General features: G+C 66.2%; 89 protein-coding genes and 1 pseudogene. 49 read left to right on the top strand and 41 right to left on the bottom strand.

Features of this window, described 5'->3' with window-relative positions; translation table 11 throughout:
- The first annotated feature begins 405 nt into the window (after positions 1-405).
- Positions 406-744 (top strand): hypothetical protein, encoded by a 339-nt coding sequence (locus tag ACIQ67_RS01715; RefSeq protein ID WP_397532616.1) that lies wholly within the window; start codon positions 406-408, stop codon positions 742-744.
- Between the two features lie 132 nt (positions 745-876).
- Here the strand turns inward: ACIQ67_RS01715 and ACIQ67_RS01710 are convergent, their stop codons facing one another.
- Positions 877-4,917 (bottom strand): two-component regulator propeller domain-containing protein, encoded by a 4,041-nt coding sequence (locus tag ACIQ67_RS01710; protein ID WP_397532615.1) that lies wholly within the window; start codon positions 4,915-4,917, stop codon positions 877-879.
- A gap of 351 nt (positions 4,918-5,268) precedes the next feature.
- Positions 5,269-7,071 (bottom strand): ABC transporter transmembrane domain-containing protein, encoded by a 1,803-nt coding sequence (locus ACIQ67_RS01705; protein WP_397532614.1) that lies wholly within the window; start codon positions 7,069-7,071, stop codon positions 5,269-5,271.
- A gap of 141 nt (positions 7,072-7,212) precedes the next feature.
- On the opposite strand from ACIQ67_RS01705, the gene ACIQ67_RS01700 reads away from it, so the two are divergent.
- From ACIQ67_RS01700 to ACIQ67_RS01680, 5 genes are all read left to right on the top strand, one after another.
- A complete protein-coding gene (locus ACIQ67_RS01700; protein WP_397532613.1) occupies positions 7,213-8,025 on the top strand; it encodes a GGDEF domain-containing protein in 813 nt (270 codons plus the stop codon).
- Between the two features lie 83 nt (positions 8,026-8,108).
- Positions 8,109-8,609: a MarR family winged helix-turn-helix transcriptional regulator gene (locus tag ACIQ67_RS01695; protein ID WP_397532612.1), complete on the top strand. Its 501-nt coding sequence runs from the start codon at positions 8,109-8,111 to the stop codon at positions 8,607-8,609.
- Entirely contained in the window at positions 8,606-10,039 is a 1,434-nt protein-coding gene (locus ACIQ67_RS01690) for an efflux transporter outer membrane subunit (protein ID WP_397532611.1), read from the top strand. The genes ACIQ67_RS01695 and ACIQ67_RS01690 overlap by 4 nt, the downstream gene beginning before the upstream one ends.
- Before the next feature lie 64 nt (positions 10,040-10,103).
- Positions 10,104-11,336, top strand: coding sequence for an efflux RND transporter periplasmic adaptor subunit (locus tag ACIQ67_RS01685; protein ID WP_397532610.1), 1,233 nt, complete (start codon positions 10,104-10,106; stop codon positions 11,334-11,336).
- A complete protein-coding gene (locus ACIQ67_RS01680) occupies positions 11,278-12,906 on the top strand; it encodes a DHA2 family efflux MFS transporter permease subunit (RefSeq protein WP_397532609.1) in 1,629 nt (542 codons plus the stop codon). Before ACIQ67_RS01685 ends, ACIQ67_RS01680 begins: the two co-directional genes overlap by 59 nt.
- A gap of 24 nt (positions 12,907-12,930) precedes the next feature.
- Here ACIQ67_RS01680 and ACIQ67_RS01675 read toward each other — a convergent pair whose 3' ends face one another.
- Genes ACIQ67_RS01675 through mutL form a run of 7 tightly spaced genes read right to left on the bottom strand, consistent with a single transcriptional unit; the run spans position 12,931 to position 22,882 of the window.
- Positions 12,931-14,049: a lipocalin-like domain-containing protein gene (locus tag ACIQ67_RS01675; protein WP_397532608.1), complete on the bottom strand. Its 1,119-nt coding sequence runs from the start codon at positions 14,047-14,049 to the stop codon at positions 12,931-12,933.
- On the bottom strand, positions 14,049-16,607 hold the full coding sequence (locus tag ACIQ67_RS01670; RefSeq protein WP_397532607.1) for an FtsX-like permease family protein: 2,559 nt from the start codon (positions 16,605-16,607) through the stop codon (positions 14,049-14,051). The genes ACIQ67_RS01675 and ACIQ67_RS01670 overlap by 1 nt, the downstream gene beginning before the upstream one ends.
- Positions 16,583-17,257, bottom strand: a complete 675-nt coding sequence (locus ACIQ67_RS01665) for an ABC transporter ATP-binding protein (RefSeq protein ID WP_397532606.1) — start codon at positions 17,255-17,257, stop codon at positions 16,583-16,585. The genes ACIQ67_RS01670 and ACIQ67_RS01665 overlap by 25 nt, the downstream gene beginning before the upstream one ends.
- Positions 17,254-18,210: a tRNA (adenosine(37)-N6)-dimethylallyltransferase MiaA gene (gene miaA, locus ACIQ67_RS01660; protein WP_397532605.1), complete on the bottom strand. Its 957-nt coding sequence runs from the start codon at positions 18,208-18,210 to the stop codon at positions 17,254-17,256. Before miaA ends, ACIQ67_RS01665 begins: the two co-directional genes overlap by 4 nt.
- A gap of 8 nt (positions 18,211-18,218) precedes the next feature.
- The gene (locus ACIQ67_RS01655; RefSeq protein WP_397532604.1) at positions 18,219-19,454 is read right to left on the bottom strand and encodes a multidrug effflux MFS transporter; all 1,236 of its coding nucleotides are present in this window, start codon (positions 19,452-19,454) and stop codon (positions 18,219-18,221) included.
- Positions 19,451-20,938 (bottom strand): pseudouridine synthase, encoded by a 1,488-nt coding sequence (locus tag ACIQ67_RS01650; RefSeq protein ID WP_397532603.1) that lies wholly within the window; start codon positions 20,936-20,938, stop codon positions 19,451-19,453. Before ACIQ67_RS01650 ends, ACIQ67_RS01655 begins: the two co-directional genes overlap by 4 nt.
- Positions 20,939-20,971: 33 nt before the next feature.
- Positions 20,972-22,882: a DNA mismatch repair endonuclease MutL gene (gene mutL / locus ACIQ67_RS01645; RefSeq protein WP_397532602.1), complete on the bottom strand. Its 1,911-nt coding sequence runs from the start codon at positions 22,880-22,882 to the stop codon at positions 20,972-20,974.
- Positions 22,883-22,943: 61 nt separating this feature from the next.
- On the opposite strand from mutL, the gene ACIQ67_RS01640 reads away from it, so the two are divergent.
- Positions 22,944-23,588 carry a DedA family protein gene (locus tag ACIQ67_RS01640; protein ID WP_397532601.1) on the top strand — a complete coding sequence of 215 codons (645 nt, stop codon included), beginning with the start codon at positions 22,944-22,946 and terminating at the stop codon, positions 23,586-23,588.
- 65 nt (positions 23,589-23,653) lie between these two features.
- Here ACIQ67_RS01640 and ACIQ67_RS01635 read toward each other — a convergent pair whose 3' ends face one another.
- The 6 genes from ACIQ67_RS01635 to ACIQ67_RS01610 all read right to left on the bottom strand — a co-directional run bounded on the left by ACIQ67_RS01635 (position 23,654) and on the right by ACIQ67_RS01610 (position 31,182).
- A complete protein-coding gene (locus ACIQ67_RS01635) occupies positions 23,654-24,763 on the bottom strand; it encodes an acyl-CoA dehydrogenase family protein (protein ID WP_397532600.1) in 1,110 nt (369 codons plus the stop codon).
- A 26-nt stretch (positions 24,764-24,789) separates the two neighbouring features.
- Positions 24,790-25,968 (bottom strand): acyl-CoA dehydrogenase family protein, encoded by a 1,179-nt coding sequence (locus tag ACIQ67_RS01630; RefSeq protein ID WP_397532599.1) that lies wholly within the window; start codon positions 25,966-25,968, stop codon positions 24,790-24,792.
- Positions 25,969-26,150: 182 nt separating this feature from the next.
- A complete protein-coding gene (locus tag ACIQ67_RS01625) occupies positions 26,151-26,999 on the bottom strand; it encodes a hypothetical protein (RefSeq protein WP_397532598.1) in 849 nt (282 codons plus the stop codon).
- A 143-nt stretch (positions 27,000-27,142) separates the two neighbouring features.
- Positions 27,143-29,950, bottom strand: a complete 2,808-nt coding sequence (gene prsT, locus ACIQ67_RS01620) for an XrtA/PEP-CTERM system TPR-repeat protein PrsT (protein WP_397532597.1) — start codon at positions 29,948-29,950, stop codon at positions 27,143-27,145.
- Between the two features lie 81 nt (positions 29,951-30,031).
- Positions 30,032-30,652 (bottom strand): TIGR02281 family clan AA aspartic protease, encoded by a 621-nt coding sequence (locus ACIQ67_RS01615; RefSeq protein WP_397532596.1) that lies wholly within the window; start codon positions 30,650-30,652, stop codon positions 30,032-30,034.
- A 35-nt stretch (positions 30,653-30,687) separates the two neighbouring features.
- Positions 30,688-31,182: a YajQ family cyclic di-GMP-binding protein gene (locus ACIQ67_RS01610; protein WP_397532595.1), complete on the bottom strand. Its 495-nt coding sequence runs from the start codon at positions 31,180-31,182 to the stop codon at positions 30,688-30,690.
- Between the two features lie 96 nt (positions 31,183-31,278).
- On the opposite strand from ACIQ67_RS01610, the gene murB reads away from it, so the two are divergent.
- Complete coding sequence (murB, locus tag ACIQ67_RS01605) at positions 31,279-32,307, top strand: UDP-N-acetylmuramate dehydrogenase (protein ID WP_397532619.1); 1,029 nt, start codon at positions 31,279-31,281, stop codon at positions 32,305-32,307.
- 11 nt (positions 32,308-32,318) lie between these two features.
- On the opposite strand, the gene ACIQ67_RS01600 is transcribed toward murB, so the two are convergent.
- Genes ACIQ67_RS01600 through argG form a run of 3 tightly spaced genes read right to left on the bottom strand, consistent with a single transcriptional unit; the run spans position 32,319 to position 36,423 of the window.
- Complete coding sequence (locus ACIQ67_RS01600) at positions 32,319-34,484, bottom strand: ATP-binding protein (RefSeq protein WP_397532594.1); 2,166 nt, start codon at positions 34,482-34,484, stop codon at positions 32,319-32,321.
- Positions 34,485-34,522: 38 nt separating this feature from the next.
- Positions 34,523-35,083 carry a molybdopterin-dependent oxidoreductase gene (locus ACIQ67_RS01595; protein ID WP_397532593.1) on the bottom strand — a complete coding sequence of 187 codons (561 nt, stop codon included), beginning with the start codon at positions 35,081-35,083 and terminating at the stop codon, positions 34,523-34,525.
- Positions 35,083-36,423 carry an argininosuccinate synthase gene (gene argG / locus ACIQ67_RS01590; protein ID WP_397532592.1) on the bottom strand — a complete coding sequence of 447 codons (1,341 nt, stop codon included), beginning with the start codon at positions 36,421-36,423 and terminating at the stop codon, positions 35,083-35,085. The genes ACIQ67_RS01595 and argG overlap by 1 nt, the downstream gene beginning before the upstream one ends.
- Positions 36,424-36,658: 235 nt before the next feature.
- Here argG and ACIQ67_RS01585 point away from each other — a divergent pair, with 235 nt between their 5' ends.
- Entirely contained in the window at positions 36,659-38,371 is a 1,713-nt protein-coding gene (locus ACIQ67_RS01585) for a long-chain fatty acid--CoA ligase (protein WP_397532591.1), read from the top strand.
- 156 nt (positions 38,372-38,527) lie between these two features.
- A complete protein-coding gene (locus tag ACIQ67_RS01580; RefSeq protein ID WP_397532590.1) occupies positions 38,528-40,663 on the top strand; it encodes an ATP-binding protein in 2,136 nt (711 codons plus the stop codon).
- Here the strand turns inward: ACIQ67_RS01580 and ACIQ67_RS01575 are convergent.
- Genes ACIQ67_RS01575 through ACIQ67_RS01560 form a run of 4 tightly spaced genes read right to left on the bottom strand, consistent with a single transcriptional unit; the run spans position 40,652 to position 45,122 of the window.
- Positions 40,652-41,497 carry a DUF924 family protein gene (locus ACIQ67_RS01575; RefSeq protein WP_397532589.1) on the bottom strand — a complete coding sequence of 282 codons (846 nt, stop codon included), beginning with the start codon at positions 41,495-41,497 and terminating at the stop codon, positions 40,652-40,654. The two genes, ACIQ67_RS01580 and ACIQ67_RS01575, sit on opposite strands and share 12 nt — an antisense overlap.
- Positions 41,498-41,535: 38 nt before the next feature.
- Complete coding sequence (locus ACIQ67_RS01570; protein WP_397532588.1) at positions 41,536-43,668, bottom strand: prolyl oligopeptidase family protein; 2,133 nt, start codon at positions 43,666-43,668, stop codon at positions 41,536-41,538.
- 39 nt (positions 43,669-43,707) lie between these two features.
- Positions 43,708-44,559, bottom strand: a complete 852-nt coding sequence (locus tag ACIQ67_RS01565; protein WP_397532587.1) for a dienelactone hydrolase family protein — start codon at positions 44,557-44,559, stop codon at positions 43,708-43,710.
- Entirely contained in the window at positions 44,559-45,122 is a 564-nt protein-coding gene (locus ACIQ67_RS01560; RefSeq protein WP_397532586.1) for a YaeQ family protein, read from the bottom strand. The genes ACIQ67_RS01565 and ACIQ67_RS01560 overlap by 1 nt, the downstream gene beginning before the upstream one ends.
- Before the next feature lie 168 nt (positions 45,123-45,290).
- Here ACIQ67_RS01560 and ACIQ67_RS01555 point away from each other — a divergent pair, with 168 nt between their 5' ends.
- The 4 genes from ACIQ67_RS01555 to selD all read left to right on the top strand — a co-directional run bounded on the left by ACIQ67_RS01555 (position 45,291) and on the right by selD (position 50,185).
- A complete protein-coding gene (locus tag ACIQ67_RS01555; RefSeq protein ID WP_397532585.1) occupies positions 45,291-45,944 on the top strand; it encodes a hypothetical protein in 654 nt (217 codons plus the stop codon).
- Positions 45,945-46,079: 135 nt separating this feature from the next.
- The gene (locus ACIQ67_RS01550; RefSeq protein ID WP_397532584.1) at positions 46,080-48,125 is read left to right on the top strand and encodes a M3 family metallopeptidase; all 2,046 of its coding nucleotides are present in this window, start codon (positions 46,080-46,082) and stop codon (positions 48,123-48,125) included.
- Between the two features lie 15 nt (positions 48,126-48,140).
- Positions 48,141-49,112: a selenoneine biosynthesis selenosugar synthase SenB gene (gene senB, locus ACIQ67_RS01545; protein WP_397532583.1), complete on the top strand. Its 972-nt coding sequence runs from the start codon at positions 48,141-48,143 to the stop codon at positions 49,110-49,112.
- A complete protein-coding gene (gene selD / locus ACIQ67_RS01540; RefSeq protein WP_397532582.1) occupies positions 49,109-50,185 on the top strand; it encodes a selenide, water dikinase SelD in 1,077 nt (358 codons plus the stop codon). Before senB ends, selD begins: the two co-directional genes overlap by 4 nt.
- An 8-nt stretch (positions 50,186-50,193) precedes the next feature.
- On the opposite strand, the gene ACIQ67_RS01535 is transcribed toward selD, so the two are convergent.
- Positions 50,194-50,619, bottom strand: a complete 426-nt coding sequence (locus ACIQ67_RS01535; protein ID WP_397532581.1) for a response regulator — start codon at positions 50,617-50,619, stop codon at positions 50,194-50,196.
- Positions 50,620-50,783: 164 nt separating this feature from the next.
- Here ACIQ67_RS01535 and ACIQ67_RS01530 point away from each other — a divergent pair, with 164 nt between their 5' ends.
- The 4 genes from ACIQ67_RS01530 to ACIQ67_RS01515 all read left to right on the top strand — a co-directional run bounded on the left by ACIQ67_RS01530 (position 50,784) and on the right by ACIQ67_RS01515 (position 53,416).
- Positions 50,784-51,824: a 6-phosphofructokinase gene (locus ACIQ67_RS01530; protein ID WP_397532580.1), complete on the top strand. Its 1,041-nt coding sequence runs from the start codon at positions 50,784-50,786 to the stop codon at positions 51,822-51,824.
- Between the two features lie 167 nt (positions 51,825-51,991).
- On the top strand, positions 51,992-52,303 hold the full coding sequence (locus ACIQ67_RS01525) for a hypothetical protein (protein ID WP_397532579.1): 312 nt from the start codon (positions 51,992-51,994) through the stop codon (positions 52,301-52,303).
- A gap of 42 nt (positions 52,304-52,345) precedes the next feature.
- Positions 52,346-53,101, top strand: coding sequence for an SDR family oxidoreductase (locus tag ACIQ67_RS01520; protein ID WP_397532578.1), 756 nt, complete (start codon positions 52,346-52,348; stop codon positions 53,099-53,101).
- Between the two features lie 27 nt (positions 53,102-53,128).
- Positions 53,129-53,416, top strand: a complete 288-nt coding sequence (locus ACIQ67_RS01515) for a hypothetical protein (protein ID WP_397532577.1) — start codon at positions 53,129-53,131, stop codon at positions 53,414-53,416.
- 23 nt (positions 53,417-53,439) lie between these two features.
- On the opposite strand, the gene rsgA is transcribed toward ACIQ67_RS01515, so the two are convergent.
- From rsgA to ACIQ67_RS01500, 3 genes are read right to left on the bottom strand one after another with little or no spacing between them, the layout of a single operon-like run.
- A complete protein-coding gene (gene rsgA, locus ACIQ67_RS01510; RefSeq protein ID WP_397532618.1) occupies positions 53,440-54,393 on the bottom strand; it encodes a ribosome small subunit-dependent GTPase A in 954 nt (317 codons plus the stop codon).
- Positions 54,348-54,683 carry a 4a-hydroxytetrahydrobiopterin dehydratase gene (locus ACIQ67_RS01505; RefSeq protein ID WP_397532576.1) on the bottom strand — a complete coding sequence of 112 codons (336 nt, stop codon included), beginning with the start codon at positions 54,681-54,683 and terminating at the stop codon, positions 54,348-54,350. The genes rsgA and ACIQ67_RS01505 overlap by 46 nt, the downstream gene beginning before the upstream one ends.
- 25 nt (positions 54,684-54,708) lie before the next feature.
- On the bottom strand, positions 54,709-56,001 hold the full coding sequence (locus ACIQ67_RS01500) for a M48 family metallopeptidase (RefSeq protein ID WP_397532575.1): 1,293 nt from the start codon (positions 55,999-56,001) through the stop codon (positions 54,709-54,711).
- 67 nt (positions 56,002-56,068) lie between these two features.
- Here ACIQ67_RS01500 and orn point away from each other — a divergent pair, with 67 nt between their 5' ends.
- The 6 genes from orn to ACIQ67_RS01470 all read left to right on the top strand — a co-directional run bounded on the left by orn (position 56,069) and on the right by ACIQ67_RS01470 (position 64,509).
- On the top strand, positions 56,069-56,632 hold the full coding sequence (gene orn, locus ACIQ67_RS01495; protein ID WP_397532574.1) for an oligoribonuclease: 564 nt from the start codon (positions 56,069-56,071) through the stop codon (positions 56,630-56,632).
- A 10-nt stretch (positions 56,633-56,642) separates the two neighbouring features.
- Entirely contained in the window at positions 56,643-58,475 is a 1,833-nt protein-coding gene (locus tag ACIQ67_RS01490; protein WP_397532573.1) for a chorismate-binding protein, read from the top strand.
- Positions 58,476-58,511: 36 nt separating this feature from the next.
- Positions 58,512-60,962: a helicase-related protein gene (locus tag ACIQ67_RS01485; RefSeq protein ID WP_397532572.1), complete on the top strand. Its 2,451-nt coding sequence runs from the start codon at positions 58,512-58,514 to the stop codon at positions 60,960-60,962.
- A gap of 475 nt (positions 60,963-61,437) precedes the next feature.
- Positions 61,438-63,159 carry a DEAD/DEAH box helicase gene (locus ACIQ67_RS01480; RefSeq protein ID WP_397532571.1) on the top strand — a complete coding sequence of 574 codons (1,722 nt, stop codon included), beginning with the start codon at positions 61,438-61,440 and terminating at the stop codon, positions 63,157-63,159.
- A 189-nt stretch (positions 63,160-63,348) separates the two neighbouring features.
- On the top strand, positions 63,349-63,975 hold the full coding sequence (locus tag ACIQ67_RS01475) for a DUF1294 domain-containing protein (protein ID WP_397532570.1): 627 nt from the start codon (positions 63,349-63,351) through the stop codon (positions 63,973-63,975).
- A 15-nt stretch (positions 63,976-63,990) separates the two neighbouring features.
- Positions 63,991-64,509 (top strand): GNAT family N-acetyltransferase, encoded by a 519-nt coding sequence (locus ACIQ67_RS01470; protein ID WP_397532569.1) that lies wholly within the window; start codon positions 63,991-63,993, stop codon positions 64,507-64,509.
- Between the two features lie 3 nt (positions 64,510-64,512).
- On the opposite strand, the gene ACIQ67_RS01465 is transcribed toward ACIQ67_RS01470, so the two are convergent.
- From ACIQ67_RS01465 to ACIQ67_RS01455, 3 genes are all read right to left on the bottom strand, one after another.
- Positions 64,513-65,334, bottom strand: a complete 822-nt coding sequence (locus ACIQ67_RS01465; RefSeq protein WP_397532568.1) for a DODA-type extradiol aromatic ring-opening family dioxygenase — start codon at positions 65,332-65,334, stop codon at positions 64,513-64,515.
- 81 nt (positions 65,335-65,415) lie between these two features.
- On the bottom strand, positions 65,416-66,204 hold the full coding sequence (locus tag ACIQ67_RS01460) for a 2-keto-4-pentenoate hydratase (protein WP_397532567.1): 789 nt from the start codon (positions 66,202-66,204) through the stop codon (positions 65,416-65,418).
- On the bottom strand, positions 66,201-66,965 hold the full coding sequence (locus ACIQ67_RS01455) for a hypothetical protein (protein ID WP_397532566.1): 765 nt from the start codon (positions 66,963-66,965) through the stop codon (positions 66,201-66,203). The genes ACIQ67_RS01460 and ACIQ67_RS01455 overlap by 4 nt, the downstream gene beginning before the upstream one ends.
- A gap of 335 nt (positions 66,966-67,300) precedes the next feature.
- On the opposite strand from ACIQ67_RS01455, the gene ACIQ67_RS01450 reads away from it, so the two are divergent.
- On the top strand, positions 67,301-69,406 hold the full coding sequence (locus tag ACIQ67_RS01450) for a TonB-dependent receptor plug domain-containing protein (protein WP_397532565.1): 2,106 nt from the start codon (positions 67,301-67,303) through the stop codon (positions 69,404-69,406).
- Between the two features lie 52 nt (positions 69,407-69,458).
- On the opposite strand, the gene ACIQ67_RS01445 is transcribed toward ACIQ67_RS01450, so the two are convergent.
- The 4 genes from ACIQ67_RS01445 to ACIQ67_RS01430 are packed head-to-tail and all read right to left on the bottom strand — an operon-like array spanning position 69,459 to position 73,186.
- Positions 69,459-71,192 carry a CHASE2 domain-containing protein gene (locus ACIQ67_RS01445; protein ID WP_397532564.1) on the bottom strand — a complete coding sequence of 578 codons (1,734 nt, stop codon included), beginning with the start codon at positions 71,190-71,192 and terminating at the stop codon, positions 69,459-69,461.
- Complete coding sequence (locus ACIQ67_RS01440) at positions 71,189-71,770, bottom strand: hypothetical protein (protein WP_397532563.1); 582 nt, start codon at positions 71,768-71,770, stop codon at positions 71,189-71,191. The genes ACIQ67_RS01445 and ACIQ67_RS01440 overlap by 4 nt, the downstream gene beginning before the upstream one ends.
- The gene (locus tag ACIQ67_RS01435) at positions 71,745-72,773 is read right to left on the bottom strand and encodes a M48 family metallopeptidase (RefSeq protein WP_397532562.1); all 1,029 of its coding nucleotides are present in this window, start codon (positions 72,771-72,773) and stop codon (positions 71,745-71,747) included. Before ACIQ67_RS01435 ends, ACIQ67_RS01440 begins: the two co-directional genes overlap by 26 nt.
- A gap of 11 nt (positions 72,774-72,784) precedes the next feature.
- Complete coding sequence (locus tag ACIQ67_RS01430) at positions 72,785-73,186, bottom strand: hypothetical protein (RefSeq protein WP_397532561.1); 402 nt, start codon at positions 73,184-73,186, stop codon at positions 72,785-72,787.
- Positions 73,187-73,400: 214 nt separating this feature from the next.
- Here ACIQ67_RS01430 and ACIQ67_RS01425 point away from each other — a divergent pair, with 214 nt between their 5' ends.
- Genes ACIQ67_RS01425 through ACIQ67_RS01410 form a run of 4 tightly spaced genes read left to right on the top strand, consistent with a single transcriptional unit; the run spans position 73,401 to position 78,737 of the window.
- A complete protein-coding gene (locus ACIQ67_RS01425) occupies positions 73,401-74,735 on the top strand; it encodes a hypothetical protein (RefSeq protein ID WP_397532560.1) in 1,335 nt (444 codons plus the stop codon).
- A complete protein-coding gene (locus ACIQ67_RS01420; protein ID WP_397532559.1) occupies positions 74,732-75,454 on the top strand; it encodes a hypothetical protein in 723 nt (240 codons plus the stop codon). Before ACIQ67_RS01425 ends, ACIQ67_RS01420 begins: the two co-directional genes overlap by 4 nt.
- Positions 75,455-75,466: 12 nt before the next feature.
- Positions 75,467-78,286, top strand: a complete 2,820-nt coding sequence (locus tag ACIQ67_RS01415) for an ATP-binding protein (protein WP_397532558.1) — start codon at positions 75,467-75,469, stop codon at positions 78,284-78,286.
- Positions 78,279-78,737: an acyl-CoA thioesterase gene (locus ACIQ67_RS01410; RefSeq protein ID WP_397532557.1), complete on the top strand. Its 459-nt coding sequence runs from the start codon at positions 78,279-78,281 to the stop codon at positions 78,735-78,737. Before ACIQ67_RS01415 ends, ACIQ67_RS01410 begins: the two co-directional genes overlap by 8 nt.
- On the opposite strand, the gene ACIQ67_RS01405 is transcribed toward ACIQ67_RS01410, so the two are convergent.
- Together ACIQ67_RS01405 and tsaE are read right to left on the bottom strand one after the other, a co-directional pair.
- On the bottom strand, positions 78,734-80,122 hold the full coding sequence (locus tag ACIQ67_RS01405; RefSeq protein WP_397532556.1) for an N-acetylmuramoyl-L-alanine amidase: 1,389 nt from the start codon (positions 80,120-80,122) through the stop codon (positions 78,734-78,736). The two genes, ACIQ67_RS01410 and ACIQ67_RS01405, sit on opposite strands and share 4 nt — an antisense overlap.
- The gene (tsaE, locus tag ACIQ67_RS01400; RefSeq protein ID WP_397532555.1) at positions 80,119-80,592 is read right to left on the bottom strand and encodes a tRNA (adenosine(37)-N6)-threonylcarbamoyltransferase complex ATPase subunit type 1 TsaE; all 474 of its coding nucleotides are present in this window, start codon (positions 80,590-80,592) and stop codon (positions 80,119-80,121) included. Before tsaE ends, ACIQ67_RS01405 begins: the two co-directional genes overlap by 4 nt.
- Here tsaE and queG point away from each other — a divergent pair, their 5' ends adjacent.
- Positions 80,593-81,705: a tRNA epoxyqueuosine(34) reductase QueG gene (queG, locus tag ACIQ67_RS01395; protein WP_397532554.1), complete on the top strand. Its 1,113-nt coding sequence runs from the start codon at positions 80,593-80,595 to the stop codon at positions 81,703-81,705.
- A gap of 56 nt (positions 81,706-81,761) precedes the next feature.
- Positions 81,762-82,553, top strand: coding sequence for a substrate-binding periplasmic protein (locus ACIQ67_RS01390; protein WP_397532553.1), 792 nt, complete (start codon positions 81,762-81,764; stop codon positions 82,551-82,553).
- Between the two features lie 7 nt (positions 82,554-82,560).
- On the opposite strand, the gene ACIQ67_RS01385 is transcribed toward ACIQ67_RS01390, so the two are convergent.
- Positions 82,561-83,451, bottom strand: coding sequence for an AEC family transporter (locus tag ACIQ67_RS01385; protein WP_397532552.1), 891 nt, complete (start codon positions 83,449-83,451; stop codon positions 82,561-82,563).
- Between the two features lie 259 nt (positions 83,452-83,710).
- On the opposite strand from ACIQ67_RS01385, the gene ACIQ67_RS01380 reads away from it, so the two are divergent.
- From ACIQ67_RS01380 to ACIQ67_RS01355, 6 genes are all read left to right on the top strand, one after another.
- Positions 83,711-84,688 (top strand): tripartite tricarboxylate transporter substrate binding protein BugE, encoded by a 978-nt coding sequence (locus tag ACIQ67_RS01380; protein WP_397532551.1) that lies wholly within the window; start codon positions 83,711-83,713, stop codon positions 84,686-84,688.
- 164 nt (positions 84,689-84,852) lie between these two features.
- Positions 84,853-85,752, top strand: a complete 900-nt coding sequence (gene xerD / locus ACIQ67_RS01375; protein ID WP_397532550.1) for a site-specific tyrosine recombinase XerD — start codon at positions 84,853-84,855, stop codon at positions 85,750-85,752.
- Between the two features lie 138 nt (positions 85,753-85,890).
- The gene (locus tag ACIQ67_RS01370; RefSeq protein WP_397532549.1) at positions 85,891-86,493 is read left to right on the top strand and encodes a MarC family protein; all 603 of its coding nucleotides are present in this window, start codon (positions 85,891-85,893) and stop codon (positions 86,491-86,493) included.
- 282 nt (positions 86,494-86,775) lie between these two features.
- A complete protein-coding gene (gene aceA / locus ACIQ67_RS01365) occupies positions 86,776-88,092 on the top strand; it encodes an isocitrate lyase (RefSeq protein ID WP_397532548.1) in 1,317 nt (438 codons plus the stop codon).
- Between the two features lie 96 nt (positions 88,093-88,188).
- The gene (gene trkA / locus ACIQ67_RS01360) at positions 88,189-89,604 is read left to right on the top strand and encodes a Trk system potassium transporter TrkA (RefSeq protein WP_397532547.1); all 1,416 of its coding nucleotides are present in this window, start codon (positions 88,189-88,191) and stop codon (positions 89,602-89,604) included.
- Between the two features lie 8 nt (positions 89,605-89,612).
- A complete protein-coding gene (locus tag ACIQ67_RS01355) occupies positions 89,613-91,070 on the top strand; it encodes a TrkH family potassium uptake protein (RefSeq protein WP_397532546.1) in 1,458 nt (485 codons plus the stop codon).
- Positions 91,071-91,075: 5 nt separating this feature from the next.
- Here the strand turns inward: ACIQ67_RS01355 and ACIQ67_RS01350 are convergent, their stop codons facing one another.
- The gene (locus ACIQ67_RS01350) at positions 91,076-92,224 is read right to left on the bottom strand and encodes an iron-containing alcohol dehydrogenase (protein ID WP_397532545.1); all 1,149 of its coding nucleotides are present in this window, start codon (positions 92,222-92,224) and stop codon (positions 91,076-91,078) included.
- A gap of 126 nt (positions 92,225-92,350) precedes the next feature.
- On the opposite strand from ACIQ67_RS01350, the gene ACIQ67_RS01345 reads away from it, so the two are divergent.
- The 3 genes from ACIQ67_RS01345 to ACIQ67_RS01335 all read left to right on the top strand — a co-directional run bounded on the left by ACIQ67_RS01345 (position 92,351) and on the right by ACIQ67_RS01335 (position 94,897).
- Positions 92,351-93,259 (top strand): alpha/beta hydrolase, encoded by a 909-nt coding sequence (locus tag ACIQ67_RS01345; RefSeq protein ID WP_397532617.1) that lies wholly within the window; start codon positions 92,351-92,353, stop codon positions 93,257-93,259.
- The gene (locus ACIQ67_RS01340; RefSeq protein ID WP_397532544.1) at positions 93,256-94,149 is read left to right on the top strand and encodes a YbgC/FadM family acyl-CoA thioesterase; all 894 of its coding nucleotides are present in this window, start codon (positions 93,256-93,258) and stop codon (positions 94,147-94,149) included. Before ACIQ67_RS01345 ends, ACIQ67_RS01340 begins: the two co-directional genes overlap by 4 nt.
- Before the next feature lie 67 nt (positions 94,150-94,216).
- The gene (locus tag ACIQ67_RS01335; RefSeq protein WP_397532543.1) at positions 94,217-94,897 is read left to right on the top strand and encodes a hypothetical protein; all 681 of its coding nucleotides are present in this window, start codon (positions 94,217-94,219) and stop codon (positions 94,895-94,897) included.
- 31 nt (positions 94,898-94,928) lie between these two features.
- Here ACIQ67_RS01335 and ACIQ67_RS01330 read toward each other — a convergent pair whose 3' ends face one another.
- Both ACIQ67_RS01330 and ACIQ67_RS01325 read right to left on the bottom strand, forming a co-directional pair.
- Positions 94,929-95,204 (bottom strand): DUF4936 family protein, encoded by a 276-nt coding sequence (locus tag ACIQ67_RS01330; protein ID WP_397532542.1) that lies wholly within the window; start codon positions 95,202-95,204, stop codon positions 94,929-94,931.
- Positions 95,201-96,151 (bottom strand): YgfZ/GcvT domain-containing protein, encoded by a 951-nt coding sequence (locus tag ACIQ67_RS01325; protein WP_397532541.1) that lies wholly within the window; start codon positions 96,149-96,151, stop codon positions 95,201-95,203. The genes ACIQ67_RS01330 and ACIQ67_RS01325 overlap by 4 nt, the downstream gene beginning before the upstream one ends.
- A gap of 47 nt (positions 96,152-96,198) precedes the next feature.
- Here ACIQ67_RS01325 and mltG point away from each other — a divergent pair, with 47 nt between their 5' ends.
- From mltG to ACIQ67_RS01285, 8 genes are all read left to right on the top strand, one after another.
- Complete coding sequence (mltG, locus tag ACIQ67_RS01320; protein WP_397532540.1) at positions 96,199-97,239, top strand: endolytic transglycosylase MltG; 1,041 nt, start codon at positions 96,199-96,201, stop codon at positions 97,237-97,239.
- A 3-nt stretch (positions 97,240-97,242) separates the two neighbouring features.
- Complete coding sequence (tmk, locus tag ACIQ67_RS01315; RefSeq protein ID WP_397532539.1) at positions 97,243-97,854, top strand: dTMP kinase; 612 nt, start codon at positions 97,243-97,245, stop codon at positions 97,852-97,854.
- Entirely contained in the window at positions 97,848-98,879 is a 1,032-nt protein-coding gene (holB, locus tag ACIQ67_RS01310) for a DNA polymerase III subunit delta' (protein WP_397532538.1), read from the top strand. The genes tmk and holB overlap by 7 nt, the downstream gene beginning before the upstream one ends.
- Before the next feature lie 118 nt (positions 98,880-98,997).
- Complete coding sequence (locus tag ACIQ67_RS01305; protein WP_397532537.1) at positions 98,998-99,405, top strand: PilZ domain-containing protein; 408 nt, start codon at positions 98,998-99,000, stop codon at positions 99,403-99,405.
- Between the two features lie 43 nt (positions 99,406-99,448).
- The gene (locus ACIQ67_RS01300; RefSeq protein WP_397532536.1) at positions 99,449-100,225 is read left to right on the top strand and encodes a TatD family hydrolase; all 777 of its coding nucleotides are present in this window, start codon (positions 99,449-99,451) and stop codon (positions 100,223-100,225) included.
- Between the two features lie 23 nt (positions 100,226-100,248).
- The gene (locus ACIQ67_RS01295) at positions 100,249-100,866 is read left to right on the top strand and encodes an ankyrin repeat domain-containing protein (RefSeq protein WP_397532535.1); all 618 of its coding nucleotides are present in this window, start codon (positions 100,249-100,251) and stop codon (positions 100,864-100,866) included.
- A 170-nt stretch (positions 100,867-101,036) separates the two neighbouring features.
- Positions 101,037-101,279 (top strand): hypothetical protein, encoded by a 243-nt coding sequence (locus tag ACIQ67_RS01290; RefSeq protein ID WP_397532534.1) that lies wholly within the window; start codon positions 101,037-101,039, stop codon positions 101,277-101,279.
- Between the two features lie 136 nt (positions 101,280-101,415).
- Positions 101,416-102,318 (top strand): amino acid ABC transporter substrate-binding protein, encoded by a 903-nt coding sequence (locus ACIQ67_RS01285; RefSeq protein WP_397532533.1) that lies wholly within the window; start codon positions 101,416-101,418, stop codon positions 102,316-102,318.
- 6 nt (positions 102,319-102,324) lie between these two features.
- Here ACIQ67_RS01285 and ACIQ67_RS01280 read toward each other — a convergent pair whose 3' ends face one another.
- Positions 102,325-103,677, bottom strand: coding sequence for a sigma-54-dependent transcriptional regulator (locus tag ACIQ67_RS01280; protein ID WP_397532532.1), 1,353 nt, complete (start codon positions 103,675-103,677; stop codon positions 102,325-102,327).
- Positions 103,670-105,535, bottom strand: coding sequence for an ATP-binding protein (locus ACIQ67_RS01275; RefSeq protein ID WP_397532531.1), 1,866 nt, complete (start codon positions 105,533-105,535; stop codon positions 103,670-103,672). The genes ACIQ67_RS01280 and ACIQ67_RS01275 overlap by 8 nt, the downstream gene beginning before the upstream one ends.
- 312 nt (positions 105,536-105,847) lie before the next feature.
- On the opposite strand from ACIQ67_RS01275, the pseudogene ACIQ67_RS01270 reads away from it, so the two are divergent.
- Positions 105,848-105,989: pseudogene (locus tag ACIQ67_RS01270) on the top strand (branched-chain amino acid ABC transporter permease); the annotation flags it as partial.

Raw genomic sequence — 105,989 nt, 5'->3', positions numbered from 1 at the left:
GCGTCGCCGCGTGCGCTTGCTCGATTGCCCCAGTCCAAGACTCGTCTGCTTCATGGTCTCAATCATCTCAGCCGCTCAGGTCGTCCGGTAGCTGATTTCCCCGGGGTTTATGCAGACCATCCCTAGTGCAGCTTTCGGCAACAGTTTCCGTTAAGGCTCAGTGCCAGCGCCGCGGAGCGCCAGGAGAGCTGTGCATCTGCCGACGCGATGCCGCACCGTGCGGATCGGCATGTGCAGCACGGCGCATTTCGAGACCAAGCGCCGCCGCTGTTGGCGGCAGGTGCATACGTGCAGCGCGTCGCGGCTCACGAAATGACAGGCAACGCTCTTGTGTAGAGACTTCCTAGCTGCGCCGTCAAGGCCGATTTGCTTGAGCGGCGCGGCATCCGGCAGCTAGGCTCTGTGTTGAAATTGCTGAACAAAAAATTAGGGAGCCCAGCCATGTCCAGCCAGATGAGCGAGATCGAATCAAGCCTTCTTGCGCGTCAGCTCAGAAGAAACGATGAAGCGCGGCGGCTGCTGGAGAAGCAGCCCAACCGTCTGTGGCCGGCGATGGTCGCCACGCTTCCGCTGCTTGCACAGACGCTTTTTCCGAACCAGATTGCCGATCTGGTCGGCCTGCCTTCGAGTGCTGCTTGGTTTGTCGTATTCACCCTGACCTGGGTCATCTATTTGTCCGCCGAGGTGACCCAGCTGCATCGCCAAGTCAAGGCGCTTCACCAGTTGCACAAGAGCGACGTCTGATCTCTTGATCGATGGTTCGAGCGGGCGGCCACGACCGAGCGTGCGGCCGCAGGCTGCGATGCGGTTGACTGCCTGTGGGTGAGCTATCAACGGAATCGTTAGCTCATTTGGCGACCTCGCTGTGGCTGATGGTCATTCCGCCCGCGATGGTGCCACGAATGGAATCACGATCTCGAAGCGCGTTCCCTCGCCTGGCACGCTGCTGACTTCAATGCTGCCGCCCAGCACTGAATGCACGATGTTGTAGCTGATGTGCAGGCCGAGGCCACTGCCGCCTTGGCCCAGCTTGGTGGTGAAGAAGGGTTCGAACACGCGGGTGATGTGCTCGGCGCTGATGCCGCGGCCGTTGTCGCTGAAGACCAGGCGAACACGCTCGCCCGCGATGGCCTCGGCCGACAAGCTCAGTAGACCGTGGCGCCGCCCTTCCAGTCCATGGATGACGGCATTCATGATCAGATTGGTCAAGACCTGTCCCAAGGGGCCGGGGAAGCTGTCTAGTGTCAGGTCTTCGGGCACGGACAGGCGCAGTTCGTGGTCTTCGCGACGCAGGCGGTTGCCCAGAGTCTGGACGACTTCAGAGCACAAGCTGTGGAGCTGAAACTGGCGCCGCTGCTCTGAGGTCTGGTCGACCGCCAGCTGCTTGAAGCTGGTGATCAGTTGTGCCGCGCGTTCGAGACTGCGAACCAGCAGGAGGCTGGAGTCCTCTTGGTCCTGGCACAGCTGCACCAGCTCCGAGCGACGCAAGCCACCGTCGGCCATGCGCTGCGTGAATGCCCTGCCCCGATCCAGCATGGTGCTGGCCACCAGCAGACTGTTGCCAATCGGCGTGTTCAGCTCATGAGCCACACCGGCCACCACGGAGCCGAGCGCGGCCGTCTTCTCCTGCTCGACCAACTTGGCTTGGGCCGACTGCAACTGACGATAGGCATCCGCGTTGTCGAGTGCGACTGCCGCATAGGCACCCAGCGTGTCCAGGATCGCCAAGTCGCTGGCCTGGAAGGCATGGCTGCGTTGGCTCAACATGAAGACCACGCCCACCACTCTGTCCTTGAGCAGCATGGGTGCGTAAATGCCCGAGTGCACCGGTGCCGGATCGGCGCCGCTTTTCAGCACGATGCGCGTTGGGCCGTCCTGGCGGTACAGCACCCGGCTGTCGCGTTCGATCTGATCCACCCGCAAAGCCTTGCCTTGCAGGACCGCCTGCACCGCGGGCATCTCAACTGCGGCCAGGCTGCGTTCGTAGGGTTGGCAGGCTTCGCCGCTGTGCATGACGAAGTCAAAGGCCAGGGTGCGCGTCGACCAGTTGACCAAGCCGAGGCCGAAGACATCGCTCTCGATCAATTCGCCGACTTGCTCATACAGCGTGCGCTGGATGGAGTCGAGTTCCAGCGATTCAGTGATCTTGCGTCCGATGTCGCTCAGCAAGGCGATGTCATGGCGGGCCCGATCCGCGGCTTTGCTGGATTGCAGCGCCAGCTCGGTCTGCGTCTGCGCCAATTGCTTTTCCTGTGCCAGCTGCAGGGCCTGCTCCTGAAGCTCGCGGGTGCGAGTCGCCACTTCCTGCTCAAGCATCTGGCGCGTCCGGTGCAGGCTGCGCATGCGCCAGCGGTAGGCGCCCATCAGACTTAGCAAGGCTGCCAGAACCATGCCCGTCCTCCACCAGGCGGTGCGCCAGAACGGCGGCCGAACCACCAGGTCCAGCAGCACCTGTTCCTGGCCCCACACCCCATCTGGATTGGCCGCCTTGGCCAGCAGGCGGTAGCGGCCGGCGTCCAGATTGGTGTAGGTGGCTACGCCGGCGTTGTCCTGCCCGTAGATCCAGTCGCGGTCAAAGCCTTCGAGCTTCCAGGCATGGCTCACCAGGCTGCGCTTGCTGAAGTGCAAGGCCGACATCACAAAGCTCACCATGGTTTCGCGGTGGCTCAGCGTCACCTGCTGCGCCAGATGCAATGGTCCGGTGACGCCGAGCTCAGCCAGCGTCAGCGGCCTGCTGTCGGCGCCTGAGCTTGCTCCGACTGGAGCGGCCGGCATGCTCTCGGCAGCCAGCGATTGGTTGAATACCCGCAAGTCACTTAGCACCACCTGCGGCGCCTGACGGTTCTGCTGCATGGTTTCGGGGCTGATGCGCACCAGGCCCTTGCCACCGAAGTAGAGGCTGCCATCCGGAGCGCGGGCTGCCGCAGCAAAGTTGAATCCGCCGGAAAAGTGGCCGGCGCTGGGGTAGAAACGGGCCCGCTGAGCCTCAGGCAAGACCTCCGTTAGCCCCATCTCGCTGCCGAGCCAGACACTGCCGGAGCCCGAATCCTGAATCGAGTCGAAGCTGCCGCTCGGCATGCCAGGCAGCTGCGACCATGCCTTGTACTGCCAGCGTCCCGCGCCGCTGGCGACGAGCTCAAACAGGCCCGATTCCGAGGCGACCCAGATCCGTCCGCGTTCGTCCTGGCGCAAGCCGTGCACAGGCAGATCGCCGGGTCGAGACACCTCCGCATTGCCGTCAACAGGCTGCGAAAAACTGTCGCTCGTTGCATCCCACAGATTCAGACCGCCTTTGGTGCCGACCCAGAGCCGGCCGTCTCGGTCTTGCAAGAGACTGTCGACAGTCGCATGGCTGAGCGCCCCGGCTTCGCGTGGCTTGGCCCCGTAGGCGCGCACCCTGCCGCTGCCATCGATTCGAAACAGCCCCTGGGCGCTGCCCACCCAGACACTACCGGTGGGCGACATGCGCAGCAAGGAACTGACGGAAATCGATCCCAGTGTGGTGGACCGCAGGTCGATGCTTTGGCTGCGCTGCTGGCCGGGAACGAAGCGCTCCAGTCCGCGTTCGCCACCGATCCAGAGTGCGCCATCCGGTTCACGCAGCAAGGCCTTGATGTGCGTCAGCGGCATGTGCTGCGGACTGACGCGGCTCACCTTTCCCGTCGGCAGATGGAGTCGATTCAAGCCGCCGCCAAACGTGCCCACCCAGGCCTCGTCCCGTCCTTCGAACGCAAGCGCCATCACCGCATCACTGGACAGGCTCTGCTCGTCACCGGGCAGGTTCATGTAGGAGAAGAAGCGCCGTCCGCCCAAGTCAGCCAGGCTCACACCCTGGGAAAACGAGCCGACCCACAAGCTGCCGCTGCGGTCCTGCATCAGGGCTCCTACCCCGTCTTCGGCCAAGCTGGCTTCAACTGTCGGCAGCTTGACGAAGCTCTCCAGGCGACCCTCGGCCGACACGCCGGATGCTTCCTCTTCGGTCCAGCGGTGCAGGGCCGGGCGGCTGAAGCTGCCGATCCACATCGTTCGATCACGATCGCGCATCAGGGCGTAGATGCGCTGCCTGGGCAGGTTCAAGCGCTGGGCCAAAGGATCGGGGTGCGGTGTGTCTTGCGCCTGCAAGCGCCAGGTCTGCAAGCCGCCGGCCATGCCGACCCAGAGCCTTCCATGCCCGTCCTGGGCCAGGGCGCTGATCTGCAGATCAGCGGCTGTCATGGCGTCGGCACCCAAGCCATTCAACGTGCCGAATCGATAGAGGATCTTGCCTTGGGCATTGATCTTCGAGACCTCGTGGCTCTCGCCAACCCAGACGCCGCCCTCACCATCCGGCAACAAGGCGCGAATGGTGCGCTGCAAGGACAGGCGCTCGGCTCCGGGTTCTTGCCAGGGAATGAAGCGTCGTTCAGCCGTGTTGAACATCAGCAGGCCGCCGACGGTGGCTACCCACATACGCTGCGGACCCGCCGGAGCCAAAGCCAGTACGCGCCGCTCCGCCAGACCGAAAGACTCCGGCAGGGCCTGGCGTTCAATCTTCTCGGTGGCCAGTGGCATGCGGTCCAAACCACTGCGGGTGCCGATCCACAACACGCCCTGTTCGTCTTCGAACAAGGCCTGGACCAGGTTGTTGCTGAGTGAGTCCGCTTGATCGGGGTGGCGCTTGAAGGTTTTGACACCCTGGCCATTAAACCGGGCAAGTCCTGATGTAGTGCCCAGCCAGATCAAGCCCTTGCGGTCTTGCACCATGCTGAGGATGCCGGCGCTGGGTAGCCCCTGTCCCACCCCCAAATGCGAGAACCGCAGGCTGTGCAAGGCATCGGCTTGTGCGGCTTGGTGCAAGGTCAAAACCATGATGACGGCCGACGCGAGCAGCGCAGCCTTCATCACCGACCAGACACAGCCTTGCTTCGCCGACGCCATGAATCCCGCCAATTCAGCCATCCCTTCAGCCGCCCAGCGGCTGTACCCGCGCCGATCGAGAAACAAGGACGCAGCGCAGACGAGCCGAGCGATGCTTTGGAGCATAAAGGAGACATCCCGGCTGCCCAGCCAAGGTAAATCCGCATGCGGTGGCAATATGTTGGCTCAAATCCATGCCTCAGCCTCCGACTTAAGCCGCGGCAATGCCCGCCCGGCAAGGCTGGGCAGGGCGGTGAGGCACGTGCTGAGCAGCGGCGCAAAGACGGAGGCCAGTCTCAATCGCGGCCAAGCCGCAGGCAGCGCTCGAAGGGCCGCCAGGGCTGGCCCGGACGGGCCACAAGCAAGAGACGGCTATTCGCCCTTGCTGTCATCGAACTGCAAGGTCGCAAGTCGCGCATAGAGCCCGCCGCGTGCCAGCAGATCGGCATGCGTGCCTTGTTCGACGATCCGGCCTTGCTCCATCACGACGATGCGGTCGGCCCGCTGCACGGTGGACAGACGGTGGGCGATCACCAGGCTGCTGCGGCCTTGCATCGCATGTTCCAGCGCGGCCTGCACCATGCGCTCGCTTTCGGCATCCAAGGCGCTGGTGGCTTCGTCCAGCAGCAGCAGCGGCGGGTTCTTCAGGATGGCGCGGGCAATCGCGATGCGCTGGCGCTGGCCGCCGGACAGGCGCACCCCGCGCTCGCCCAGAAAGGTTTGGTAGCCTTGCGGCAGCTGCATCAGGAAGTCGTGCGCGAAGGCGGCCTTGGCGGCGGCGATAACTTCCTCGTCGCTGGCTTCGGGTCTGCCGTAGCGGATGTTTTCCATCGCATCGGCCGAGAACACCACGCTGTCCTGCGGCACCAGAGCGATGGCGTGCCGCAGCGATTGCAGTGAGAGCTGGCGCAGCGGCTGGCCATTGAGCTGGATGCTGCCCGACTGCGCGTCATAGAAGCGCAGCAGCAGCTGGAACACCGTACTCTTGCCCGCGCCGCTGGGCCCCACCAGGGCCACCGTCTCGCCGGGTTCCACGCTGAGGCTGAAGTCGCTCAGCGCGGCCTGGTCCGGGCGCGACGGGTAGTGAAAGCGCAGGCCTTCGATCTGCACCGAGGCGCCATGCGGCAGCGCCGGCAGCGGCACGGCGTCCGGCGCCTCGGCCACTGGTGAGCGCGTCTCCAGCAGCTCCATCAGGCGCTCAGTGGCACCGGCAGCACGCAGCACATCGCCCCAGACCTCGGCCAGCACGGCCACGCTGCTGACCAGCAGGATCACATAGACCACGGTCTGGCCTAGATGGCCGGCGCTGATCTGGCCGGCGATCACCGCCTGCGTGCCCTGGTACAGGCCCCACAGCAGCGCGCCGAAGGTGGCGGTGATGACAAAGGCGACCAGGCCGGAGCGGACCTGCGTGCGGCGCTTGGCGGTGTCGAAAGCGCCCTCAGTAGCCAGGCGGAAGCGCCGCGTCTCGGCCGCTTCCTGCGTGTAGCTCTGCACCACGCTGACGGCGTTCAGCACCTCTGAGGCAATCGCGCTGGTGTCGGCCACTCGGTCCTGGCTGGCGCGGCTGAGCTTGCGCACGCGCCGGCCAAAGGCCAGGGTGGGCAGCACCACCAGCACCAGGATGCCCAGCACCTGCACCATCACCAGCGGGTTGGTGGCGATCAGCATGATCAGCGCGCCGACGCCCATCACCGCATTGCGCAGCCCCATCGACAGGCTGGCCCCGACCACCGTCTGCACCACGGTGGTGTCGGTGGTGATGCGGCTCAGCACTTCGCCGGTCTGCGTGGTTTCGAAGAACTCCGGGCTCTGGCGCAGCACATGGGCATAGACCGCATTGCGCAGATCGGCGGTGACGCGCTCGCCCAGCCAGGTGACCACGTAAAAGCGTGCGGCCGAGAACAGGCCGAGCGCCGCACCAACGCCGAACAGCGCCAGGAAGTGCTCGCGCAGCGCCATCACCCGCTCGCCCGGGTCAGTGGCCACCAGGCCCTGGTCGATCAGCGACTTCAGCGCCAAGGGGAACACCAGCGTGGTCAGTGCGGCCAGCAGCAGAAACAGGCCGGCCAGCGCGATTCGGGCGCGGTAGGGCTTCAGAAAGGGCAGCAGTCCGCTGAGCGACCGTGGGCCGGCGCGGGTGGGGCTGGAAGAGTCGGTGGCGCTGGGCTTCATCGCGCGCAGTGTACGCAGTGCAGTAGGGGCTCGCGCTGCGGCTGGGGCGTGTTGAATGGCATCTGTCAAGCCGGTGTGCAGGGGGCCCTGCGGGATCGCCGCTCTGTGTTCGAATAGGTGCTTTCCAGCAGTACCGAGGCCATGCAGCAATTCGACGACATCGATCAGCCCGCCTGGCTGCCGACGCTCGACCACTGGTTGCAGCGCCTGGGTTTGCTGCGCTCCGTGCTGCTGCTGGCGCTGTTCGGCTGGTTGTCAGCGCTGCTCTGTTCCTGGCTGGTGATCCGTGTGATCGGGCAGGGCAACTTTCTGATCGCGGCCACGATTGCCAGCGCCTGTTCTATTGGGCTGAGCCTTTCTTTCGGCTATCTGCTGCTGCGGCTGGTGCGATATCAGCAAAGCATGCAGGCCAGGCTGGCGCGGCGCGCCCACCAGGACGGGCTGACCGGCGCCTACAACCGGCGCTACTTCAACGACCTGGCCGAGCGCGAACTGGCGCGGGCGCAGCGCTATGAGATGAGCTGCGCGCTGCTTCTGCTGGATGTGGACCACTTCAAGCAGGTCAATGAGCGCTGCGGGCCGATCTGCGGCGACCAGCTGCTGTGCGAGATCAGCGAAGCCTGTGCGGAAACGCTGCGCCAGGGGGATGTTCTGGCGCGATTCGGCGGCGAGGAGTTCGCGGTGTTTCTGCCGCATACCGACCCACTGGGCGCGCTGGATGTAGCCGAGCGGCTGCGTGCCCGCATCGCCGGCTTGGGCTTTCACTGGCGCGGCCAGGCGGTGCCGATCAGCATCAGTGTCGGCGTGGCCGCCTTGCGCAGCGAGCATCTGACGCTTGCGCAACTGGTCAACGATGCCGACCGCGCCTTGGCCAATGCCAAGTCGCAGGGGCGCAACTGCGTGCGTGCCGGCGATGGCGGCGTCGGTGGGCGTTCTAGCTTCGTCAGCCGTTGACTTGCGCCTGACGCCGCGTGCCCGGGTGGAGCCACCGGCCACCTTGACTTGACAATGATTGCCTAGGCAAATAAATTGCCTGCATGAGCCGCGTCACGCCTCGTTTCTACCAACCCGACAACTACCGGCGTGAAGAAAGCCTGGGCTGGCTGCTCAAGCGAGCGATGGCCACCATCGTGCATCAGGGCGACCGGCGACTGACGCCGCTGGGCTTGACGCATGCCCAGTGGTCACCCTTGCTACGCCTGCGCCTGAGCGGCCCGGCGCCAGCCGCTACGTTGGCGGCTGAACTCGACATCGACCCCGGCGCCGCCACGCGCCTGCTTGACCGGCTCCAGGCCAAAGGGCTGATCCAGCGCGAGCGCACGCTTGAGGACCGTCGTGTCGTGATGGTGTCGCTGACTGCGGCAGGGCAGGAGGCCACCGCCGGTGTACCGGTCGTGTTGGCCGAAATCTTCAACGATCTTCTGACCGGATTCAGCGACGCCGAGTGCAGAACGCTCATTTCGCTGCTGCAGCGCCTCGTAGTCAATGGCGAGGCCTTGCGAGGGCGTGACCGCGCTCCCAACGACGAACCGATATGAAACCCTTGAACCCTGAACGCCGGGCCGGCGCCGGCGCCCGCTGGTGGCCGCTTGCGGCGGTGGCATTGCTGACGGCCTGTGCCCGCATTCCCACGCTGCCGCAGAGCACCCAGCCCTTGGACGCCAAGGCGGCCGGCGTGCAGGCGAGCAGCAGCCTGCCAGAGCCGGTCAGTGCCTGGTGGACGGCTTTTGGCGCGCCGGAGCTGAATGCCTTGATCGACCGCGCGCTCCGCGAATCTCCCACACTGGCCGCGGCCGAAGCGCGGCTGCGTCGAGCCGCGGCAGCCGCCGAAGCGGTCGGCGCTGCTGAATTGCCGCAAACCGGCTTGGGTTTGGATGCCATGCGTCAGCGCTATACCGAGCATGGTCTGGTGCCCAAGCCGGTCGCTGGCAGCACGCGCAGCACGGCCACCCTGCAGATGGGTGCGAGCTACGAATTCGACTTCGTCGGCCGCAACAAGGCGGCGTTGGAGGCGGCCTTAGGACGGCAGCAGGCGGCCGCAGCGGATACCGATGTGGCGCGTCTGCTGCTGGCCACGCAGCTGACGCGCAGCTACATCGGCTTGGCGCGTGTGCTGGCGCAAACCGAGCTGCTCGATGCCCAGATCGGACAGCACCGGCAGCTGCTGGGCCTGATGGCGCAACGTCGTGCCGCCGGCCTCGATGGCGCGCAAGCGCAAGGGCAGGCTGAGTTGCCGCTGCTGGACCTGCAGCGTCAGCGTCAGCAGCTCGACGAGCAGGCCGCCGCGCTGCGGCACCAGCTGGCCGCCTTGTCGGTCCAGCCCGCGGTCGCGCTGGCCACGCTGAAACCGGGCCTGCCACAGGCGCTGCCGCTGGATGCGGCCGGCGAACCCGGCTTGGACTTGCTCGGGCGCCGTCCCGACGTGCGGGTCGCTCGCCGCCTTGTTGAAGCCGGTCTGCACCAGGTGGACGAGGCACGCGCCCAGTTCTATCCCAATGTGAGCCTGACGGCCTTTGCTGGATTCAATGCGATCGGCCTTGACCGCCTGCTGGAGGCCGGCAGCCGGCAGTACGGCATCGGCCCGGCGCTGCGCCTGCCGCTGTTCGACAGCGGGCGGTTGCGCGCCCAGCTGCGCGGCGCCTCGGCCGATGCCGATGCTGCGGTGGCGCAGTACAACAGCGTGTTGCTGGACGCAGTGCGTGACGCCAATGATCAGCTGCTGGCGCTGCGATCGCTGCATGCGCAGCAGCCGCAACAGGCGCAGTTGCTGGTGCAGGCACGCGCGCTGCAAGCCCTGGCCGAACAGCGGCAGTTGGCCGGACTGGGCAATCGCATGAGCGTGCTGAATGCCCAGCTCCAGACCACGCAGCAGCAGCGCCAGGACGTCGAACTGCGCGCGCAGCTGCTGACGGCCCAGGCTGGCCTGCTGCGCAGTCTGGGAGGCGGCTTCACTGATGCGGGCCGCTGAGCAGGCCGCCACACACCGATCAACACGCCGCTGAAACGAAATTCCCGCTAGGCCTAAACCTTCCATGAACGAAACCGTGATTGCCCCGAACCGTCGCCGCAAAGCCGGTCTGATCCTGCTGTCGCTGTTGGTGCTCACCGGCGCGGCGGGCTATGTGGCCTACGAGCTGCTGGTGGCCTCGAACTACGAAAAGACCGACAACGCCTATGTGCAGGCCAATATCGTGCAGATCACGCCGCTGGTGGGCGGCACGGTACGCGCCATCCATGCCGATGACACCGAGTTCGTGCGAGCCGGCCAAGCCCTGGTCAGCCTGGATCCGGCCGATGCGCGGGTGCTGCTGGATCAGGCGCAGAGCAATCTGGCCCAGACTGTGCGCGAGGTGCGCAATCTCTACGCCAACAACAGCACCTTGCAGGCCCAGATCGAGCTTCGCCAAGCCGAGGCGCAGCGCGCCCAGGCTGAGCTGGCCCGGCTGCAAGCGGATGTGGCTCGTCGCGCGCCGCTGCTGGACAGTGGCGCGGTGGGGCGCGAGGAGTACGAGCATGCACAGGCGCAGTTGAGCGCCACCCGCAGCGCCGGCACGGCGGCCCAGGCCGCCTTGCAAGCCGCGCGCGAGCAGCTGGCGGCAGGCAGCGTGCTGACGCAGGGGGTGAGCGTCGAGCAGCACCCCAGCGTTCAGCGGGCGGCAGCGCGGGTGCGGGAAGCGCATCTTGCCCTGCAACGGGCGGTGGTGCCGGCACCTGTTGACGGTTGGGTGGCGCGGCGCAGCGTGCAGCTGGGGCAGCGCGTGGCAGCGGGCGCGCCGCTGATGGCCGTGGTGGGGCTACAGCAGGCCTGGGTCGACGCCAATTTCAAGGAAGGCCAGCTCAAATCGATCCGCATCGGCCAGCCAGCCACCTTGGTGGCCGATGTGTATGGCGAGAAGGTCGAGTTCAAGGGCCGGGTGGCAGGCCTGGCCGCCGGCACCGGTGCGGCGTTCGCGCTGCTGCCGGCTCAGAACGCCACCGGCAACTGGATCAAGGTGGTGCAACGTGTGCCGGTGCGCATCCTGCTCGATGCCCAGCAACTGGCTGAGCATCCGCTGCGTGTTGGCTTGTCCATGATGGTCAGCGTGGATGTGCGTGATCAAAGCGGCGCCTCGCTCGCCGCGGCACGCAGCGAGGGCCAGGCGACGCCGGCCAGCACCACAGTGTTCGATGATGCCGCGCGTGCCGCCGAGGCGGCCGCCCAGGCCGATGTGGCCCGCATCATCCGGGCCAACCTGGCCACCCCGGTGGTGGCGCGTCGTGGCTGAGCCCTTGAACCGCCCCCAAGCCGCGCCGGACACACCGCCGCCGCTGAAGGGCGCGGCCCTGTTGCTGGGCACGGTGTCGCTGTCGCTGGCGACCTTCATGAATGTGCTCGATTCCTCGATCGCCAATGTGTCGCTGCCGGCGATCTCGGGCGATCTGGGCGTCAGCGCCACCCAGGGCACCTGGGTCATCACCAGCTTCGGTGTCGCCAATGCGATCTCGGTGCCGCTGACCGGCTGGCTGACACAGCGCTTCGGCGCGGTGCGCCTGTTCACCACCAGTGTGCTGCTGTTCGTGCTTGCGTCCTGGCTGTGCGGCTTTGCGCATTCGCTGGAGATGCTGGTGGCCTGCCGCGTGCTGCAGGGCCTGGTGGCCGGGCCGATGATTCCGCTGTCGCAGACGCTGCTGCTGTCCAGCTATCCGCGTGAGAAGGCCGGCACAGCGCTGGCGCTGTGGGGGGTGACGACGCTGGTGGCGCCGGTGGTCGGGCCGCTGTTGGGCGGCTGGATCACCGACACCGTGTCCTGGCCCTGGATCTTCTACATCAATGTGCCGGTGGGCCTGCTGGCGGCAGCGCTGACATGGGGCATCTACCGCAAGCGCGAGACGCAGATCAGGAAGCTGCCCATCGATGGCGTGGGCCTGGCCTTGCTCGTGGTTTGGGTCAGTGCGCTCCAGATCATGCTGGACAAGGGCAAGGAGCTGGACTGGTTTGCCAGCGGCGAGATCCAGCTGCTGGGCGTCACCGCCTTGGTGGGCTTTCTGGTGTTCCTGGTGTGGGAGCTGACCGACCAGCATCCGGTGGTGGAGCTTCGCCTGTTCGCGCGGCGCAATTTCAGTTTCGGCGTACTGACGCTCTCGGTGGCCTACGGCCTTTTCTTCGGCAATGTGGTGCTGCTGCCGCTGTGGCTGCAGCAATGGATGGGTTACACGGCCACCGATGCCGGGATGGCGCTGGCGCCGGTGGGGCTGCTGGCCATCCTGCTGTCGCCGCTGGTGGGGCGCAATGTCTCGCGTTTCGATCCGCGTGTGATGACGACACTGGCCTTCATGCTGTTCGCGCTGGTGCTGCTGATGCGCTCCAACTTCACCACGCAGACGGATTTCGCCACCATCATGGTGCCGACCCTGCTGCAGGGGGCGGCGCTGGCCTTCTTCTTCATTCCGCTGACGACCATCGCGCTGTCAGGCATCCCGCCGGACCGCATCGCGGCGGCTGCCGGGCTGTCGAATTTCGTGCGGATCACGGCCGGTGCGATCGGCACGTCGGTCACCACCACGCTGTGGGAGAGCCGCGCCGCGCTGCACCACCAGCACATGGTGGAACGTCTGGCGATGGGCGACCCCGCGACGCGGGCCAGCGTTGACGCCTTGACGCAGGCCGGCATGAGCGCCGAGCAGGCCTGGACGCAGATCAACCGCCTGATCGATCAGCAGGCCTACACGCGGGCTGCCGACGACATCTTTCTGGGGTCGTCGTTTCTCTTTCTCGGCTTGATCGCCTTGATCTGGTTCACACAGCGGCCTGCGCGCCTGGGGGCCGCGCCGTTGGATGCGGGCGGGGCCCACTGAGCAGCGACGGGTGGCTGGCTGCCCTTACAGCGCCATCGGCTGGCGGTAACCCGTCATTTCCAGGTAGCCGCGGCCGACCAGCGCGCCACTGTGCTGATTCCTCAGTTCAGAGGCGCCTTCCCAATACAGCATTCCGGTGCTGCTGCGTGCGTCGACCTCCTGCGCATCGGCCAAGGCGCGCAGGCGCAAAAGCCCCAGCGGTGTGGCGAGCTGCCATTCCACCGGGTACTCCGCCTGGCTTAGCGCGCTGCGCCAACGTCGGAGCGGCGTGAAGCTCAAGTCCTGCGGCGAAAAGATCCGCACCCGGCCCTGGGCATCGCGCCAGCTGCCGCCGGCCCACAGCGTGCTGCCATCGGCGTGCCGCATGCGGAAGGCGGTCAGCGCGCCGCCGTCCAACAGATTGATGCCCAGCCAGTCCCAGCCGACGGCGCCGGGGGGCATCAGGCTGTCGCTCCACTCATGATCGAGCCAGGCGCTGGCTTGCAAAGTCCGCGTCTTGCCATCGAGTTTCAGTCGCGCCGGGCCGCGAAGCTGGGTCTGGCTGTAGTAGTGGCTGGCATGTGCCTCGTCCGGCCCCTTGCGTGAGAAGCCGCCATCGCCTTGCAACACAGGCGCCAGCGCTGCGCTGAGCTCAAGCGACAGATCGAAACCCGGCCCGTTGAGCTGGGCCAGATAGCGGCTGGCGTCCGGGGCGCCTGAACGCTGCAAGCGCCAATCGCGCAGCTGCAATGAGCAATCGCTGTCGCTGAAATGCGCACCGGCGCCAACGCGCGCTAGGCGCTGGTCATGGCGCAGCACCGCTTGTCCCTGCTCAGGCTGCAGCAGGCTCAGTGCCACATGGCCCAGCAGCAGCTGGCGCGGCGCCAGACTGCTGGCATGGGCTTGCACCGCCGCGTCGCGGTTGCGCAGCCGGAAGAAGGTCAGCTGAAAGCCGAAGCGCGGCGCGTCCGCTGCTGTGCCTGTGCCTTCACTCAGCAGGCCGGTCAGGTACCACCATTCCAGCCCGGTGTCGGCATGCGCGCCGAAATCGCGCGGGAAGCGCAGCGCGCGGCGGCTGATGCCCTGGGGCGGCTCAGCGGCCGGCAGGGCCAGCGCCGGCGCCAGCATCAGGGCAGCAGCTAGCGTGCGTCTGTCGAAGAGCATCACCAGTCCTCCCGAACCGAGCGCACTGCGTCATCGCGGCCCATTTGCCGCCCCACCAGCGCCGCGGTCAGCAGCGCGGCCAGCAGCACCGCGGCCAGCAACAGGGTCAGCCGACCGAGTGGCAGGCTCAGCTCCATGCTCCAGTGAAAGCTCTGCGGATTGACGACGTAGACCAGCACGCCGCTGATCAGCAGGCCCAGGCCAAGGCCGGCAAGCGCACCGGCGCCGGTGTAGAGCGCGGTCTCGCCGAGCAGCAGACGCAGCAGCTCGCTGCGGCTGAGGCCCAGGTGGTGCAACAGGCCCATTTCACGCCGGCGCGCCAGCAGCTGTGCCGACAGGCTGGCGGCCACGCCCACCAGGCCCAGACCCAATGCGATGGCCTGCAGCCAGTAGGTGACCGCAAAGCTGCGGTCGAAGATGTGCAATGAAATCGCCAGCAGTTCGGCGCTGGCCGCGAACTCCAGCGCATCACCGCCCGCCAGTGCGCGCACGCGCTGCTGAAGCTGCTCCTGCGTGGCGCCGGGCGCCAGCCACAGATAGAGCTCGGTGATCTGGCGGTCGCCAGTCAGGCGCTGGTATTCGCTCAGCGACATCTGCAGCGCGCCGCTCTGGCGGGCGTAGTCGCGCCAGACGCCGCGCACAAAGGCCTGAACCTGCAGCGCTGGGGCGGCGGCGCCGCTCTGGCCGGCCAGAGTCAGCGTCAGCGGCATGCCGGGCTGGAGGCGCAGCTGGTCGCGCAGCGCCTCGTTGATGTAGACCGGCAGCCGATCAGCCGCGGGTGCCGGCGCCAGATGCCCGACCAGGGGCAAGGCGTCCTCCTGCGCGATGTCTCGGGCCATCAGCGCCACCTTCTCGTCGCCGATCTGCGCGCTGCGGCTGCGCTGCGGCGTCAGCGTCTGAACGGCAGACTGCTGGCGCAAGGCGTCCAGCAGCGAGACAGGCAGCGGCGAGGACTGGCCATCCGGTTCGCGCAGCGCGCTGCGCACATAGAGATCGGCCGGCAGTACCTGGCGCAGCCATTGCTGCAGCGAATCGCGGAAGCTGCTGACCATCACCAGCATGGCCACCGACAAGGCCAGCGCCACCAGCACGCCGGCGATCATCTGCGCCGCTTCGCCGGCCTGGTCGTGCGCGCGCCGGGTCAATAGCAGGCGCAGCGGCGCCTGCTGGCCGGGGATCAGCCGCAACAAGCTGCGCACCAGGGGCGGCACCGCCAGCAGGCCGGCCACCAGCAGACACAACATGCCCAAGTAAGCTGCAATCGGCAGATCGAACAGCGGCGGCATGAAGGCCAGCAACGCGCCCAACACCAGCAGGGCCGGCGCCAGCCACGCGGGCGCACGGGGCTGGGCTTCATTGCCCAGTCCCTTCAGCACCTGCGCCGGCGCGATGCTGCCAGCCAGCCTGGCCGGCAGCCAGGCGCTGGCCAGCGCCACTGCGAAGCCCAGCAGGCCGAACAGCAGCAGGCCGCCGGGCTCCAGCTGCAGATGCGGCGTGGCGCCGGCCAACAGGCCGCTGCCCAGATCCCCGCCCAGCAGACGCAGGCCCAGCGCGGCAAGACCTGCCCCCAGCGCCAGCCCCAGCGCAGAGCCCAGCAGGCCCAGCAGCGCAGCCTCGGCCAGCACCAGGGCCTGGCGCTCGCGTGCGCCCAGGCCCAGCACGCCCAGCAAGGCCAGCTGCGGCAGACGGCGCGTGACGCCGAGCGACATCACAGCGAACACTAGAAAACTGCCGCTGAACAAGGCCATCTGCGATAGCACGCCCAGGTTGACGCGGTAGGCGCGCGTCATGTCGCTCATTCGGTCGGCGCCCTGGGCCGGTGCGGTGGCCTGCAGGGACGCAGGCAGGCTGGCACGCCAGCGCTGCGCATCCACACCGGGCTGCAGGCGGATGTCGATGCGGTCCAGCCGACCCAGTTTGCCGAACAAGGCCTGGGCGGCGGCCACGTCCATCACGGCCAGCGCCGGTCCGGGTGCTGCCACGCGTCCGCCCAGGCGCAGCTTGGCGCTGCGGGGCTCGCCATTGACGGCCCAGTTCAGCGTCAGCGACTCGGGGCGAGGTTTGGGGAGGGCGGCCAACGCGGCGTCGTTCAGGAAGACCGTCTCGGGTGACAGCATGGTCATCAGCGCAGCGCTGCCTGAGACGGATGAGCTTGGCGCGGCAAAGGGCTGAGGCATCAGCTCGGGCGCGAGCACGGCGGCCTGCAAGGCGTCGAGGCCTTGCACGGCCAGACGCGGCAGGCCTTGCGCGCTGGCCTGGGCTTCGATGCGGGGCGCCGCCTGCGCCACTTGCGGATCGGCCAGCAGATCGGCTAGCGCCGAATCGGGCAGGGCCGCTGCTCGTCCACGGAGCACCAGATCCGGTGTGCCGGCCAGGGCGCGGGCGCTGGCGCTGAACTCGGCCAGCGCGGAGGCGTTCAGCAGGTGCACCGCATAGGCCAGCGCCACACCCAGCGCGATCGCTATCAAGGCCAGCAGCTGGCGACCCCACTGGGCCTTCAGCATTGGCCAGGACAGGCTGCGCAGCCAGCTGGCTAGCGTTGTGAGGAAGGCGACCATGAGAGCAGGCCGTCGGGGCTCATCTGAAGGCAGCGGTCGGCACCGGCCGCTGCGCGCTCGGAGTGCGTCACCAGCAGGCAGGCCGCGCCTTGCTCGCGGCACTGCGTCTGCAGCAGCGCTAGCACCGCGTCGGCATGCCGCGCATCGAGGTTGCCGGTGGGCTCATCGGCCAGCACCAGCGCTGGCTTGTGCACCAGCGCGCGCGCCACGGCCACGCGTTGCAACTGTCCGCCGGAGAGCTGGCGCGGCATGCGCTGGGCGAGCGCCGCTAATCCGACGGCTTCCAGCATCTGCTGCACACGTGCGGCGTCGGGCCGCTGCAGCAGCGTCAGGGGCAGGCCGACGTTTTCGGCCACGTTCAGATGCGGCAGCAGATGAAAGGCCTGGAACACAAAGCCCAGCGCGCGCCGGCGCAGCCGCGCCTGCGCCGGCTCGGGCAGCGCCGCGATGTCCTCGCCGGCCAGCAGGACCTGACCCTCGTCAGGTCGGTCCAAGCCGGCCAGGCAGTTCAGCAGCGTTGACTTGCCGCAGCCTGACTCGCCTAGCAGCGCCACCAGCTCGCCGGCTTTCAGGCTCAGCTCGATGCCGGCGAATACGGGGCTTTCTCCATAGCGCTTGGCCAGGCCGCGGGCTTGCAGCACGGTGCTCATGGCGCCTGCCCGATCAGGCGCTGCACCGCCGCTTGCAACTGCAGCGGCGCATCAGCCGCCTGGCAGTCGATGACGCGGCGCTGCGGCATGCTGCGCAGCCAGGTGATCTGGCGCTTGGCCAGCTGGCGGGTCGCGGCAATGCCGCGCTCGGCCAGCACGGCGCGGTCAAGTGGCCTGGCGCTGGCTTGGGCTTCGTCCAGTGCCTCCCAGATCTGCCGGTAGCCCACACAGCGCGTCGACGGCAGGCCCAGGTGCAGATCGCCGCGGGCGCGCAAGCGCTGTACTTCCTCGATCAGGCCCTGTTCCAGCATCTGCTCGAAACGCTGTGCCAGGCGCTGGTGCAACCAGGCACGGTCGCTCGGCTCCAGCGACAGCAGTGGCCAATCGACACCACCATTGCGCTGCTGCTCGGCATGCAGCTCGGACATGGGCCGGCCGCTCAAGTGCCAGACCTCCAGCGCGCGCTGGATGCGTTGTGAATCGCCGGGGGCCAGCCGGGCAGCCGTTGGCGGGTCCACTTCGGCCAGCCGGGCATGCATCGCGGGCCAGCCCAGGCGCGCGGCCTCGGCGTCCAGCTCGGCGCGCAGTGCGGCGTCGGCCTGAGGCATCTCGGCCAGTCCGTCGAACATGGCCTTGAAATACAGCATGGTGCCGCCCACCAGCAGCGGCAGCCGGCCCCTGGCCTGGATCTCGGCCACCACGCGTCGGGTGTCGGTGACGAACTGCGCGGCCGAGTAGGACTCCAGCGGATCCAGGATGTCGATCAGGTGGTGCGGCACGGCCGCCATCTCGGCCGGCGTAGGCTTGGCGGTGCCGATGTCCATGCCCCGGTAGACCAGGGCGGAATCGACGCTGATGATCTCCAGCGGCAGGCGCTCGGCCAGCGCCAGCGCGGCGGCAGTCTTGCCGCAGCCGGTCGGGCCGGCCAGGCAGATGGGGGTCAGGGCTTGCATGGGCTTGCTCATCGCCTTGCAGCCGCCATCGCAGCGGCTTGGCGTTCCTGGCTTTGCACCAGGGTCCAGCCGCACAGTGCGGCGCCGAGGCCCACCACCATCATCGTCAGCGCCATCGGCCGCACCGTGCCGTCCAGGCTCAGTCCCAGCCAGCCGCCGAGCGCAAAGGCCACCAGCGCCACGGCGAAGCCGGACAGGGCGGCCGCCGCACCGGCCTGGCGCGGGAAGGGGCCGACCGAGCCGGCCTGTGAACAGGGCTGCAGCACGCCATGGCCCAGCATCACGAACACATGCGGAATGAGCAGTGCCGGCACCGAGGGCGGGAACACCCAGGCCGCCAGGCCCATGCCCAAAGCGCCGGCAAAGCTGAACCAGGCGCCGCGCCGCACCGTCTGCGGCACGCTCAAGCGTTGCAGCCAGCGCCTGCACAGCAGGGTGCCGATGAAGTACACCAGCGCGCCGCCACCCACCACCAGGCCGTAATGCTGGCGGCTCAAGCCCAGCACATCGATAAACACAAAGGCCGAGCTGGCCAGGAAGGTGTAGAGCGTGGCGTATGCCAGGCAGGTCAGCAGCGTGTACGCGCGAAAGCTGGGATGCGCCAGAAGCGTGCGCCAGTTGGCGACGATGCGGCGCGGCTGCAGTGCGCTGGGGTCAGGTTTTGCCAGGCTCTCCGGAATGCGCGCCACCAGCACGGCCAACGTCAACGCACCGATCACGCCAGTGGCCAGCAGCGTGGAGCGCCAACCCAGCCAGCCGGCAAGCAGGCCGCCCAGCGGTGGGCTCAGCATCGCGATCAGGCCGAGTCCACCCAGTGCGCGCGCCATCATGCGCGTGCCTTCGGCGGGGGAGAACCAGTCGCGCAGCATCGAACGCGCGCCGACCACCGAGGCCGCCAGCGCCACGCCCTGCAGCGCCCGCCAAAGCAGCAGCGGCGTGATGCTCTGCGCCATGGCGCCTGCGATGGCCGCGACCACATACACGCTCAACCCGGCCAGCAGGACCGGGCGGCGGCCGAAACGGTCGCTGACCGGGCCCAGCACCAACTGGCCGATGCCGAAGCAGATCATCAGCGCCGACAGCGTCAGCTGGGCCGCCGCCATGGGCGCGCCGAGCTCGGCACGCAGCGCTGGCAGTGCGGGCAGGTAGAGATCGGTGCTGACCGGCTGCAGCCCCAGAAGCAAGGCCAGCGCAAGAATCTGCCAACCCGGGCCGGGCGCTGCGTTGCTTCGGGCCTCGCTCAATCGAAGCGCTCCCAGGGCGTCAGGTAGCGCCACTGGCCGGGCGGCAGGTGGCCGAGGTTGATGCGGCCGATGCGCACGCGCTTCAGACCGACCACCGTCAGACCGACCTGCTCGCACATGCGGCGGATCTGGCGCTTGCGGCCCTCACGCAGCACGAAGCGCAGCTGGTCTTCGTTCTGCCAGCTGACTTTGGCGGGCTTGAGCTGCACGCCGTCCAGCTCCAGGCCGTGGTTCAGCAGGGCCAGGTCTTGCTCCGGGAAGCGCTCCATCGGCGAGCCTTCGCCCTGGTACTCGACGCGCACCAGATATTCCTTCTCGATCTTGGAGTCCTCGCCGATCAGCAGCTTGGCGACGCGGCCGTCCTGCGTCAGCACCAGCAGGCCGGTGGAGTCAATGTCCAGGCGGCCGGCCGGTGCGAGGCTCCGGCTGTGGCCGATGTGGTACTTGATGCCCGAGGCATCGTCTTTCCAGTGGTTGGCGCTGCGCACCAGCACCGAGGCGGGCTCATAGCCGTCCTCGGCCTGGCCGGAGACATAGCCGATCGGCTTGTGCAGCAGGATGGTGACCTGCTTGGCCTGCTCCTTGTGGGCCGCCTGATCGACCTCGATCTTGGCGTCCGGGCCGACACGCTGGCCCAGCACCGCGAGCTTGCCATCCACCCGCACCCAGCCGGCGGCGATCCACTCGTCGGCTTCGCGGCGCGAGGCCAGGCCCAGCACGCCCATGCGCTTGGACAGGCGTTCGCCCTCGCTGCTGGGGTCGCGGAAATCGTCGTCGTCATCATCATCGTCGTCGCGCTGCGGCGCACGGCGTGCGGGCGCGGCGCGCGGCTGCGGCGGGTAAGGGCGTGCGGGTCCGCTGGCCGGGCCTGGGCGCGGGCCGGTGGCGCGGCGCTGATCGCGGCGGGGCTCCTGGCGACCGTCTTGGCGGCCCTCCTGGCGCGGGTCCTGACGGCTTTCAAAGCGGCCATCCGGGCGCCGTGCAGGTCCTTCGCCACGCCGGCTGTCCTGACGCCCCGGACCATCCCCACGTGGCTCGAAGCGCGGACGCTCGCCCGGGCCTTCGCTGCGCGGGCCGCGCCCACCCTGCGGGCCGCGATCACCGCGTGCTGGGCCTTCGTCCTGGCGGCGCGGCGGTCGGCGCTCTTCAAAGCGCGGGCCTTCGTCGCGACGGAAACCGCCCGTCGACTTGGCTCCCGGGCGATTGCCCGGCTTGGCTTGGGGGCGGTCGCCCGGACGGCCGGGCCTGTCACCGGGCCTGTCGCCAGGCCGGGCCGAGGGTTTGCCGCGGGCCGGCGCTTCGTTGCGCTGGGTTTCTTCGGCGCGGCGCTGTTCAAACGCCGCCTGGCGTTCAGCACGATCTGCCTGAGCCGCTTGCAGCGTCTGGCGCGGACGGGACACGCCCTTGCCGCGCACCGGCGCGCGCCGCTCGCCGCTGGGCTCCGGCGCAGCGCCAGGCTTCTTCTTCAACTTCAAGGTGGCCATCGGGGGCTCCAGGTCAGGGGCAGGGCGGAAGCGTCAGCGTCCGCGCAAAAACAGGGCGTCAAGCTCGCGCATGCTGAGCTGGCGCCAGGTGGGTCGGCCATGGTTGCACTGATCGGCGCGCTCGGTGCGCTCCATATCGCGCAGCAGGGCGTTCATCTCGTCCAGGCTCAGCTGGCGGTTGGCGCGCACGGCGCCGTGGCAGGCCATGGTAGCCAGGATCTCATGCTGGGCGCGCTCGATGGCGTGGCTGGCGTCGAACTGGGCCAGCTCGGCCAGCACGCCGCGCGTCAGCTCCACCACATCTCCGCCGGACAGCGCGGCCGGGCGCGCGCGCACCGCCAGCACCTTGGCCGACAGCGGCGCCACGTCCAGACCCAGGCGTAGCAGCGACTCGGCCTGCGCTTCCGCTGTGGCGATTTCTTGCGCGGTGGCGGAGAAGGTGACCGGGATCAGCAGCGGCTGTGATTCGATGGCGGCGGCGCCCAGGCTGGCTTTGAGGCGCTCATACACCACGCGCTCATGCGCAGCATGCATGTCGACCACCACCAAGCCTTGCGCGTTCTCGGCCAGGATGTAAACGCCTTGCACCTGGGCCAGCGCACGGCCCAGCGGCCAGGCCTGATCGGGCAGGGGGGCGTTGGCAGCAGGGCTTGCAGGCGAAAACTGCTGTGGCGGACTTTGTTGCCCATACAGCGTTGCCACTTCGTTCAGCGCCAGCGCGCTCTGGTGGGCCGAAGGCATGGTGCGCCAGCTGGCCGGGTCGGCCCGGCCCGTGGCATAGGCCGGTGCAGCAGGCTCGCCAGGTGCCGGGGCAAACCAGGCCGGCGGCCGGCCGGCTTCGGGCTTGTAGCCGGGTGCAGCAGCCGCAGCAGCCATGGCGGCTTCAGGCGAACTGACCGCTTCCGTTGCGGGCGCGGGCAGGGCGCTGGAGCGCGACTGCGCCAGCGCATCCTGCACGGCGTAGCGCACCTGCTGGTGGATGCTACGGCCATCGCGGAAGCGGACTTCGATCTTGGTAGGGTGCACGTTCACATCGACCAGCTCCGGCGCGATCTCGATGAAGAGCACATAGCAGGGCTGGCGGTTGCCGTGCAGCACGTCTTCATAGGCTGAGCGCACGCCGTGTGCGATCAGCTTGTCGCGCACGAAGCGGCCGTTGACATAGACGTACTGCATGTCGGAGCGGCTGCGTGCCGCTTCCGGCAATCCGGCCCTGCCACTGATGCGCAGTGGGCCAGCTTCAGCCTGCACACCACGGCTCTCGGTGACGAACTCGGCGCCCAGCACGTCGACAACGCGCTGCTCGGCACTGCCGGCCCGCCATTGCTCGACCAGCTTGCCTTCGTGCCAGACTGCAAAGCCGACATCGGGCCGCGCCAGCGCGTGGCGGCGCACGGCCTCGACGCAATGCGCCAGCTCGGTGGCATCGGTCTTCAGGAACTTGCGGCGCGCAGGCGTGCTGAAGAACAGCTCGCGCACTTCGACACTGGTGCCACGCGAGCGCGCGGCTGCGGCGAGTTCGCCCGAGCGGGCATCGAGCCGGTGGGCGTGGGCGGCGCCTTCGCTGCGGCTGGCCAGTGCCATCTCGGCAACCGAGGAAATGGCGGCGAGGGCCTCGCCGCGAAAACCCATGGTGCTGACCGACTCCAGCTCGTCCAGCGTGCGGATCTTGCTGGTGGCGTGGCGCTTGAGGGCCAGCGGTAGCTCTTCGACCGGAATGCCGCAGCCGTCATCCTCGACCACGATGGCGCGCACGCCACCGGCCATCAGCTTGACGTTGATCTGGCTGGCGCCGGCATCCAGTGCGTTGTCGACCAGTTCGCGCACGACCGAGGCCGGGCGTTCGACCACCTCGCCGGCGGCGATCTGGCTTATCAGTTCATCGGGGAGTTCCCGGATCGCGCGACGGCCCGTGCTGGCGGCGCTGGGGGAAGACAAATCCATCACGTGATTGTAGAAGTCCGGCCGGCCCGGCTGTCATGTCTGGCGCCGATAATCCCTCCTCATGGAACTCATCGCCTATCTGATCGACTTCATCGTCCATGTGGACAAGCACATTGCCGCCTTTGTGCAGGCCTATGGCATGTGGGTCTATGCGCTGCTGTTCCTGATCGTGTTCGTGGAAACCGGCCTGGTGGTAATGCCCTTCCTGCCTGGCGATTCGCTGCTGTTCGTGGTGGGCACGCTGTGCGGCGCAGGGCTGATGAATCTGTCGCTGGCGATAGCGCTGCTGCTGGCGGCGGCTATTCTGGGCGACCAGTGCAATTACACGATCGGGCGCCACTTCGGCCCCAAGGTCTTCCGCTGGGAGCAGTCGCGCTTCTTCAATCGCAACGCTTTCAATGCCGCCCACATGTTCTATGAACGGCATGGCGGCGTGACCATCATCATCGCCCGCTTCATGCCCTTCATCCGCACCTTCGCGCCCTTCGTGGCCGGCGTGGCCGAGATGAACCGCAGCAAGTTCACGCTCTTCAATGTGGTGGGCGCGCTGATCTGGGTGATCGGGATCACCGTGGTGGGTTACCTGTTCGGCAACCTGCCCTTTGTGCAGCAACATCTGCAGAAGATCATCTGGGCGATGATCATCATCCCCGGCCTGATCGCGCTCTATGGCGGCTGGAAGGCGCGGCGGATGCAAGAGGCCTGAGAGCCCGCCGCCGCCAGCTTCATCGAACAGAGCGGGCGCTTCCCAGCGCCCGCCTCCTCACCGGCTCAGGCGAACACGCCCGCGGTATCCAACATGCGCTGGCTGACCTCGCCGAGGTGATGCAGGCTGTCGCCGAACTGCATCTCCATCGCAGTCAGGCGCTTGAAATAGTGGCTGCTGACGTATTCATCGGTCACGCCGATGCCGCCATGCAGCTGGGTGCATTGCTGGCCGACGAAACGCGTCGACTGCCCCATCTGAACCTTCGCCTGCGACAGCGCACGGCGGCGCACATCGGCCGGCTCACCGAGCTTGAGCGTGGCGTAATAGCTCATAGAGCGTGCCAGCTCCAGCTGCATCTTCACATCCGCCATGCGGTGACGCAGCGCCTGGAAGCTGGAGATCACCACACCGAACTGCTTGCGCGTGTTCAGGTATTCGGCGGTGATGGCGACCAGCTTCTCCATCGCGCCGACGGCTTCGGCGCACTGGGCTGCAATGGCGATATCGACGGCCAGTTCCAGCACGGCCAAGCCCTGATCCGGGCCGACGAGCAGCGTGGCCGGCGCCTTGTTCAGGCTCAGCTCGGCCGCGCGCGAACCGTCTTGCAGGCTGTAGGGGCGGGTCGACACGCCGGCTGCATTGCGCTCAACCAGGTAGAGCGCGATGCCGCTGCCCGAGCGCGCCGGAACGATGAGGGCGTCGGCCATGTCCGCTACAGCCACCAGGCTCTTGCCGCCGGTGAGTGACAGGCCGTCAGCGACAGTCTCGACCTTGTCGAGCCGATAACGCGCGCCACGCTCCTGGTGGGCCAGCACGACCAGCGCCTCGCCGCCGGCGATGCGCGGCAGCCACTGAGCCTGCACGCTCTCGGGCGCCTGCGCGAGTACGGTAGGCGCTACCAGCGCAGCCTGTGCATAAGGCTCCATCACGATTCCACGCCCCAACTCTTCCATCACGACCATCGCGTCGACCGAGCCCAGCCCCAGGCCGCCATGGGCCTCTGGAACGATCAGGGCCGACAGGCCCAGACCGACCAAGCCATCCCAGGCCTCGCGTGAGAACCCGCCCGCCTTGACGATGGCGCGGCGGCGCTCGAAGTCATAGTCCTTGTCCACCCAGCGGCGCACTGCGTCGCGCAGCGACTCCTGGTCTTCGGTGAAATCGAAATCCATTGCGGTCTCCTAGCTTTCTATTTGCCTCAGCCCAGCACGGTCTGCGCGACGATGTTGCGCTGGACTTCGTTGGAGCCACCGTAGATCGTGGTCTTGCGGTAGTTGAAATAGTGGCTGGCCAGCGGCGGGCAGTGCGCGGCGCCAACGTAGTCACCTTGCCAACCAGCTTCCATGGCTTCCTGGATGAAGGGCAGGGCGTAGGGGCCGGCAGCCAGCATCATCAGCTCGGTATAGCGCTGCTGGATCTCGCTGCCGCGGATCTTCAGCAGGCCAGCGACATCCAGCGACTGCTTGCCGGACTTCTCGGCCGACAGCACGCGCAGAACCATCATCTCCAGCGCGACGATGTCGACCTCGAGCAGCGCGATCTGGTCCCGGAAGCGCACGTCATCCAGCAGGCCTTCGGCGCGTGCGATGCGCTTCAGGCGCTCCAGCTCGCGCTTGGCACGGTTGACGTCAGCGATGTTGGTGCGCTCATGCGCCAGCAGGTACTTGGCGTAGGTCCAGCCCTTGTTTTCTTCGCCCACCAGGTTCTCGACCGGCACTTCGACGTTGTCGAAGAACACCTCGTTCACTTCGTGCTCGCCGTCCAGCATGATGATGGGCCGCACGGTGACGCCGGGCGACTTCATGTCGATCAGCAAGAAGGAGATACCGGCCTGCGGCTTGACCGAGCTGTCGGTGCGCACTAGGCAGAAGATCCAGTCGCCGTACTGCCCCAGCGTGGTCCAGGTCTTCTGGCCATTGACGACGTACTTGTCGCCCTGGCGCTCAGCGCGGGTCTTGACGGAGGCGAGGTCGGAGCCCGAACCGGGCTCGCTATAGCCTTGGCTCCACCAGACGTCTCCGCTCATGATGCCGGGCAGGTGGCGCTGCTGCTGTTCGGGCGTACCGAAGGCCATGATCACTGGCGCCACCATCACCGGACCGAAGGGCACGATACGTGGCGCACCGGCCAGCGCGCATTCCTCTTCAAACAGATGGCGCTGCACGGCATTCCAGCCCGGGCCGCCGAACTGCTTGGGCCAGGCCCAGCCGTGCCAGCCCTGCTTGCCAAGGATCTTGGCCCAGCGCTGTAGATCGTCTTTGCTCAGACGCAGCGCGTTATGCACCTTGTGGCTGATGTCCTGGGGCAGGTTCTCCGCCACCCATTGGTGGATTTCAGCCCGGAAGGCGAGTTCTTCGGAGGTGAAGTTCAGGTCCATGCGGTCTCCTTGTCGCAGGACTCTTTTTAGCACGAGCGTGCTATTTTTTGCTGTCTCGGTAGGGACAGCTACGCGCTAGTGTTTGAGCACGCGCGGATGCTCGGTGCGAGAAGTGGGCACAAAAGCAAAGAAGCGACCGAAAGGTCGCTTCTGTTCATTCGGCGGTAACTTGTCTTGCCAGATTAGGCCGCGGACTTGTTCAGAGCCTTACGGCGCCGACTCAAGCCAATTGCAGCCAAGCCGATCGCGGCGAGCAGAGCGCTTGTGGGCTCGGAGACACCTGTCGGCGGCTTCGGCGTAACGGCCAGGAAAGTCTGCGAAGAGCCCAGCGGGCTGGATGCATACACGGTGTAGGTATAGCTGGTCGTTGCAGTCAGAACGGCGCCGTTGACCAAACTCCAGGAATTGTTGTTGACCGCAGTCAGATAAGCCTCGGCTTGAGCCCGGAAGTTGAGGTCGGAGCCTGTATGCTGCAGTCCGCCGCTCGTCGCGCTGTATCGACCCGGATCCTCGCCGAGGATGCTCCAAATTGCGTATTGGAATGCAGCGGATTTTTGCGTGCTGCTCAGCGAATCCACATAGGCGTGCGAATAGAGTTCAACAAGATTGTTGTAGACCTGGGTCTTGTCCCGCATCTTATAGCTCGTGCTATCCGAGCTTGTATTAAGCGAAGTGCTGTTATACGGCGACGCGCTGAAAAGGGCTTGGTAGGTTGGCGAACCAGAGGCCGAAGTGACGAAATTCTCCAAACCCACGGTCTGGTAGGTCGTCGGGAGATTCGTGCCAGTCAAGGGGTCAAGGCAGTACACCCAGAATGAATTGTTCTGGTTGGAATTCATCGACACACTCAGGGCGCCCATGGAGGTGCTCGCAGAGTCCCTGGTGCCGAACTTGACCGAATAGGAGTCGGTCTTGTTCGTGCCTGAGCCGTCGTAGAGCGTCTGAGCTTGAGCAGACACCGACACAAGGCTCAACGCCGCGAGGCCGAGGCTCAAACCCAGGCGCTTGGCAAAAATGATTGTGTTGTTCATAGCGTTGACCCTTGCAGTGACCGGTGTTGGGTATCTGATGTAGGCGGATGTTACAGATGATTTCCGCCCAGTCCGCCCCCCTGGATGCGGGGTAAGCGAGGAATAGAGCAGACATTCAGCACGAGGACGCCTTGGGCCACGACTCATATCGCGGCCAAACCCAGCTGGCGAATCAGTGCTTGGATATCCGGGCGCTTGGCCAACTCGGGCGCAAGCCGCAATGCGGCCTTGAGCTCGTCTTTAGCCTCCTGCGTCCGAGCAAGTCGCGTCAAGCCAGCCGCCAGCCGCACCCTCAGTTCGGCAGATGACGGTGCGCGCAGGCGCGCCTCACGCAATTGATGGACGCCGGCCTCAATCTGGCCTTGGTTGATCAGCACCACGCCCATGGTCGACAATGCATCGGCGCTGCTCGGCGCGAGTTTCACCGCCTTTTCCGCCGCTGGCCGCGCGCCTGCGTCGCCCGCCTTGAGCAGGGCGTTGGCGTATTTGATCCAGAGGCTGGCATTGCCGTCGTCCAACTGGACCAGCCGGGCGAATGTCGCTTTGCTTTCTGCCGTCTGACCCGCTTCCGATTGCACCTCCGCCAAGGCCAGCATCGCTGTGATGTCGCCGGGCTGACGCTTGCTCCAGTCCATCAACACGGTCACGGCAGCGGCTGCTTGCCCAGACGCCAGCAAACCCTGGGCCAGCAAGATCGCGTTGGGCGTGCTGGGCGACCTATTGAAAACAGTCCTATACGCCTCGACCGCCCGGCCAAACTGGCCGTTTCCCAACGCGGCATGCCCGTTGACGAGTTGCGTCAACAACTCATTCGGATATCGCGCGTTCAGCGCTTTGAGCGCGGCATCGGCCTTTGCACGATCACCGCGCCTGAACTCGATTTCGACCTGCAAGGCCATGGCGCCCAAGTCGTTCGGTCGAGCCTGAAGGGCTTTCTGGGCGTTATAGACCGCTTCGCCTATGCCGCCAGCCGCCAATTGCAGGCGACCCAGCATAACCAAACGCTCAGGATCGAATTCGGCCAGCCGTGCGGCATCCCTGTATGCCCCTCTTGCCCGCTGCGTCTCGCCTGCTGCGAGGTGTGTTTGCCCGATAGCAACCAGCACATTGATGTCCGAGCCGTGTTGTGCGCCAAGAGATTTGGCAACGCTGAGTGCCTTGGGCAGGTCGCCCTGCTTGCGCAGCGCTTCGATCATGGCCAGGCCGGGCTTCGGGTCCGACGGGCGCAGGCTCATCGACCGCTCCCAATGCTGCAAGGCCTGGTCAAAACGTCCGGCGCGGTATTCGAGCACCCCGAGTTGGAAGGCCAAGCCGGCGTCGGTGTTGTTTTCCTTGACGAGCTGCGTCAGGCGCGTCCGGGCTGCGTCGAAGCGTTTTTCCTCAATATCAAGCCAGCTCAGGTTGATCGCTGCCGGAGTGAATTTTGGGTCAAGTCTGAGAATGCTCTCGAAGGCCTCGCGTGCCCCTTTCTTGTTGCCGAGTCTTCCTCGCATGTTTCCGAGGAAGTTGTGCATGGTCAGATTTCCGGGGTCGGCCCGCACAGCAGCTTCGGCCATCTTCAGGGCCTTGTCCGGCTGCTCCTGGCGACCATAGAGCATGGACAGGCGCGCCATCGTGCCAATGTCCTGGGGGTTCTTGGCCAGTGCTGCTTCAAGCAGTTCCGTCCCGCGCTTGTCATTGCCCAAGCCCAATTGACTGAGGCCCAAGTCGCGCAGAGTCTGCGCATTGGGCGTTTTGCTCATCGACTTTTCAAAGTAGTCGCTGGCAAGCTGGTAGTTCTTGCGCGCCAGATGCAGGCTGCCGAGTGCACTCAGCACTGCGGGGTCGTTGGGCGCCTCGCGAAGCAGGCCATCGAGCATGGGCTGAGCCAGCCCGAAGTCCCTTGAGTCGATGGACAGAGTGGACAAGATGAGCTGCCCGGCATAGTGGCGTGGCGCCAGAGTGAGCAAGTCCTTCAGGTACTCGCGCGCCTTCTCTGGATTGCCCAGCGCCTGATGGGAGAGTGCGGCCGCAAGCAGCACGGTTTCATCGCCGGAGACCACACCCTTGGGCAGAACGTCAACCTGGTCAACTACATCGCTGTATGCCTGCTTTGCTGCCTTGCTGTCGCCCTTGCGCACCGCAATGGTGGCGAGCAAATAGGACGCCCGTGGGTCAACGAGCCCGCCTTCCTTAAGGACGTCGAGTACCGCCGAAGCCTCCCTGTCGCGTCCTTCCTGCAGCAGGAGCGCAGTTTTGGTGATGCGCGCTTCAATCTGCCCTTTGTCCAGTGCCAATGCGCGGTCAAACGCTGTCAATGCGGCCTTGGTGTCACCCGTGCCACGCAGCACCAGGCCCAGGGTAGCCCAGGCGGCAGCCAATCCAGGCTCAAGTTCGGTGGCCCGGGTGGCGCTGGTCTTGGCTGCAGTCAAATCGCCTGCGCGCAGTTTCAGCATGGCTTCGCCCATCAGGGGAGCGGCCGACTTTGGTGCGGCCTCTCGGGCGAGTTCGAAACTCTGCCCGGCCAGTGTGCGGTTGCCCAGCATGGCGTAGGCCGAACCGCGCAAGGTCAATACCTCTGCCAGTGTGTCCTTGGGCAGATCACTGGTGCCGATAACGTCAATGAGCTTCTTGTTCTCTCCGAGCAGCAGGTAGACGCGGCCCAGCGGCACCACGATCTCGGCGCGGTTTACCCCCAGGGTCTGTGCTTGCTCAAGGGAAGCCTCGGCCGCCTTGATCTCCCCCGTTCGCAGCAATGCCTTGCCCAGCAGAAGGTGGGCGGCCAGCATCTTGGGCTCTTCCTTGAGCGCGTTCTTCAATTGGACGACCGCGCCGGGCAGGTCGCCCTTGCCATAACGATCCACTGCGTCGTCGTAGTAGCGCCCGCCCGGTCCTGCAAAGGTTAGCGACGAGGCCAAAGCGAGCGCTGCAAAAGCGAAGCTGTGGAAGTGGCGATGGCCAAGTCGGTTCATGGTGGGCATCTAATGGGTAAGCAAGAACGGCGCAAGTCGCGGGAGCGCCCGATTGTGGGGCAAGGCCAGCGAAGCCGGCTGTCAGTACCGCTGCTGCAGCGTGAGGATTTCATTCTCTTGGCGCATCTGGAACCGGCTCAGGAAACTGTTCCCCAGCAGCACATGGTTCATCTGCCCTGGTACGACGATGGCTTCGACATTTCGCACTTCGACGTCGCCGATGCGCACGGTGTCCAACTGCAGGCGATGCGCGGGCACAGTGCCATTGGCGGTGTGGGTCATGATGCGCCGGCCCTCACGAAAGCGCAGGCCCAGCCGCTCTGCCTCCGCCTGGGCGATCGCGACGCTGGTGGCTCCGGTGTCGACCAGGAACTGCGTGCTGCGGCCATTGATCATGCCGGCGGTGAAGAAATGCCCGCCGGCGCCGGCGCTGAGCGTGATCTGCCTTGTACTGCCGACACCATTGATGCCGGGCCCGACACGTCCGGGCGAGGCGCCGAGGGTCAAACTGAGCCGCTGGCCGTTCAACTCGACCGTGGCCCGACCGTCTTCCAGTGCGATAAGTCGGACGCCGTCGACGACCTGCCCAACCCTGACGGTCCGCGCCTCGCCGTCAATCAGCAGCAGCGCTGCCTGCGAGCCCAGGCTTCCATTGAAACTGACGTTTGATGCCCCCAACGCCGAGGTGGCGCCAAGCAGCAAGGACAGCAGCAGCGCAGGCAGGCACCGCATCGCGGTCAATCCCGGAAGTTGCCGCAGTTCAGCGGCATGTCGGCAAATTCCTTCTTGATCAGCGCGATGGCCACCTGCAGATCGTCGCGGTTCTTGCCGGTCACCCGGACCGTGTCGCCCTGGATGGATCCCTGGGTCTTGAGCTTGGCGTTCTTGATGGCGGCCACGATCTTCTTGGCGAGCTCGGCGTCAATGCCATTGCGGATCTTGTAGACCCGGCGCACCTTGTCGCCGCCGAGCTTCTCGATCTTGTCCTGCTTGTCGAGAAAGCTGATCACCACGCCTTGCTTGATCAGCTTGGCATACAGCACCGCCTCGATCTGCTCCAGCTGGAAGTCACTGTCGCCGGTCGCGTGGATTTCTTTCTCCTTGTCCTTCAGGCTGACTTCGGCACTGGTGCCCTTGAAGTCGAAGCGGGTCGAGATCTCCTTGGTGCTGGTCTCAACGCCGTTCTTGATCTTGACCATATCGGGTTCGAGGGTGGTGTCAAAGCTAGGCATGTTTTTTCGTAAGTTAGGGGCAGGGTGCCCCGGTTGATCTGTGAAAATTCTGCCATGCCCGAAGCCGTACCGAATCCCTTGAGCAGGCGAGACTTGCTGACGATAGAGCATGACGTCAATCTGAAGCCCTACAACAGCTTCGGCCTGCCCGCGCTCGCTCACCGTCTGGTGCGCATCCGTACGGAGGCTGATGTGCGGCGGGTCGTCGATCATCCTGAGCTGGGTCGGGCGCCCAAGTTCATCCTGGGTGGCGGCAGCAATATCGTGTTGACGCGCGATCTTGACGCGGTGGTGCTTAAGATCGAGATTCCCGGCATTCGCTTGCTGGAGGACCGGTCCGACGCCTGGATCATCGAAGCTGGCGCTGGCGTCGCCTGGCATGAGCTGGTGCAGTGGAGCATCGATCACGGCTACTCCGGCCTCGAGAATCTGGCTCTGATCCCGGGCACGGTCGGTGCATCGCCGGTGCAGAACATCGGGGCTTATGGCGTCGAGTTGAAGGACCGGTTGGACAGTGTAGAGGTGATGGATCTCGTCACCGGGAGGCCCGCCTTGCTGCCGGCCTCGGTGTGCCGCTTCGGGTATCGCGACAGCGTTTTCAAGCACAGCGACTTCGGTGGTCTCGCGGGCAAGAGCGTGATCACCCGTGTGCGGCTGCGTTGTCCCAAGCCCTGGGTGCCGCAGCTCAGCTATCTGGATCTGGCACGCAAGATAGAGCAGACCGGCATCACTGAGCCCAGTGCGCGACAGATCTTCGATTGGGTCTGCGAAATCCGTCGCGCCAAGCTGCCAGACCCGGCGGTGATCGGCAACGCGGGCAGCTTCTTCAAGAATCCCGTCGTCAGCGAGGATCAATGCCGGGACATCATCGGCCGAGATCCCGGCATCGTGCACTATCCGATGCCGGATGGCAGCGTCAAGCTGGCGGCCGGCTGGTTGATCGATGCCTGCGGCTGGAAGGGCAAGGCGGTAGGCGGCGCGGCGGTCTATGAAAAGCAGGCCCTGGTGCTGGTGAATCGCGGTGAAGCGCGTGGCGCCGAAGTCGTCACCCTGGCGCGCGCCATCCAAGAAAGCGTGTACGGCCGCTTCGGCATCCGCCTGGAGCCTGAGCCCATCGTCATGTAGCCCGACACACGCTAGAGCAGGCCTCGTTCAGCACAGAGCTGCAGGCTGATCGTGAGCGCATCGGTCAAAGCGGCGGAACGCCGGCTGAGCAAGTCCGATGTCGCGCCCTGGCGTGCCGCCGTCTCAAGCTGCGCTGCGGCATCGGCCACATCCAGCAGCCCCAGGCTGCCACTGGCGCCTTTGATGGAGTGCGCTGTACTCTGCAGCGCCGCGGCGTTGGCAGCCTTCGAGGCCTGCTGAAGGTCTTGTATCGTGTGCTGCAGGCTATCGGCAAAGCCGCGATACAGCTCGCGGATGCGCTCCATAGGCAGGTTGCGGCGCAGTTCCTGGAACAGTGCCTCGTCGAACGCCGGCCGCAGTGCCGTGGGATGGGTGCCATGGCGCACAAGGCTGCCAGTGTTGGCCATGCTCAAGGACAAACGGGACAGGTGCTCGCCGAGCGCCTCGATGCCGACCGGTTTGATGATGAATCCGTCCATGCCGGCGTCGATGGCCCGCTGCCGCGACTCCTCGAAGGCATCGGCGGACAGGGCGATGATCTTCACCGCCGCCTTCGCACCTGGCAGTGCGCGCATCGCCTGCGCTGACTGGTAACCGTCCATCACCGGCGTGTGCAGATCCATCAGCACCAGATCGAAGTCCTGCTGCTTCAGCGTCTGCAGCGCGTCGAAGCCGTTGTCGCAGAACACCGCCTGGTGCCCGAGCCGCTCCAGTGCCGCCTCAAGAAAGCTGCGGTTGGTCGGATGGTCCTCGGACACGAGGATGTGCAGTGATCTTGCTTGGGCGCCTGATGCGCTGGGCAGATGGGCTGACGGCAGCTCGGCCGCTGCGGGGCAGGTAGGCAAGGGCAGCTCGACCGTGAACACCGAGCCTCGGCCCGGCGCGCTGTTCACGGTGATGTCGCCGCCCATGGCGCGAGCCAGGTTGCGGGAAATCTCCAGGCCCAGTCCCGCGCCGCCAAAGCGCCGTGAGCTGCTCTGGTCGGCCTGGTTGAAACGCTGGAAGAGTTGTGCCTGCGTCGCCTCGTCCATGCCGATACCGGTATCGCTGACTTCGAAGCGCAGGGGCTCGCCGTCCGGCGCACGGCTCAGGCGCAGGGCCACACGCCCGCGGTCGGAGAACTTGACGGCATTGCTCAGCAGGTTCAGCAGGATCTGGCGAAGCCGGGTGGGGTCGGCCTGCACCCAGGCGGGCACATCGGCGTCCACGCGCAGCGCCAGATCAAGCCCCTTGGCCTGCGCCTGCGGCCAGGTCAGCTCTTCGAGCTCCTGCACCAGGCGGCGCAGTTGAACGGCCTCGGGGTTGATGCGGATCGCACCCGCTTCCATCTTCGACAGATCGAGAATGTCGTTCAGCAGGTTCAGCAAATGCCGGGCTGAGTCACTTGCGGCCTGGAACTGGGCGCGCTGGGTGACGCTCATCGGCGTCTCACGCAGCAAGCTGAGCATGCCCAGCAGGCCGTGCATCGGCGTGCGCAACTCATGACTCATATTGGCCAGGAACGCGCTCTTGGCGCGGCTGCCGGCTTCGGCCGCCTGCTGCGCCAGCCCGAGGCGTTGCGCCAACGCCGCCTGTTCATGGTTGCGGCGCTCCAGGCTGCGGAACTGGCGCACGATGATCACGGCAAAGGCCAACAACAGTGCGCATTGCAACAGCGTCAATGCAAGGCTGAGCTGGCTTTGCTCACCCACCAGCTCGTGGCGCGATGTGACCTGGGCGGCAACATGATGCGAAGCGGCAAGCGAGAGATCCCGGGCCGGGCCGGCCATGGGCTCCAGACGCGTCAGCGCGTCACGCACCGCATCCGCGTCGGACGCGATCCGCGACGCATCCAGTGGCAGCGCATCGGCCCACTTCACGAAGGCCCGCGAGAGGCTCAGGGTTCTCTGATAGCCCGGCTCGCCCTGCAGCACCTTGGCGGCATGCGCGCCCTCGATCAGGTTGAGCCGGCTGATGAAAATCTCGTAGCGCTGGGCAGCGGCCTCAGCGCGTTTGATGCTGCGCTGATCGGAGACTTCAAGCAACTGTGTCTTTAGCTTCTGATACTCCAGCTCGAACTGGAAGAGGCTCCAGACCAGGTAGTCGTCCTGGTAGCGGGCCGTCGCATTGAGCAGCTCGATCTGGCGCGCCTGCAGCAGCCCGACGGCGCCCAAGGCGGTGACCAGCAAAACAGTCATGGCGGCCATCAAGGCCTGAAACCTGCGCCGCGTGTCCATCAGGGCCGAACTTCCAATGTTCTGAGCTGCCAGGCTGAGCGGCTGTAGTAAAGGCTGCTGCGCAACTTCGGATCCGTCGCAAACGGGTAGACGATGAACAAGGGGCCTTTTTCGCGTAGCGGCATGGGCTGCTCATCCAGCAGCCGCGCCAGGATCACTGCGTGATTCTGCAGATCCTCCATCGGGATCGTCACGCGGTAGTCGTTGATGGCGATGGCCTCGACGCTGCGCCCGCTGACCACAGCTGCGCTCAGCACGTCTCGCAACAGCGGCCCGGTGAACTTGCGCGGGCCAGCGTACCAAGGCGTTGCTTGCGTGATGCTGTGCTGAGGCAGGGCCGCGAGCATGTCCATGTCGAAGTCAGCTTCGCCGCCCCGGTTGGGCTTGCCGACACGGCCACGCAGGGTCAGTACCACCTGGCCACGCGGCACATCGAGCGCAGCCGCTGTCTGGCTGAGCAGGGCCAAGGGCGCCGCCAGCAAGGCCCCGGTCACCCCGAGCGCCCGGCGCCGCGCAGCCGAAGCTGGCAGCGCAGCCGGATTCAGCCGGGGCCGGGACATCAGCTCTTCTTCTCGTGCTTGATCTGCGGCAGCGGCACGCCCGTGCCGGCTGACAGCAGGCCGACGCGGCTGTAGGTAGCCAGCTTCTCGCGCGTGTCGACGATGTCGAGATTGCGCATGGTCAACTGGCCGATGCGGTCGGCCGGTGAGAAGGGCGCGTCCTCGACCTTTTCCATCGAAAGGCGCTCTGGTTTGTAGGTCAGGTTGGGGCTGCGCGTGTCCAGCAGCGAGTAGTCGTTGCCGCGGCGCAGCTCCAGAACCACCTCGCCGGTGATAGCGCGGGCCACCCAGCGCTGCGCGGTCTCGCGCAGCATGATGGCCTGCGGGTCGAACCAGCGGCCCTGGTAGAGCAGCCGGCCCAGCTTCAGGCCGTTCATGCGGTACTGCTCGATGGTGTCTTCGTTGTGGATGCCGGTCACCAGGCGCTCGTAGGCGATGTGCAGCAGCGCCATGCCCGGCGCCTCGTAGATGCCGCGGCTCTTGGCTTCGATGATGCGGTTCTCGATCTGGTCGCTCATGCCCAGGCCGTGACGGCCGCCAATGCGATTGGCTTCCAGCATCAGCGCAACCGGGTCGGCGTATTCCACGCCGTTCAGGGCCACCGGCATGCCTTCCTCGAAACGCACGCTGACTTCCTCGGCCTTCACCACCACGTCGTCACGCCAGAAGGCCACGCCCATGATGGGGTTGACGATCTTGATGCCGCTGTTCAGGTGCTCCAGGTCCTTGGCCTCGTGGGTGGCGCCTAGCAGGTTGGAGTCGGTCGAGTAGGCCTTCTCGGCCGACATCTTGTAGCCGAAGCCGGCCTTGGTCATGAAGGCCGACATCTCGGCGCGGCCGCCCAGCTCGTCGATGAAGGTCTGGTCCAGCCAGGGCTTGTAGATCTTCAGGGAGGGGTTGGTCAGCAGGCCGTAGCGGTAGAAACGCTCGATGTCATTGCCCTTGAAGGTCGAGCCATCGCCCCAGATGTTGACGTCGTCTTCCTTCATCGCGGCCACCAGCATGGTGCCGGTGACGGCGCGGCCGATGGGGGTGGTGTTGAAGTAGGTCACGCCGCCGGTGCTGATGTGGAAGGCGCCGGCCTGCAGTGCGGCGATGCCTTCGTGCACCAGTTGCGCGCGGCAGTCCACCAGCACGGCCTTCTCGGCGCCGTACTGCATGGCCTTGCGCGGGATGTCCTCGTAGTCCGGCTCGTCGGGCTGGCCCAGATTGGCGGTGTAGGCGTAGGGAATCGCCCCCTTCAGACGCATCCAATGCAGCGCGGCGCTGGTGTCCAGGCCGCCGGAGAACGCGATACCAACCTTCTGGCCGGCGGGAATGTGCTGAAGAATCGTAGACATGGGCTGCTGAGGTGAGGGGGCTGAAGACGGCGCTAGGGAAAGGTCGCGCGCAAGATTCGACCCGGGAAGAATCGGTAGCGCATTTTCGGTCAATTTCGGGCCCGCCCCGGAACGGGCTGTCTGCAGCCCTTGACGGCCGTGTCGCAGCAGCGACAGGCGGCACCCTCGCTGCATAGAAGAATCAGCGTCACACGGCCCGCAACATAGAGGCCGGGATCATCAGGAGACCACGCAAGTGACCAGCGCAGAAGCCCGCACGCCAAGCCCGATTTCCCCGCAACGCAGCCACTGGCCGCGCCGCCTGCCCAGGGAACTGGCCATCCCTCGAACCTCGCTGTGGTTCAACCTGGAGGTGGCCGCCGCACGTTTTCCCGACAAGGCGATGACGCATTACTGCGGCCAGGCCTTGAGTTACGCCGAGGCGCACGCACAGGCGCTGGCCTTGGCTGGATGGCTGCAGGCCCAGGGCGTTGGGCCGGGCGACCGGGTTGCGCTGTTCATGCAGAACTGTCCGCAGTTCGTTGTCGCCTTCTATGCCGTAAACCGCGCCAACGCGGTCGTCGTGCCGGTCAATCCGATGAACAAGGCCGATGAGTTCGGCCACTACATCACCGATCCCGAGACGAAGGTCGTCATCTGCAGCGCTGATCTGGTCGGCGTGGTCGATGCCGCCAATGCGGCACTGCCGCCGGAGCGGCGCATCAAGGCGCTGCTGGTCAGCCGCTATGCCGATGCCTTCGACCGCACGCCGGATTTTAGTGGGATGTCGGACGCGATGCGTGCCTGGCTGCAAGCCGAGCCGGCGCTGCCGGCTGGTGCCACCGCCTGGACCGCCGCGCTGCAAGCCGGCCTGCAGCCGAGCGCGCATACCGCACAAGCGGATGATCTGGCGCTGCTGCCCTACACCTCGGGCACCACCGGTCTGCCCAAGGGCTGCATGCACACCCATGCCACGCTGATGGCCAATGCTTGCGGTGGGGCTCAGTGGGGCTATGCCTCGGCCGAGTCAGTGGGTCTGGCCGTGGTGCCGATGTTCCACATCACCGGCCTGCTGTACGGCGTGCTGGGCCCGGTCTACCTGGGCATGACGATGATCCTGATGCCGCGCTGGGACCGCGAACTCGCCGGGCGCCTGATTTCGCAGCACCAGGTGACGCACTGGACCTGTATCCCGACCATGATCATCGATCTGTTCGGCAGCCCGAACTACCAGAGCTTTGACCTCTCCAGCCTGCGCTACCTCAGCGGCGGCGGTGCCGCGATGCCGGCGGCGGTGGCCGAACGGCTGCAGCAAGAGTTCGGCCTGACCTTCGCCGAGGGTTACGGACTGACCGAGACAGCCGCCCCCAGCCATGCCAACCCGCCCGAGCGGGCCAAGCTGCAGTGCCTGGGCATCCCGATCTTCGGCGTCGATTCGCGCGTGGTTGACCCGGATACCTTCAAGGAACTGCCGCCCGGCGAGGTGGGCGAGATCGTCACGCACGGCCCGATGGTGTTCAAGGGCTACTGGCGAGCGCCCGATGCCACGCGGGCTGCTTTTGTCGAGATCGACGGCAAGAGTTTTTTCCGCACCGGCGACCTCGGCCGCATGGACGATGAGGGCTACTTCTTCATCACCGACCGCCTCAAGCGCATGATCAACGCCAGCGGCTACAAGGTCTGGCCCTCGGAAGTGGAGCTGCTGCTCTACAAGCATCCGGCCGTGCAGGAGGCCTGCATCATCGCGGCCCGCGATGAATACCGTGGCGAAACCGTCAAAGCTGTGGTCGTCAAGCGCGCCGGCATGGAAGTCACGACGGCCGAAGACATCATCGCCTGGTCGCGCGAGCACATGGCCGCCTACAAGGTGCCGCGCGTCGTCGAGTTCGTGAGCAGCCTGCCCAAATCTGGCGCCGGCAAGGTGATGTGGCGCCAGCTTCAGGAGCGGGAGCTGCAGGCCAGCCGCTGACGGCTGCTGCCGGCGCCAATGCCGCTGTGCTCGGCGCCTGCCAGTAGGCTAGGATCGCCGCACCGTTTGGCTTCGCATGATTGCGCCATCTAATTGAAACCGCGTCTCTCGCTCGCTCGACAGCTCGCTCTTGAAATTGGCGGCCTCATTCTGCTGATGCTGCTCGTGCTGGCAATGATTGCCTATGCATCGGTTTCCGTGGTGGCTGCAGATGAGGTGCCCCGCATTCTGCAGAGCACGGTGACGCTCCGGGCGGCGCAGCAGGGCCAGGGTTTCAGTCAGGCCCAGGCCAGTGTCGCCCGCCTGAAGGCTGAGTGGCTGCGACGCGCCGAGGTCATGCAGACAGGCGATGCTGAGCAACGTTTCAGTGCGCTGTTCGAGCGCTGGGACGACGGTGTCTGGCGGCTGCGACCCGCCAAGGTCGATACGGCCTTGGCGCCCACCTTCTACCTTCAGCATGGCATAGCCGGGCCGGACGCTTCCGTCCAGCTGCGCGCGGTCGTCAGCTACGAACTGCTGCGCGAGCAAGGCCCGGCGCTGGTACCGCCCTTCTTTTCGACCTATGTGGATTTTGTCGAAAAAGGCCTGATGGTCTACTCGCGCGGGATCGATTGGGGGCGCAGCGCCACGCCGGAGAGTGACAACCATGATTACCCGACGATGACGGGCTCCGATCCGCAGCGCAACCCCGCTCGACGTGCGTTCTGGACGCCGGTCTATCACGACGCCGAGGCCAAGGCGTGGATGGTGTCGGTGATCGAGCCTCTAGACTGGCGGGGGCGCTGGGTGGGCACCGTCGGGCACGACATCACGGTGGACAGCCTTTACGCGGCCATCAGCGCCGCTGCCGAGCCGGGCAGCCTTTCGATGATCATCAGCCGAGATGGCCATCTGATCGCTCACCCACAGCTGCACGAACGGATTGCCAAGGCACAGGGACAGCTGTCCTTGAGTCAGCTCGGGGACCCGATGGTGGAGGCGGCCTATCGGCTGGCGCTGGACAGCGGCGGCGATCGACCGCAGGTGGCGCGCAGTGCGGATGGTCGCTACTGGATCGGTTGGGCCCGCATTGCCGGCCCGGATTGGTGGTCGGTGACCGTTGTGCCGCAGTCGCAGATCGATGCGCGCCTGCGCGGTGGCAGTTACTGGATTCTGGGCGTGGGCCTTCTATGCCTGGGTCTGATGCTTTGGCTGCTGCGCCGCATCATCCGGCGTCGGGTCCACCAACCTTTGCGTCGAATCGCCAGCGCGCTGGATGAGCTCAGCGCTGGGCGCGATCCTGCGCCCATCAAGTTGCAGGCGGCCAGTGACCTGGCCCGCCTAGCCGCCGCCTTCGACAGCATGGCCGCGCAGATCGCGATGCAGCGCAGCGCGCAGCAGGCCCATGCCGCGGCGCTGGAGCGCGAAGTGCAGGTTCGCACCCAAGCTGAGGCTGAGGTGCGCGAGCTCAATACATCATTGGAAGCGCGGGTTCAAAGGCGCAGCGCTGAGTTGCAGCGGACCCAGGAAGAGCTGGTGCAGAAGGAGACCCTGGCCGGGCTGGGCTCCTTGGTGGCGGGGGTCTCGCATGAGCTCAACACACCGTTGGGCAATGCATTGATCGCCGCCGACACGGCCGATGCGGCATTGGCCGCAGCCATCGCCCAGATGGACAGCGGTGCGGTGCGGCGTCGCAGCCTGATGGGTGAGTTGGAGCGTGCGCGTGAGGCGCTGGCGCTGAGCCTGGGCAATCTGCGCCGCAGTGCGGCCCTGGTGCGGGACTTCAAGCAGGTCTCGATGGACCGCGCCAGCTTGCAGCGACGCAGCTTCGATTTGCGCACGGTCAGCGAGGAGGTGGTGAACCTGATACGTTACACGCCGAGCGCCAAGGCAGTGCTGGTGCGGGTCGATCTGCCAGCCGGGATCGTGCTGGACAGCTATCCCGGCCCCTTCGGCCAAGTGATGACCAACCTGGTGCAGAACGCGTTGGTGCATGCCTTCGACGAGGCCGCCACAGGCGAGGTGAGCATCAGCCTGCTTGCGCAAAGTGATACGCGCGTCACCCTGGCGGTGAGCGACAACGGTTGCGGCATTGCGCCGGCCTTGCAGTCGCAGGTCTTCAAGCCATTCTTCACCACTCGCCTCGGGCGAGGAGGCAGCGGGCTCGGTCTTCACATCGTCTACAGCACCGTGGTCAATGTGCTGGGCGGGAGCATCGTGCTGCGCAGCACGCCCGGCCTCGGCAGCAGTTTCGTGATCGAGCTGCCGCTGGTCGTGAGCGAGCCGGGGCCCGCAGCCAGCTCAGAAGCCTGAGCCGGGCTGCGCCAAATAGTCCAGTTCTGCAGCGCTGCTCGGGCGCCCCAGGATGGCGTTGCGGTGCGGGAAACGCCCGAAGCTCTCGATCACGGCCAGGTGCCGTTGCGCATAGTCCAGCGCTCCGGCCAGGCTAGCGTCGGCGCCGGCCAGCGCTTCGAACAAGGCCACGCAGCGCTGCTGTAGCGCCAGGTCTTCGGCATGCTCAAGCGGGAGGTAGATGAACCAGCGCTGCAGCGTGCTGAGCTTGGTATCCAGCCCGCGATCGATCAGGGCCAGCGCGCTGCGAAGCGCCTGCGCATCGCCGGCAAAGGCCCGCGGCTGGCCCCGAAAGGCGTTGCGGGTGAACTGGTCCAGCAGCAGCACATGAGCCAGCGTGCCGAAGGAGCTGTGGTCCCACGATTGCAGGCCGCCGGCCAGTGCCTGCTCCAGCAGGGCGCCGAAGCGCTGCCGCACTTCATCGTCGAAAGACTCGTCCTTCTTGAACCAGGCAACGCGCGGCTGCCCGTCGGACTCGCTGCTGAGCGGGCCAAACCAGAAGTTCAGCACCTGTTGCACCGGGCTGGGCTCCAACAGGCGCAGCCACTGCGGATGACGCTCGATGTAGACCTGCACATAGCTGCAGGCCGGTACCAGATGCAGGCCCAGAGGTGCCGCCCAGCGCAGCGCCTGCTCCGCCAGCAAGGCGGCCAGGCCGCGCCCTCGCAATTCAGGGGCTGTGCCGGTATGCGTGATGATCAAACGGCCGGGCTCGATTCGGTAGTCGAGCTCGCAGCGATGCCCGTCGACCCAGGTTTCGAAGCACTGCCGGTGCTCGTTGTGGGTGATTTCCATGCTTGGCTTTCAGTTCGAGGACTGCCCCATGGCGGACTTCAGCGGCGCAGTTGTTGCCAAAGGTGGGTGTATTCCAGCGCCTGCATGGTGGCACGCTGTTCGTTGTCGGCCGCACCACCATGCCCACCTTCGATGTTCTCGAAGTAGAGGAAGTCGTGGCCCTGGGCCTGCATCAGTGCGGCCATCTTGCGGGCGTGGCCCGGATGCACGCGGTCGTCTCGGGTCGACGTGGTGAACAGCAGCTGCGGGTACTTCACGCCGGGCTTGAGGTTCTGATAGGGGCTGTACTTGCTGATGAAGGCCCAGTCCTCGGCCTTGTCCGGGTCTCCGTACTCTGCCATCCAGGAGGCGCCGGCCAGCAGCGTGTGATAGCGCCGCATGTCCAGCAGCGGCACCTGGCAGACCACCGCCTTGAACAGCTCCGGGCGCTGCACCATGGTGGCGCCGACCAGCAGGCCGCCATTGCTGCCACCCATGATGCCCAGATGCGCAGGCGAACTGATGCCGCGGCGGATCAGGTCCTCTGCCACGGCGATAAAGTCGTCATAGCTTTTCTGCTTGTTCTCGCGGATGGCCGCTTGGTGCCAGCGCGGGCCGAACTCGCCGCCGCCGCGGATATTGGCCAGCACCAGCACGCCGCCGCGGCTGTACCAGGCGCGGCCGAAGCCGCCCGAATACCAGGGTTGCATCGAGACCTCGAAGCCGCCATAGCCATAGAGCAGCGTCGGGTTCTTGCCGTCGGCCTTGGTGCCAGCCGGCCAGACCACGAAGTAGGGCACCTCGGTGCCGTCCTTGCTCTTGGCGAACAGCTGCTCGGCGCGCATGCCGGCCGCGTCGAACAGCGGTTTGCGGGCCTTCAGCGCCTCGCGCTCATCGCTGCCGGCCTGGGCCAGATACAGGGTGTCCGGCGTCAGGAAGTCGGCGTAGTTCAGCAGATAACGCTCAGCCAACTCGTCCTTGGCGAGGCTGGCATCGCGCAGGCTAATCAGGCTCAAGGTGCCGGGGAAGGGCGCCTTGACGGCGCGCTGCTTGGGTTCCTTGCCGCTGAAGTCCCATTCCTCCAGCCGGCTGGCGACCTTGTCGCTGATGTTGAGCAGCACGCGGCTCTGCGTCAGGCCGTAGCCCGCCAGCGAGCGTGTGCTGCTAGGGGTGAACAGCGGCCGGAACTTGCGCTCGCCCTTCAGGAAGGACTCGACATCGCCGACCAGCAGGCTGCCGGCCGGGTAGAGCGTCGGGCCGACCTGCCAGTCCTTGCGCAGATCGAGCAGCAGGCGCGCACCCCAGAAGCTGGGCTGCACGTCGGTGGGCAGGTCCAACGCCAGCTGTTTTCCGTCCGGCTGCAGCAGCCAGTGGCGGGTGTTGTAGAAGTCCAGCGCGCGGCTGAACACGGTGCGTTCGAAGCCGCGTGACTTGTCCACCGACACCGAAGCTGCCACGTCCTTGCTCTCACCCTCGAACACGGTGGTGGCCGACGCCAGCGGCGTGCCACGCTTCCAGCGCTTGATGATGCGCACATAGCCCGAGTCGGTCAGCGAACCGGGGCCGAAGTCGGTGCCGACGTAAATCGTGTCCTTGTCGATCCAGTCGACCTGGCTCTTGGCTTCGGCCAGCGTGAAGCCGTCCTTGACGAAGCGCTTTTCCACCAGATCGAACTCGCGCACGACGCTGGCATCGGCACCGCCGCGCGACAGCGACAGCAGGCAATGGCGGTACTCGGGCGCCAGGCAGCTGGCACCGGCGAAGACCCAGCTTTCCTTCTCGGCCGCACCCAGCGCGTCCAGGTCCAGCACCGTTTCCCACTTCGGCTCGGGCTTGCGGTAATCGGCCAGCGTGGTGCGGCGCCACAGGCCGCGCTTGTTGCGCTCGTCCTGCCAGAGGTTGTAGACAAAGTCGCCGCGGCGGCTGATGGCCGGGATGCGGTCGCGCGAGTTCAGTACTTCCAGGATAGCCCCGCGCAGCTGGCCGAATTCGGGCTGCTGCTGAAGCTGCTTCTGGGTGCTGGCATTGCGCTCACGCACCCAGTTCAGCGCACGTTCGCCCTGAACGTCTTCAAGCCAAAGGTAGGGATCGTCCTTGGATGCGGGGGAGGGTTGCGACATAGCGGCAAGAGGCAGCAAAAGGGTGGCCAGCAGGGCCAGTCGGCCCAAGGGGAAACGCAGATTTTTGATCATGCAGGACTCGGTCGTGCGGTGAGTAGCAAGGGGTCATTGTCAGCGCTGTGCGCGCAATGTCTGCTCCAGGAAATCCAGCAAGGCCTGGCGCGAATGCTCGCGCGCCTGCGCCTGGCCGCCCACATGCACGCCGGCGCCTGGATTGACGCCGTTGGGCACGTCGCGCCGCAGCTTCACCGGGGCCTTGCTGTCGAAGCCGTGATACGCCCCGGCATAGCTGTGCCAGATCGGCTTGGGCTCTTCCGCCTCCTGGGCCAGCGCCTGGCAGGGGGCTGCAGGCGTCCAGTCATCAGCCGCGCCGAGCAGCAGCAGCAAGGGGGCAGCCGGACGATAGCCACGCCGAGCTTCCTCGCTGCAGCCAGGGTAGAAGGCAATTGCCGCGCGCGGCCGCGGGCTGGCGTCGCGCACCTCGGGGTGGCGCAGATTGGTGGAGGCCAGCACGGCGCTGCCACCATGCGACCAGCCCAGCAGCACCAGGCGCTGCGCGTCGACATCCTCGCGGCCAGCCAGCCAGCGCAGGGCTGCCAGCGTGTCGTATCGGCGCTCCTGTTGGGTGATGCGCCGCGTGCCGATTCGCTGGGTGCAGAGCTCGGTCTCTCCACGCGGCGTCAGCGAGTCCAGCACCAGCGCGTGATACCCCTGCTGATTGAGCAGCGCGCCGTACTCGCGCATGCGAGCCGACAGACCGCCCTTGGCGTCATAAGGACCGCCGCAGCCGTGCAGCAGCAGCACCGCCGCGCGCCGTCCTGGCTGGGGAGATGGCGACCAATGGCCGACAAGGCTGAGCTCGCCGGCTGGCAGCTCGATGCGCTGAACCTCTGTGGCTGCGCACACCGGCAAAACCGGGGCCAGGGCCAGCAACAGGGCGAGAAGAGCGGCGCCGCGCAGCATCAGCTGCCCTCGCCAGCCTTCAGCACGATGGGGGCGATCTCAACCGAGCGCTCGCCGGCTGACACATAGGCGACGCCATCCTGGATGCTGATCTGCAGTTGCATGCTGCGCTCGGCCAGCTTGGCCAGCGCCTGTGATTGTTCGTGCGGGATCTGTAGCACGGTGACCCGTGGCGCCCGCGTCAGCTTGCCTTGCAGATTGCCCCACCACACCGGTGTGCTGGACGCAAAGCTGATCACCGTCACACGGCCGGCACGCCCATGGGCTTTCATGATGCGGCGTTCGTCAGGCTGGCCCAGATCGATCCAGTGGACGATTTCGCCGCTGAGGTCGATCTGCCAGAGATCCGGCTCGTCGACATCCGACAAGCCCTTGCTGAACTCCAGCCGGCCGCGCAGATCGTCGGCGGGCAGGTTCATGGCCAGCGCCAACACGCGGATCATCATCCGCTCATCGGTCTCGGAAGGGTGGCGGGCAATGGTCAGGTTGTGCTCGCCGTAGACATGGCGGTCCATGTCAGAGACGTTGAGCAGGGCTTTGTAGATCGTGGCTTTGAGCGCCATGGCAGGCCTTGGGAGCGGGGGGCGAAGCCAACGATTATCGTCGCCGGCTCGGTGCCCACCCCAAGGGCAGCATCTCGCGCAGCGTGGCATGATGCCGCCCGGGCTCGTCACCGAGCCCGCCATTCTTTGACTGCGCCGCTCAGGCGCACTGATCCAGAGTTCCGCTCCATGAAAAGCCTCTTTCTCTGCGCCGTTCTAATGGCTGCGCTGCCCGCGCTGGCCCAGACCGCCAACCCCAACGCCAAGGTCGACCCCAAGAACAACAAGGTCAGCCGCCCGGTGGTGGAGAAGCCCAAGCCCAAGCTGATGAGCCGCGACGAATTGCGCAGCTGCCTTCAGCTGGCCGAAGCCAACAACGTGGAGGCAAATGCAATCAAGGAAGCGCAGGCCGCCCATGCCAAGGAGCGCGCGGACTTGCTGGCAGGCAAGGAGGACCTGAGCAAACGTGGGCAAACCATCGGAACCGATGCGGCGCAGATCAAGGCCGACCGTGAAGCGGTGATCAAGCTCAACGAGACCTTGAAGGAGCAACTGCCCAAGATGGAGAAGGCCGACGCCGCCAAGGCCGTGGCTGACTACCAGGCCCGTGCTGCCGCTCTCGATGCCCGAATCGACGCCTTCAACAGCGGCAAGCGCCTGTACGACGCCGATGCCAAGGCCTTCGACGCCAAAGTTGAGTCGCACAACAAGACCACCGAGCCGCTGCGCGTGCGCACCGACGCTCACCTGGACAAGGCCGACGACTGGAAAGCCCAGTGCGCGAACAAGCCTTATGACGAAGCCGATGAGATTGCAGTGCGCAAGGAGCTGGGCCTGAAGTAAGGCCCCGTGCCCTGCCGCGCCTGCAAGGCCGCCGCTCCCAACAGGGCGGCGGCCTTTTTTCTAGAATCCCCCACATCCCAACTGCAACCCACCGGCGGCGCCATCCGCGCTGCACCGGGAGCCGAGACAGCACTCATGAGCAACCCCCTGCTTCAAGACTGGAACACCCCCTACGGTCTGCCACCCTTCGCTGCCATTGACGCCGCGCACTTCGCGCCGGCCTTCGAGGCTGCGCTGAGCAGCCACCAGGCCGAGCTCGATGCGATCGCCAATCAAGCCGACGCCCCAAGCTTTGCCAACACATTGGCGGCATTTGATCGCAGCGGCCGGCTGCTGAGCCGGCTGGAGCATCTGTTCTACACGCTCGCAGCCTCGGCGACGTCTCCGGAACTGCAGCAGGCACAACGCGCGCTGGCCGCGCCCCTGGCTGCGCATGGCAATGCGGTCTACATGCATGCCGGGCTCTTCAAGCGTGTGGATGCGCTGTACGGTGAGCGCCAGGCGCTGGGCCTGACGCCGGAGCAACTGCGCCTGCTCGAACGCATCCACCTCGACTTCGTGCGTGCCGGTGCCAAGCTTCGAGGGGCGGCGCAGCAGCGCTATGCCCAGGTGGTCGAACGCTTGGCCGAGCTCAATACGCAGTTCGCCCAGAACGTGCTGGCTGACGAGAGCGGCTACCAGCTGGTGCTGGCTAGCGAGGCTGACCTGGCAGGCCTGCCGGACTTCGTGCGCGCTGCGGCGCGCCAGGCCGCCGCCGAGCGCAATCTGGGCGAAGGGCGCTACTGCATCACCCTGTCGCGGTCGCATATCGTGCCCTTCCTGACCTTCAGCGAGCGGCGTGATCTGCGCGAGCAGGCCTACAAGGCCTGGGTGGGCCGCGGCGAGAACGCTGGTGCCACCGACAACCGCGAGGTTGCGCGCGAGATCCTGACGCTGCGCAACGAGCAGGCGCGTCTGCATGGCTATGCCTGCTATGCCGACTATGCGCTGGCCGACACCATGGCCGGCAGCCGCGAAGCGGTGCTGGGCCTGCTCGACCAGGTCTGGGAACCGGCCAAGGCGGCCGCTGAAGCGGAGCGTCAGGCGCTGGTCGGCATGATGGCCTCGCGCGGCGAAAACTTCACGCTGGAGCCCTGGGATTGGCGCTACTACGCAGAGAAGGTGCGCAAGGCGCGCTACGACCTCGAGGAAGCCGAGGTCAAGCCCTACTTCCCGCTGGACGCGATGGTGCTGGCCTTGTTTGACTGCGCCGGACAGCTGTTCGGCCTGCGTTTCCAGCACAAGCCCGAAGTGCAGGGCTACCACCCGGACGTCAAGGTCTACGAGGTCCAGGGCGCGGACGGAGCCTTGCGCGGCCTATTCCTGCACGACAACTTCGCCCGCTCGACCAAGCGCAGCGGTGCCTGGATGAACGCCTTGCGCTGGCAGGCGCGCAACGGCCTGGGCGCGCTGCCCATCATCCTGAACAACAACAACTTCGCCAAGGGTGCGCCAGGCGAGCCGACGCTGCTGAGCTTTGACGACGCCCGCACGCTGTTCCACGAATTCGGCCATGGCCTGCACGGCCTGCTGTCGGATGTGGAGTACGAGCGCCTGTCCGGCACCCAGGTGCTGCGTGATTTCGTCGAGCTGCCCTCGCAGATCTTCGAGCATTGGATGAGCGAGCCGGCCGTGCTGAAGAAGCATGCCCGTCACTACCAGAGCGGCGAGCCGATCCCTGACACGCTGCTGGCCAAGCTGAAGGCGGCCGAGTTGTTCAACCAGGGGTATGAAACGGTGCGCTACACCGCCAGCGCGCTGGTCGATATGGCGGCCCATGCCCTGACGGACGAGCAAGGCCCGGACATCACCGAGTTCGAATCGCAGACCATGGCGGCCTACGGCCTGCCGGCGGCCTGCGGCATGAATCACCGGCTCGCGCATTTCCAGCATCTGTTCAGCGGCAGCGGCTATGCCGCGGGCTACTACGTCTATATGTGGGCCGAAGTGCTGGATGCGGATGGCTATGAGGCCTTCGTCGAGGCGGGCAGCCCCTTCGATCCGCAGGTGGCGTCCAAGCTGCTCAAGCATGTGCTGTCGAGCGGCAACAGCCGCGAACCGCGCGAGGCCTACCGGGCCTTCCGCGGGCGTGATGCGGTGGTGCAACCGATGCTGCGCGGGCGAGGGCTGCTGCCGGCCTGAGGCCAAGGCTCAAGCGTGCCCAAGCCGCCCGCCATCGTTCTTGTTACACCGGCGTTGGCGGCGGCCAAGAACGGCAACTGGCAAACCGCTCAGCGCTGGGCGCGCATGCTGCAGCAACGCTACCGGGTCAACCTGTGCACCGATTGGCAGGCCGGCGACGAGGCCTTGATGATTGCGCTGCATGCCCGCCGCTCAGCCGCTTCGATGCTGGCCTGGCGGGCTCAGCATCCCGCGCGCCCCTTGCTGCTGGTGCTGACCGGCACCGATCTCTACCAGGACATCGCCTTCGACGCGCAGGCGCAGCGTTCGCTGCAACTGGCCGACCTCATGGTGGTACTCAACGAGCTGGGTGCAGCGGCGCTGCCCGAGGACTTGCGTGCCAAGGCGCGCGTCTGCCTGCAGTCCAGCACGGCGCGGCATTCGGCGCGGCCCAAGACCCGGCGCCATATGCGCGCGGTGATGGTGGGCCATCTGCGTGCGGTGAAAGATCCGCAGTGCTGCTTCGACGCAGCCCGGCTGCTGGCAGGGCGCCGCGACATCCTGCTCGATCACGTCGGTGCCGCCCTCGACCCTGAGCTGGGCGAGGCCGCGCTTGCGCTGGCCGTCTCGCAGCCCAGCTATCGATGGCTCGGCGCCTGTAGCCATGCGCAGACGCGGGCCCGCATCGCAGCAGCCCATGTGCTAGTGCATCCCAGCCGGCTGGAAGGCGGCGCGCATGCGGTGATCGAGGCGGTGGTCAGCGGCACGCCGGTGCTGGCCTCGCGCATCGACGGCAATGTCGGCCTGCTGGGCGCGGACTATGCCGGCTTCTTTGAGCCGGGCGATGCACAGGGCCTGGCCCGTTTGCTTCAGCGCGCGCGCGACGAGCCCGCTATGCTGCCGGCCTTGGCGCTGCAATGCGCGCTGCGTGCCCCCTTGTTCGAGCCGGCGCGTGAGCGTGCCACGCTGCTTGGCCTGATGGACGAACTGCTGAAGACAAAGACATGAGCGATACGACAAACACCAGTGCAATGCCCGACGAACCTCGCCTGACCTCGCTGTCACACGGCGGCGGCTGCGGCTGCAAGATCGCACCGGGCGTGCTGTCGCAGATCCTCAAGGGCACGGCCAGCCTGCCCATCCCCAAGGAACTGCTGGTCGGCATCGAGACCGCCGACGACGCGGCGGTCTATCAGCTCAACGACGAGCAGGCGCTGATCGCCACCACTGACTTTTTCATGCCCATCGTCGATGACCCCTTCGACTTCGGGCGCATCGCGGCCACCAATGCCATCAGCGATGTTTACGCAATGGGCGGGCGTCCGATCATGGCGCTGGCCCTGGTTGGCATGCCGATCGGTCGACTATCGACGGCCACCATCGGCCGGGTGCTGGAGGGCGGTGCTTCCATCTGCCGCGAGGCCGGCATCCCGATTGCCGGCGGCCACACCATCGATTCGGTCGAGGCCATCTACGGCCTCGTGGCTCTGGGTCTGATCCATCCTTCACGGGTCAAGCGCAACGCCGATGCGCAGCCTGGCGATCTGCTGGTTCTGGGCAAACCGCTGGGTGTCGGCGTGATGAGTGCAGCGCTGAAGAAGGGCCAGCTTGGAGAAGGTGGCTATGCCCAGATGATCGCCAACACGACCCGGCTCAACACGCCGGGGCCGGACCTGGCGGCGCTGCCCGGCGTGCATGCGATCACCGATGTGACCGGCTTTGGCCTGGCAGGGCATGGCCTGGAGATGGCGCGGGGTGCAGGCTGCATGCTTGAGCTTGACTGGCAGAGCGTGCCGCTGCTGGATGGCGTGCGTGATCTGGCTTCGCAGGGCTTCGTGACCGGTGCTTCAGGACGAAACTGGTCGGCCTACGGCGCCGAAGTGGAATTGCCAGCCGCTTTCGCCGCTGAAGACCAGGCCTTGCTGAGTGACCCCCAGACCAGCGGCGGCCTGCTGGTGGCGTGTGCGCCCAGCGAGCTCGATGCGGTGCTGGCCACCTTCGCCCGCCATGGTTTTGCGCGTGCGGCTGTTGTTGGGCGCATGGGCGAGCGCAGCGAGCAGCCGCGCATCAAGGTGCGCTGAGCGTTCTTTCAGGATTTCGCGACAGCGAAGATGGCATCGATGCCGGCCAGGAAGGCGGCGAAATCGATAGGCTTGGTCCAATAGGCCTCGAAACCGGCACCCACGGCACGCTGGCTGTCTTCCGGCGAGGCGTCGGCCGAAAGGGCGATCACCGTGATACCAGCCGTTGCTGGGTGAGCCTTCAGCCGGGCCAGCACTTCGTAGCCGTCAAAGTCTGGCAGCTGCATGTCCAGCAGGATCAACTGCGGGCGCAGGGCGAGGGCCATGTTCACACCGTCGGTACCGGTCGCGGCACATTCCAGATGCAGGCCGGGGCGCATGCCCACCAACTCCGCCACCACCAACTGATTGACGGGGTTGTCCTCGATATAGAGCAGGCGGCCAGAGGCGGGCGTGGCCACGTCGCTAAGGCCTATGCTGTGGTTCTCGGACAAATCACGTCTCCAGTTCGAATGTCATGCCAAGCAGCCCGTGATTGGAGCGCAGGGCTGGCGCGACTGACCCAAGTCCCGAAGTCTAGCGCCTTGGCGTGGCGTCTTCTGCCTTGAGTCACCCACCCTCGCGTGGCACGATGACTGGATTCAATGGGAGGGCAGCGATGCATGTGGCAATACTGACCGGTGGGGGTGACTGCCCCGGCCTGAATGCGGTGATCCGCAGTGTGACCTTGGCTCTAGCTCAGGGCGGCGCCGGTCGGGTCAGTGGCATCCGCCAAGGCTTTCTCGGTCTGCTGGAAGACCGTGTAGTAACGCTTGACCCAGCGGCGGTGCGCGGCCTGATCAATGTCGGTGGCACGCTGCTGGGCAGCCACAACAAAGCCGACCCCTTTGCCTACTTCGGGGCTGCTGGAGCGGATTGCTCGGCGCGCGCAATGGCCTGTCTGGAGCGCCATCAGATCGATGTACTGGTGGCCGTGGGCGGTGACGGCACGATGACCATCGCCGAAAAGTTCGCCCGGCTGGGCGTGCCGGTGGTCGGCGTGCCCAAGACCATCGACAACGATCTGATGCACAACGAGCGCAGTTTCGGCTTCGACAGCGCGGTAGCGGTGGTGGCCGATGCGCTGGGCCGTTTGGAGACCACCGCGCGCAGCCATGGCCGCGTGATGGTGTTGGAAACCATGGGGCGGCATGCCGGCTGGATCGCGCTTGAGGGCGGCGTGGCCGGCGGCGCCGACGCAATCGTGCTTCCCGAGCTGCGCTGCCATGTCGATGGGGTCGCGGCCTTGTGCGAGCAACGCCGCGCTGAGCAGGGGCATGCCATCGTCTGCGTTGCTGAAGGCGCGCAGGTCGACGGCCTGGACGCGGCCGAACCGGGCAGCGTGGGCCAGCGCTTGATGCAGGCGCTCGGGCGACGCCTGGGGCCGGAGGCCGATCCCCGCTTCACGCTGCTGGGGCATCTGCAGCGCGGCGGCTCGCCGACCGCTTTCGACCGAGCACTGGCGACGCGCTTTGGCGTGCAGGCGGCGGAGCTGGTGCTGCAACGACGCTTCAATCACATGGTCGCACTGCAGCAGGCGCGTTGCGTGGCCGTGCCGCTGGCCGACGTGGCCGGTTGCAGCCGCCTCGTGCCGCAGGACGATGAGTTGTTGCTGGCAGCGCGCCGGCAGGGCTTGCTGGTTGGCGCGGAGCAAGGGTAATCCCTCAACTCCGCCGACCCACTGCCGACCGTTCATCGCGGCCATCGGCAGGTGGTCGTGCTGATTCAGGTGTCCGTCGCAGCCGGGTGGGAATCCGGGTTTGCACTGAGCACACTGTGTCCATCGCAGTCGCCATTCAGGCCGGCTGCAGACCCAGGAGAGCTGACATGCAAACGACCATTCCCTGCTTTGACCGCTACGCCAAGCACAAGCTGTTCGCCGTGTTGCTCACGGGTGCCGTCTTGCTCGGCTTGTCCGCATTCTTGCTGCAGGCCCCTGCGCCGCTCGTGGTCCAACAACTGCCGCAAGTTGTCGTCGAGGGCTACAGCCAGCCCAGCCAGGCCGCTGCGCGTGCCCAGCAACTGCTTGAGCAAGCCCCGACGTCTGCCGGCCGCGAGGCACCGGCACAGTTGCCACGCGTCATCATCGAAGGGCGCCGCAGCCCGATCACCTTGGCCTCGGCAGTCACTGGCAACTGATGTCATGATCGCGCCTGTTTTCGGCACCGACTGTTTTCTGGAATGACTGAGACTGGCAAATTCGCATTGGTGACTGGCGCCGGCAGTGGCATCGGCAGGGCCTGCGCCCTGGCGCTGGTCGAGGCCGGCTACCACGTGGCCCTGCTTGGCCGCAGGCCGCAAGCGCTGGAGGAGACGGCGGCCCAGGCCGCCGATCCGAGCCGCGTGCTGATCCTGCCCGCCGACGCGGGCAAGGAAGCCGAGGTGGATGCCGCCTTTGAGCGCGTGCGCGCCGAGTTCGGCCGCCTGGACCTGCTGTTCAACAACGCCGGCATCTCGGCGCCGGCCGTGCCGATCGACGAATTGAGCGTGGCCCAGTGGCAGGCGGTGGTCGATGTGAATCTGACGGCCAGTTTTCTGTGCGCCCGTGCGGCCTTCAAACTGATGAAGAGCCAGAGCCCGCGCGGCGGGCGCATCGTCAACAACGGCTCGATCTCGGCGCATGCGCCGCGCCCAAACTCGGCCGCCTACACATCGACCAAACATGCGATCACCGGCCTGACCAAATGCCTGTCGCTTGACGGCCGCGCGCATGACATTGCCTGCGGTCAGCTGGACATTGGCAACGCCTTGACTGAGATGGCCCAGCCCATGACCCAAGGCGTGCGCCAGGCCAATGGGCAGATTGCCGTGGAAGCGACAATGGATGTGGCCCATGTGGCCTCGGCGCTGCTCTATATGGCCTCACTGCCGCTCGAGGCGAATACTCAGTTCATGACGGTGATGGCCACCAAGATGCCTTTTGTCGGGCGTGGTTGAGCCCTTACTGTGCCAAGGATGCTTGCCGTGATTTCCAAATTCTTTTCTTTTGTGCTTCGAGTCGTTTTAGCCCTCGCGACTCTGGTGCTGGTGCTGTTTCTTCTGTCGGTAGCCGTGGTCAGCATGCTGGGCTTGCTGCTGTGGAGTCTGATCCGCGGCCGCCGGCCTACGGTGGATCTGTCGGGCTTTGCCCGGGCGCGTCAGTTCCGCGCTGGCGGTGGCTTTGCGCGAGCCCGCGCTTCCAGCGCCGATGTGGTCGATGTCGAGGTGCGCGAGGTGCAAGAAATCCGACCCGGCGCTCCGCGCCTGGAGTGATCCGTGGCCGGGCCGGCGCCGGCTCACCAGCGCCGCGTCGACAGCTCGGACAGGATTTCGCCGTAGATGCGGTAGCGATGCGCACTGATCAGGCCGGCATCGACGGCAGTGCGCACGCCGCAGCCCGGCTCATGCTGATGGCTGCAGTTGTAGAAGCGGCAGTCGCCGGCATGCTTGCGCAGGTCCGGCATCAGCAGCGGCAACTGGGCCGGCTCGATCTGCTGCAGGCCGAACTCCTGGAAACCGGGCGAATCGATCAGCGCGCTGCGGCGCTGCGCGTCCATCCAATACCACTGCGTCGTCGTCGTGGTGTGGCGGCCTGAGTTGAGCGCCTGCGAGATGTCGCCGACCTGGGCCAGCGCATCGGGAATAAGCAGATTGATCAGCGTGCTCTTGCCGGTGCCGCTGGGGCCGAGCACGAAGGTGCGCTTGCCTTCCAGCCAGGGCGCGAGCAGCGCGCGCGAGCCTGCGGGGTCGGCCTTCAGGGCCAGCTCCATCACATGCAGGCCCATCTCCCGGTAGGGCTGCAGACGTGCGCGTTGGGCGTCCACGCCCGGCAGGTCGGTTTTGTTCAGTGCAATGCTGGCCGAGATGCCGGCGCTCTCGGCCGCGATCAGGGCCCGTGCCAGCTGCGATTCGCTGAACACAGGCTCAACGGCCACCAGCACCAGCAACTGGTCCAGATTGGCGGCGAAGCTCTTGGTCTTCCATTCGTCCTGGCGGAACAGCAGATTGCGCCGCGGCTCCACCGCCTCGATCACGCCTTCGTCGCTGCTGACCTCGGCCCAGCGCACCTGATCGCCAACCACGCAATCGCTCTTCTTGCCGCGCGGATGACAGACGCGGCGCCGGCCGGTGTCGTCCTCCACCACATAGTGCCGGCCGTGGCCGCGCACCACCAGGCCCAGCTTCAGATGCGCGTGCTTGGCCGTCATTCGGCCGAGGCCTCGGGCAGGGCGCTGACCTGCGCGGCGCAGATGAAGTCGTTGGCGCTCAGGCCGAGCACACTGTGCGTGCTGAAGCTGACGGTGCTGGCGTTGAAGCTGAGCATCAGGTCCGGGTGGTGGTCTTGCGCATGGGCGATCTCGGCTACGGCGTTGGCGAAGGCCATCACCTGGTAGAAGTTGTCGAAGTCAAAGCGCCTGGCGATCAGCTTGTGCTCCGGGTCGGCTTGCCAGCCCGGCACCTGGACCAGCCAGTCAGCGAGTTGTTCCAGGGGCAGGGGCTCGCTCTGGGGTGTGCAGCGGGCCAACAGCAGATTCATCATGGGTGGGGTCATCGGTTCAGCGGGTTCATCCGCGCGATTGCAGGGCGGCCAGGCGCTCAGTGGCCGGCGGGTGCGAGTAGTAGAAGCGGGCGAACAGCGGGTCCGGCGTCAAGGTGCCCGCATTGTCCTCGTGCAGCTTCAGCAGGGCCGATGCCAGCGCACGGCCGTCGGCCTGCTCGCAGGCGTAGGCATCGGCCTGGAACTCATGCTTGCGTGACAGTCCGCTGGACAGCGGCGTGAAGAAGAAGGAGAACACCGGCACTGCCAGCATGAACAGCAGCAGCGCCAACGCATCGTTCGGGCCGGCTCCGTTGGGGCGCACGCCCAGGCCAAGGTAGAAGCCCAGCTGATTGCCAAGCCAGCCGAGCAGGGCAAAGCCGGCCAGGCTGAGCGCGAACAGCGTGACGATGCGCTTGAGTACATGCTTGTGCTTGAAGTGGCCCAGCTCATGCGCCAGCACCGCCTCGACTTCGCTCTCGTTGAGGCGCTGCAGCAAGGTGTCGAAGAAGACCACGCGCTTGGCGGCACCGATGCCGGTGAAATAGGCATTGCCATGCGCGGACCGGCGACTGCCGTCCATCACGAACAGACCCTTGGCCGCGAAGCCGCAGCGCGCCATCAGCGCTTCGACGCGGGACTTCAGTGAAAGATCTGACAGCGGCTCGAACTTGTTGAACAGTGGGGCGATCACGGTCGGGTAGAGCACCAGGATCAGCAGGTTGAAGCCCATCCAGGCACCCCAGGCCCACAGCCACCAGAGCTTGCCGGCCGCCCCCATCAGCCACAGGATCAGCGCGGCAATCGGCAGGCCGATCACGGCGCCCACCAACGCGCCCTTGAGGCCGTCGATCACATACAGCTTCCAAGTCGTGCGGTTGAATCCGAAACGCTGCTCCAGCACAAAGGTGTTGTAGAGCTCCCATGGTGTGTCGAGGATGGCACCGATCAGGACAAAGGCCAGCAGCAGGCCGAGCTGATAGACCATGCCACCGTAGCTCGGGTAGAGCGCCTCGTAGACCCAGGCGTTGAGGGCATCAAGCCCGCCAAGCAAGGTCCAGCCGATCAGCAGCAAGGCGCCGAAAGCGGTGCTGAACACGCCGAAGCGGCTGCGCGCCGCGGTGTAATCCGCGGCCTTCTGATGCGCCTGCAGTGGCACGGTGCCGGCGAACGCGGCCGGAACCTGGCCGCGGTGCTGCGCCACATGGCGCACCTGGCGGCTGGACAGCCAGAACTTCAGCGCCAGCGACAGGAGCAGCGCCAGCGCGAAGGCCAGACTCAGGACGGTGGGATTGAGTGCGGGAATTGACAGCGAAGACATGGCGCGAAGTGTAGGGCTGCGACAATGCCGCCCAGCAAGAACAAGGACATCCCCAAGGACTCCCCCCATGAGCGACACCCCCACGCTGGCCCTGAACGAGCAGAACCTGATCTGGATCGACCTCGAGATGACGGGCCTGTTCCCGAATACCGACCGCATCATCGAGGTGGCCGTGGTCGTCACCGACCCCCATCTGACGGTACGCGTCGAAGGCCCGGTGTTCGCGATCCACCAGAGCGACGAGACGCTCGACAAGATGGACGCCTGGAACAAGGGCACGCATGGCAAGAGCGGCCTGATCGACCGCGTCAAGGCCTCGACCGTCAGCGAGGAAGAGGCTGCGGCGCAGACCATCGCCTTCCTGAAGCAGTATGTGCCGGCCGGCAAGTCGCCGATGTGCGGCAACAGCATCTGCCAGGACCGCCGCTTCCTGGCCAACTACATGCCCGCGCTGGAAGACTTCTTCCACTATCGCAATCTGGATGTGTCCACGCTCAAGGAGCTTGCGCGGCGCTGGAAGCCTGGCATCAACGAGGGCTTCAAGAAGGCGCAGGCGCACACCGCGCTGGCCGATATCCATGAGTCCATCGATGAGCTCGTCTACTACCGCGAGCACTTCCTGAGCCTCTGAGATCCTGGCCATGACTGAGAGCCGCCGCCCCGAGGAGCTGTGGGCGGCTTTTGACTTTCCGCGTCACCCGCTGGCCCGTGAGGATGGCGAACGCCTGCGCGGCGCTTTTTACGAGGCGCCGGCGCAGTGGCTGCGCGCCTTCACGCCGCAGCAGCTGGTCGCGGTGCTGGATGCCGCACATGCGGCGGCGCGCGAGGGCGCCTGGGTGCTGGGTGGCTTGCGCTACGAAGCGGCCGGCGCCCTGGATGCCGCGCTCCAGACGCAGGGCGGTTCCGCCGCGCTGGCCGAGTTCGCGGTGTACCGCTGCGAACCCGAGGCATGGCCTGCTGCCGATGCTTGCCATACCGGCAAGATGGGTTGGCAGGACAGCCAGGACGACGCCAGCGAGGCTGCCCAGATCGAGCGCATCCGCGAGTGGATACGCGCTGGCGACTGCTACCAGGTCAACCTGACCACGCGCATCCGTGCGCAGGCCGATCAGGCGCCCGATGCCGCACGCCTGTTTCTGGCCCTGCATGCATCCCAGCCGGGAGGCTTTTCGCTCTTCTTGCGTGAAGCGGGAGTGGCCAGTGTCTCGCCGGAGCTGTTCTTTGACTGGCGTCCGGTGCCGGATTCGCAGCGCAGCTGGCTGCTGGCCGCGCAACCGATGAAGGGTACGGCACCGCGCGGTGCCGATGCTGTCGCGGACGAGGCCGCCCAGGCCTATCTGCGCACCAGCGAAAAAGAGCGGGCCGAGAACCTGATGATCGTGGACCTGCTGCGGAACGACATCGGGCGTGTTGCCAGCCTGGGCACGGTGCGTGTGCCGCGCTTGTTTGAATTGCATGCCTTACCGACAGTCTGGCAGATGACGTCGACCGTCACCGCGGTCAGCCGCCCGGGCTTGGGCCTGGCCGATGTTTTCGCCGCGCTGTTTCCCTGTGGCTCCGTGACCGGCGCGCCCAAAGTGCGGGCGATGCAGATCATCCGCGAACTGGAGCCTGCGCCGCGCGGCTGGTATTGCGGCGCACTCGGCTTGCTGCAACCCGGCGGCGTGGCCACCTTCAATGTGCCGATCCGCACGGTGGAGCGGGCGCAGGGTCAATGGCAGTGCGGCATGGGCAGCGCCATCACCCTGGATTCACGGCCGGCGGCCGAGATCGCCGAATGGCGCGCCAAGATGCGCTTCCTGCTGCGGGCCGAGGCGCCGATCGCTGCCCTTGAGACTTTGCTGCTGGAGCAAGGCCAGTGGCCCCGCCTCAACGGCCACCTCGCGCGGCTGCAGCGTACGGCCCAGCACTTCGGCATCAAGGTTTCGCAGGCGCGTCTGCGGGATTTGCTGGCCCAACTCGCCACTGCGCATGCGAGCGGCAGCTGGCGGGTGCGCCTGACGCTGGGGCAGGGCGGCGCACTCGACTCGCGTGTCGAGCCGCTGGCCGCGACGCCCACACCGCTGAAGCTGGCCCTGGCGACGCAGCCTATCGACAGCCTAGGCCCGTCGGCCGAGTTCATCCAGCACAAAACCACACGGCGCGAGTGCTATGACGCGTTGACGCGCAGCAAGCCTGCCGAGGCCTTCGATCTGTTGCTCTGGAACACCGACGGCGAACTCACCGAATGCAGCTTCGGAAACATCGCGCTATTGATTGACAATCAGTGGCTGACGCCGCGGCGCGAAGCCGGTCTTCTGCCCGGCGTCCTGCGCGAAGAGCTGCTGGCACAAGGCCGCTTGCACGAGGCGCAGTTGTTCACAAGCGATCTGGCTCGCGCCAGCGCGCTGGCTTTCTTCAACAGCTTGCGGGGCTGGTGCGCTGCTGAGCTTCTTGATCCCCACAGCGGCGAGCCTGTGCGGCCCGCTGACTGATCTTTCCCATCTTTCCTCCCTTTTTCCCCCGAACCCATGGCCATGCCACCCAAGACCCGCCGCAAGGCGGCTGAGCCTCTTGCAACGTCTGCTGCGCCTGAGTTGCAGGCCAAGCCCGCCAAGAAGACCGTGCGCAAAGCATCAGCGCCGGAACCTGCGGCGGTGAGCAAGCCGCGCAGCAAGAAGCCCGCAGCGGCGCCTGCCGTCAGCAAGCCGGCAGTGGCCGAAATGACGCCTGAGGCCAAGCCCGCAAGTCGCAAGCGGGCGGTTGCAGCGTCCAAGTCAGAGCCGGCAGCAGAGCCCAAGTCCGTTGTTGCGCCGATCAAGAAGGTGGCCGCAAGCAAGAAGCCAGCGGCAGCTAAGAACGCCACCAGCAAGCGCACGTCTGCGAAACCTGTCGAAACGGCGCTGACTAAGCTTGACGAGGGCACGGACGGCCACCCGGGCAAGGTCGCGCCGGCAACTAAGGCGCTCAAGTCCAAGCCCGCAGCCGCGCCCGCCGCCAAGCCTGAAGACAAGGCGCAGGGCAGAACGAGCAGCAAGGTTTCGGCAAAGACCGCAGCAAAGCCGGCTACCAAACCAGTGCCAAAGCCTGCTACAAAGCCAGCAGCCAAGCGCGCCAAACAGCCGCGGCCAGCGCCAGCGGTGATCGAGCCAGAGGAGCCCTTTATCTGGACCGCCGATCCAGGTGAAACCCTGTTCGGCGTTTTCGGCCTGCAGGACCGGCAGACGCAGGAGCAGCTGCAAGTGCATCTGCGCGGCGCAGTGCCTGGCGACTACCACTGCAGCTGCGCGTCTTTTGCGTGCAGTGATGAGGCGCGCTGCGTGCACAGCGACTTTTTGTTCGAGTCCTTGAAGCAGGGTGGTGAGCCGATTCAGGCGATGCTGCAGCAAGGGCCTCAGACCCCTTATAGCGAGGTGTGGCTGGCCTATGGCGCGCAGCGTCGCCTGCGTTGGCGTGCCGGCCTCAGCGCTTCAAGCGAGCTGGTGGCTGCCAGCCAAGCTCTGCTTGACGAGGATAAAAGCACCAGTGCCGAAAGCAGCCAGGTGCTGCATCAACTGATGAAGCTGGCCGCGCAAGCGGGGCATGAGCTGCGCGTCGATGCGCAGGTCTGGGAGCAGCTGGCCTGGTCCAGTGATGCCCAACAGCGGGTGCAACGCCTCGAGTCCGTGTTCGCCGAAGGTCCCGAAGGTGCCGTGCTGGCCGGCCTGCTGAACCAGCCTCTGCCCGCCTACCAGTGGGAGGCGGCGCTGTTTGCCGTTTGTGCAGGCCGGGCGCTGCTGGCCGACGACCTGGGCCTCTCGCAGCGCGCGCCAGCTTTGGCGGCCTGGCGGCTTTGGCAGCAGTGCTTCGGGCTGGGCGAGGGCGTGCTCATTGCTCCCGCCGAACGCCACGCCTTGTGGCACCAATCGGCACAGCACTTGCTGGGCGCCTGGCCGGAGGGCCTGACGTTGCGCACACCGGATGCAATCGACGCTGAACCGGCTGGCGATTTGTTGATCGTGGACGCGCTGGATCAGTTCGCACTGCCGCTGCCGCCTATGCCGCAAACGCCTTATGTCCTGCTGCTCTCCGACCGCGAGTTGCTGGGCGACCCCGCGCTCGAAGCCTGGATCGATCGGCTGGACAGCGCCAGGCGCGGGCCGATGGCGCACCTCAAGGGCTTGGTCGACAAACCCTCCAAGCGGCAGCAGCGCGAGGCGCTCCAAAGCGTGATGCTGAGCCGTCGTCGTCGCGATCTCGAATCTGAGCTTCCTTCGACACTCGAGACGCAGGTCTGGCTGGACGCAAGCTGCAAGCTTGAATCAGGAGCGCTGGAGCAGGCACGCACCCTGCTCCAGCGCTGGCAGCGCCTGGCCTATCTGAGCCATGGCGATCAATTGCGCTTGATGCAATCGTTGCAGCAGTTGAAGCAGGCGCGTCTGGCCGAGTCTGTCTGCGCTGCCATGGCGCAGACAGTTGTGGACCTCTTGCCGCGCATCGTGCCCGCTGCCGCCAGCCGCGTGCTCGTGGCCGCGCAGGATGACGCCAGCTTGCTGCCCTTGGCCGAACAACTGCATGCGCTGGGCCTGTCCGTCCACACCGTGCTGTGCCGCCAGGATCGCACCGAGCGCGATACAGCGCTCGCGGCCTGGCGAGGCGAGCAGGGGCAGATCCTGCTTGCTACTGATAGCGCCTGCACCGGGCTGGATCTTGGTATGAACGAAGTGGCACTGATCCATGCTGATCTGCCGTGGAACCCGGCACAGCGGGCCATGCGGGTGCAGCGCGTCGCCGGTGTTCGACAAGGCTTGCCGGTCTGGCAACTGCTGGTTGCTAGCAGCCTGGATGCAGGTCTGCTAAAGGCCCAGACGGGCCAGGCAGAACTGCCGGCGGCCAGCCTGGACGGAGCGCCGGGCGTCCAACCCTTCGTCGAGGTGGCCGCGCTGGGGCAGTTCATGAATGCGCTGCAAGCCGTGCTGGGCGCCATTGAAACGAACGCCTGAGCGCAGCAGGGGCAAACTGCACTGCCGGCGGGCTGGGCGATCCAGCTTCGACCGGCGGGTGCAGGAATTCTTGGTTCTGAGGCTTGCTAGTGCAAACCCTAGCGTGGTATAGTCGCGGTCTTGTTGTTTCGGCTTCGTCTGAACCAACAGTTCGTACGTCTCCTCTGACCTCATTCAGGCCGCCAGGCATCCCCGTCATTGCATGCGGGACCGCAGCGACGCACTGAATACCCTCGGGTTCGGTCGGCGGCGATGCCGTCGCTTTGACTGTTCCCCCGGCGCCGCACCGGCTGCCCGCCTGGATTGCTATTCCAGGTCTGCCATCGCTCATGCATGGCTTTCCCGGTGTACGACGCGAGCTTGTCTCCCAGCGACTTCACTGATCTTGCCGCGACCTCCATCTTGGCGCGGCAGGACTGGCTTTTGCCCGGGCACTGCCCGGCATTGGCTTGGCTTTGTTGAAAGAAAACACGCAATGTCATTCGATACCCTGGGCCTGAATGAAGCCCTGCTGCGCGCCGTCAAGGATTCGGGCTATGAGACCGCCACGGAAGTCCAGGCAGCCGCCATTCCGCCGGCTCTTGCCGGCAAGGACCTGATGGTCTCCTCGCGCACCGGCTCCGGCAAGACTGCCTCCTTCATCCTGCCCGCCCTGGAAAAGGTGTTGCTGGCACGCGGCGACAACAGCAAGCGTCGCGAAAAGGGCAAGATCTACGGCCCCAAGGTGCTGGTGCTGGCACCGACACGTGAGCTGGCGATGCAGGTCTCCAAGGCCGCACAGACTTACGGCCGCCACATTCCTGGCCTGAAGGTCGCCACCGTTCTGGGCGGCATGCCTTACGCACTCCAGCTGCGTCAGCTGGGCGGACCGCTGGACATCCTGATCGCCACCCCTGGCCGTCTGCTGGACCACCTGTCTTCGGGCAAGTGCGTGCTGGAGAACGTCGAGATGCTGGTGCTGGACGAGGCTGACCGCATGCTGGACATGGGCTTCATCGACGACATCAACACCGTCGCCGCAGCCACGCCGGCCACGCGCCAGACCGTGATGTACAGCGCCACTTTTGCCGGCCACGTCGGCCGTCTGGCGCAAGATCTGCTGCGCGACCCGCAGCGCATCGACATCGCGTCGCACACCGACGCGCACGAGAACATCACCCAGCGACTGCACTGGGCGGACAACCCGCACCACAAGGACCAGCTGCTGGAGGCCATTCTGGCTGAACGTGATCTGGACCAGGCCGTGGTCTTCACCTCCACGCAGCGTGATGCTGACTGGCTGGCTGAGCGCCTGCATGAGATCGGTCATCAAGTGGCACCGCTGCACGGCGGCATGCCGCAGGGCAAGCGCAACCGCGTGCTGATGGCCTTGCGCCGTCGCGAGCTGCGCGTGCTGGTCGCCACCGACGTGGCAGCCCGCGGCATCGACGTGCCCACCATCACGCACGTGATCAACTACGGCCTGCCGATGAAGGCCGAGGACTATGTGCACCGCATCGGCCGTACCGGCCGTGCTGGCCGCGAAGGCCTGGCGATCACGCTGGCCACGCGTGACGATGTGTCGATGATCCGTCGCATCCAGCAGTTCACGACGCAGCAGATCCCGGTGGCCCAGATCGCCGGCCTTGAGCCCAAGACGCAAGAGCCGCGCATCTTCCCGCCGCGTCCGGCCGGTGAGCGCGCCTTTGAAGAGCGCCGCAGCTTCGGCGGCGGTGGCAAGCCCTTCGGCGACAAGCGTTTTGGTGGCAAGCCTTTCAATCGCGAAGGCGGCCGTCCTTTCAACCGTGATGGCGGCGGCAAGCCCTTCGGTCGCGAGCAGGGCCAGTTCGGCCAGCCAGGCGGTTTCCGTGATTTCGCGCCGCGCGGTGGCGAGGGTTTTGAGCCGCGTCGCGAGTTCAGCGATCGCAAGCCTTTCGATCGCGCCAATGACCGTGGTTTCGACCGTGGCAACGACAACCGCGGCTTTGCTCCGCGTGGTGACCGTCCCGATTTCGCACCGCGCGGCGACAAGCCGGCCTTCGGCGGCAAGCCCGGGTTTGGTGGCAAGCCTGCCTTCAGCAAGCCTTTCCAGGCTTCGCGGGACGGTGGTGACAACCGCGGCTTCGGCGGCGGTGACCGCCCGGCTCGCGGACCTGGTGGCCCGGGCAAGCGTCCGGGCCCGCAAGGCGCACCGCGCCGCGGCGGCTTCGGTCGGTAACTGACGAAGACCAAAAGGGCCGCGCTGCGGCCCTTTTTTCATGTTCGATCGCCCGCCGTTCGCGGGTGCCAGGCAGGGGCCGCCCTGTGCAAGAATCCGGCCACCTCACGACCTGCACGCGCCATAACCCGTCATGCACGCTTCCTGGATCAACTGTCGCCGCACAGGCGCTGTATTCGCTTTCTGACTATGGCTCAGGCTAGGGTTTCCGGTCGCCTGATCCAGTGGGACGACAGCAAGGGCTATGGTTTCATCGTGCCTGATGACGGTGGCGCGAAGCTGTTCGTGCACATCAAGAGTTTCGGCCTGCGAGCACGCCGCCCCTTTGTCGGCGAGCGTCTGAGCTATGTGGCCGGAAGCGACGGACAGGGCAAGCCCCGCGCGCAGCAAGTGCTGAGCCTGGAACCTAAGGCCGCTGTCGCTGCGCCGCGCAAAGCCAGCGCGCCGCAGAGCCGGGTGTGGCTTATTCCTGCCTTCGCGACCCTGGTCCTGGCCTGCCAGTTGCTGTGGGGGCTACCGCATGCGCTATGGGGCGTGTACGTGGCGATGAGCATGGCCACCTTCATCGTCTATTACGGCGACAAGCGCGCCGCAGCCAAGGGCGCTTGGCGCGTGGCCGAGTCCACGCTGCATGGCTTGGCGCTGGCCTGTGGCTGGCCGGGCGCCTTGCTCGCCCAGTCCATCCTGCGCCACAAGAGCAGCAAGCCACGATTCCAGCGCCTGTTCTGGTTCAGCGCTGCCAGCAATGTGCTAGGCTTCGTGCTGATCTTTACGCCGCTCGGCACACTGCTGCTTAGATTCCTTCTTCCCTCCTGAGTTCTGATTTTCCTGATGTCTGAGATTGATCTGAGGCCCCTGCAGGTGGCCGACGTGCCGGCAGTGCTGGCCCTGCAAGCGCAGTGTTACGAAGCCCGATTTCTTGAAAGCGCCCATGCTTTTGAAGCCAAGCTTCAGGCCGCAAAAGACCATGGCACCTGCTGGTTGGCGTCGTCTGAGGGTGGGCAGCCGCTGGCCTATCTGATCAGCCTGCCAGCGAGCACGGACAGCCTACCGGCGCTCGATGCCGGCTCGGCCGAGGTGCCGGCGCAGCCGCAGCTGTTGTATCTGCATGATGTGGCCGTGGCGCCGGCCGGTCGTTCCCTGGGGCTGGCCAGCAAGCTGATCGAACGGGTCGAGCAACGCGCGGCCGCGCTCGGCCTGCGCCAGCTCGGCCTTGTTGCGGTACAGGGGTCGGCACCGTTCTGGATGCGCAAGGGCTTTTCGCCGCTGAGCCAGCTGCCTCAGGCCCTTGCGCTCAAGCTGGCGAGCTTCGGCCCGAATGCCTGTTTCATGCAGCGGGCCTTGGCTTGAGCCTCAGCCCTGGGCGGAGGCACCGAATCGAAAGCTGGACGCGGTCACGCCGCCCATGAAGTCGGACTGGTGGTAGATACAGCTGCCGGGCTCCTCCTCGGCGGCGCCTACAGCAACCAGCAAGGGGATCAGATGGTCTTCGCGCGGATGCGACAGCCGGGCTGCTGGCGCATGCTGCCAATCCGTCAGGGCCTGGCTGCGCTGGGCTGATTTGCTTTGCACCAGCGTCTGCTGCAACCAAGCGTCGAAGCGGGCCGAGGCCTGTTTCGCACCCGGGCCGAAGTTGCGCAGATCGTGATAGCTCAGCCCGCTGCCGATGATCAGCACGCCGTCGTCACGCAAGGGCGCGAGCGCCCGCCCGAGCGCGAGGTGGGTCGCCGGGTCGTAGTTTTGCAGCATGGAGAGCTGCAGCATGGGCATGTCCGCCTGCGGATACATCGGCTGCAGGGTAGTGAAAGCCCCGTGGTCGAAGCCTCGCGCGTGGTCCGTCACGACCGGCAGCCCGGCAGCCGCGACCAGCTGCTGCACCTGCTCGGCAAGAGCCGGTTCGCCGGGCGCTGCGTAACGGATCTGGTAGGTGTGCGCAGGGAAGCCGCCGTAGTCGTACACCATCGGGGGCTGAGCCGATGACATCACGCGGAACTCGGCCGCTTCCCAGTGTCCCGAAATCATCAGAACCGCGCGTGGCCGCTGTGCGAGTTCCCCTGGGATGGCTTGCAGCGATGCCTCTAGCTGGCGGAAGTTCTCGCGGAATACGCCGTCCATATAGGGCCAGGGCCCGCCGCCGTGCGAGAGAAAGTAGGTGGGCAGTCGACGCTGTGACATGAGCAAGCCTTGCTGAACCAGTGTCAGCCCAGTGTCTGCCTCTTGGCTGGATCAAGCGTGAAAAAGCTTTGAGCGCAACATTCAAAGGGCTTGCTTGGCCGTGCCGCTGCGGGAGAAGGACTCGGTGCTGACGCGGCCCAGCCCTTCAAAGTGCAGGCTGGCTGATTCATCCTGGCGCAGTGGCACGCAGCCACACCACGCACCGGTAGTGACCATCGTTCCAGCTGGAACCATCTGGCCCTCTCGACTCAGCTGCTGCAGCCAGGCGGGCAGCAACCAAGCCGGGTCATTGAGAGCGTGGCCGCCTCGGTAGTGCAGCGGCTGGGCCTGTCCAAGCTGAAGCGTGAACGCTTGCCTCGCCCAATCACGATTCTCGAATGGCAGCCAGGGACCGATGAGCAGGCCCGCATTGGATTGATGGTCGGCGCGGCGCAGCAGCTCGGGTGCAGCCAGGCCTTCCCGCCAGCGCGAGCCGACCAGCTCAAGGGCAGGGGCCATGGCGTCGATCAGGTCCGCGGGCAGTTCGCCCGGCCGAAGCGTTGCGGCCAGCGACGCATCCACATCACGGGCCAGCCTCAACGCCACCTCGGCCTCGACGCCGAGCAGCACCGAGGGCGGCCGCTGCTGCACACCGTCAGGCGCAATAGGCGCATGGCTGAAGGGGCCATGACGCGCCGGTCCGCCGGACTTCCACGCCAGCGGTAGGCCCTGTGAACGCCAGCCCAGCAGCTCGCTGACCCGCTGCTGCACAGCGTCAGCGTCCGCCGGGCTTGTCACTGCATCAGCCCAGTATCCAGCCTCCAGGGTGTGCCCGCCGACACGCGCCTGCGCAAGCGCTACCGCCAGCGCTTCCTGACGCGCCGAGATCATCGGCCCAGGCGCAACAGCTCGCAGCGCTTGTTCACGCCAGGTGCGGGATCGCCGCCGAACTCATCGTTGCCGCAGCGCTGCCCGTTGACCGCTTCGCGATAGAAATAGCGACCGGAAGCGCCATAGCGCAGCATGCCCGGGCCGCGGAAGCTGCAATAGCCGCCCTCGGGGGCGCAGCTGTTCCAGGGCAAGCCACTGGACGATTGGCCAGGCCAGCCGCCAGAGCCGCCACCGATGCGGTACTCGCATTGCTTCGCTACACCGGGATAGGGGTCGCGGCCGAAGCTGCTGTTGTTGCATGGGATGCCGCCGTTCGCGCTGCGCTCGACATAGCGGCCGTCTTGACCGTAGCGCAACTGTGTGGCCTCCGCCGGTACGCGGCAGTAGTCCCCCTCGTAGGCACAGAGGTGCCAGCCTGATGCGGCTGAGTCGCCCGGGCGCCGCCAGTTGTTGTAGCGCGAATCACTGCGCCAATCCCGTGAGACTTCGCAGCGTTTGACGACGCCGGGCGCGGGGTCCGAGCCGAAGGTGTCGACCTCGCAGGCCAGTGCTTCGCGGCTGAGCCGGAACACGTAGCGGTCATCGGCGCCAAAGCGCACCATGGCTTCACCGTCGACGCGACAGGTCTGGCCTTCGCTGGCGCACACGCGCCAGTCGCGCTGCGCCCAGGCGGGTGATGCCCAGGCTGTGGCCAGTGTGGCGGCTGCGCCCAGCAGCAGCGTGCTCAGGACAGCAGTGCTTCGGGTATGACTGTTTGACATGCAGCTATTCCGATTCAATGGGTTGTGCTGGTTGAAGCAACGATTGTGACCCCATGAGGGTTGACCGAAAAGCCGGGATTTGCGCAAGGCCGCGGCCTGTGCGGCAGGCGCTCGGAGGGCGCAGCAGCACGACAGGGCCATGCTGTAATTCGACCCCGATGACTCTCGCTCAGTGGCTGCGATCCGGCCTAATCCTCGCTCTGCTCGTCTGCACGCAGGCAAGAGCTCAGACAGCGCCTTCTGCTGTTGCCGTGCCCGTTGCCAAGCCCGCATCGGCCCCAGCAGCGGCGCCGCTGTCTCGTGCGACTTCAGCGGCAGCTGAGGCGCCGCAGGCCATGCCCAGAGTCGAGGTCAGCGGAGTCGGTGAATCCGACGACAGCCAGCGCAGGCGTCAGAACGCCGCCATGTCGATCTACGGCCGCGAGGAGCTTGACCGCCAGGGTGACATCGACATCACCGATGTGCTGAAACGCCTTCCCAGCGTCTCGATGGACGGCGGCGCGCCGCGCCTGCGAGGCCTTGGCGGAGGCTATACGCAGGTGCTGATCAATGGCGAGCCGGCGCCGCCCGGCTTCTCGCTGGACAGTCTGGCGCCCGGCGATGTCGAGCGCATTGAGGTGATCAAGGGTGCGACAGCCGAGTTCCCGGGCGTCGCGGGCACGATCAACATCGTGCTGCGCGAGCCGCCGCGCACGCTGCAGCGGGAGTGGCGCGGTGGCCTGAACTACCGGGCGATTCAACCCGGCGGCAGCACGTCCTTCCAATGGGGCGACCGCATCGGCGGGCTTTCGTTCGTGCTGCCCGTCAGTACGGGCCGATCGTCGCAGGGCACGACATACGACAGCGAGCGTGTGTCACGCAACCGCCTTGGCGAGGTGCAGGCCCAGGCCATCCATGGGCAGGACATCGGCCGCAGTGGGAGTGCGCAGCTGTCGCCGCGGCTGCAATGGAAACTGGACGAGCTGAACACCGTCAACCTTGGCGCTTTTGCGCAACGCGTCGAGTCACGCAGCAAAAACCAGCGCAGCATCCGCTCCTTGCTTGGCACACCCTGGCAGACCGTGGCTGACGGCTCGCAGACGCAGAGCGACAGCGATATGCGCCGGCTGAACGCCCAGTGGCAACGCAAGCTGGCGAGTGGCGGTCGTGCCGAGCTGAAGGCCTCCTGGCAGTCCACGGAACGCGAAACAGCAGGGGTTTATGAAGGCTTCGATGAGTCCGCTGCGCTGTTGATGAGTCGGGAGTCGCTGACCGAGTTCGAAGATTCGCGCCTGGCGCTGGGCGGCCGCCTGAGTCTGGAGCTGGCCGAGGACCACAAGCTGACCGCCGGTTGGGATATCGACCGCCGCCAGCGCCATGAAATGCGCCGCGTGTGGGAGTTCGGTGTCGAGCGCCTGGACAGCGCCACTGGCGTTCCCTTTGCCGCCGACATCGATCGTCTGGCGCTGTTCGTGCAGGATGATTGGTCGCTGGGTGATCACCTCAGTCTGCTGCCGGGCATCCGCTTCGAGCAGATCAGCACGCGCAGTGCCGATGCCAGTGGCCCGATCGATAACCAGGCGCGTATCGCCACGCCGCTGATTCATTTGAAGTACCGCCTCGATGCCAAGGGCCGCGACCTGCTGCGTGCGAGCCTGACGCGCAGCTTCAAGCTGCCGGACCTGAGTGCGCTGGTGGCGCGCTACGTTGTCAACGGAAACTATGAGCGCGACATCACCAACACGCCGATTGCCGCGGATCGTGCGGGCAACCCGCTGTTGCGCCCTGAGCTGTCGACGGGTCTTGACCTGGCCTTCGAGCACTACCCGGCGTCTGGCGGCGTGCTCAGCATCGGCATGTTCTACCGGCTGATCGATGACTTGGTGCGCCAGCGCATCAGCCTGGAAGCTGCACCGGCGCCGGGCGTAGTCGACGTGCCGCGCTGGGTTTCGCGGCCGGTGAACGTGGGTCGAGCCATCAGCCTGGGCCTCGAGTTCGAGATCAAGGGGCGTGCCGAAGAGTGGCTGCCTGGCTTGTTTCGCACCGACAGCGGCGTGCAGTTGCGTGCCGCCTGGAACGTCTACCGCTCGCGCGTCGAGCAGGTCGACGGCCCCGACAATCGGCTTGAGGCGCAGCCGCCATGGCTGGCGAATATGGGCTTCGACTGGCGCGTGGCGCGCACGCAATGGACGCTTGGTGCCAGCCTGGTGCTGCAGCCCAGCTACACGGTGCAGCAGACCGATCGCCAGCTGAGCCGGCGCAGCGCAGTGCGAAATTTGGACGCCTTCGCCTCCTGGCGGCTTGACCGCACGACCCAGCTGCGGCTGGGCTTGAGCAACCTGCTGGCCGCTGACAACCGGATATCGAGCAGCGTCGCCGATCTCGACGGCTTTGCAGCCGGCAGCAGCACGCGCCGCAACACGCTGAGGGCGATCAACGCCAGCTGGGTGGCGCGCTTCTGAGCGCTAGCGGTCAGCGGCCCCGCGTCCTTTTCCTGGCGATCAGGCCCTCGCTTCAATGCGTGTCGGTACCGGCCTGGTGTTCGGCGCGCACGGCCAGTTCGACCAGGCGGCGTTTTGCATCGTCGAAGCCCGATGCGTCCCAGATCGTGGCCAGTAGCCGCGCCGCCTTTTCGCCACCGTGCATGAACTCGACGCCCAAGGGAAATAGCAGGAACTCGATCAGGCTCAGCGGGCCGACGTGAAGCAGGCGATCACCGATCTGGAACAACAGCCAGATGCCGAGCACCGCCAGCAAGGCAGCGAGCGCCGGCCGGCCGAAGCGGTACCACCGGTTGTGCCGGGGCGGTACCGCGGCATACAGACCTAGGGAGAACAGCTTCTTGCAAAGCTGGTAGACGAAGGAAGCAATTCGGCGCATGCCCTTGCGCTTGCCCAGTGCCGAGGAGGCGCCCGAGCCCTGAAGCCGTTCCGGCGCCACGGGGCGTGGCAGTTCTGAATGCGACGCCAGGTAGCGCGTGAATCGGCCCCACGCCACCATCCCGACGGCCAGTAGCGCCACAGCGATGATCGTGTACTGGGTTGCGCGCGTCAGCGGCAGGCTCAGCGCAAAGTCGCCGGCCTGCCGATACTCGCCGCGGAAGCTGATCAGGTTGTCGAGCGCCATCGCATGGGCGTGCACGCCAGGCACCCGCCCTTGCAACGGGGCCATCACCGAGTCTCCGCGGCTCTGAAAGTCGGTGCCAATCAGCACAAACCGCTGATGCAGCGCCTCGCGAACCTCCTCCAGCGGTACCACCTGACCCGCGTCCAGCGCGCGCAGCGGCAGGGTTCGGTTGTAAACGCAGAGGGGCTGCTTCCATTGCTTGAAGCTTATCAAGGTGGCCCACCAGTCGTTGTCGGGCAGTCGGTCGACCAGCCAGTCGGGCGTTGGCAATTGCCGCAGCAGTCCACCGAGCTTGGGCACCAGTTCGAGCCAGGACCATTCGCTGCGGCATACGGGCTCAAGCTCGCCTTTGTCGTTGTAGTCGAGCATCAATTGCTCGTTGATCGGAGCAGGCCTGCTGCCCCAGACCAAGGCCATGTCCTGAGACAAATCGCTGGGGCAGAGTGCGGGTTTGGCGTCACAGGCCATCGCCAGGGCGGCCGGCGGCAGCGTGGATCGTTCAACCCGCAGTGGGTACTCCCAAGCCGAGCGCTCATAACGGTCGATGCTGATATTGGGTGCGACCGGGCTGATGCACGGCTGTCCAGCGTACGTGCGAGCCCACAGCAGTGTGCGTTCTGTTTCCGAACTGCGCGAGACCTGGCCTTGCAAGGACGCCAGGTACACCGGTACGCCCTGTTCCCGGGCGCGGCAGGCTGCCCGGGCCAGGCCCTCAGTCTCATCACTAGGCCGATTGTCCAGAAACACGATGTCAAGAAAGATGGCCTTGGGCTCATGGCGCAGCAGGCGCTCGATCAAGGCCTTGTATTTCGTCAGTGGCACCGGCCAGGCGAGGCGTCGCTTCTCCAGGTCGGCGTCATCGATGGTGATCACCGTGATGGCGTCCCGCCCCTCGGTGGGATAGGTGCTGCTCAAGGCCGGCAGATAGAGCCGCGCCGTCATGCGTTTGACGGTTTCGGCGATGGAACTGTGGTTGCTCAGCCACGCCAGCGCCAGGCCAATGACGATGCTCATGCCCGCGGCAAGCGCGGCTTGCGTCAGTGGGTGCAGACGGTCATAGGGATGGACGAAGCCGGCCGCAGCAACGGCCGCTTGCTGCGCGCCTTTGCGACGCTTGCTCACGGTTTGGCCTGGAATGCCTTGTTGCAGGCTTCGCGGTACTCCACCATGGTCAGCGTGCAACTGTTCAGCAGCTCGCGTGCCTGCTCGGGATAGCCTTCCGTGCTGTAGAAGGCGATCAGTTCGGGATAAAGCGCAGGCGCCTTCTTGAACTTGGCCATCGCCATCTCGCCGGTTCGCAACACGGCAGTGCGGTCGCCATTGCGTTTGTTGAGCAGGGCCATCTGCTTGAAGGCATCAAGGACGGGTTCGGGGGACTCAAGGCTGCGGCTCAGATAGCTCAGGCCTTCGCGCTCCTTGTTCATGCGGCGCATCAGCTCGTACAGCCGAAGATTGGGCAGCGCATGCTGGGCCACCGGTGAGTTCCTGGCGGTGAGGCGGCTCAGCAGTTTCAGCGCTTCACCGGGCTGGTTGTCGGCCTCCAGTTGCATCGCCTTGAAGACATCGTCGTAGGCGCTCAGCAGCTGACCATGCGTGGCCTGGCTGAGATGCAGCCCCGGCTTGAGCGCCAGGCGCGGCACGCTGGGATAGTGCTTGGCGGTGTAGGCGCCCAGATCATCGATGCGCTTGATCGCGTTCATGGCGGGACTGCAACTGCTCCAACAGCACGTCGCCAGCATTCTTGACGCCCTTGTTCAAGGCCAGGTCAAGCTTGCCGCTGCTGACCAGCAGGTCCACGCCACTCTGGACCTCAGCCTGTGCCTGCGCCTTCTTCTTGTTCTGCACATCCTCCCAGTCCGCGACCACCTGAAGCCAGCGATTCATGGCAGCCGGCGCATAGCCTGCCTTGACCAGCAGGTCGTAAGCCAGCCGGTCTGCCTCGGTTTCCTGGCGACGGTTCCAGGCTGGGTGCAGCGCATGATCGGTGAGCATGATGCCAAGCTGCATGCGCTGCAATGTGCGGGTCTGCGACGCACTCAAACTCACGGTGCCGGACTGCTGGGCCCGGTCAAGCTGGTCGAGCTGGTTCTTGATCGTCGAACCAGCGGCGAACACGGTCTGAAGCTGCTTCTGAAGCTTGCCGAAGATGTTGCTGTCGTGGTGACGCAGCAGGACATGGGACAGCTCGTGGGCTAGCAGCGCTGCCAGTTCGTCTTCGGTGCGAAGGGCACGCAGGTAGCCCATGGAGACAAAGGCATTGCCGTCCGCCGTGCTGGACGCGTCGAGTTCGCTGCTTGGCGTCAAGTGAATCCGGCCGGGCACTGCCTGGACGCCTGACGCTTCTTTCAGGCGCTGGTAGATCCCGTCTACATAGGCCTGCAGCAGCGGGGCGGGCACCAGGCCGAACTGGCGCACCCGTTTTGATTCGACATCTCGGTCTTCGCCCAGTGCCTCGTTGGATGCGGCGTATGCGCCGCTCTGGAGCGCGGCAATCAGTGGCTTCTCAGGCACGCCGCCCACCAGTCCACTGAAGCCGTCTTTCACCGAACCCGTCAGGCGCCCGAAGAAACCGCTGCCGGACTCGGCGGGCTTCGCCGCTGGCGCCTGGGCTGGACTGTCTGACTCCTGTGCATGCAGCGTCGGGCACAGGAGCAGCCCTGCAAAGACGCACAGTCCAGCGCCGCGCAAGCAAACCTTGCTCATCCTTGCTCCAATCATTTTTTAGCCCGGCTCTTGGCGCAGCCTTCGTTGGCTCCGCGATCGGCCGCTGTGGCCACATGGCGAGAAATGGTGATGCAGCCGTCTTGCATGGGCCGCTTGATGCGCAGTTCTTCTCCTGCCACCCAGTAGTCGGTGCCCTTGACCTGAATGCGCACCAGGCCATTCGCCAGTTCCTCACGTATGGTCAAGGGCAGCTCCAGCTCCTTGACCAGCAGCTCGCCGCCTTTCCTGGCACCTTCGGCATCAGCGTAGAAGGTCAGCTTGCCGTTGCGCGTCAAGACGGCTTCCGCATTCGCCAGAGCGGGCATATCAGTCGGTGCGCACAAGGCGGTGCTGCATCCAGCCGCCGCGAGCAGGCCGGCAATCAGGGGACGGTATGCGAGCAGACGGCGCATGTTCAATCCTTCCTTGCGATATGGGCGCATGCAGGCGCTGCCTTGCCCGACCACGTGGTAACGGGAGGTTACCGTGCTCGCGTCGCGTCCCTTGTCCCACCGTTGGGGGCCGTGCTTACCCTAGCTTGTGTTTCAACACCGCTGACACATTGACTTGGTACCTGCCGCAATGCGAGATTGCCGAGACCGTGCGCCCCGCTGGGATAATCGCTGCATGACAGAGAACGAGGTGGGCGCAGTCGCTGACGAAGGCGAGTTGCGCTTTGAAGACTATTTCCGCGACGGCGCGGCGCCCGGCGAAGCCTTGTTGTGGTGGCAGCTGGAGCGCAATGAGCCGCTGCTCAACGCCTTGCGCGCGCTGTGTCACGGGCCGGCGGCCCTGGTTCGGCTGCGCGTGTGGGTGTTCATGGAACTGATGGCGCTGCCGGAATCGCGCGTTAGCCGCGACACGCTGAATCGCCATTTCCACATGCTGCGCGACGAAGCGCTGGAGCTGGTGCTCAAGCGCCTGCGCGAGGCCGAGTTGCTGGCCTGGGACGGCAGCAATCAGCAGTACAGCGTCACGCCCTTGGCCCAGCAGCTAATCGGCCTGCTGTCGCCACTGGCCGCCGCGCGCGAGCAGGATGCCGATCTGGCCGCCTTGCTGGCTAATGTGGCCGGTGCCCACACGCTTGGTACGCTGGACCCGGCCCAGCTGCGCCATCTGCAGGCCCAGCTCTCGCGCCTGTACGACGAGTTCGCCGATGCGATCGCCAGCGGCTCCGAGTTCCATCTGCGCCGCGCGCGCCAGCGTTTCGAGCGCGCGCTCAAGCTGGTCGACCGCGCTGGAGAGGCGCTCAAGGCCATCATCGAGCAGGCCCAGGAACAGGGCAACGCGCGGCTGGAACGCCTGGCACGCGAGCTGGGCCTGGCGCAGGCGCGTCTGCTGGCCATGGCCAGCCAGTTCAACCGCGCGCTGCAGCAGGTAGACCGCCAGCGCGTCACGCTGGGCTCCACCGGCATCACCACCACCGATGTTCGGCGTTGGCTGCAGAACGTGCCCTTCCTGGAGAACCTCGCGCTGGGCGCGCTCTCACGGCCGGCGCACCCGGTGCTGGTGGCCCAGCATGAACTGCTGGACATGGCCGAGGGCGAGTTCGAACGCGATCGGCCTGATGCCAAGCTGCTGGAGCCGCTGCCGCAAGGTCTGGCCGCACCGTCCGGCGAACTGGCGGTGATGAGCTTGCCGCCCGAGATGGCACAGATGCAGCAGTTGCTGGGCCTGTGGAGCGCCGAGGGCCACGCCGAGCAAGACCTGGCCCCGGCGGTGCTGGGCGGCAGCTATGCCCGTTCCGCCTACCGCGCCCAGCTGCTGCCACTGCTGGGCGACCCGCAGGCTCAGCACCTGAGCGGCGCCACTGGCGATATGGCGCGCCAGCCCTGGCGGGTGCGCTGGTCAGCCGAGCAGGGCGAGGTGGACGACGAGTTCGTCCGCTGGATGAGCCAAGGCGTGTTGCACAACAGCGCCACTCCCACTGAACCGAAAACAGCGCCACAAGAACAACAATGAGCAATACCCTTGACGATGCCGCGCACCTGGCGGCCCAGTTGCTGGCCCGCCGCTGGCTGCCGCGCAGCCACGCGCTGGTGCGCCGCGCCTTGATCGATACCGAGCTGTGGGCCGCGCTGAGCGACCGGCTGGCGGCTGTCGGCCTGCGAGTGGTCGACAACCTCTATGCCGACCACATCAGCGTGGCTATGCTGCGCCCCGCCGAGGTGGCGGTGTTCGGCGAGACCGGCCTGGCGGCCAACAACAACCTCGACCTGCCGCGTGACGGCGTCGCTCTACTGGTGGTGCTGTGGTCGCTGATCGTGCTGCCCAAGCGCCAGCGCCAGATCGCGCGCAGCGAGGCGGGCGAGGAAGGGCAGGGTGAGATGTTCGCCACCGATAAGCCGCTGCCGTTGGCCGCCAGCGTGGCGCCCACCTTGTCCTACCGCAGCCTGCTGGCCGACTTTGGTAATCAGCTGGGCAAGAAGCTGCGCCTTGATGCGAATCTGAAGCTGCTGGAGCGCAACGGCTTCATCACCCGCCGCGGCGAAGACATCGCCGAAGGCCCGTTGCTGGATCTGCTGCTGGACTACGACACCCTGGCACCGCGTATCCTGGATGGTGCTTTGGGCGACGTGCTGGCGCGCACCACCGATGCGCAGGCCGCGCCGGCACTGGCCCGGCTGCGCGAGGCCGAGCAAATTGACGTCATCGACGAAGACGGCGAAGAACTCCAATAAGAAGAAGCCCCGATGTTTCATCTGCAATCGCTTGAACTGCTGCACTGGGATTACTGCCAGCGCGTCTCGATGCCGCTGGACGGCAACATCATTACCATCGCCGGCCCGAACGGCTCTGGCAAGACCACGCTGCTGGACGCGATGCGCACGCTGCTGGGGCTGGAATGCTCGGGCGGCCGCACCTTCCGCACCTATGCGCGCCATGCCAACGCCGAGACGGCGTGGCTGCGAGCCCTGGTTGACAACAAGCCGCGCAGCCGCCAGAACAGCAGCCGGCCCTTTGCCAGCTCGCTGCTCTACAGCGACCAGGTGACGCTGGCTTGCCGCATCGAGCGCCACGGTGGCGACTGGCAGCGCCGCTATCTAATGGTCGACGGCGTGCATGAGATCGAGGCTCTGGCCGAGAAGGCCGAGAAGGATTGGCTGGGCATCGAGGCCTGGAAGCGCCGCCTGGAAGCCGCGGGGCTGACGCGCGCCATCGGCCGCGTGCTGGCGCTGGAGCAGGGCCAGACCGATCGCCTGTGTGAGCTCTCGCCCAAGGAGCTGTTGCGCCTCGTCTTCGAGGTGTTCGGCGACCAGGAGGTGCTGGACCGCTACGACCAGGCGCGCAGCCACCAGCAGCAGCTGATGAAGGAAGTAGAGCAGGCGGTGCATGAGTTGTCGCACACGCAGGCCCAGCTCTCGGATCTTGCTAACCGCGTCACCAGCTACCAACAGTACCAACTGCGGCTCAAGGAGCGCGAGCGCCTGTCCACCGAAGTGCTGCCGGTGCTGCAATGGGCGGAGAGCCGCCAGCGCACCGCGCAATCGCTGCGCGAGCTGCATCGTCAGCGCCTGTTTGCTGCCAGTGATAGCCGGCAGATGGCGGCGAAGCGCGCCGAGTTGCATGCGCTGTTCCAGGCGCATGAAGCGGCCAAGCAGAAGCTGGTCGATTTGGACGCAGAGCGCAAGCAGGCACGTGCTGCCTTTGATGCCGCACGTGAAGCCGAGCGGCCGGTGGAGCTTCTGGCCAAGCGCGAGGAAGAGCTGAAGGCGCTGGCTGCGGTGGAGGCCGACGGCGCCGAGCTGACTCAGCGCCTGGAAGAACTCGCCAGCCGCCAGCATGCGCTTCGCGAGAGCTTCACGCGCCAGAACGACCAATCGCGCAAGGCGCAGTCAGCGATGGAAGCCTTGAGCGGCCAACGCCTGCCACCGCCGCCGCCCGAGGTGACGCGCTTTCGCCGCGCGCTCGACGAGGCGGGCATCGCCCATCATGTTCTGGCGGATTGCATCGACATCGCGGACGAGGCCTGGCGTGCCGCGGCCGAGGGCTTTCTGCGGCCTTCGCGCTGGGTGGTGGTGCTGGCACATTCGTCGGACGAAGGCCGCGCCTTCGGTCTGGCGGCGAAGGAACGCTACCGTCACTATGTGGTGGCAGATGCCGAGAATGTGCCAGCCGTCGTGCCCAAGGATTCGCTGCTGGCGGCGCTGAAGGTGCACGCCAAGCTGCCGGGCTGGCTGATCCGCCAGCTGGGCAGCATCCGCTGTGTGAAAGACACCGAGGCGGGAGCCCGCGCCGGCGGAGAGTGGATCACGCCCGACGCCTACTACCGTGACGGCCGCGGGGGCCGAAGCCTGTGGGTGGAGGCGCGCGACTACCAGTTCGGCGTCGCCGCGCTGGATTCCCGCCGCGTGGCGCTGGAGCGTGAACTGGCCCGCTACGACAGCGAGCTCAGCCGCATCGCCAAGGAGCAGGCCGAGGTTGAGCGTCAGCTCAAGGATGCGCAGCGCGCCGCGCAAGGCCACAAGGCTGCGCGCGAACTGGGCGAGCGCTCGGCCGAGTTTGCCGAAGGCCGCGCACGCCTGGCCGGCCTTCGCCAGGCGCGTGTCGAGGCCGCCAGCCGCATGGCCGCGCTGGAAGCCGAACATGACCGTTCGCTGACGCATGCAACACGCAGCGAGCGCGACTACGAGGCCGCGCAAGGCTCGCTGAAGTCCAGCGAAGAAGGCGTGCTGCGCGTGCTGCGCGAGCATGAGAGCCGCCGGCAAGACCTGACCCTCGCGGCCAGGGCCTCGCGCGAAGCCAAGGCGGCGTTTGCGGCCAGCTGGGTGCAGCCGGCCAAGATCCAGGCGCTGCGCGACGAGTTCGAGAACGCCAAGCAGGCCGAGATCGCGATGCGCCATGTGCAGCAGGAGCTGGACACCGGGGTGTGGGAGACCGACCCTGCAGTACAGGATCGCCATGCTCGCATGAACGCCTCCGTGCACGAGCAGAGCACGCAGCTTGAAGACCGACGCGCAAGCAACGAGATGGCGCGCATTGCCGCCTTCAACGCCCGCGAACGCTATATCGACGTGCTGCGCGCAACCATGCGCCGCTACAAGAAGAATGTGCAGGAGCTGGGCGAGCTGGCCGGCGTGATCGCCCAGGCCGACCTGCCGCATCTGGATAACGACGACACCGTGCTGGCCCAGGCTGGATTGCATGTGAAGTTCAACTTCGACGGCAAGGGCGAGGTGGGTTTGAACGACGGCGAGGCCTCGGGCGGCCAGCAGGTGCTGAAGAGCCTGATCCTGCTGGTGGGCCTGATGAAGGACGACGAGAGCGCGGGCGGCTTCGTCTTCATCGACGAGCCTTTCGCGCACCTGGACGTGCGTAACATCCAGCTGGTCGGCCACTTCCTGCGCAGCACCCGCGCGCAGTACCTGCTGACCACGCCGATCACGCACAACGTGGAGGTGTTCGAGCCCTCCGAGATCACGCTGATCACCAGCAAGAAACCCAGGGGCGAGCGCTGGGCTCCGCCAATCGCGGTGCTGGCGCGCCGCCCGGAGAAGCCCCTCTATGACTGAAACTCTGGCGCTGGCTGAGGGCTGGGACTATCCGGCGCCGTTCAGGCTGGCCTTGAGCCCTCAACCTCAGGACATCGATGGCCTAAACCACACCAACAACGCGGTCTACGTGCAATGGTGCGAGAAGGTGGCGTGGGCGCATTCCGAGGCGCTGGGCCTGAGTCTGGCGGACTACCAGCGGCTGGACCGCGCGATGGCGATCCGGCATGGCGCCTATGACTATCTGCTGCCCTCAAGCCTGGGCGAGCCGCTCGTGCTGGGCACCTGGCTGACGGCCAGTGACGGCAAGCTGTCGATGGAGCGGCGTTTCCAGCTGCGCCGTGCCAGCGATGGCGCCACGCTGGTGCGTGGGCGTTGGGATCTGGTCTGCATCGACATCACCGCTGGCAGGCCGCGCCGCATGCCCGCTGAATTCTGCGAGGTCTACGAACGGGCGTTGGTGCGGGTTTAGAGCGAGCGATTGCGCGCCAGCGGCGGGTTCTTTGCGAAGTAACGTGCGATCCCAGTGGCCAAGGCTTCAACCAGCTGCCGCTGGTAAGCCGGGTCGCGCAGCTTCTGCTCCTCTTCGGGGTTGGAGATGAAGGCGGTTTCCACAAGGATCGAGGGCACGTCCGGCGCCCTGAGCACCGCAAAGCCGGCCTGCTCGACCTGACGCTTGTGAAGGCGGCCGACACGGCCGATCTGTCCAAGCACTTCGCGGCCGAGCTTGAGGCTGTCCTTGATCTGCGCGGTCGTGCTCATGTCCAGCATCGCGCGCAGCACGGCGCTGTCCTTTACTGCCACGTGGTTGACGCCGCCCACCAGGTCAGCCGCGTTCTCTTTCTTGGCCATCCAGCGCGCCGCGGCGCTGCTGGCCGCGCCGTCGCTGAGCGCGAAGACCGAGGCGCCACGGGCCTGGGGCGTGAAGAAGGCGTCAGCGTGGATTGACACGAACAGGTCAGCCTGCACCCGACGTGCCTTGCGCACCCGCTCATGCAAGGGCACGAAGTAGTCGCCATCGCGCGTCATCATCACGCGGATGTTCGGGTTGCTGTTGAGCCGCTCGCGCAGCTTCAGCGCTACCGCCAGGACGACGTCCTTTTCTTTCAGGCCGGTGGGGCCGATGGCGCCGGGATCTTCACCGCCGTGGCCGGGGTCCAGGGCGATCACGATCAGGCGGTCCAACCTGGCTTGGCTCATGTGGGGCGGCACAACTGCCGGCGCAGGCGCAGGGGCTGGTGCCGGCGTCTGCGACTCGGGCGCGCTGGCGGCGCCGTCAGCTCGAGCCTGTGGCGCAGGCGCAGCAGGCCGTGGCGCCGGGCCGGCCCGGTCGATGCGGCCGATCAGTTCGCCCAAGGCATCCTGCACCGCCTGCGCGGCGCGGCCTTCCGCCTGCTCCTTCTCCTGAATCAGGGCCAGCAGTGGATCTCGTTCCTGCTGGGGAAAGAGGTCGAAGACCAGTCGGTGCTTGTAGGCCGCTACCGGCTCGATGGTGAAAATCTGTGGCGCCACCGGCTGTTTCAGGTCCAGCACGATGCGCACCACGCGGGGCTGGTTCTGCCCGACGCGCACCGCAGCGATGTAGGGGTCCTCCGGCCTGACCTTGCCCAGCAGTTCGCGCAAGCCCGGGCTGAGCTCCAGCCCATCGATGTCGATCACCAGGCGGTCTGGCCCCTCGACCAGAAAGTGCTTCGCCGACAGCGCGCGGTCAGACTCGATCGTCACCCGCGTGTACACCGCAGCCGGCCAGACGCGCACCGCGATGATGTTGTTGCCGTTGGCCGCCCAGGCCAGCGTCGGGGCCTGCAACAGCAAGGCCAGGCGACCCATCCGAGACAGCGCTTGCCGGCGGCTCATGGCAGGGCTCCCAGCAGCGCAAGGCCCAAGGGTGTGCCGGCTTGAAGCTCGACCTGCCGGCTGTCATCGTCCAAGGCCTCGATTCGGATGCACAGATCGGCAGGCGGCAACATGCCCACTGCCTTTTCGGGCCATTCGCTGAGTTTCAGGCCGGGCTGGGTGAACACGTCGCGAAAACCGGCGTCTTCCCATTCGCGCGGCTCATTGAATCGGTAGAAATCGAAGTGGCTGATCGGTCCGGAAGGAACTTCGTAGGCTTCCATCACTGTGTAGCTGGGGCTCTTGACGCGGCCAGGCACACCCAGGGCGCGCAACAGGTGCCGCACCAGGGTCGTCTTGCCGGCGCCGAGGCTGCCGTGCAGCTCGATGCTGGCGTTCATCAGGCCGGGAACGCGTGCCAGTGAGACCGCAAAGTCCTGGGCAGCGCCCTCATCGGGCCACAGCAATCGGCGGGTTTCTAGAATGCTCAAATGACGCGGACTCCACAGCAAGACCTGACCCTTGACGCCGAGGCCCTGATGCCTCTTCTGCGCGCCTGGGCGACTGAGCTGGGATTCTCACAGATTGGCGTGGCCGATATCGATCTCAGCGATGCAGAACCCGGATTGCTGGCCTGGCTGAAGGCGGGCTTTCACGGCGGCATGGGTTATATGGCAGCGCATGGTCTGAAGCGTGCGCGGCCAGCCGAGCTGGTGCCAGGCACTTTGCGGGTGCTGAGTGCACGCATGGACTATCTGCCGCGCAGCACGCCCGAAGGCTGGCAGGCGATCGAGTGGCAGGGCCTGGCGCAGCCCGGCCAGGCCCAGGTGTCGGTCTATGCGCGGGGGCGGGACTATCACAAGGTGCTGCGTGCCCGGCTGCAGCAGCTGGCCACGCGCTTGGAACAGGCCATCGGCCCGTTTGGCTATCGCGTCTTCACCGATTCAGCGCCGGTGCTCGAGGTTGAGCTCGCCACCCGCGCCGGACTAGGCTGGCGCGGCAAGCACACGCTGACGCTGAACCGTGAGGCCGGGTCGATGTTCTTTCTGGGTGAGATCTATCTGGATCTCCCCCTGCCGCTGACGCCCGCGAGCAGCGCCCACTGCGGGCAATGCAGCGCCTGCCTGGACGCTTGCCCGACGGGCGCCATCGTCGCGCCTTACCGGGTCGATGCCAGGCGCTGCATCTCCTACCTGACGATCGAGCATGAGGGCGCGATCCCGGTGGACTTGCGTGCCCTGATGGGCAATCGCATCTATGGCTGCGATGACTGCCAGCTGGTCTGCCCCTGGAACAAGTTTGCCGCGCGCAGCAGCCTGCCGGACTTCGACGCGCGCGCGCCCTTGAGCGCGGCGGGCCTGCTGCAGCTATGGCAATGGATCGAGCCTGAGTTTCTGCGCCACACCGAAGGCTCGGCGATCCGCCGCATTGGCCACGCGCGCTGGCGCCGCAATCTGGCTGTGGCGATGGGCAATGCATTGCGTGAGAGCGATGACGCTGCCTTGCGCCACGCGCTCGCTGAGGCGCTTAACAGCGCCCGGCCGACTGCCGATCCCGTGTTGACAGAGCACATCGCCTGGGCCTTGCAGCAGGCCGGCGCTTGATTGCCGCTATGCTCGCCAGACAAGGGGAGCTGGCCAAGACGTTTTGGGGGCCTAAGGTGACAAGTTGGCAGCGGCGGGTGCTCGGCCTGGTTCTGGGCGCGGTGCTGGGTTTGTTGAGCCTGCAGGTGGCGGCAGAGCCTTTGCGCCTGTACACCGAGGAATATCCGCCAGTGAGTTTCAGCAGCAAGGGGCGCGCGGAAGGCATGTCGACCGAGCTGGTGCGCGAACTGCTGAAGCGGATCGGCGAGGACGCCAGCATCGAGGTCGTACCCTGGGCCCGCGGCATGCGCATCGTGCAGACGACGCCGGACACGGCGCTGTTCACGACCATACGCAACGCAGAACGTGAAGCGCAGTTCCGGTGGGTCGGCCCGATCCTGATGGCGACCGATGCCTTCTATGCGCTGAAGGGCTCGGGCCTGGTGGTGCGCAGTCGCGCCGACCTTGAGCAATTCCGCGAGATCGCGGTGCCGCGCGATTGGTTCACGTATCAGGAGCTGAAGGCCGCCGGCATGAAGAACCTGCTGGGTGTGGCCGAGCCGGAGAAGATGTTCAAGATGCTGCGCATGCGCCGCGTGCAGCTGATCATTGCGGACAACCTGAGCTTCTATGCACAGGGCGAAGCTGCGGCACAGGTGGCCAACCTGAAGGCAGGGGATGTGGAAGTGGTCTACCCCTACCGCTCATCCTATGGCTACATCAGCTTCTGGCGCGGCACACCCAAGGCCGTGGTGCAGAAATGGCAGGCAACGCTGGACCAGATGAGGCGTGACGGCAGCTTCAGCCGCATCCATCAGCGCTGGCTGCCCGGTGAACCCGAGCCGCCGCTGCGCGAACCTGGGCACTGAGGGCGCGCTACAACAGCGTCAGCCACAGCGGCAGCGTCACCATGCCCAGCAGCGTCGATAGGGTAACCAGGCCGGCAACGAAGGCGCCGTGCCCGCCCATGCGAACCGCCAAAACATAAGCGCTTGATGCGGTGGGCAGCGCGGCGAAGCACAGCAGCAAGGTGCGCTGCGGCCCTGGCAGCGACAGCATCGCCGAAAGCCCCAGCGCCCACAGCGGCAAGACGCCGTGACGGATCGCCAGCAGCGCGGCGGCCAGCGCGGGGGCGTCCTTGAGCGCACCGAATCGCAGGCCGGCGCCCACGGCCATCAAGCCAAGCGGCAAGGCGGCAAGGCCGATTCGGTGCAAGGTCAGCGCCGCGGCTTCGGGCAGGCGCAAGCCGGCCAGGTTGGCCAGCAGGCCGGCAACGGTGCTGAGGATCAGCGGGTTGCGGGCGAGCTCGCGCAGCAGTCCGTGCCCGCCATGGCGCGCCAGCGGCCAGACGGCCGCCACATTGCACAGCGGCACGCACAGCGCGATCAGCAAGGCCACCCAGGCCACGCCCTGTGCGCCAAGCAGACGCTCAGCCAGGGCCAGCGCAATATAGGAATTGAAGCGAAAGGCCACCTGCGCGCCTGATGCATGAGCCTTGGCATCGACGCCCGGCCACAGCTTCAGGGCGTAGGCGAGGGCGATGCCGAGCAGCACGACGCCGATCCCAGCGCCGGCCAGGCTCAAAGTCTCGGCCGGCTGCAGCGGCGTGCGCACGATCGAGTTAAACAGCAGGACCGGGAACAGCAGGTAGTACACCAGCTTCTCGGCCGCCTCCCAAACCGGGCGATCCAGCATGGTGTAGCGGCACAGCACAAAGCCGACCAGGATCAGCAGGAAATCGGGAAGCAAAAGCAGGACGTCGGGCATCCGCGCAGTGTGCCAGTGCAGGGGCTTGGTGCCCGGGCTGCCCTGAACCGGTGAGATGTGAGGCTGCGCGGTGCGCAAGGCATGCGGTGGCGGGCTGTAGCGGTGGCCAGCCGTGCTTGTCCAGCGATGCTTCGTGGTCAAGTGCCACTGGCTCCGCATCAGCTTACGTAGTTCCGCTAGCATGCGCGCAGCCGGCGATCCGTAGGATCTAGGCCTTGCCCCATTTGTCGTCTTTCACCATTCGAACAAGGAGCTCACCATGAGCCGTCGTGTCTGGATCAGTCGTTGTGCAGCCCTCAGCGCTGCGGCCCTGTTGGCCCCTCTTGCACACGCGCAGAGCTATCCGGCCAAGCCGGTGCGTCTGATCGTCCCCTTCGCCCCCGGCGGCACCACCGACATCGTGGCGCGTGTGGTGGCCGAGAAAGTCGGCCAGCATCTGGGCCAGAACATGCTGGTCGAGAACAAGGCCGGCGGCGGCGGCGTGGTCGGCGCGAGTGAAATCGTCAAATCGACGCCCGATGGCTACACGCTGGGCATGGCGACGGTGTCCACCACTGCAGCCAACCCCGCGATCAACCCCAAGATCCCGTACAACACGCTGACGGACTTCACCTCCATCATCAACATCGCGGCGACACCTAACGTGATTGCCGTGCATCCCTCCTTCCCGGCACGCGATTACAAGGGCTTCATCGCCGAGTTGAAGAAGAATCCAGGCAAGCACAGCTTCTCCAGTTCTGGCACCGGCGGCATCGGCCACCTGCAGATGGAGTTGTTCAAGAGCCTGGCTGAGGTCTTTGTGCTGCACATCCCGTATCGCGGTGCCGGTCCGGCCTTGAACGACACGGTGGCGGGGCAGGTGCCGATGATCTTCGACAACCTGCCGTCGGCGCTGCCCTTCATCAGGGATGGTCGCTTGATCCCGATCGTGGTGGCTGCGCCTCAGCGTCTGACCGTGCTGCCGAATGTGCCGACCTTCAAGGAAGTTGGCCTCGAGCCGGTGAACCGCATGGCCTACTACGGCATCCACGGCCCCAAGAACCTGCCCAAGGAAGTGGTGGACAAGGTGTCGGCGGCAGTGCGCAAGACGCTCGAGATGCCTGATGTGAAGAAGCGCATCGAGGACACGGGCTCCATCATCGTCGCGAACACACCTGAACAGTTTGCGGCGCAGACCCGCGCGGAGTTTGAGGTCTACAAGCGGGTCGTCGAGAAGCAGAAGCTGAAGCTGGACTGAGTCGGCGCCTGGCGTCCGGACGTATCTTGTGGCTGACGAAGCTCGGACCGCGATACCCGCCGGACGCTTGAGTCCGTGACTACTCTGTCGACAAGGGCGCCGCGTGCGCCCTTTTTCATCGAATGCCCAAGACCGCTGCAAGCAAGAACCTCCAGCATGGCCCGATGCGCGCTGACAGCGAAACATCGCTGAGCCGCTTCGTCGAGGCCTTGTGGCTGGAAGACGGGCTCTCGGCCAACACCTTGGCCGCCTACCGGCGCGACCTGGGGCTGCTGGCCGACTGGCTGGCGGCACAAGACGAGGGCCGCACGCTGGATCAGGCGCGTGAGCTGGATCTTCTGGGCTATGCCAGCGCCCGGCATGCGGGTAGCAAGAGCAGTAGCGCCAACCGGCGTCTGAGCGTTTTCAAGCGCTACTACCGCTGGGCCCTGCGTGAGAGGCGGCTCAGTGAGGATCCGACGCTCAGGCTGGTCAATGCGCGCCAGCCTCTGCGGATGCCCAAGACGCTGTCGCAGGCCCAGGTCGAGGCCTTGCTGATGGCGCCGGATGTGGAGGCGCCGCTGGGCCTGCGCGACCGTGCGATGCTGGAGCTGATGTATGCCAGCGGCCTGCGCGTCAGCGAACTGGTCGAGCTCAAGAGCGTGCATGTGGGCTTCAAGGAAGCTGTGCTGCGCATCACCGGCAAGGGAGCGAAGGAGCGGCTGGTGCCCTTCGGTGAGGAAGCCCACAGTTGGCTGATGCGCTATCTGCAGGAGGCGCGCTCGGTGCTGCTGGCCGGGCGCCGCAGCGATGCCTTGTTCGTCACCGTCCAGGGTGAGGCAATGAGCCGGCAGATGTTCTGGAAGCTGGTCAAGAAGTACGCTGTGCTGGCGGGCATCACCGCACCGCTGTCACCGCACACCTTGCGGCATGCCTTCGCCACCCATCTGCTCAATCACGGCGCCGACCTACGCGCCGTACAGATGCTCCTGGGCCATGCCGATCTGTCGACAACCCAGATCTACACCCATGTGGCCCGCGAGCGCCTCAAAACCCTCCACGCCCACCATCATCCACGTGGCTGAGCGCGGACCGAGCAGAGTGACAATGCACTCCGCGAAGCCGCGCGAAGGACTGGCCGCCTGCAAGCGGCAAGGCTGAGGTAGGCGCGACCTGAGGGGTACGGCTTCCTGTTCAGCGCTGTCCGCCGGACAATCGTGTCCATGGATCACAGCTTTCTCTCCGCCTTCGTCCTGCTTCTGCTGGTCTTGGACCCGCTCGGCAGCCTGCCCATCTTCATCGGCATCATGCGCGAGGTGCCGAAGGAACGTCGTGCCTGGGTGGCGTTGCGTGAGGTCGGCATTGCCTTCCTGGTCCTGTTCGCCTTCATGTTTCTGGGCGGGCGCTTCCTGGAGTTGATGCATCTGTCCGAGCGCTCGCTCGAGGTGGCGGGCGGCGTGATCCTGCTGATCATCGCGATCCGCATGATCTTCGGCAGCGCGGGCGAATCGGCATATGGTGTCGAGCCTGGGCGTGAGCCTCTGATCTTCCCGCTGGCCGTGCCCTTGCTGGCCGGCCCTTCAGCCATGGCCACCGTCTTGCTGCTTGCGTCGCGCCAGCCCGAGCGCATCTTCGACTGGATCGGTGCCTTGACTGCGGCGATGGTGGTCTCGGGCCTGACCTTGGTATTGGCGGACCGCATCCGCAAGCTCCTTGGTGATTCCGTGGTGTCTGCCATCGAGAAGTTGATGGGCCTGGTGCTGACAGCGATTGCGGTGGAAATGGTGCTGGCTGGACTGAAGCGCTACTTTGTTGGCGGCCTCTGAGCGGCCACGCTGGCCAGGCGCGTGCAGGCCAGCAGTGCTGATTGCACGATACGAAAAGGCGCTTTCACATCGTGGTGTTTCATGATGCTGCGCCGCGACATTTTTTCTCATTATGATGAGTTTGATTTCGCAATCAGAAATTGTGTTCTTAAGTTATTGATTTAAAAGGAAAACACTTTTAGTCTTATATAAGACATAAGTCTTCCGCTGAGCGAGCAACAGGACTAATCTTGAGCCGTTGAGTTCTTGTTTTTCCTACCCACCGCTTTGCAGGAGATCTCCATGACCAAGCTGACCCGTGAACAGCAAATCGCCGCCCTCGAAAAGGACTGGGCTGAAAACCCCCGTTGGAAGAGCGTCAAGCGCGGCTACAGCGCCGCTGACGTAGTCCGTCTGCGCGGCAGCCTGCAGCCCGAGTACACGCTGGCCCAGCGTGGTGCCGAGGTGCTGTGGGACAAGATCAACGGCGGCGCCAAGAAGGGCTATGTGAACGCCTTCGGCGCGATCACCGCCGGTCAGGCGATGCAGCAGGCCAAAGCCGGCCTGGAAGCCGTGTACCTGTCGGGCTGGCAGGTCGCAGCCGACGGCAACACCTCCGAGACCATGTACCCCGACCAGTCGCTGTACGCCTACGACTCGGTGCCGACCATGGTTCGCCGTATCAACAACACCTTCAAGCGTGCTGACGAGATTCAGTGGTCGCGCGGCATCGGCCCTGGCGACAAGGATTTCATCGACTACTTCCTGCCCATCGTGGCTGACGCGGAAGCCGGTTTCGGCGGCGTGCTGAACGCCTTCGAGCTGATGAAGAACATGATCGCTGCCGGCGCTGCAGGCGTGCACTTCGAAGACCAGCTGGCCGCCGTCAAGAAGTGCGGTCACATGGGTGGCAAGGTCCTGGTGCCGACCCAGGAAGCCATTGAGAAGCTGATCTCGGCACGCTTCGCTGCCGACGTGATGGGCGTGCCCACCATCGTGCTGGCCCGTACCGACGCTGAAGCCGCGAACCTGATCACCAGCGACCACGATGCCAACGACAAGCCCTTCCTGACCGGCGAGCGCACGCAAGAAGGCTTCTACCGGGTCAAGAACGGTCTGGAGCAGGCCATCAGCCGCGGTGTTGCCTACGCGCCCTACGCCGACCTGGTGTGGTGCGAAACCGGCACGCCGGATCTGGGCTTCGCCCGTGAGTTCGCGCAAGCGGTGCACGCCGCCTGCCCGGGCAAGCTGCTGAGCTACAACTGCTCGCCGTCCTTCAACTGGAAGAAGAACCTGGACGACAAGACCATTGCCGAGTTCCAGCAGAAGCTGGCCGAGATGGGCTACAAGTACCAGTTCATCACGCTGGCCGGCATCCACATCAACTGGTTCAACACCTTCCAGTTCGCTCACGCCTACGCCCGCGGCGAAGGCATGCGCCACTACGTGGACATGGTGCAAGAGCAGGAGTTCAAGGCGCGCGACAAGGGCTACACCTTCGTGTCGCACCAGCAGGAAGTTGGCGCGGGTTACTTCGACGACGTGACCACCGTGATCCAGGGCGGTTCCTCGTCGGTGAAGGCCCTGACCGGCTCGACCGAAGAAGAGCAGTTCCACTGAAACGCGGCGCCACGGGCGCCTCGGTGCTGAACGCACAGGCCCACCGCGCGCAAGCCGGTGGGCTTTTTCCTTGCGGTGGGCCCGTATGATGATTTCATGAACATCATCATCCTCGGCGCTGGACGCGTCGGTGAGAGCGTGGCCGAGAGCTTGGTGTCGGAGCGCAACGACATCACCATCATCGATACCAACCCGCAACGGCTGCGCGATCTGCAGGACAGGCTGGACCTGCGCGGCGTGGCGGGCAACGGCATTCAGCCCAGCGTTCTCGAGGCCGCTGGCGCGCGCGATGCGGACATGCTGATCGCCTGCGCGCCGGCCGACGAAACCAATCTGGTGGCCTGCAAGCTGGCGCACGACCTGTTCAACATTCCCACCACGATCGCGCGTATCCGTTCGCCCGAGTTCAGCCAGGGCAGCCCGCTGATGGGCAAGGAGGGCTTTGCGGTGGACCAGGTGATCTGCCCCGAGGCCTCGGTCACCACCTACATCCGCAAACTGATCGAATATCCGGAAGCGCTGCAGGTGCTGGAGTTCGCTGGCGGCGCGGTCAGTCTGATCGCCGTGCGCGCCGTGAGCGGTGGTGCCATGGTGGGCCACATCATTTCAGAGCTGCCCGACCTGGTGCCGCAGATCGAGATGCGCATCGTGGCCCTCTACCGCAAGAACGAGCAGGGGCAGGATCAGCGCATCGTCTGCGATGGCCGCACGCGCATCGAGCCAGGTGACGAGGTGTTCGTGCTGGCGGCCACTGGCAGCATCCGGCGCGTGCTTGATGCCTTGCGAATGCGTGACCAACCCGTGCGTCGCGTCATGATTGCCGGCGGTGGCCGTGTCGGCCTTCGCCTGGCGCGGGAGATCCAGGACAGCTGTCATGTGAAGCTGATCGAGGCCAATCTGCAGCGTTGCGAGTACTTGACCACCCAGTTGCGCAGCGAGGTGCTGGTGCTCAACGGTGATTCCACCGACGAGGAACTGCTTGAGCGCGAGAGCATCGAGGAGGTGGACCTGTTCATCTCGCTCACCCATGATGATGAGGACAACATCATGGGCTGCCTGCTGGCCAAGCGCCTCGGCGCCAAGCGGGTGATCTCGCTGATCAACCGACGTGCCTACGCTGATCTGGTGCAAGGCACGCAGATCGACATCGCGCTGTCGCCGGCGCAGACCGTGATCGGTGAATTGCTGGCGCATGTGCGCCGCGGCGATGTCGAGGCGGTCTACAGCTTGCGTCGTGGTGCCTCCGAAGCCCTGGAGGCGGTGGCCCATGGCGACCGCAAATCGTCCAAGGTGGTGGGGCGGCGCATCGAGGAACTGGCGCTGCCCAAAGGCGCTCAGATCGGAGCCCTGGTGCGCACCATCCACGACGCCGAGGTCTACACCCGGGTGATCATCCCGCACCATGACACGGTGATCGAGAGTGGCGACCATGTGATCGTGTTCGTGCCGCGCCGGCGCATGGTGCGAGAAGTTGAGAAGCTGTTCCAGGTCAGCGCCACGTTCCTGTTCTGATTTCGCCCATGTCCTATCCACTTGCCGTCATCGCCCTGGTGGGCCGCATGGTCGTGTTGTTCGCCCTCTTGATGCTGGTGCCGCTGGGCTTTGCCTGGTTCGGTCAGGACGCCGCCCAAGAGGCCTTTGCCGTCGGCACCGCCGTCACCTTGTCGGCCGGCCTGCTGATGAGTCTGGCCACATGGCGCTTCCGGCGTGAGCTGCAGCCGCGCGACGGCTTCGTGCTGGTCGGCCTGACCTGGATGCTGCTGCCGGTCTTTGGCGCCTTGCCGTTGTGGCTGGCTATCCCCGATCTCAGCATCACCGATGCCTATTTCGAGGCCATGTCCGGCTTCACCGCCACCGGCGCCACCGTGCTCACCGGTCTGGATCATCTGCCGCTGAGCGTCAATGTGTGGCGCTGCTTCATGATGCTGGTCGGCGGCCTGGGCATCATCGTGCTGGCCGTGGCCATCCTGCCGATGCTGGGCGTCGGCGGCGCGCAGCTCTTCAAGGCCGAGTCGGCCGGCCCGCTGAAGGACAGCAAGCTGACACCGCGCATGGCAGAGACAGCGCGCGGTTTGTGGACGGTGTACTTCACGCTCGCGGTACTGTGCTTCTTCGCCTATGCCTGGGCCGGCATGAGCTGGGCCGATGCATTCATGCACATGTGCTCGACCATGGGTCTGGGTGGCTTCTCATCGCATGACCTGAGCTTCGGCTTCTGGGACTCAGCTCGCATCGAGGCCGTGGCCATCGTCTTCATGATGCTGTCGGGCGTGAACTTCGCGCTCTACTTCGTGGCGTTCCGCCAGCGCTCGCTCAGCGTGCTTTGGCGCGATGTCGAGGTGCGAGCCTTCTACGCCGTGGTGCTGGGCAGCATCCTGTTCATCTCCCTGTATCTGTCAGCGCATCAGGTTTATCCCAGCTTTGAAGAGGCTTTGCGCCACACCGCTTTCCACGTGGTCTCGCTGGCGACCACGACGGGCTATGCCTCCTACGACTATGCGCAGTGGCCCGCCTTTGCGGCCCTGGGCATGATCCTGCTCGGCTGCTTCGCCACCTGTGCGGGTTCGACTGGCGGCGGCATCAAGATGATCCGCATGCTCTTGCTGGCCAAGCAGGCGCAGCGCGAGTTGGTGCGCATCGTTCACCCCAATGTGGTCAATCCGGTGGTGATCGGCGGCAATGTGGTCAGCAACAAGGTGATGCAGAGCGTGATCGCTTTCATGATGATCTACGGCGCCACGCTGGTGGGGCTCACGATGCTGTTGCTGTTCTCCGGGCTCGACCCGGTGACCGCTTTCACCGCTGTGATTGCCTGTGTCAACAACATCGGCCCGGGCCTGGGCGATGTGGGGCCGGCCGTCAATTACGGCGTCCTCACGGACTTCCAGACCTGGGTCTGCACCTTCGGCATGCTGCTCGGGCGCCTCGAACTGCTGAGCCTGCTGGTTCTGTTTACACCGCAGTTCTGGCGCCGCTGATCGGGCTACATCGAGGCCTGCAGCATGACCCGGTAGTCCCCGCGTGTGGCCAGGCGGGGGTTGGTCTTGTGGCAATGGTCGGCCATCGCGCCGTCGATCACCCGCTCGAACAGGTCTTCGGTGAGGCCCATCGCGGCCAGCCCAGTCGGCAGGCCCAGCCGGGCATTCATCTGGCGCAGCGCCGCGGCGATATCTTCGCCCGCGGCGTCGCTGCCCGGCAGGCCCATCGCCTGGGCCATGCGGACCAAGCGGCCGTCCTCATGCAGGCTGTCAGCGCCGGCATTGAACTTCACCACCGCCGGCAGAAACAACGCGTTCAGCGTGCCGTGATGCAGGCGCGGGTTCACGCCACCGAGCGAATGGCTGAGCGAATGCACGCAGCCCAGCCCTTTCTGGAAGGCCATTGCGCCCTGCATGCTGGCGCTCATCATGTTGAGCCGCGCTTCGCGGTCCTGCCCGTCGCGCGTGGCGCGCTCGATATGCGCCCAGCCGCGGCGTAGGCCTTCCAAGGCGATGCCGTCGGCAGGCGGATTGAAGGTGGCTGACATGAAAGTCTCCATGCAGTGCGCGATTGCGTCCATGCCGGTGGCGGCCGTCAGCGCAGGCGGCAGTGCGAGTGTCAGCGCCGGGTCGCACAGGGCGGACTTGGGCATCAGCTCCCAGCTGTGGAAACCCAGCTTGCGACCATCGTCGACGATGATGATGGCGCCGCGCGCCACCTCGCTGCCGGTGCCGGCGGTGGTCGGCACGGCGATCAGCGGCAGCACTGCTTTCGTGATCCGGGGGCTGCCACCTTCGATGGTGGCGTAAGTCTTCAGCGCTCCTTCATGGGTGGCGGCAATCGCCACGCCCTTGGCAAGATCCATGCTGGAGCCGCCGCCAATCGCCACAAGACCATCGCAGCCCAGGGCCTTGAGCTGCGTCACCGCGGCGCGCACCGCCGCCTCGGTCGGGTTGGCCGGCGTGGCGTCGAAGACCGGCGGGGCGTCGCTGCCAAAGACGGCCAGCGCCTGGTCCAGCACACCGGCTGCGCGCACGCCAGCGTCGCTGATGACCAGCGGCCGCTTGATGCCGACCCGCTCGCACTCTTGCGGTAGCAGCGCTGCTGCGCCGAAATCGAGATGGATCTGGGTCAGGTAGTGGATCAGCGCCATGGGGTCTCCTGGTTTGTTGTTGCTCTGGCACACTGGCGCGCTTGTTTGCACGCTGGCGCCCAGGCTGTGGGCAGCGAGCGTACCTTTGCGGAGCCCCTTTTGAGTAGCACCTTGTTGACACCGCGCATGGCTGGCGTGCTGGAGCGCATCCACCGCGCCAAGCGGCCGCCGTTTCACAGCCTGACGCCGCGCGACGCGCGCCTTGCCTATCGCGTGGGGGCGGAGATCATGGACCTGCCGCGTGCGCCGCTGCCGCGCGTCGAAGACCTGCAGATCCCCGGCCCTGACGGTGCGCTGCCGGCGCGCCTCTACGCGCCGAGCACCGAGCGCCTGCCGGTGCTGCTCTACATGCATGGCGGCGGCTTCACCATCGGCGGCATCGAGACGCATGACAGTCTGTGCCGACAGCTGGCCCTGCGCAGCGGCGCTGCAGTGGTGTCGCTGGACTACCGCCTGGCGCCAGAGCACCGCTTCCCGGCGGCGGTCGACGACTGCTGGGCGGCAATGCGCTGGCTGGCCGCCGAGGGCCATAGCCTGGGCTTGGATGCGACACGGCTGGCGGTCGGCGGCGACAGCGCTGGCGGCACGCTGGCCGCGGTGTGCGCCTTGCACGCCCGCGACCTGGGCATGCCGCTGGCGCTGCAGCTGCTGATCACGCCCGGCACCACGGCCCATGCCGACACTGCTTCGCACAAGTTCTTCGCCAACGGCTTCTTGCTCGATGCTGCGGCCATTGCCTGGTTCTTCGAGCACTACATCGATCACCACCACCGGAACGATTGGCGCTTCGCGCCGCTGCTGGCCGACGACCACAGTGGCCTGGCGCCGGCCTGTGTCGTGCTGGCTGAGTGCGATCCGCTGGTGGACGAAGGCATCGCCTACGCCGACCTGTTGCGTGCCAATGGCGGCTCGGTGCGGCTGGAGTTGTACCGCGGCGTGACCCACGACTTCATCAAGATGGGGCGTCAGATCCCCGAAGCCCTGCAGGCCCTGGATGCCTGCGGCCTGGCACTCAAGGAGGCGCTCAAGCCATGAACCCATCTGCCCGCAAGGAAACGAGTGCCATGCCCCAGCGTCACGACTTCCGCTTTTTCGAGCGGCTGCGCGTGCGATGGGCCGAAATCGATGCCCAGCACATCGTCTTCAACGGCCATTACCTGACCTACTTCGACACCGCGGTCGGCGGCTACTGGCGCGCGCTGGCCCTGCCTTATGCGCCGACGATGCAGGCCCTGGATGGTGACCTGTTTGTGCGCAAGGCCACGCTCGAATACCTGGATGCGGCGCGCTACGACGAGCTGCTGGATGTGGGCGTGCGCTGCGAGCGCGTCGGCACCAGCTCGATGACGCTGCACTGCGCGGTTTTCCGCGGCGCGGACTGCCTGGTGCATGGCGAACTGATCTATGTGTTCGCCGATGCGGTCCAGCGCACGTCCAAGCCAGTGCCGCAGGCGCTACGCGATCTGCTGCTGGGCTACGAGAAGGGCGAGGCCATGCTGCAGCTGCGCATGGGCAGCTGGGCCGAGCTGGGCGCCGAGGCCGGGCCGATCCGCCAGACGGTCTTCGTCGATGAACAAAAGATCCCCGCCGAAATGGAGTGGGACAGCGCGGATGAGAGCTGCCTGCATGCGCTGGCCCGCAACCGCCTCGGGCGTCCGCTGGCCACCGGGCGCCTGCTGGAACATGTGCCCGGTGTGGCCAAGATCGGCCGCATGGCGGTGATTCCGGCGCTGCGCGGCAGCCGCGTCGGCCGCGAGGTGCTGGAAGCGCTGATGCGCGCCGGCCGCGAGCGCGGCTACCGCGAGGTGCTGCTGCACGCCCAACTGTCTGCCGAGGGCTTCTATGCCCGCGCCGGCTTCCAGCGCCGCGGCACCGTGTTCGAAGAAGCCGGCATCGCGCATGTGGAGATGGTGCGTGCTTTGTAGAGACAGCGTGCGGACGCGTGCCCTACTGCCGCCGCTGCTACCGCTGCTGTGGCTAGCTGGGCTCGTCATGAGCCTGCCACTGGCCGCCCACGCCGGCCGCCCGATCACCAGTGAGGACGGTACAGGTGTGAAGGCCGGGCGCTGCCTGGTCGAGGTTTGGGGCGAGCGTGAAGACCAGGACAGATCCTGGTCGGTCGCGCAGGCCTGCGGCGTGTGGCCCGGCGTCGAGCTGGGTATAGATTTGACGCGCTACCAGGCTGGCGATCCGAAGTGGCAGCGCAGTGCCGGGCTCAGCCTGAAACTGGCCCCTGAAGGCTGGCAATGGCCGACTGCGCTGGGACCGCTGTCCTTCGAGCTCAATTTGGCTATGGGCTATGAACGGCCTGCTGGCAAGGCCTGGCATTCAAGCGACGCGAGCCTCACCGGCATGGCCTCTCTGGAACTCGGCGAACGCTGGGTCGTCAATGCGCATCTGGGCACGCAGCGCGAGCGCAGGACGCCCTCGCGTTCCGGCAACACCACAGGCAGCGCAGGGCTCGGACTCAGCTACCAGGCGAGCGAGCGCACCGAGCTGTTCGCGGAACTGCAGAGCCCGCTGCGCCGAACCGGCCTGGCGGCGGCGCAGCGGACGCTGGGCTCTTTCGTGTGGCTGCAGCCGGATGTCCTGGGGCTGAGCCTCTCGGTCGGTCGCGCAAGCGGCAGCACGCTGTGGAGCGCCGGCATCAGCCGCTACGGTCTTGGCCTCTGAACGGCCAGACGAACGGCAGCGCGGCGGCCGCTCAGTCCTTGAGCGGCGTGAACAACTCGCGGTGGCGCAAGCCCTGCACAAAGGGCGCCATCGCATTCGCGATGTGCTGTTCGAGCTGCAGCGGGTCGGCGATGCCCGGCCCGTAGATCTCCATCCAGGTGACCATCAGCGGATCGCTGTCATGGCGCTGCAGCACGCGCACCGGCGCGCCGGCCCGTGCTGCATCGAAGGCGGCGCGGGCCACCGCCGTCTGATCGAGCTGCAGACGGTAATAGACGTAAATCTCAAGTGCGGTTTGGCTGCTCATTGCGGTTCCCCCACCACATAGGGCAGGGCGCGCCGGCTCAGGCGCGGGCCGGCCGCGCTGCCCAGATGCAGCGAGCCGGTCTCCAGCGCCGCCAGCTTCACCTCGGCCAGCAGCAAGACCTGCCCCTGGCGCTCGGCAGCAGCGGCCACCAGCCCGGCCGGTTGATCGGGATCTTCGCTGTGAAAGATCTCCTGACCGATGCTGGCCGATGCCCCTTCGGCGGCAAACAGCTGGGTGCGGCGCTTGACGGTACCGCGGTACTGGCTGCGCGCCACCACCTCCTGGCCCGGATAGCAGCCTTTCTGGAAGTTCACGCCGCCCAGCAGCTCCAGGTTCAGCATCTGCGGCACGAACTGCTCCACCGTGGCGCTGCGCACCCAGGCCAGGCCGGCCTGCACCTCCAGCCACTGCCAGTCGGCAGCCGCCAGTTCGGGCAGGGCGGGTGCGGCGGCCGTTGCCGGCTGCACCAGCAGGTAGCGGGGCACAGCGCCGTCAGCAGCGTCGCCGGCATCGGGCAGGCGCACCACATAACCTTCGCCCTGCGGGCTTACCGCCCAGACCGCAGCCGGAGCGGCGCTACCGAGCCACGCCTTCGCGCTGGCGCCAGCCAGACCCCAGACCGACCACTGCGCGCTGGCATCGCTGAGTTTGCACTTGGCGCGCAGCACGAACATGGACAGGCGCTTGAGCGTGGGTGGCAGCAGCTCAGTCGGCAGCGCCAGCAGCAGCGTGTCCGCGCCTGGCTTGATGGCCAGCAGCGTGGCCAGCAAGCGGCCCTTGGCCGAGCAGTAGCCCGCGAGCCGGGCCTGGGGCGGGGTTTGCAGCGCGATGTCCTGGGTCAGCTGACCGTGCAGGAACTTCGCCGCCTCCTCGCCCTGGGCCTGCATCACGCCCCAATCATGCAGGCGCAGCGCGCCGCCGGTGCTCAAGATGGAATCGTCGTTCATGGGCGAGATTATGATCAGCGCCCGCATCACCTAGGGAAGCTCGGGTCTTGGTCCGCAATCACCGCAAACGCAAAGCATCGGGCCGGCTGGGTCTGTTCAAGGGCCTGCTGGCGCTGCTGATCCTGGCCGCTGTGCTGGCCGGCGGGGCTGCCGCCGGCGTCTGGTGGTGGCTGCAGAAGCCACTGTCACTGGCCAGCGCGGCCGTCGAGCTGTCGGTCGAGCCCGGCACGCCGCCGCGCGAGGTGGCGCAGGCCTGGGTGTCGGCTGGCGTGCAGACTGATGCGCGGCTGCTCTACCAATGGTTCCGCTGGTCGGGCCAGGCGCGCCAGATCCGCGCCGGCAGCTACGAGGTGCACGTGGGCATCACGCCGCGCGAGCTGCTGGCCAAGATGGTGCGCGGCGATGAGGTGCTGGAGCAGGTGCGGCTGATCGAGGGCTGGACCTTCCGCCAGTTCCGCGCGGCCCTGGCCAAGGCGCCGTCGCTCAAACCCTTGACAGCCGGCATGAGCGAGGCCGAGATCATGGCGGCGCTGGGTTCTGGCGGACTGGCCGCCGAAGGGCGCTTCTTTCCGGACACCTATGCCTACAGCCGCGGCGTCAGTGATCTGACGGTGCTCAAGCGCGCCCATGCGGCGATGCAGCGCCGGCTGGACGCCGCATGGGCTGGCCGCAGCGATGGCCTGCCGCTGAAGAGTGCGGATGAAGCCTTGATCCTGGCCTCCATCATCGAGAAGGAAACCGGCGCGCCGAGCGACCGGCCGATGGTGGCCTCGGTGTTCGTCAACCGCCTGCGCATCGGCATGCTGCTGCAGACCGACCCGACGGTGATCTACGGGCTCGGTGAAGCCTTCGACGGCAATCTCCGCAAGCGCGATCTGCAGACCGACACGCCTTTCAATACCTACACCCGTGGTGGCCTGCCACCGACGCCGATCTCGATGCCGGGCGCGGCCTCGCTGCAGGCGGCGCTGCATCCGCCCGCGAGCCGCGCGCTTTATTTCGTCGCCCGCGGAGATGGCAGCAGCGAGTTCAGCGAAGACCTGGCCGCGCATAATCGCGCCGTCAACAAGTTCCAGCGGGGCCGCTAAGTCTTGAGCGCCAGATTCATCTCATTCGAAGGCATCGACGGTGCCGGCAAGTCTACCCATATCGCTCGTCTGGCCGAGCGTTTCAGCCAGCGTGGCGCCACCCTCGTCAACACCCGCGAGCCGGGTGGCACCGAGCTGGCCGAGGCTTTGCGCGGCCTGTTCCTGCACAGCGGCATGGATGGCCTGACCGAAGCGCTGCTGGTGTTTGCCGGCCGGCGTGACCACCTGGTGCGTGTGATTGAACCGGCGCTGGCTGCCGGCCACACCGTGATCTGCGACCGCTTCACCGACGCCACTTTTGCCTATCAGGGCTTCGGCCGCGGCATGGACCTGGCCGTTCTCGGCACGCTGGAGCAATGGGTTCAGCACGGGCGGCAGCCCGACTTGACGCTGTGGTTCGATCTGCCGGCCGAGATGGCGGCGGCGCGCCGGGCGGCAGCACGCGCGGCTGATCGTTTCGAGCAGCAGGATCTGGATTTCTTCGAGCGCGTGCGCGCCGGCTATGCGGCACGCGCCGCCGCCTCGCCGCAGCGCTTTGCCCGCATCGATGCGGCACAGAGCATCGAGCAGGTGGCCGCGCAGATCGACGCCGTGATGGAGGCGCGCGGATGGTAGGCGCCGATGGTCAGCTGCCGCTGCCCTGGCTGGCCGAACCGCTGAGCCAGGCCCTGGCTACCGCGCGCTCGCATGCCTTGCTCGTGCAGGGGCCGGCGGGCGTGGGCCAGTTCGAGCTCGGCCTGCTGCTGGCGCAAGCCTGGTTGTGCGAGTCGCCGCAGCCCGCGACACGCTGGGCCTGCGGGCAGTGCGCCAGCTGCCGCCTGTTCCAGTCACACACCCACCCGGACTTCCAGTTGCTGGTGCCTGATGCCCTGCGCGAGACCTTGGGCTGGGATGGGGACGAAGGCGAGGGCGGCAGCACCAAGGAAAGCAAAACCAAACCCAGCCGCGAGATCAAGGTCGATGCGGTGCGCGCCATGCTCAGCTTCGCCCAGGCCACTTCGGCGCGCGGGCGGGCCAAGGTGGTGCTGCTGTTCCCGGCCGAGGCCCTCAACACCGTGGCCGCCAATGCCTTGCTGAAAACGCTGGAAGAACCGGCCGGCCAGCTGCGTTTTGTGCTGGCCAGCACAGCGCCTGAGAGCCTGCTGCCGACCATCCGCAGCCGCTGCCAGCCGCTGCCGCTGGCGCTGCCGGCACCTGCACAGGCCTTGGCCTGGCTTCAGCAGCAGGGCATTGCCCAGGCCGAGGTCTTGCTGGCCGGCGCCGGTGGCCGCCCGCAGGAGGCGCGGGATTGGGCACAGGCCGGCTTGCAGGCGAGTGCCTGGCTGCAGCTGCCGGCGCGCCTGGCGCGTGGTGAGGTGTCGGCCATCAGCGACTGGCCGGTGCCGCGCGCGATCGACGCGCTGCAGCGCCTGTGCCACGACCTGCTGCGGCGTGCCCATGGCGCCGCGCCCAGCTACTTCCCGGCTGACAGCCTGCCAGCGCCCGGCCAGCCCGAGCCGCTGCTGGCCTGGGCCCAGGTGCTTCAGCGCGCCGCACGCCACGCCGAGCATCCGCTGAACGCGGGCCTGCTGCTGGAATCGCTGGTGCTACAAGGGCAGGCAGCGCTCAAGCCAGCGCGACCGGGCAGCCGGCGTGCCTGAATCCCTGCCGTGCTGGCAGCCCAAGTGGGCGGCATGCCGGCAATTTGCCCTGTAAACCTGTGCTTGACCCGGCTTTTGCGCGCCTGAGCGCGCCGGGGCATTCGCTACACTGGATGCCATGAGCGAGCTCCCTGCCAAACCTCAAGCTGCGGCCCTGGCGGCCGTGGGCCAGGCTGCGGCCGGCGGTGCCCGGCCCAGCGTCATTCAGTTGGTGTTCCGGGAGAAGGGCGCTTTGTACGCCGCCTACATTCCGCTGTTCACCGATGGCGGCCTGTTCGTTCCGACTACACGCGACTACAAGCTGGGCGAGGACATCTACCTGCTGCTGTCGCTGCCGGATGACCAGCAACGCTACCCGGTCGCTGGCAAGGTGGCCTGGTTGACGCCGACCAATGCTTCAGGCGGCCGCACCCAGGGCGTGGGGGTGCGCTTCCCGGCGGACGAGAAGACCCGCCTCATCAAGCTCAAGATCGAAGAACTGCTGGGCACCTCGATTTCTTCCGCCAAACCGACCCAGACGCTCTGAGTCGCGGGCGCCTGCCCATGCTCCTCCTGTTTCTTCCCCTGACATGTTCATCGACTCCCATTGCCATCTGAGCTTTCCCGAGCTGCACGAGCAGCTGCCGCAGATCCTGCAGGCCATGGGCGCCGCCCAGGTGGAGGCAGCGCTGTGCATCTGCACGACGATGGAGGAGTTCCCGACGGTGCATGCGATTGCGCAAGCGCATCCGCAGCTGTGGGCCAGTGTCGGCGTGCACCCGGACAACGAGGAGGTGCATGAGCCGACCATTGACGAGCTTGTTTCAGCCGCCGCATCGGACAAGGTGCTGGCCATCGGGGAAACCGGCCTGGACTACTACCGCCTGAATGGCCGCACGCTGGAGCAGATGGAGTGGCAACGCGAGCGCTTTCGCACCCATATCCGTGCCGCCCGTCAGGTCGCGAAGCCGCTGGTGATCCACACCCGCAGCAGTGCCGCTGACACGCTGAAGCTGCTGGTGGAGGAGGGCGGTGAGCAGGCCGGCGGCGTGTTCCATTGCTTTACCGAAGACCTGGCGGTGGCGCAGGCGGCGGTCGAGATGGGTTTCTACATCTCCTTCTCGGGCATCCTGACCTTCAAGAATGCGCAGTCCATCCGCGACGTGGCCACCGCACTGCCTCTGGAGCGCATCCTGATCGAGACCGACAGCCCCTACCTGGCGCCGGTGCCTTACCGCGGCAAGACCAACAGTCCTGCCTATGTGCCGCATGTGGCGGCCTGCCTGGCCGAGCTGCGCGGCCTGCCGGTGGACGAGATCGCGGCGCAGACGACGGCCAACACCCGGCGGCTGTTCGGCATGCCATGAGACGCGGGGGTGTCCTTTGCGCAATGGTGGCCCTCGGGCTGGCCTTGCACGCGTCGGCCCTGCTGGCAGGCGAGATCGAGGACGAATTGCTGCTGGCCGCCCAGCGCGACGATGGCAAGCGCGTGATGGTGCTGATGCTCCGCGGCGCAGACCCGAACGCGCGCAATGCCAAGCGCCAGTCGGCTTTGCACATCGCGCTGAGCCAAGAGTCTGACCGCGCCGTCAAGAGCCTGCTTGAGCATCCAGGGCTGGATGTGAATGCGATCAACGAATCCGGCGAGACGCCTTTGATGCTGGCAGCGTTGAAAGGTCGTATCGACTGGGCCGAGGCCTTGGTCGCGCGCGGTGCCCTGATCAATGAGCCCGGCTGGAACGCCCTGCATTACGCGGCCAGCGGCCCATCACCTGAACTGGTCAGCTGGCTGCTGGCCAAGGGCGCCGAGATCGAAGCGCTGTCGCCCAACGGAACGACCGCGCTGATGATGGCCGCCGGCTATGGGCCGCTCAGCAGCGTCGAGCATCTGCTCAAGGCCGGTGCCGACCCGACGCGGCGCAACCAGCAAGGACTGACGGCAGCCGATTTCGCCCGCCGTGCCGGCCATGACCGGATGGCCCAGCAATTGGAGGGTGGCCGGCGCTGAGGCGGATCCGAAGCCGACCAGGCTTCATCAGGACGACAGGCGGAGGCCGCGCGGATGGCAGTCTTGTAGGAGTTCGGCTGACACGCGCTTTGGCGTCGGGCCGACTTCAAGAGCGCAGGGGGGCGCTCTACAGTGGTTTACATCCTGAAACCACGGACCGGAGCCGCACCATGCGTCACGAGACCCAGATCGCCAATCCCTTCGCCATGCTGCTTGACCCTGAGCGCATCGCTCGCGAGGTCGAGTGTTCTGAGCGCCTGAAGCGCCTGCACAGCCGCATCTGTCGCCCGCTGGACAAGCCGCTGATTGCACGCCGTGGCAACGAGCTCGACGAGTTCGACGCCGAGATCGAGGACAGCGTCATCGAGCCTGAGCTGGATGTCCTGGAGTCGATCGAAACCATGCACAACTGAGGCCTCAGGCCTCTGCGGGCCGCAGCTGGGACAATGCAGCCCAGGGCGTGACCGCATGGAGTCGTCGCCTGCATGATTGGCGCCTGCTCCGATGCGTGTATTCGATTTCTGCCGCCCCAAACAAAGCCGCCGGCGCTTGCCGCTGGTATTGACGCTGATGCTGGCCCTTGGCTCATGGGGGCACAGCCAGGCGCAGAGTGCCGACTCGCCGACGCTGCAGCGTATCCGCGATACCGGCGTCATCGTGATGGGCTATCGCGCTACCTCGCCGCCGTTTTCCTACCTGGACAGCCGGCTCAAGCCCATCGGCTATTCGATCGAGCTGTGCGAGCGGGTCATCCAGGCGGTCAAGAAGCAGCTCGGTCTTAACGAGCTTGAGGTGAAGCGCGTGCCGGTCAGCTCGGCCACACGCATGCCGCTGGTGGCCAATGGCACGCTGGATCTTGAATGCGGCATCACCACGCACACCGCCGAGCGCGCGCGCAACCAGTCCTTTTCCGTGACGACCTTCGTGGCTGAGACCAAGCTGCTGGCGCGCCGTGGTGCCCGCTTGCAGGAGGTGGACGATCTGCGCGGTAAGGTGGTGGTGTCCACCCTGGGCACCACCAGCATCCAGTATCTGCACGCACTCAACAGTCGACAGGCCCTGGGCATGCGCATCTTGCTCGGGCAGGACGACCAGGAGGCTTTTCGCACCCTGCAGTCCGGCCGGGCCTATGCCTTCATGATGGACGATGTGCTGCTGGCCAGCCTGATGGCTGATGCACCGGATGGCGCAGACTTCCAGATGTCCAGCCAGGCGCTGACTGTCGAGCCCTATGCGATCGGCCTGCCGCCGCGTGATCCCGGCTTCAAGCGCCTGGTCGATGCCGAGCTGGCGGCTCTTTATCGCAGCGGCGAGATCCACACGATTTACCGCCGCTGGTTCGAGTCACCGATCCCGCCCCGGGGCACCAATCTGCGCCTGCCAATGAGCCCGGCCTTCCAGCGCGTCGTCGAGCGGCCGATCGATTCACCGGACCCGGCGCAGTACCAGTAGACGTTTTCAGTCGGGTCCGTGCCGGAAGCGCTCCAGCTCGATCGCGTGCCGGTGCAGCTTGTCGTACAGCGTCTTCTTGGCGATGCCCAGCAACTCCATCGTGGCTGGAATGCGGCCCTGCGTGCGGCGCAGCGCCTGCTCGATCAGTGTCTTCTCAACCAGGTCCATCTGCCGCGCCAGACTGGGTGGCGCGGGCTCGATCAGCGGCGCGCCCTGTGCCTCGTCGCCCAGCGCCAGCACGAAGCGGTCGGCAGCATTGCGGATCTCGCGCACATTGCCGGGCCAGTCATGCGCCATCAGCTCACGCAGGCGCTGTGGCGTCAGTTCGGGCGGCACGCGTTCGTAGCGTGCTGCGGCCTGTGCGACGAAATGCTGGAACAGCAGCGGGATGTCCTCGCGCCGCTCGCGCAGCGGCGGCAGCACCAAGCTGGCGACGTTCAGGCGGTAGTAGAGGTCGCCGCGGAACTGGCCCTGCTCGCCAAGCTGGCGCAGATCGGCCTTGGTGGCGGCGATGAAGCGCACATTGATCGGCAGCTCCTCGTTGGAGCCGAGGCGTTCGACGCGGCGTTCCTGCAGGATGCGAAGCAGCTTGATCTGCATCGAGATCGGCATGGTCTCGATCTCGTCCAGCAGCAAGGTGCCGCCGTTGGCATGCTCGATCTTGCCGATGCGGCGCTTGGCGGCCGAGGTGAATGCGCCGGGTTCGTGGCCGAACAACTCGCTCTCGAACAGGTTCTCGGGCAGGCCGCCGCAGTTGATGGCCACAAAGTTGCGGTCGCGCCGTTTGCTGTGGTCGTGCAGGCAGCGCGCCACCAACTCCTTGCCGGTGCCGGTCTCGCCCAGGATCATCACATCGGCCGAAGTTGAGGCCAGGTTCAGGATCTGGCGCCGCACCTGCTGCATTGCCGGCGACTGGCCAAGCAGCACGGCCTCGATGCCGCTGGCTTGCTGCAGCTGCTCACGCAGGTCGTCGACGGCCGAGCGCAGCAGGCGCTTGTCAAGCGCGCGGCGCGCGGTGTCGACGAATCGTTCGGGGTCGAAGGGCTTTTCGATGAAGTCGTAGGCGCCGGCGCGCATCGCGCCCACCGCCATCGCCACGTCGCCATGCGCGGTGACCAGCACTACCGGGATGCCGTCGTCGGTGGCCACCACACGGTCCAGCAGCGCCAGGCCGTCCATGCCGGGCAGGCGCACATCAGTGATCACGACGATGGGCGCGCCCGGCACGATGAAGGGCATGGCCTCCTCGGCCGAACCACAGGCCTGCACCTCGAAGCCGGACAGCTCCAGCGTTTGCGTCAGGCTTGCCCGCACCGGCGGGTCATCCTCGACGAACACGATTCGATAGCCCTCAAACATGCTTTGCCAACTCCAGGTCGAATTCAAACACCATGCCCACCTCGCCAGGCAGGGCCAGCAGGCTGCCGCCGAACTCGTGCACGATCTTCGAGGAGATCACCAGCCCCAGCCCCAGGCCCTGACCGGCCGGCTTGGTGGTGAAGAAGGGCTCGAACAGGCGCGACATCAGCGCCGGCGCGATGCCGCTGCCGGTATCGGCGACGCGCACCCGCACGCGCTGGCCGCCGGGTTCGGTGCTGACGGCCAGCTCGCGCTCATCACCGCTGCCCTGCATCGCGTCCATCGCATTGGCGCACAGATTCAGCAGCACCTGCTCCAGCCGGTTCGGGTCGCAGTTGACGCGCAGGCTTTCGCTCACCTCGATGCGCAGCTTCACCTTCTCGGCACGGATGCGGTGCTCCAGCAGCAGCAGCACATTGCGCACCGCCGCGGCCAGCGACACTGGCGCGGCGGCTGCCGACTCGGCCTTACGCGCGAAGCTCTTGAGCTGGCGCGTGATCAGGCTCATGCGCTCGACCATGGCATCGATGGTGCGCAGGTTCTCGGCCACTGTCTCGTGGCGGCCACCTTGCTGCAGCAGCTGCGTGTTGCGCGACAGCGCACGCAGCGCGGTCAGCGGCTGGTTCAGCTCATGCGAGATGCCCGCAGACATCTGGCCCAGGACGGCCAGCTTGCCGGCCTGCACCAGCTCGTCTTCGGCGCGCAGGCGCTGGGCGATCTGGCGTTTCAGCTCGGCATTGGTGCTGCGCAGCTCGGCCGTGCGTTCGTCCACCAGCTTTTCCAGCTGGCCATGCGCCAGCTGCAGTTCGGTCTTGGCCTGGAAGAGCTGCTGCAGCGCGCGCCGCCGCGAGGCCAGATAGAGCGCCAACAGGCCCAGACTGGCGCCGAAGGCCGCGCCGCCCCAGGCGGCATAGCGGGCCTGGCGCCAGACTTCGGCCGGGTCGGACAGGGTGACCAGTCGCAGCCCAAGCGGTGGCACGCTGCGCTGTTGTGCCAACAGGCGCGTGCTCGCCGTGCTCAGGGCATTGCCGTCGCCGGGGACTGGCAACAGACTGGCGTCCACCTGCGCCAGTGATTCACGCTCGATGCCCAGGCTCTGCAGCGCCTGGCTGCCATAGCGCTCGGTGGCCTGAAGGCGCGCAAGCCGATCGGCGTCGACCGCTCCCAGCGTGCGGTAGCGCCAGCCCGGCACCGAGGACATGATCACCACATCCTGCTCGTCCAGCACCAACAGCTTTTCACTTTGCGAGCGCAGCCCAAGATCGGCCCAGGTGGCCTCCAGCGGGGCCAGGTTGATGCGCACAACGACGACGCCTATCAGGCGGCCCTGGCGGCGCAGGGCATGCAACTGGACGAAGTCCGTGCTGCTGCCGGTGCGCGCATCCTTGGCAAAGTAGTGGCCCGCGCCATCCAGCAGCGCGCGTACCAGCTCAGGCGCAGCTTGGCCGGTCTGCCCCTGGCTGTCGGCGAGCAGCCGGCCGTCGGGCGCCAGGATCAGCAGCTGCCGGGCGCCCGAACGCACACCGATAGCGGCCAGCTTGCGCGTCACGCGTGCAGACATCTCGCGATCATCGGGCGCATCAAGCAGGGTCCGGACATCTGCATCGATCGCGATCAGGCTGGGCAGATAGGCATGGCGGGCCAACTCCGCCTCAAGCGAAGCGGCATAGAGCTCAAGGCGCTCGCCCGCTACGGCGGTCAGCTGGGTCATGCCGGCGGACTGGCTTAGCTGGTGCCCCATAAGCAGCCCGAGCGCCGACATTGCCAGGGTCAGGTAGACATAGAGGCTGGGGCGACTCAGGCGCTGCGACAGTCGGCGCAGCGTTCGGGAGGTCGTCAGAACGTTCGGCAGGGGCATGAAGGGCCGTAGTTTGCCCAAAAAATGGGACTGGAAAACGCTTTCGCTGCAGCGCGCGTTCGCTTAGTTCTTCGCGGTCAGGCCTGCGTCTGCAGCGCTGTGCGGAAATCCGCACAGCGGGCCTTGGATGGCGGGCGGAAATCCACACGATGCCGCGGTGCATCGTGCACTGAGGCGGGGAAACACGGCCGGGCACGCCTCAATTTGGCGAGATTTGTCGGTGATTACCCGCGCATTGCGCCGCTTGGCACATGGCTTGCAAATGTGCTTTCCCGTGAGGCGGCACACCCGTCCGAAAAGAAAGTCTGAGCCATGGAAACTTTTGTGCAACAGATCATCAACGGTCTGGTGCTGGGCAGCATGTATGCGCTGGTGGCGCTGGGGTACACGATGGTGTACGGGATCATCAACCTGATCAACTTCGCGCACGGCGAGGTGTTGATGGTTGGGGCGC

Origin of the sequence: Roseateles sp. (genome assembly GCF_044373315.1) — a bacterium.
GTDB lineage: Bacteria > Pseudomonadota > Gammaproteobacteria > Burkholderiales > Burkholderiaceae_C > JACDQM01.
The sequence above is the reverse complement of the archived record's forward strand: the minus strand, read 5'-3'. Positions and strand labels throughout refer to the sequence as shown.

Excerpts from the sequence above, each read along its gene's own strand:
- ACIQ67_RS01470 (WP_397532569.1), top strand. The coding sequence starts at position 63,991 with ATGTCTGAGATTGATCTGAGGCCCCTGCAGGTGGCCGACGTGCCGGCA.
- ACIQ67_RS01670 (WP_397532607.1), bottom strand. The coding sequence starts at position 16,607 with ATGGTCGCCTTCCTCACAACGCTAGCCAGCTGGCTGCGCAGCCTGTCC.
- selD (WP_397532582.1), top strand. The coding sequence starts at position 49,109 with ATGAGCGATACGACAAACACCAGTGCAATGCCCGACGAACCTCGCCTG.
- ACIQ67_RS01705 (WP_397532614.1), bottom strand. The coding sequence starts at position 7,071 with ATGAAGCCCAGCGCCACCGACTCTTCCAGCCCCACCCGCGCCGGCCCA.
- ACIQ67_RS01305 (WP_397532537.1), top strand. The coding sequence starts at position 98,998 with ATGAGCGAGCTCCCTGCCAAACCTCAAGCTGCGGCCCTGGCGGCCGTG.
- ACIQ67_RS01420 (WP_397532559.1), top strand. The coding sequence starts at position 74,732 with ATGAGCAATACCCTTGACGATGCCGCGCACCTGGCGGCCCAGTTGCTG.
- ACIQ67_RS01675 (WP_397532608.1), bottom strand. The coding sequence starts at position 14,049 with ATGCTCTTCGACAGACGCACGCTAGCTGCTGCCCTGATGCTGGCGCCG.
- ACIQ67_RS01405 (WP_397532556.1), bottom strand. The coding sequence starts at position 80,122 with ATGAGCCGCCGGCAAGCGCTGTCTCGGATGGGTCGCCTGGCCTTGCTG.
- ACIQ67_RS01380 (WP_397532551.1), top strand. The coding sequence starts at position 83,711 with ATGAGCCGTCGTGTCTGGATCAGTCGTTGTGCAGCCCTCAGCGCTGCG.
- ACIQ67_RS01520 (WP_397532578.1), top strand. The coding sequence starts at position 52,346 with ATGACTGAGACTGGCAAATTCGCATTGGTGACTGGCGCCGGCAGTGGC.
- ACIQ67_RS01650 (WP_397532603.1), bottom strand. The coding sequence starts at position 20,938 with ATGGCCACCTTGAAGTTGAAGAAGAAGCCTGGCGCTGCGCCGGAGCCC.
- ACIQ67_RS01560 (WP_397532586.1), bottom strand. The coding sequence starts at position 45,122 with ATGGCGCTCAAAGCCACGATCTACAAAGCCCTGCTCAACGTCTCTGAC.
- ACIQ67_RS01690 (WP_397532611.1), top strand. The coding sequence starts at position 8,606 with ATGAAACCCTTGAACCCTGAACGCCGGGCCGGCGCCGGCGCCCGCTGG.
- mutL (WP_397532602.1), bottom strand. The coding sequence starts at position 22,882 with ATGGATTTGTCTTCCCCCAGCGCCGCCAGCACGGGCCGTCGCGCGATC.
- ACIQ67_RS01505 (WP_397532576.1), bottom strand. The coding sequence starts at position 54,683 with ATGATGAATCTGCTGTTGGCCCGCTGCACACCCCAGAGCGAGCCCCTG.
- ACIQ67_RS01635 (WP_397532600.1), bottom strand. The coding sequence starts at position 24,763 with ATGGATTTCGATTTCACCGAAGACCAGGAGTCGCTGCGCGACGCAGTG.
- ACIQ67_RS01415 (WP_397532558.1), top strand. The coding sequence starts at position 75,467 with ATGTTTCATCTGCAATCGCTTGAACTGCTGCACTGGGATTACTGCCAG.
- ACIQ67_RS01530 (WP_397532580.1), top strand. The coding sequence starts at position 50,784 with ATGCATGTGGCAATACTGACCGGTGGGGGTGACTGCCCCGGCCTGAAT.
- ACIQ67_RS01385 (WP_397532552.1), bottom strand. The coding sequence starts at position 83,451 with ATGCCCGACGTCCTGCTTTTGCTTCCCGATTTCCTGCTGATCCTGGTC.
- ACIQ67_RS01340 (WP_397532544.1), top strand. The coding sequence starts at position 93,256 with ATGAACCCATCTGCCCGCAAGGAAACGAGTGCCATGCCCCAGCGTCAC.
- ACIQ67_RS01455 (WP_397532566.1), bottom strand. The coding sequence starts at position 66,965 with ATGTCAAACAGTCATACCCGAAGCACTGCTGTCCTGAGCACGCTGCTG.
- ACIQ67_RS01595 (WP_397532593.1), bottom strand. The coding sequence starts at position 35,083 with ATGTCCCGGCCCCGGCTGAATCCGGCTGCGCTGCCAGCTTCGGCTGCG.
- ACIQ67_RS01370 (WP_397532549.1), top strand. The coding sequence starts at position 85,891 with ATGGATCACAGCTTTCTCTCCGCCTTCGTCCTGCTTCTGCTGGTCTTG.
- ACIQ67_RS01565 (WP_397532587.1), bottom strand. The coding sequence starts at position 44,559 with ATGCTGCGCGGCGCCGCTCTTCTCGCCCTGTTGCTGGCCCTGGCCCCG.
- ACIQ67_RS01600 (WP_397532594.1), bottom strand. The coding sequence starts at position 34,484 with ATGACTGTTTTGCTGGTCACCGCCTTGGGCGCCGTCGGGCTGCTGCAG.
- ACIQ67_RS01680 (WP_397532609.1), top strand. The coding sequence starts at position 11,278 with ATGTGGCCCGCATCATCCGGGCCAACCTGGCCACCCCGGTGGTGGCGC.
- aceA (WP_397532548.1), top strand. The coding sequence starts at position 86,776 with ATGACCAAGCTGACCCGTGAACAGCAAATCGCCGCCCTCGAAAAGGAC.
- ACIQ67_RS01295 (WP_397532535.1), top strand. The coding sequence starts at position 100,249 with ATGGTGGCCCTCGGGCTGGCCTTGCACGCGTCGGCCCTGCTGGCAGGC.
- ACIQ67_RS01685 (WP_397532610.1), top strand. The coding sequence starts at position 10,104 with ATGAACGAAACCGTGATTGCCCCGAACCGTCGCCGCAAAGCCGGTCTG.
- ACIQ67_RS01710 (WP_397532615.1), bottom strand. The coding sequence starts at position 4,917 with ATGGCGTCGGCGAAGCAAGGCTGTGTCTGGTCGGTGATGAAGGCTGCG.
- ACIQ67_RS01435 (WP_397532562.1), bottom strand. The coding sequence starts at position 72,773 with ATGAGCAAGGTTTGCTTGCGCGGCGCTGGACTGTGCGTCTTTGCAGGG.
- ACIQ67_RS01350 (WP_397532545.1), bottom strand. The coding sequence starts at position 92,224 with ATGGCGCTGATCCACTACCTGACCCAGATCCATCTCGATTTCGGCGCA.
- ACIQ67_RS01465 (WP_397532568.1), bottom strand. The coding sequence starts at position 65,334 with ATGTCACAGCGTCGACTGCCCACCTACTTTCTCTCGCACGGCGGCGGG.
- ACIQ67_RS01330 (WP_397532542.1), bottom strand. The coding sequence starts at position 95,204 with ATGAGCAGCCAAACCGCACTTGAGATTTACGTCTATTACCGTCTGCAG.
- ACIQ67_RS01280 (WP_397532532.1), bottom strand. The coding sequence starts at position 103,677 with ATGTTTGAGGGCTATCGAATCGTGTTCGTCGAGGATGACCCGCCGGTG.
- xerD (WP_397532550.1), top strand. The coding sequence starts at position 84,853 with ATGCGCGCTGACAGCGAAACATCGCTGAGCCGCTTCGTCGAGGCCTTG.
- ACIQ67_RS01290 (WP_397532534.1), top strand. The coding sequence starts at position 101,037 with ATGCGTCACGAGACCCAGATCGCCAATCCCTTCGCCATGCTGCTTGAC.
- ACIQ67_RS01325 (WP_397532541.1), bottom strand. The coding sequence starts at position 96,151 with ATGAACGACGATTCCATCTTGAGCACCGGCGGCGCGCTGCGCCTGCAT.
- ACIQ67_RS01300 (WP_397532536.1), top strand. The coding sequence starts at position 99,449 with ATGTTCATCGACTCCCATTGCCATCTGAGCTTTCCCGAGCTGCACGAG.
- ACIQ67_RS01410 (WP_397532557.1), top strand. The coding sequence starts at position 78,279 with ATGACTGAAACTCTGGCGCTGGCTGAGGGCTGGGACTATCCGGCGCCG.
- ACIQ67_RS01475 (WP_397532570.1), top strand. The coding sequence starts at position 63,349 with ATGGCTCAGGCTAGGGTTTCCGGTCGCCTGATCCAGTGGGACGACAGC.
- ACIQ67_RS01440 (WP_397532563.1), bottom strand. The coding sequence starts at position 71,770 with ATGAACGCGATCAAGCGCATCGATGATCTGGGCGCCTACACCGCCAAG.
- orn (WP_397532574.1), top strand. The coding sequence starts at position 56,069 with ATGAGCGACACCCCCACGCTGGCCCTGAACGAGCAGAACCTGATCTGG.
- ACIQ67_RS01500 (WP_397532575.1), bottom strand. The coding sequence starts at position 56,001 with ATGTCTTCGCTGTCAATTCCCGCACTCAATCCCACCGTCCTGAGTCTG.
- queG (WP_397532554.1), top strand. The coding sequence starts at position 80,593 with ATGACGCGGACTCCACAGCAAGACCTGACCCTTGACGCCGAGGCCCTG.
- ACIQ67_RS01275 (WP_397532531.1), bottom strand. The coding sequence starts at position 105,535 with ATGCCCCTGCCGAACGTTCTGACGACCTCCCGAACGCTGCGCCGACTG.
- ACIQ67_RS01490 (WP_397532573.1), top strand. The coding sequence starts at position 56,643 with ATGACTGAGAGCCGCCGCCCCGAGGAGCTGTGGGCGGCTTTTGACTTT.
- ACIQ67_RS01630 (WP_397532599.1), bottom strand. The coding sequence starts at position 25,968 with ATGGACCTGAACTTCACCTCCGAAGAACTCGCCTTCCGGGCTGAAATC.
- ACIQ67_RS01640 (WP_397532601.1), top strand. The coding sequence starts at position 22,944 with ATGGAACTCATCGCCTATCTGATCGACTTCATCGTCCATGTGGACAAG.
- ACIQ67_RS01430 (WP_397532561.1), bottom strand. The coding sequence starts at position 73,186 with ATGCGCCGTCTGCTCGCATACCGTCCCCTGATTGCCGGCCTGCTCGCG.
- ACIQ67_RS01700 (WP_397532613.1), top strand. The coding sequence starts at position 7,213 with ATGCAGCAATTCGACGACATCGATCAGCCCGCCTGGCTGCCGACGCTC.
- ACIQ67_RS01480 (WP_397532571.1), top strand. The coding sequence starts at position 61,438 with ATGTCATTCGATACCCTGGGCCTGAATGAAGCCCTGCTGCGCGCCGTC.
- ACIQ67_RS01665 (WP_397532606.1), bottom strand. The coding sequence starts at position 17,257 with ATGAGCACCGTGCTGCAAGCCCGCGGCCTGGCCAAGCGCTATGGAGAA.
- ACIQ67_RS01355 (WP_397532546.1), top strand. The coding sequence starts at position 89,613 with ATGTCCTATCCACTTGCCGTCATCGCCCTGGTGGGCCGCATGGTCGTG.
- ACIQ67_RS01460 (WP_397532567.1), bottom strand. The coding sequence starts at position 66,204 with ATGATCTCGGCGCGTCAGGAAGCGCTGGCGGTAGCGCTTGCGCAGGCG.
- trkA (WP_397532547.1), top strand. The coding sequence starts at position 88,189 with ATGAACATCATCATCCTCGGCGCTGGACGCGTCGGTGAGAGCGTGGCC.
- ACIQ67_RS01525 (WP_397532579.1), top strand. The coding sequence starts at position 51,992 with ATGCAAACGACCATTCCCTGCTTTGACCGCTACGCCAAGCACAAGCTG.
- holB (WP_397532538.1), top strand. The coding sequence starts at position 97,848 with ATGGTAGGCGCCGATGGTCAGCTGCCGCTGCCCTGGCTGGCCGAACCG.
- ACIQ67_RS01450 (WP_397532565.1), top strand. The coding sequence starts at position 67,301 with ATGCCCAGAGTCGAGGTCAGCGGAGTCGGTGAATCCGACGACAGCCAG.
- ACIQ67_RS01550 (WP_397532584.1), top strand. The coding sequence starts at position 46,080 with ATGAGCAACCCCCTGCTTCAAGACTGGAACACCCCCTACGGTCTGCCA.
- ACIQ67_RS01485 (WP_397532572.1), top strand. The coding sequence starts at position 58,512 with ATGGCCATGCCACCCAAGACCCGCCGCAAGGCGGCTGAGCCTCTTGCA.
- ACIQ67_RS01555 (WP_397532585.1), top strand. The coding sequence starts at position 45,291 with ATGAAAAGCCTCTTTCTCTGCGCCGTTCTAATGGCTGCGCTGCCCGCG.
- ACIQ67_RS01695 (WP_397532612.1), top strand. The coding sequence starts at position 8,109 with ATGAGCCGCGTCACGCCTCGTTTCTACCAACCCGACAACTACCGGCGT.
- ACIQ67_RS01580 (WP_397532590.1), top strand. The coding sequence starts at position 38,528 with ATGCTGCTCGTGCTGGCAATGATTGCCTATGCATCGGTTTCCGTGGTG.
- ACIQ67_RS01570 (WP_397532588.1), bottom strand. The coding sequence starts at position 43,668 with ATGATCAAAAATCTGCGTTTCCCCTTGGGCCGACTGGCCCTGCTGGCC.
- miaA (WP_397532605.1), bottom strand. The coding sequence starts at position 18,210 with ATGCAAGCCCTGACCCCCATCTGCCTGGCCGGCCCGACCGGCTGCGGC.
- ACIQ67_RS01425 (WP_397532560.1), top strand. The coding sequence starts at position 73,401 with ATGACAGAGAACGAGGTGGGCGCAGTCGCTGACGAAGGCGAGTTGCGC.
- ACIQ67_RS01335 (WP_397532543.1), top strand. The coding sequence starts at position 94,217 with ATGAGCCTGCCACTGGCCGCCCACGCCGGCCGCCCGATCACCAGTGAG.
- ACIQ67_RS01610 (WP_397532595.1), bottom strand. The coding sequence starts at position 31,182 with ATGCCTAGCTTTGACACCACCCTCGAACCCGATATGGTCAAGATCAAG.
- ACIQ67_RS01625 (WP_397532598.1), bottom strand. The coding sequence starts at position 26,999 with ATGAACAACACAATCATTTTTGCCAAGCGCCTGGGTTTGAGCCTCGGC.
- ACIQ67_RS01345 (WP_397532617.1), top strand. The coding sequence starts at position 92,351 with ATGGCTGGCGTGCTGGAGCGCATCCACCGCGCCAAGCGGCCGCCGTTT.
- ACIQ67_RS01575 (WP_397532589.1), bottom strand. The coding sequence starts at position 41,497 with ATGGAAATCACCCACAACGAGCACCGGCAGTGCTTCGAAACCTGGGTC.
- prsT (WP_397532597.1), bottom strand. The coding sequence starts at position 29,950 with ATGAACCGACTTGGCCATCGCCACTTCCACAGCTTCGCTTTTGCAGCG.
- argG (WP_397532592.1), bottom strand. The coding sequence starts at position 36,423 with ATGTCTACGATTCTTCAGCACATTCCCGCCGGCCAGAAGGTTGGTATC.